Source organism: Mesorhizobium sp. M0276 (genome assembly GCF_040321755.1).
Taxonomy (GTDB): Bacteria; Pseudomonadota; Alphaproteobacteria; order Rhizobiales; family Rhizobiaceae; genus Mesorhizobium.
In genome coordinates, this window is the sequence record NZ_JAMYSC010000016.1 from 52,229 (window position 1) to 136,171 (window position 83,943).

92 protein-coding genes, 1 pseudogene and 1 riboswitch (1 of these 94 running past the window's edge) are annotated in these 83,943 nt (G+C 63.0%); of the genes and pseudogenes, 64 read left to right on the top strand and 29 right to left on the bottom strand.

Annotated features, from left to right (window positions below; all coding sequences use genetic code 11):
* On the bottom strand, positions 1-10 hold the 5' end (the start) of the coding sequence (locus tag NKJ01_RS14870; protein ID WP_023761039.1) for a hypothetical protein. The gene continues 284 nt to the left of window position 1, outside the view; 10 of the gene's 294 nt are visible here — the first part of the coding sequence; it begins with the start codon at positions 8-10; its stop codon lies off the left edge, out of view.
* Positions 11-181: 171 nt separating this feature from the next.
* On the opposite strand from NKJ01_RS14870, the gene NKJ01_RS14875 reads away from it, so the two are divergent.
* Together NKJ01_RS14875 and NKJ01_RS14880 are read left to right on the top strand one after the other, a co-directional pair.
* Positions 182-322: a hypothetical protein gene (locus NKJ01_RS14875; RefSeq protein WP_352728939.1), complete on the top strand. Its 141-nt coding sequence runs from the start codon at positions 182-184 to the stop codon at positions 320-322.
* Entirely contained in the window at positions 322-1,386 is a 1,065-nt protein-coding gene (locus tag NKJ01_RS14880) for a sensor histidine kinase (protein ID WP_352728941.1), read from the top strand. The genes NKJ01_RS14875 and NKJ01_RS14880 overlap by 1 nt, the downstream gene beginning before the upstream one ends.
* A gap of 16 nt (positions 1,387-1,402) precedes the next feature.
* Here the strand turns inward: NKJ01_RS14880 and NKJ01_RS14885 are convergent, their stop codons facing one another.
* Together NKJ01_RS14885 and NKJ01_RS14890 are read right to left on the bottom strand one after the other, a co-directional pair.
* On the bottom strand, positions 1,403-1,726 hold the full coding sequence (locus tag NKJ01_RS14885) for a hypothetical protein (protein ID WP_352728943.1): 324 nt from the start codon (positions 1,724-1,726) through the stop codon (positions 1,403-1,405).
* The gene (locus NKJ01_RS14890) at positions 1,653-2,189 is read right to left on the bottom strand and encodes an alpha/beta fold hydrolase (RefSeq protein WP_352729073.1); all 537 of its coding nucleotides are present in this window, start codon (positions 2,187-2,189) and stop codon (positions 1,653-1,655) included. Before NKJ01_RS14890 ends, NKJ01_RS14885 begins: the two co-directional genes overlap by 74 nt.
* On the opposite strand from NKJ01_RS14890, the gene NKJ01_RS14895 reads away from it, so the two are divergent.
* Together NKJ01_RS14895 and NKJ01_RS14900 are read left to right on the top strand one after the other, a co-directional pair.
* Positions 2,085-2,408, top strand: a complete 324-nt coding sequence (locus NKJ01_RS14895; RefSeq protein ID WP_352729079.1) for a hypothetical protein — start codon at positions 2,085-2,087, stop codon at positions 2,406-2,408. The genes NKJ01_RS14890 and NKJ01_RS14895 overlap by 105 nt on opposite strands.
* Before the next feature lie 45 nt (positions 2,409-2,453).
* Positions 2,454-2,768 carry a hypothetical protein gene (locus NKJ01_RS14900; RefSeq protein WP_352728945.1) on the top strand — a complete coding sequence of 105 codons (315 nt, stop codon included), beginning with the start codon at positions 2,454-2,456 and terminating at the stop codon, positions 2,766-2,768.
* A gap of 106 nt (positions 2,769-2,874) precedes the next feature.
* Here NKJ01_RS14900 and NKJ01_RS14905 read toward each other — a convergent pair whose 3' ends face one another.
* The 4 genes from NKJ01_RS14905 to NKJ01_RS14920 form a co-directional block, all read right to left on the bottom strand.
* Positions 2,875-3,120: a DUF982 domain-containing protein gene (locus tag NKJ01_RS14905; protein ID WP_352728946.1), complete on the bottom strand. Its 246-nt coding sequence runs from the start codon at positions 3,118-3,120 to the stop codon at positions 2,875-2,877.
* Between the two features lie 13 nt (positions 3,121-3,133).
* Complete coding sequence (locus NKJ01_RS14910; protein ID WP_352601994.1) at positions 3,134-3,370, bottom strand: DUF982 domain-containing protein; 237 nt, start codon at positions 3,368-3,370, stop codon at positions 3,134-3,136.
* 143 nt (positions 3,371-3,513) lie between these two features.
* Positions 3,514-3,957 (bottom strand): GFA family protein, encoded by a 444-nt coding sequence (locus NKJ01_RS14915; RefSeq protein ID WP_352728948.1) that lies wholly within the window; start codon positions 3,955-3,957, stop codon positions 3,514-3,516.
* A gap of 99 nt (positions 3,958-4,056) precedes the next feature.
* Complete coding sequence (locus NKJ01_RS14920; RefSeq protein WP_023761031.1) at positions 4,057-4,236, bottom strand: DUF3606 domain-containing protein; 180 nt, start codon at positions 4,234-4,236, stop codon at positions 4,057-4,059.
* Positions 4,237-4,492: 256 nt separating this feature from the next.
* Between NKJ01_RS14920 and NKJ01_RS14925 the strand changes: the two genes are divergently transcribed.
* Complete coding sequence (locus tag NKJ01_RS14925) at positions 4,493-4,939, top strand: DoxX family protein (RefSeq protein ID WP_352728950.1); 447 nt, start codon at positions 4,493-4,495, stop codon at positions 4,937-4,939.
* 9 nt (positions 4,940-4,948) lie between these two features.
* Here the strand turns inward: NKJ01_RS14925 and NKJ01_RS14930 are convergent, their stop codons facing one another.
* Both NKJ01_RS14930 and NKJ01_RS14935 read right to left on the bottom strand, forming a co-directional pair.
* Entirely contained in the window at positions 4,949-5,254 is a 306-nt protein-coding gene (locus tag NKJ01_RS14930) for a hypothetical protein (RefSeq protein WP_352728952.1), read from the bottom strand.
* A gap of 103 nt (positions 5,255-5,357) precedes the next feature.
* Positions 5,358-5,627 (bottom strand): hypothetical protein, encoded by a 270-nt coding sequence (locus NKJ01_RS14935; protein ID WP_352728954.1) that lies wholly within the window; start codon positions 5,625-5,627, stop codon positions 5,358-5,360.
* A gap of 205 nt (positions 5,628-5,832) precedes the next feature.
* On the opposite strand from NKJ01_RS14935, the gene NKJ01_RS14940 reads away from it, so the two are divergent.
* The 6 genes from NKJ01_RS14940 (at position 5,833) to NKJ01_RS14965 (ending at position 11,855) form a co-directional block, all read left to right on the top strand.
* Positions 5,833-8,166 carry a right-handed parallel beta-helix repeat-containing protein gene (locus tag NKJ01_RS14940; protein ID WP_352728956.1) on the top strand — a complete coding sequence of 778 codons (2,334 nt, stop codon included), beginning with the start codon at positions 5,833-5,835 and terminating at the stop codon, positions 8,164-8,166.
* Between the two features lie 38 nt (positions 8,167-8,204).
* The gene (locus NKJ01_RS14945; RefSeq protein WP_352728958.1) at positions 8,205-9,491 is read left to right on the top strand and encodes a hypothetical protein; all 1,287 of its coding nucleotides are present in this window, start codon (positions 8,205-8,207) and stop codon (positions 9,489-9,491) included.
* Positions 9,492-10,195: 704 nt separating this feature from the next.
* Positions 10,196-10,915 (top strand): glycoside hydrolase family 108 protein, encoded by a 720-nt coding sequence (locus tag NKJ01_RS14950; protein ID WP_352728960.1) that lies wholly within the window; start codon positions 10,196-10,198, stop codon positions 10,913-10,915.
* Positions 10,915-11,133: a hypothetical protein gene (locus NKJ01_RS14955; protein ID WP_023761024.1), complete on the top strand. Its 219-nt coding sequence runs from the start codon at positions 10,915-10,917 to the stop codon at positions 11,131-11,133. The genes NKJ01_RS14950 and NKJ01_RS14955 overlap by 1 nt, the downstream gene beginning before the upstream one ends.
* A gap of 1 nt (position 11,134) precedes the next feature.
* Positions 11,135-11,362 carry a hypothetical protein gene (locus tag NKJ01_RS14960; protein ID WP_352601980.1) on the top strand — a complete coding sequence of 76 codons (228 nt, stop codon included), beginning with the start codon at positions 11,135-11,137 and terminating at the stop codon, positions 11,360-11,362.
* Between the two features lie 169 nt (positions 11,363-11,531).
* Positions 11,532-11,855, top strand: a complete 324-nt coding sequence (locus NKJ01_RS14965; protein WP_023761022.1) for a hypothetical protein — start codon at positions 11,532-11,534, stop codon at positions 11,853-11,855.
* Positions 11,856-12,057: 202 nt separating this feature from the next.
* Here NKJ01_RS14965 and NKJ01_RS14970 read toward each other — a convergent pair whose 3' ends face one another.
* Positions 12,058-12,765 carry a hypothetical protein gene (locus NKJ01_RS14970; protein ID WP_352601978.1) on the bottom strand — a complete coding sequence of 236 codons (708 nt, stop codon included), beginning with the start codon at positions 12,763-12,765 and terminating at the stop codon, positions 12,058-12,060.
* A 160-nt stretch (positions 12,766-12,925) separates the two neighbouring features.
* On the opposite strand from NKJ01_RS14970, the gene NKJ01_RS14975 reads away from it, so the two are divergent.
* Complete coding sequence (locus tag NKJ01_RS14975; RefSeq protein WP_352728963.1) at positions 12,926-14,470, top strand: glycosyltransferase family 39 protein; 1,545 nt, start codon at positions 12,926-12,928, stop codon at positions 14,468-14,470.
* A gap of 131 nt (positions 14,471-14,601) precedes the next feature.
* On the top strand, positions 14,602-15,120 hold the full coding sequence (gene msrA, locus NKJ01_RS14980) for a peptide-methionine (S)-S-oxide reductase MsrA (protein WP_352601975.1): 519 nt from the start codon (positions 14,602-14,604) through the stop codon (positions 15,118-15,120).
* A 356-nt stretch (positions 15,121-15,476) separates the two neighbouring features.
* Here msrA and NKJ01_RS14985 read toward each other — a convergent pair whose 3' ends face one another.
* On the bottom strand, positions 15,477-15,812 hold the full coding sequence (locus tag NKJ01_RS14985) for a hypothetical protein (protein ID WP_023761017.1): 336 nt from the start codon (positions 15,810-15,812) through the stop codon (positions 15,477-15,479).
* A gap of 218 nt (positions 15,813-16,030) precedes the next feature.
* A riboswitch (TPP riboswitch) is annotated at positions 16,031-16,144 on the top strand.
* Here NKJ01_RS14985 and NKJ01_RS14990 point away from each other — a divergent pair.
* The 5 genes and pseudogenes from NKJ01_RS14990 to NKJ01_RS15010 all read left to right on the top strand — a co-directional run bounded on the left by NKJ01_RS14990 (position 16,135) and on the right by NKJ01_RS15010 (position 19,366).
* Complete coding sequence (locus NKJ01_RS14990) at positions 16,135-16,743, top strand: YkoF family thiamine/hydroxymethylpyrimidine-binding protein (protein ID WP_352601973.1); 609 nt, start codon at positions 16,135-16,137, stop codon at positions 16,741-16,743. It overlaps the preceding riboswitch by 10 nt.
* A gap of 14 nt (positions 16,744-16,757) precedes the next feature.
* Positions 16,758-17,588 (top strand): ABC transporter permease, encoded by an 831-nt coding sequence (locus NKJ01_RS14995; protein WP_352728966.1) that lies wholly within the window; start codon positions 16,758-16,760, stop codon positions 17,586-17,588.
* Positions 17,585-18,096 (top strand): annotated as a pseudogene (locus NKJ01_RS15000) (ATP-binding cassette domain-containing protein). Before NKJ01_RS14995 ends, NKJ01_RS15000 begins: the two are co-directional and overlap by 4 nt.
* 9 nt (positions 18,097-18,105) lie before the next feature.
* On the top strand, positions 18,106-18,351 hold the full coding sequence (locus NKJ01_RS15005; RefSeq protein ID WP_352728967.1) for a hypothetical protein: 246 nt from the start codon (positions 18,106-18,108) through the stop codon (positions 18,349-18,351).
* Positions 18,344-19,366: an ABC transporter substrate-binding protein gene (locus NKJ01_RS15010; RefSeq protein ID WP_352728969.1), complete on the top strand. Its 1,023-nt coding sequence runs from the start codon at positions 18,344-18,346 to the stop codon at positions 19,364-19,366. The genes NKJ01_RS15005 and NKJ01_RS15010 overlap by 8 nt, the downstream gene beginning before the upstream one ends.
* Before the next feature lie 105 nt (positions 19,367-19,471).
* Here NKJ01_RS15010 and NKJ01_RS15015 read toward each other — a convergent pair whose 3' ends face one another.
* Entirely contained in the window at positions 19,472-20,251 is a 780-nt protein-coding gene (locus tag NKJ01_RS15015; protein WP_352728971.1) for a hypothetical protein, read from the bottom strand.
* Between the two features lie 23 nt (positions 20,252-20,274).
* On the bottom strand, positions 20,275-21,762 hold the full coding sequence (locus tag NKJ01_RS15020) for a tetratricopeptide repeat protein (protein ID WP_352728973.1): 1,488 nt from the start codon (positions 21,760-21,762) through the stop codon (positions 20,275-20,277).
* Between the two features lie 322 nt (positions 21,763-22,084).
* Between NKJ01_RS15020 and NKJ01_RS15025 the strand changes: the two genes are divergently transcribed.
* Positions 22,085-22,720 carry a methyltransferase family protein gene (locus tag NKJ01_RS15025; RefSeq protein ID WP_352601965.1) on the top strand — a complete coding sequence of 212 codons (636 nt, stop codon included), beginning with the start codon at positions 22,085-22,087 and terminating at the stop codon, positions 22,718-22,720.
* 411 nt (positions 22,721-23,131) lie between these two features.
* Here the strand turns inward: NKJ01_RS15025 and NKJ01_RS15030 are convergent, their stop codons facing one another.
* On the bottom strand, positions 23,132-23,389 hold the full coding sequence (locus tag NKJ01_RS15030) for a hypothetical protein (protein ID WP_352601963.1): 258 nt from the start codon (positions 23,387-23,389) through the stop codon (positions 23,132-23,134).
* A gap of 74 nt (positions 23,390-23,463) precedes the next feature.
* Between NKJ01_RS15030 and NKJ01_RS15035 the strand changes: the two genes are divergently transcribed.
* The 16 genes from NKJ01_RS15035 to NKJ01_RS15110 all read left to right on the top strand — a co-directional run bounded on the left by NKJ01_RS15035 (position 23,464) and on the right by NKJ01_RS15110 (position 38,264).
* On the top strand, positions 23,464-23,733 hold the full coding sequence (locus NKJ01_RS15035; RefSeq protein ID WP_023761008.1) for a DUF982 domain-containing protein: 270 nt from the start codon (positions 23,464-23,466) through the stop codon (positions 23,731-23,733).
* A gap of 207 nt (positions 23,734-23,940) precedes the next feature.
* Positions 23,941-24,666, top strand: coding sequence for a GntR family transcriptional regulator (locus tag NKJ01_RS15040; protein ID WP_023761007.1), 726 nt, complete (start codon positions 23,941-23,943; stop codon positions 24,664-24,666).
* Positions 24,667-24,669: 3 nt separating this feature from the next.
* Positions 24,670-25,710: an ADP-ribosylglycohydrolase family protein gene (locus tag NKJ01_RS15045; protein ID WP_352728976.1), complete on the top strand. Its 1,041-nt coding sequence runs from the start codon at positions 24,670-24,672 to the stop codon at positions 25,708-25,710.
* Positions 25,707-26,678 carry a PfkB family carbohydrate kinase gene (locus tag NKJ01_RS15050; RefSeq protein WP_352728978.1) on the top strand — a complete coding sequence of 324 codons (972 nt, stop codon included), beginning with the start codon at positions 25,707-25,709 and terminating at the stop codon, positions 26,676-26,678. The genes NKJ01_RS15045 and NKJ01_RS15050 overlap by 4 nt, the downstream gene beginning before the upstream one ends.
* Before the next feature lie 55 nt (positions 26,679-26,733).
* Positions 26,734-27,795, top strand: a complete 1,062-nt coding sequence (locus tag NKJ01_RS15055; RefSeq protein ID WP_352728980.1) for an ABC transporter substrate-binding protein — start codon at positions 26,734-26,736, stop codon at positions 27,793-27,795.
* A 69-nt stretch (positions 27,796-27,864) separates the two neighbouring features.
* Positions 27,865-28,728 carry an ABC transporter permease gene (locus tag NKJ01_RS15060; protein WP_352728982.1) on the top strand — a complete coding sequence of 288 codons (864 nt, stop codon included), beginning with the start codon at positions 27,865-27,867 and terminating at the stop codon, positions 28,726-28,728.
* Complete coding sequence (locus tag NKJ01_RS15065) at positions 28,728-29,516, top strand: ABC transporter permease (protein ID WP_352728984.1); 789 nt, start codon at positions 28,728-28,730, stop codon at positions 29,514-29,516. Before NKJ01_RS15060 ends, NKJ01_RS15065 begins: the two co-directional genes overlap by 1 nt.
* On the top strand, positions 29,516-30,580 hold the full coding sequence (locus NKJ01_RS15070; RefSeq protein ID WP_352728986.1) for an ABC transporter ATP-binding protein: 1,065 nt from the start codon (positions 29,516-29,518) through the stop codon (positions 30,578-30,580). The genes NKJ01_RS15065 and NKJ01_RS15070 overlap by 1 nt, the downstream gene beginning before the upstream one ends.
* 212 nt (positions 30,581-30,792) lie before the next feature.
* Positions 30,793-32,043 carry an aconitase X gene (locus NKJ01_RS15075; RefSeq protein ID WP_352728988.1) on the top strand — a complete coding sequence of 417 codons (1,251 nt, stop codon included), beginning with the start codon at positions 30,793-30,795 and terminating at the stop codon, positions 32,041-32,043.
* The gene (locus NKJ01_RS15080; RefSeq protein ID WP_023760999.1) at positions 32,040-32,498 is read left to right on the top strand and encodes an aconitase X swivel domain-containing protein; all 459 of its coding nucleotides are present in this window, start codon (positions 32,040-32,042) and stop codon (positions 32,496-32,498) included. Before NKJ01_RS15075 ends, NKJ01_RS15080 begins: the two co-directional genes overlap by 4 nt.
* A gap of 362 nt (positions 32,499-32,860) precedes the next feature.
* Positions 32,861-33,457: a thioredoxin family protein gene (locus NKJ01_RS15085; RefSeq protein WP_352728990.1), complete on the top strand. Its 597-nt coding sequence runs from the start codon at positions 32,861-32,863 to the stop codon at positions 33,455-33,457.
* A gap of 38 nt (positions 33,458-33,495) precedes the next feature.
* A complete protein-coding gene (locus NKJ01_RS15090) occupies positions 33,496-35,121 on the top strand; it encodes an FAD-binding protein (protein ID WP_352728992.1) in 1,626 nt (541 codons plus the stop codon).
* Positions 35,118-35,444 (top strand): 4Fe-4S binding protein, encoded by a 327-nt coding sequence (locus tag NKJ01_RS15095; RefSeq protein WP_352728994.1) that lies wholly within the window; start codon positions 35,118-35,120, stop codon positions 35,442-35,444. The genes NKJ01_RS15090 and NKJ01_RS15095 overlap by 4 nt, the downstream gene beginning before the upstream one ends.
* Positions 35,445-35,460: 16 nt before the next feature.
* Positions 35,461-36,297: an ABC transporter ATP-binding protein gene (locus NKJ01_RS15100; RefSeq protein WP_352728996.1), complete on the top strand. Its 837-nt coding sequence runs from the start codon at positions 35,461-35,463 to the stop codon at positions 36,295-36,297.
* A gap of 12 nt (positions 36,298-36,309) precedes the next feature.
* A complete protein-coding gene (locus NKJ01_RS15105; RefSeq protein ID WP_352728998.1) occupies positions 36,310-37,209 on the top strand; it encodes an ABC transporter permease in 900 nt (299 codons plus the stop codon).
* Between the two features lie 35 nt (positions 37,210-37,244).
* Entirely contained in the window at positions 37,245-38,264 is a 1,020-nt protein-coding gene (locus NKJ01_RS15110; protein WP_352729000.1) for an aliphatic sulfonate ABC transporter substrate-binding protein, read from the top strand.
* 59 nt (positions 38,265-38,323) lie between these two features.
* Here NKJ01_RS15110 and NKJ01_RS15115 read toward each other — a convergent pair whose 3' ends face one another.
* The gene (locus tag NKJ01_RS15115) at positions 38,324-39,352 is read right to left on the bottom strand and encodes a LacI family DNA-binding transcriptional regulator (RefSeq protein ID WP_352729002.1); all 1,029 of its coding nucleotides are present in this window, start codon (positions 39,350-39,352) and stop codon (positions 38,324-38,326) included.
* Between the two features lie 336 nt (positions 39,353-39,688).
* On the opposite strand from NKJ01_RS15115, the gene NKJ01_RS15120 reads away from it, so the two are divergent.
* The 15 genes from NKJ01_RS15120 (at position 39,689) to NKJ01_RS15190 (ending at position 55,404) form a co-directional block, all read left to right on the top strand.
* A complete protein-coding gene (locus NKJ01_RS15120) occupies positions 39,689-41,302 on the top strand; it encodes an extracellular solute-binding protein (protein WP_023760991.1) in 1,614 nt (537 codons plus the stop codon).
* Positions 41,303-41,383: 81 nt separating this feature from the next.
* Positions 41,384-42,244, top strand: a complete 861-nt coding sequence (locus tag NKJ01_RS15125; protein ID WP_352729004.1) for a carbohydrate ABC transporter permease — start codon at positions 41,384-41,386, stop codon at positions 42,242-42,244.
* The gene (locus NKJ01_RS15130) at positions 42,241-43,200 is read left to right on the top strand and encodes a carbohydrate ABC transporter permease (protein ID WP_352729006.1); all 960 of its coding nucleotides are present in this window, start codon (positions 42,241-42,243) and stop codon (positions 43,198-43,200) included. The genes NKJ01_RS15125 and NKJ01_RS15130 overlap by 4 nt, the downstream gene beginning before the upstream one ends.
* Positions 43,197-44,288, top strand: coding sequence for an ABC transporter ATP-binding protein (locus NKJ01_RS15135; protein ID WP_352729008.1), 1,092 nt, complete (start codon positions 43,197-43,199; stop codon positions 44,286-44,288). Before NKJ01_RS15130 ends, NKJ01_RS15135 begins: the two co-directional genes overlap by 4 nt.
* Position 44,289: 1 nt before the next feature.
* Positions 44,290-45,366, top strand: coding sequence for an ABC transporter ATP-binding protein (locus NKJ01_RS15140; protein WP_352729010.1), 1,077 nt, complete (start codon positions 44,290-44,292; stop codon positions 45,364-45,366).
* A gap of 35 nt (positions 45,367-45,401) precedes the next feature.
* Positions 45,402-46,499, top strand: coding sequence for a Gfo/Idh/MocA family protein (locus NKJ01_RS15145; RefSeq protein ID WP_352729012.1), 1,098 nt, complete (start codon positions 45,402-45,404; stop codon positions 46,497-46,499).
* A gap of 26 nt (positions 46,500-46,525) precedes the next feature.
* Positions 46,526-47,440, top strand: a complete 915-nt coding sequence (locus NKJ01_RS15150) for a sugar phosphate isomerase/epimerase family protein (RefSeq protein ID WP_352729014.1) — start codon at positions 46,526-46,528, stop codon at positions 47,438-47,440.
* A 58-nt stretch (positions 47,441-47,498) separates the two neighbouring features.
* On the top strand, positions 47,499-48,443 hold the full coding sequence (locus NKJ01_RS15155; protein ID WP_352729016.1) for a sugar ABC transporter substrate-binding protein: 945 nt from the start codon (positions 47,499-47,501) through the stop codon (positions 48,441-48,443).
* 59 nt (positions 48,444-48,502) lie between these two features.
* A complete protein-coding gene (locus NKJ01_RS15160) occupies positions 48,503-49,507 on the top strand; it encodes an ABC transporter permease (RefSeq protein ID WP_352729018.1) in 1,005 nt (334 codons plus the stop codon).
* Positions 49,504-50,286 carry an ATP-binding cassette domain-containing protein gene (locus NKJ01_RS15165; RefSeq protein WP_352729075.1) on the top strand — a complete coding sequence of 261 codons (783 nt, stop codon included), beginning with the start codon at positions 49,504-49,506 and terminating at the stop codon, positions 50,284-50,286. The genes NKJ01_RS15160 and NKJ01_RS15165 overlap by 4 nt, the downstream gene beginning before the upstream one ends.
* A 16-nt stretch (positions 50,287-50,302) precedes the next feature.
* Positions 50,303-51,484: an aldose 1-epimerase family protein gene (locus NKJ01_RS15170; protein ID WP_352729020.1), complete on the top strand. Its 1,182-nt coding sequence runs from the start codon at positions 50,303-50,305 to the stop codon at positions 51,482-51,484.
* 49 nt (positions 51,485-51,533) lie between these two features.
* A complete protein-coding gene (locus NKJ01_RS15175) occupies positions 51,534-52,616 on the top strand; it encodes a fatty acid desaturase family protein (RefSeq protein ID WP_352729021.1) in 1,083 nt (360 codons plus the stop codon).
* Positions 52,617-52,633: 17 nt separating this feature from the next.
* Positions 52,634-52,948, top strand: a complete 315-nt coding sequence (locus tag NKJ01_RS15180; protein WP_352729023.1) for a MocE family 2Fe-2S type ferredoxin — start codon at positions 52,634-52,636, stop codon at positions 52,946-52,948.
* A 35-nt stretch (positions 52,949-52,983) separates the two neighbouring features.
* Entirely contained in the window at positions 52,984-53,784 is an 801-nt protein-coding gene (locus NKJ01_RS15185) for a 3-methyl-2-oxobutanoate hydroxymethyltransferase (RefSeq protein ID WP_023760982.1), read from the top strand.
* 186 nt (positions 53,785-53,970) lie between these two features.
* Entirely contained in the window at positions 53,971-55,404 is a 1,434-nt protein-coding gene (locus NKJ01_RS15190; protein ID WP_352729025.1) for a DHA2 family efflux MFS transporter permease subunit, read from the top strand.
* A gap of 17 nt (positions 55,405-55,421) precedes the next feature.
* Here the strand turns inward: NKJ01_RS15190 and NKJ01_RS15195 are convergent, their stop codons facing one another.
* Complete coding sequence (locus NKJ01_RS15195; protein WP_352729027.1) at positions 55,422-55,676, bottom strand: hypothetical protein; 255 nt, start codon at positions 55,674-55,676, stop codon at positions 55,422-55,424.
* Here NKJ01_RS15195 and NKJ01_RS15200 point away from each other — a divergent pair.
* From NKJ01_RS15200 to NKJ01_RS15230, 7 genes are all read left to right on the top strand, one after another.
* Complete coding sequence (locus NKJ01_RS15200; protein WP_352729029.1) at positions 55,675-56,661, top strand: ABC transporter permease; 987 nt, start codon at positions 55,675-55,677, stop codon at positions 56,659-56,661. The two genes, NKJ01_RS15195 and NKJ01_RS15200, sit on opposite strands and share 2 nt — an antisense overlap.
* A 62-nt stretch (positions 56,662-56,723) precedes the next feature.
* The gene (locus tag NKJ01_RS15205; RefSeq protein ID WP_023760979.1) at positions 56,724-57,749 is read left to right on the top strand and encodes a sugar ABC transporter substrate-binding protein; all 1,026 of its coding nucleotides are present in this window, start codon (positions 56,724-56,726) and stop codon (positions 57,747-57,749) included.
* 77 nt (positions 57,750-57,826) lie between these two features.
* Entirely contained in the window at positions 57,827-59,950 is a 2,124-nt protein-coding gene (locus NKJ01_RS15210) for an ABC transporter permease (RefSeq protein WP_352729031.1), read from the top strand.
* Positions 59,947-61,002, top strand: a complete 1,056-nt coding sequence (locus NKJ01_RS15215; RefSeq protein WP_352729033.1) for an SMP-30/gluconolactonase/LRE family protein — start codon at positions 59,947-59,949, stop codon at positions 61,000-61,002. Before NKJ01_RS15210 ends, NKJ01_RS15215 begins: the two co-directional genes overlap by 4 nt.
* Positions 61,002-62,498: a sugar ABC transporter ATP-binding protein gene (locus NKJ01_RS15220; protein ID WP_352729035.1), complete on the top strand. Its 1,497-nt coding sequence runs from the start codon at positions 61,002-61,004 to the stop codon at positions 62,496-62,498. The genes NKJ01_RS15215 and NKJ01_RS15220 overlap by 1 nt, the downstream gene beginning before the upstream one ends.
* Before the next feature lie 219 nt (positions 62,499-62,717).
* Positions 62,718-63,125, top strand: coding sequence for a carboxymuconolactone decarboxylase family protein (locus NKJ01_RS15225; RefSeq protein WP_352729037.1), 408 nt, complete (start codon positions 62,718-62,720; stop codon positions 63,123-63,125).
* 31 nt (positions 63,126-63,156) lie between these two features.
* Positions 63,157-63,687 carry a GNAT family N-acetyltransferase gene (locus NKJ01_RS15230; RefSeq protein WP_352729039.1) on the top strand — a complete coding sequence of 177 codons (531 nt, stop codon included), beginning with the start codon at positions 63,157-63,159 and terminating at the stop codon, positions 63,685-63,687.
* 4 nt (positions 63,688-63,691) lie between these two features.
* On the opposite strand, the gene NKJ01_RS15235 is transcribed toward NKJ01_RS15230, so the two are convergent.
* The 11 genes from NKJ01_RS15235 to NKJ01_RS15285 form a co-directional block, all read right to left on the bottom strand.
* Entirely contained in the window at positions 63,692-64,579 is an 888-nt protein-coding gene (locus NKJ01_RS15235) for an amidohydrolase family protein (protein WP_352729041.1), read from the bottom strand.
* Complete coding sequence (locus NKJ01_RS15240) at positions 64,579-65,715, bottom strand: vWA domain-containing protein (RefSeq protein ID WP_352729043.1); 1,137 nt, start codon at positions 65,713-65,715, stop codon at positions 64,579-64,581. The genes NKJ01_RS15235 and NKJ01_RS15240 overlap by 1 nt, the downstream gene beginning before the upstream one ends.
* Positions 65,716-65,935: 220 nt before the next feature.
* Positions 65,936-66,817 (bottom strand): AAA family ATPase, encoded by an 882-nt coding sequence (locus tag NKJ01_RS15245; RefSeq protein WP_023756898.1) that lies wholly within the window; start codon positions 66,815-66,817, stop codon positions 65,936-65,938.
* Positions 66,818-66,825: 8 nt separating this feature from the next.
* Entirely contained in the window at positions 66,826-67,830 is a 1,005-nt protein-coding gene (locus tag NKJ01_RS15250; RefSeq protein WP_010910368.1) for a xanthine dehydrogenase family protein molybdopterin-binding subunit, read from the bottom strand.
* Between the two features lies 1 nt (position 67,831).
* A complete protein-coding gene (locus tag NKJ01_RS15255; RefSeq protein ID WP_352729045.1) occupies positions 67,832-69,199 on the bottom strand; it encodes a xanthine dehydrogenase family protein molybdopterin-binding subunit in 1,368 nt (455 codons plus the stop codon).
* A 126-nt stretch (positions 69,200-69,325) separates the two neighbouring features.
* Complete coding sequence (locus tag NKJ01_RS15260) at positions 69,326-69,808, bottom strand: (2Fe-2S)-binding protein (protein WP_352729047.1); 483 nt, start codon at positions 69,806-69,808, stop codon at positions 69,326-69,328.
* Positions 69,809-69,868: 60 nt separating this feature from the next.
* Positions 69,869-70,663: an FAD binding domain-containing protein gene (locus NKJ01_RS15265; RefSeq protein WP_352729049.1), complete on the bottom strand. Its 795-nt coding sequence runs from the start codon at positions 70,661-70,663 to the stop codon at positions 69,869-69,871.
* Positions 70,664-70,676: 13 nt separating this feature from the next.
* The gene (locus NKJ01_RS15270) at positions 70,677-71,120 is read right to left on the bottom strand and encodes an SRPBCC family protein (protein WP_352729051.1); all 444 of its coding nucleotides are present in this window, start codon (positions 71,118-71,120) and stop codon (positions 70,677-70,679) included.
* A gap of 119 nt (positions 71,121-71,239) precedes the next feature.
* Positions 71,240-72,067: a helix-turn-helix domain-containing protein gene (locus tag NKJ01_RS15275; RefSeq protein WP_352729053.1), complete on the bottom strand. Its 828-nt coding sequence runs from the start codon at positions 72,065-72,067 to the stop codon at positions 71,240-71,242.
* A gap of 338 nt (positions 72,068-72,405) precedes the next feature.
* Positions 72,406-73,404, bottom strand: a complete 999-nt coding sequence (locus NKJ01_RS15280; protein ID WP_023756906.1) for an ABC transporter permease — start codon at positions 73,402-73,404, stop codon at positions 72,406-72,408.
* 39 nt (positions 73,405-73,443) lie between these two features.
* Positions 73,444-74,184 (bottom strand): ATP-binding cassette domain-containing protein, encoded by a 741-nt coding sequence (locus NKJ01_RS15285; RefSeq protein WP_352486338.1) that lies wholly within the window; start codon positions 74,182-74,184, stop codon positions 73,444-73,446.
* A gap of 494 nt (positions 74,185-74,678) precedes the next feature.
* On the opposite strand from NKJ01_RS15285, the gene NKJ01_RS15290 reads away from it, so the two are divergent.
* On the top strand, positions 74,679-75,668 hold the full coding sequence (locus tag NKJ01_RS15290) for a sugar-binding protein (RefSeq protein WP_023756907.1): 990 nt from the start codon (positions 74,679-74,681) through the stop codon (positions 75,666-75,668).
* Positions 75,669-75,846: 178 nt separating this feature from the next.
* Complete coding sequence (locus NKJ01_RS15295) at positions 75,847-76,629, top strand: FadR/GntR family transcriptional regulator (protein ID WP_023756908.1); 783 nt, start codon at positions 75,847-75,849, stop codon at positions 76,627-76,629.
* An 18-nt stretch (positions 76,630-76,647) separates the two neighbouring features.
* On the opposite strand, the gene NKJ01_RS15300 is transcribed toward NKJ01_RS15295, so the two are convergent.
* Positions 76,648-77,586, bottom strand: coding sequence for an NAD(P)-dependent oxidoreductase (locus NKJ01_RS15300; RefSeq protein ID WP_352729056.1), 939 nt, complete (start codon positions 77,584-77,586; stop codon positions 76,648-76,650).
* Positions 77,587-77,705: 119 nt separating this feature from the next.
* Here NKJ01_RS15300 and NKJ01_RS15305 point away from each other — a divergent pair, with 119 nt between their 5' ends.
* Both NKJ01_RS15305 and NKJ01_RS15310 read left to right on the top strand, forming a co-directional pair.
* Positions 77,706-78,602, top strand: coding sequence for an NAD-dependent epimerase/dehydratase family protein (locus NKJ01_RS15305; protein WP_352729058.1), 897 nt, complete (start codon positions 77,706-77,708; stop codon positions 78,600-78,602).
* A gap of 102 nt (positions 78,603-78,704) precedes the next feature.
* A complete protein-coding gene (locus NKJ01_RS15310; RefSeq protein WP_023756911.1) occupies positions 78,705-79,481 on the top strand; it encodes a FadR/GntR family transcriptional regulator in 777 nt (258 codons plus the stop codon).
* Between the two features lie 16 nt (positions 79,482-79,497).
* Here NKJ01_RS15310 and NKJ01_RS15315 read toward each other — a convergent pair whose 3' ends face one another.
* The gene (locus tag NKJ01_RS15315) at positions 79,498-79,836 is read right to left on the bottom strand and encodes a DUF3175 domain-containing protein (protein ID WP_352729061.1); all 339 of its coding nucleotides are present in this window, start codon (positions 79,834-79,836) and stop codon (positions 79,498-79,500) included.
* Positions 79,837-79,960: 124 nt separating this feature from the next.
* Here NKJ01_RS15315 and NKJ01_RS15320 point away from each other — a divergent pair, with 124 nt between their 5' ends.
* From NKJ01_RS15320 to NKJ01_RS15330, 3 genes are all read left to right on the top strand, one after another.
* Positions 79,961-81,190 carry an MFS transporter gene (locus NKJ01_RS15320; protein WP_352729063.1) on the top strand — a complete coding sequence of 410 codons (1,230 nt, stop codon included), beginning with the start codon at positions 79,961-79,963 and terminating at the stop codon, positions 81,188-81,190.
* A 158-nt stretch (positions 81,191-81,348) separates the two neighbouring features.
* Positions 81,349-82,377: an HTH-type transcriptional regulator GntR gene (gene gntR / locus NKJ01_RS15325; protein ID WP_352729065.1), complete on the top strand. Its 1,029-nt coding sequence runs from the start codon at positions 81,349-81,351 to the stop codon at positions 82,375-82,377.
* Positions 82,378-82,683: 306 nt separating this feature from the next.
* Positions 82,684-83,811, top strand: a complete 1,128-nt coding sequence (locus tag NKJ01_RS15330) for a sugar ABC transporter substrate-binding protein (RefSeq protein WP_352601879.1) — start codon at positions 82,684-82,686, stop codon at positions 83,809-83,811.
* The last annotated feature ends 132 nt before the right edge of the window (positions 83,812-83,943 follow it).

Here is an 83,943-nt window from a genome sequence, read left to right on the forward strand (position 1 = left end):
GCATCGGCATGGCGGTTCCCTCAAGCTGACGTGTCACGTGAACTGATGTATCAGGCGAAACTCGCATTTCGGCCCGAAGTTCCGCAACAGCCAACTGGCCGCTTCGTTGCGGCGCAACCAAACGGGGCGTCGTGGGCGGGGATGGACGGCCGCGGCCGGCGTCGTCGTCTTGGCGGGGTCGTTGGAGACCGCCGCCAATCCGCTGACGGAAACAGAATCTTGCGCGGCGATTGCAACCAAATCGGACCGCCGCGCATTGCTGGCGCTGGTGGAACCTGTCCAATGGGCGAGAAAGCTGCGCAAGGAGGGGATGGGATATTGATGGAATTGGCGAGCCTTGAGGCGTCGACCAATGTCAGCGCCGACGCACGGCTGGCTGCCATCGTCGATTCCTCCTTCGATGCCATCATCAGCAAGGATCTGAACAGTATCATCACCAGTTGGAACGGGGCGGCGCAGCGCATGTTCGGCTACGCTGCCGAGGAGGCTGTCGGCCGGTCGATGCTGATGCTCGTTCCCGATCATCTCAAGGATGAGGAGGCCGACATCATCGGCCGGGTTGGCAACGGCGAAATCGTGGCCAGCTATGAGACGATCCGGCGACGCAAGGATGGCGGATTCATTGCCGTCTCGCTCACCGTCTCGCCGATCAGGAACGCATCAGGCGATATCATCGGTGCTTCGAAGATCGCCCGCGACATCACCGCGACCAGGGAGAGCGAGCGCAGAATCCGGCTTTTGCTGCGAGAGGTGAACCATCGCGTCAAGAACCAGTTCGCGGTGATCCTCTCGATGATCAGGGAGACGAGCAAACGCTCGACTGATCCGCGCGAGTTCGAAGAGCTGATCCGCTCCCGCATCATGGCGCTGTCGCGGTCGCACGACCTGCTGGTGAACTCGGATTGGGCGGGTGCCAGCCTCTTCGACCTCGTCCAGGAGCAGCTCAAGCCATTCGGCCGCGAGGAACAGGTATCGCTCTCCGGACCGCTTTTGACCCTGCAGCCGAACGCCGTGCAAAATCTCGGCATGGCATTTCATGAGCTCGGCACCAACTCTTCCAAATATGGCGCGCTGGCGTGCGGTGCCGGGCGGCTGGAGATTTCCTGGCAGATCGCCAATGGTGTTTCGGGAAGGCGGGAAATCCATCTAGCCTGGGACGAGACGATGCCGGAGCAAGGGGAGCGGCGGGACGAAAGCACACGCAAGGGCTTCGGCACCGTCGTGCTGCAACGGGTCGCTCCGCAGTCGCTGAACGGCTCGGCGGTCCTGAAGCGGAGCCCGGGCCATCTCAGCTGGTCGCTGACGGCGCCGCTGGAATCGATCATCGTTCCGCAACTCGGCGCCGAAATCGCTGCTGCCGACAGCGAGCCGTCTTTCCGCCCTTGAGGTCTATTCGGCCATTTCACCCGCTACGATCTGTCCGGACTGGCTCACCGAAGAAGCCAGCGAGCGCCTCGGCGGTCTGTGCCGGGTTCGCCTCGGGAAAGAAATGTCCACCCGGCATCGCCTGGCCGCGCACGTCATCGGCCCAGCCGCGCCACAGTGCCAGCGGCCCGCCTTCACCGGCATACCACTCCGCGAGGGCGCCCTGGCCGCTCCACAGCGCCAGCAGCGGGCAGCGGATGCGCCGGCCGGTGGCCTTGTCCGACCGGTCATGCTCGCGGTCGAGCGTGGCCGCTGCCCGATATTCCTCGCAGATGGCATGGATGTGGGATGGCGCGTGCAAGGCATCGATATAGGCCTGCCGCACCTCGGGTGGAAACACCGAAGGCGACGAGTCCCAGCCACTGAGTGCATTGTCGACGATCGCCTCGGCGGCAGCTGCCAGGATCTTTTCCGGCAACGGCTCGGGCTGCGCCAGCAACGACCATGGCCAGTAGCCCAGCGCCAGCCTGTCGTCGGCCCGATCCCAGGCATCGGCCGTGGCCACGATGTCGAGCACGGCAAGCCGGTCGATAATCGAGCGCCATCCGGTAGGCGACACGGCCGCCGCGATCATGGCCGGCGACCATGAAGCTTGAGAAACCGAGCCTTGCCATCAGCGCCACCATGTCGGCGGCCATGGCGCGCTTGGCATAGGGCGCGTGATCCGCAGCCGACGCCGGACAGGAACTGCCGCCATAGCCGCGCAGATCGGCGCAGACGACGCTGAACCGGCTGGCCAGCGTGGGCGCAATGTCGCGCCACATCAGATGCGTTTGCGGAAAGCCGTGCAGCAACAGCAGCGGCGGCCCGCTGCCGGCACGCAGCGAGAATATGACGGCGTCGCCGGTGTCGATTTTCGTACTTTGAAAATCATCGAACATGGTCGCCTCCGGCACGCGCAACGGCCGGCGAACGGGTTTGGTTGCAACGCAACCCGGGCGGAAGCGGCCAACCTTTTTCCTCGACGGGCGTTGTTCCTGTGAAGGGAAGGCCGCCGCGGGCAGCCGTCACAGGAAAGGAGGCCCGGGATGAGAATTCTCGCCATCATACCATGCGGCCTGATGCTGGCGCTGGCGGCGCCGGCGGCTGCCCAGACCGACCAGCAGAACGACAGCACAGTGCCGCAGGCCGACAAGTGCCGCGCGCAGCCGGAGCAAGGTGCAAAACAGCAGCCCGGGCAGCAGCCCGACAGCGGCAATCTGACTGAGAAGCTCAGCGATTGCGGCGGTGTGCTGAAACCGCCCCCCACAGGTGATCAGGGAATGGCCGCGCCGGCGCCCGACGAAGGCAAGACGCCGGTGATCAAGCCCGGCGAAGTGCCGCCCCAGCCGCCGAAGCAATAGACGCAGGGCCCGTTATCGTCGGGCGGCAACTCGTCTGGGGTTCGAGACCTCTCGTCCGGTCGTACAAGGCGACCCTTTCCGTCGGTCCGTCGGCCCCAACACATTCTTACCGCACAATCACGCCGGCGTGGCTGCAGAGCGCAGCGAACGCTTCCTGCGCCTGGGCAGCACTTGCCTTGTCTTCCATCGCTGCCTCGACCTGTTCGCGCGCCGCCTGATAAAACGGACCACGCATGGCCTGCGGCCAGTCGATCAGGATTTCGCTGGCATCCCTGACCGTCGTGACGTCGCGGATCGTGTCCGAGCCATGTGCCTTGATCCGCATCGGCGTGGGCAGCATCAAGTCGGCCATGTCTTGTTCCCCGTCACTGGAGGAGTTTTGCTTCGCGCGCGGCGTCGATCATCGCCCGCATCGCCTTTTCCGGCGGCGTCCAGCCGTCCAGCGCGTCGCGACAGCTGCGCAGGGCCGCCCTGTAGCGCTGGCCCTGGCCAGCCGGCCAGTCGCCGAGACATTCCAGGCCCTCCCAGGCGCTGCGGACGACGCGCTCATCCTCGGGGGCGAATTTCAGCCGGATCGGCCGGGGAAACATCTTGTCGTTCAACGGGTCGTCTCCATGACTGATGCCAAACGCATGCCCGCGGGCTTGGGCCGAGGCTGCGCAGCGATTTGGGACAACGACATGCACAAAAGAGGCGCCGGATAACGTCGGCGACAGGGGAGGGTTCCCTCGCGAAGGATTAAATTTCACTCGCCCGCATCGACGTCCGACAGCGATCTTGGCGCCGGCGCCTCGGCGGCGTGCGCCGTCGGCCGGTCATGCTCGAACTGTTCAGTGCCGGGCAAGGCATGCAGCCAGGCTTCACGCCTCGAGGTCCACAATTCATATTCGGGCGCGAGATCGGTCGGCGCGACGTCGAGGCTGCCGAGCGCCACCTCGGCCTCGGTGTCGTCGACCCAGGCAACGCGGCCGCCGCAGGTCGGGCAAAAGCTGCGCGTGCCGTAGGAGCTGATGAGGCCGGTGGTCTCGAAGGCTTCGCGCGGCCAGACGGCAAAGGCGGAATAGGCCGAGCCGCCGGCCTTGCGGCAATCCTTGCAATGGCAAAGGCCAACGCGCAGCGGCGGTCCGCTGACCGAGAACTGCACGCCACCGCACAGGCAACTGCCGGTCCTGCGTATGCTGTCGGACATGGTCGTGGCCTCCATCCTTGTCAGCCTGCGAGCTGCCGGGCCGGGCGGGATGGGCTCATCCATCAGAGACGATCCCCACCCCGGTCGTCGCGCCAGGCTCTAGCCGCGCGCCGCCATATGGGCGTCGAGCTTCTTGCGCGATGGCCCGTAGCGCTTGATGATGGTCTGCGCCTCGCTTGGCGGAATACCGTATTTTCGGGCAAAGGCAGCGACCTCGTAGGTCTCGTCGCTCGAGACCAGCTTGCGGTCCTGTTTGGTCTTCGACTTGTCGTCAGCCATGTCGGTCTCGCTTTCTGTTGTCGGGAACATGCAGCCGTCGGCGCACGATCCCGCGATTAACAGGACATAACACAGATCGGCGCCGCGGGTTCCGCAACCACGACAATAAGCCTGGGTGGTTCCGGCACGGTCATGGATTCAAGGAGGCACTCCGGATAAAGCGGGTTTCCAGACAAAAATCTGCTCCGGGGGTGTCGGACCGGGCGTCGGTCGCGCGTCCTTGGGTCGGAACCCATTGCAAACCTGGAGAACGACCATGCCGTCGCAAATCACACAGTCGCAAATCATCACACAGTCGCCGTGGCAGACCACGGCGCTTCTCATCGCCCGCCTGATCTTCGCTGGCGTCTTCCTGATGGCCGTAAGCTTCAAGTTCATGGGCATGGAAGCGACCGCCGGCTACATCGCCGCGGCCGGCTTTCCGTTTCCACTGTTACTGGCCTGGTGCGCGGCGATCCTGGAAGTCGCCCTGGTGCTGTGTTTCCTGACCGGTGCCTTCTTCTCGCAGGCGGCCCTGATCGCCGCCGCCTATGTGCTGTTCCTCGGCCTTGCCTTCCACGGACCCAGCCACTGGGCCGGAAACCAGGCCGAGTTCGGCTTCTTCGTCGACCATTTTTCGTTCCTGGCCGGACTGCTGTTTGCCGCCGTGCATGGGCCGGGCAAGGTGCTTTCGCTCGACCTGGGATGGTCGGGCAGGGCTTGAGGCGAGGGATCACAGCTGGTCGTTGTAGGGTTCCTTTATCTTGCCGACCATGCGGGCCAGCTTCGAAAAGGAGGGCATGTCGACCTCCGGCTGGCACTGATTGGCGAGTTCCAGCAGCCGGAGTGGAAAGTTGATGGCGTCGCGGCTGGACGCGGAAATGGCTTCGGATCGCTCCTGGCTGGTTTCGCAGGCCTCGGCCTTGCGCAAGGCGAGGTCTATTTCCTCTGCCGTCAGCACCCCCTTTTGAACCAGGAGTCGGTTGATCGATGCGACGGCCATCAGCAGGCCCTCAAGTTGCAGATTGGCGACATTCATGGCGATTGCTCCTGTGACTACGATCGAAACGCGCGAGCGCCGTTTTCGCTCCGGACGCGGCGGATTGCCCGCCGGAATGACCAGCAAGCCGGAGCCAAACGGCCTATTCCTGCGTCAGGCGCTCGCCATACTCACGCCACAGCGCCTTCACCTCCAGGCCGCCGAGGCGCGCGATGGAAGGATCGCCGCAGCTGATGGCGACGGCGCTGATGTCGTATTGGGGGTAGGCGTGGGCGACGAAGCGGATCGCCTCGCCAAGCGAACGCACGCGGATGACCGGATCGGCCTGGCCCTGGCCAGTGCTGCGCACGCCGGAAACCGTGGCCGGTGCATGCCGCATCCTGAACACGGATGCCATGGCTGGTCTGTCCATCGTCCTCTCCCATTAGGCCGTGCGACGGGAATCATTCCATGAGCGTCGTCTAATGATTCCACACCCGCTGGCTCATGGCCAGCCGGCCGGTGAAAACGGGAATTGCTGGCGCCGGTCGGGTAGCGGCTTCGACCGATATAGGAATTTTTTCTCAGAATTCTGTTGACGGGGTGAGGGCAGCTTTGCCTTCCAGACGCTGAACCCCGTGATCGGCACCGAAGACATTGTCCTGTCGTTCTACCAGTCCGACGACACGGTCAGGGATATTCGGGAAGCCGCGCAAGACATCATCGACCAGGCCCAGGCAGCGGCCAATGTCGCGGCCGAAGCGATGACCACGGTAATTGATCCCCAATTCGCCACGCTCGCCGCCGCCCAGGCGTTTTCCCCGCCGATCGCCCCGACCTACATCCGCACCGCGTTCTACGACAGCCATCAGGTGGCAGGCAGTGGCGCTGTCTACCGCAAGAACGGAACCACGGCCGGGGATCTGGTGATCATGTTGAGCGATGGCGTGACGAAGGCGGGGTATGGGCTGGCCTCAATTCCCGTGGCCGCATCCATGCTTGGCGCGCGCGGTGGCGGCGCGAACGCCACGGCCGCTATCGAGTCGCTGCTCTCGGTCAGCTATCCGCACGTGCTGATTGACGGCTCGTACCAGACCGATGGCAACCATGTCATTTCGACGGCGAAGAAGCGCGTCGAATGCCTGGGTGGCTCTGCCCTTATCCTGCGCGCTCCGGCCACCACGGTCACCCGCCATTATCCCGTGATCGACATCGCTGCCGATGATGTCCAGGTTGACGGGGATCTGACGATAGATGGCGGATCGCACGCCGGGTACGAGGCTTCCATAGGCATCCGTGCTGGCCTTTCGACAGGAGCGCGCAGGAAGCGACCGACGATTCGCGGCATCAAGGTGCGCAATCTTGGGCTTGCGGGCGTCATGGCGCTCTGTGTTGACAGCCCAACGATCGAGGACATTGACGGTTACAACATCGTGTCGCCAACCGGCGGCGAGTTTGGCGATACCGTTTACGTCGCTGGTGTCCGCAGGCCGATCGTGCGCAACATCCGGTCGGCAAAATGCAAGCGCGACGGCGTCGTGTTGACGTATGCGGGAAACCTCAACACCACCGACATGTTGGTAGACGGTGTTTTCGCCGATGCGCATCTCGATAGTCCCTCTGCCGGTGTCTGGGTGGAAATGACGGGCGCGCGAGATCCACGAGGAATCATCACCAATGTGGTGGCGAATGACTGTCTGGTTGGCGTCGCAGCGACCGACGCCAACAGCGAAGTGCTCATCTCGAACGTCAAGGCGATCGGCAATAGGCTTTCTGGCAGTTCTGCCGGCAATGTATACGGCGTTCAAATCCAATCGGGCCGGCTCGATAACTTGTATATCGACCGCTACAACACAGCCCTGCAATTGGAGCCAAACGGCGAATACCAACTCGCTCTTAGCTCGCAGGTCGGATCGTTTGCGACTGGCGAGACCGTCTTCGGCGGCGCCTCTGGCTCGACCGGGACCCTGCGGTTCCAACATGTTGAAATTGTCGTAACCGGTTCAACTGTCGACTATGAACTCGGCGAGACGGTAACCGGTGGTACGTCCGGTGCGACAGGCACCGTGACCGATTTCTTCGCCAATCTGCTGAGAGTCTTGCCGGTGACCGGGACATTCCAGGCTGCTGAAACAATCACTGGCGGCTCCTCGACGATTGCGAAAACGGCAAGTAGCGTGACCCGACGCATCTATGTGCGCGGTTCGGCCGGCATCTTCTCAACTGGCGAGACGATAACGGGCGGCGTGTCCGGCGCCACGGCCACAGTCGCCGCTCCATACCAGACGCCGCTTGCGATCGGCCCAGGCACCGTGATGAACTGCTCGACCGACGCCATAGTGGTGGCGAATTGCGTCACGCCAGCGAGCCTTAGCCTGACGGGCATCAGGGGCAACACCCAGTCGCATGGCATCCGGTTCAACCTTTCCGCCGGCCAACGGCTGCGCAAGGTCAGTCTAAAGGACATCGCGCTGAAGAACTCGACTTCAGTTGGCATTGCCTTTCGGGTGACCACCGGCGGCGTAATTGACGAAATGCTCGTTGATGGTTTTGACATGTCGGAATGGGTAGGCGACGGTACTGGCAGTTCCATCACGGCCGGCATCGTGACCCGGTTCGTCGGTGGCGATAACCCCGGCCTGCACGGGACGTCGAGTGTGCCAATCAACCTGACCCTCAACACAATCCTGTTCGGCCTGCATAACCGCGCCTTCTGCCATAACAACGGCGCCGGCGCAGCGCGGACCCACACGCTGCCGCCGGCCGCACCGGGTTTACGGATCGGCTTTGCTGATGTGCACTCGACCCATGTCATGAATCTCGATCCCAACGGCACGGACACGATCAAGGGTGGCGGTGCAGGAAAATATCTCATCCTCGATCCCGGTGAGCGAGTGACCTTGGAGGCCTACGCGTTGGGATTGTGGGTTGTCAGTTCGGCAATCGGCTGGTCAGGGGATTTCGAGCCCTAGAAAATTGCGACTCGATAGTCCTGATGTTATCAGGAGCCATGTTCTTTTTGCTGTGGGTAACGGTTATCGCGACGACAATACTTTTGCTGACCAGATTCCCCACAGTTTCGGCGATCTGGATCGGCTTCGTCGGTCTTTGCGCCTATAGCATTCCGGCATTGCTCGGCATAACTCGGCCGGTTTTATCTGGCAAGATGTCGGCATACTACGCCCCGACCTCTGATGCGGCCACACTGGTGATGGCTGTAGCGTGGCTCGGCTTTGCGCTTTCCCTTCTTGTCGCTGATACAAGCGGGTATGCGCTGAGGCAGCCGACGATCCGGGCAATCCCACATCCAGTCTATTTGAACCGCTTTCTGTTGGCGGCGCTCGGGCTTGTTGTGCTTTGCTACAGTTCATTAGCATACAAGTCCGGTAATTTCCTATGGCTGCTCGATCCTCGGGCGGAAATCAGCTCCTACATCGGCGCTGACTGGCTTCTCTGGAAATGGTCGATTGCGCTTGGCTTCCTGATAGGGTGGTATTTTCAGGTGCCTTGGGCCAGAAATGTCTTCTCGTGTCTGCTCGCGCTGATCGTTGTCGGCGCTGATCGCACTACCCCTGTCATCACCCTAGTCTCTCTAGGCATCGCGCTCATGTGGGGCCGGCCAGCGATCAGGACGTTCTTTTCCGGGAAATCGATAACCGCCGCCGGAGCAGTTTTAGCCGTTATTTTCTATGCCAAACCTTTCTACGTGTCCTTGAAGTCTGACCAGTCCTTCAGCGACATTCTCGCATCGACAGACGCCATGTCTTTGCAGGCCGGATGGGAGGCCTTCGGCACTCATGAATTGCTTGAAAAAGTCGTCGCCTTGAACGTTTCATATCCGCTTTGGAGTACGACGCGGGATTGCCTCGCGCAGTTTCTGCTGGTGCCGTCCTATTTCGGGTTTGGAAGCGGCGGCTTTAATGAGCTCTTGCAGCAGCAGGTTTTTTCCCAGGCGACCTACGGACTAGCCTCCAATTTATGGGCGCACTGCTGGGCGATGGGCGGGCTTCTTGGTGTCCTGATCGGGGGAGGGATTTATGGTGCCAGCATCCTGTTTTTGAACAATTCGATAGTTCGTAGCAGGGGTATGATGTTTTTTCTCTTCCTTCTAGGGGCGGCCACTATCGGGGTGTACGCCCACAGGAACAGTCCCGAGAATATTCTTGCGCTGATCCGACCGATCGTCATCGTGTTTTTCACGATTCAGGTGATGGCTATCGTAACCACTCTGCAAGTGCGATCTCGGCGCATGATCCCTGTTAGAGATCGCCATTCTCCTACGCCACGTGGGCCTTAACCACCGCCCGGGGTTGCGATCACTAAACCTTTATAAACGCGATTGTTCCTGCAGCGCGGCCAAACTCTATAAATCCGCACGTGGTTATGTTTTGGTTCAACTCAAGCGCTTCAGCATGGCTTGCGAGGCGGCTCCAACACTTTCGTGCTCGATGCGTGCGGATCGTCATTGCCGCCCAGAAAGTACCAAGGAGCGGCCACGTTGCTGAGGCACAAAGTGCCACTGAAATCGGAAGCACAAGGAACCCGACTCAAACGAACCCATCCAGCGAAGTTCGAATTTGAGACCGCGTAAACTGCCGCCTGTCCGATCGAAACGGCAGCAGAAATCGTTCCCAACGCGATGAACCAGGCTGCGAAAAGCCGGTCCGTCGGCCTTGAGTAGATAGCTGTGGCCGAGGCGCGTAGCGCGAGAACAACAAGCGCGAATGATATTGTTGCCGCACTGAGCCAGGAACCCAGTGGATTGCGTTCGGCCGATCGCAGGTGTCGGTGATCGCACCTCGACGTTGTCCGTCATCTTGCCCTCTCTCCACAAGATCTGTGTGCTGAGCAAGAACACCATGGCCCTGCCCACCGGCATGGCTGCGCCAATCAAATCCGTGATGCTCCAGCCCATCGCTCGCCGGGACATGTCGCGAGCAGATTGAACCATCGTGTCCATCCTCCCAGCCTAGCAAAACCGATCCGAAAGGAAACATAACCATGGACCGCAACTTCGCGCGGGCGCTTGCGCTCGTTCTGAAATCTGAAGGGCTCTGGTCGGACAATCCAGCCGATCCAGGTGGCGCCACCATGAAGGGGGTGACGCTCGCCAATTTCCGCCGCTACGTGAAGGCCGACGCGACGAAGGCGGACCTCCGCAGCATCGGCGACGCGCAGGTTGCCACGATCTACCGCCGTTTCTACTGGGACGCCGTGCTCGGCGCCGAACTGCCCGATGGCGTCGACTTTGCGGTGTTAGATTTCGCGGTGAACAGCGGGCCTGGCCGGGCGGCGAAATACCTGCAGGCGGCGGTGGGCGTTGCCCAGGACGGCCGGATCGGACCGGCGACCATCGCGGCAGTAGAGGCAAAACCGGCCGGCGTCATCATCGATGCGATCTGCGATGCGCGGCTGGCGTCTCTCAAACGGCTGCCGACATGGGCAACGTTCGGGCGCGGCTGGTCCGATCGGGTGAGGTCGGTGCGGGTTCAGGCCTTGCTGATGTCGCCGCAACATGCCGCGGTGGCCGCGCCGGCGTCTGTCCCGCAACCGCCCAAAGCCGAAACCACCGCTACCGAGGCGCAGACGAACCAGCCGGTGCCTCGGGCACCGCCATCCGGCGGCAAGACGGCTGCGGCGGCCGGTATTCTCGTGCTCATGGCCGCAGCGCTGGCGGCGTTCCGGCATCACCTCACCGGTTTTTTCGGGAGCCTCTTTTGATGACATGGTTCAACACCAACGCCTTACACAATCTCCTCAACACGCTGATCGCCATCATCTGCGGCGGCGCCCTTGCCGGCTTCGACTGGACGATGTTCGGGGTGAGCGACCGCGCCGCGCTTCAGATCAGCGGCACTATCGCCCTTGCCAAGATCATCATCAACGCGGTGCGCGACGGTCCGCGCGGCATGATCGTGCCGCCGGCCAAGGAGACATGAGATGGGAACGCTCGCACTGCTTGGCCAGGTCTGGCCATATCTCCTTGCAACGTGTGCAGCGCTCGCCGGTCTCTGGACGGCCTACGCTAAGGGCAAGGCCAACCAGAAGGCCAGGCAAGATGCCGCCGACGCCGCGGCTCGCTCCGAAGCCCAGAAGATCGATGATGCCGTTGCCGGCCGGACGCCGGACGACAACCGGAGGAGGCTGGGCAAATGGTCAAAATCCTAGCGCTTTCCCTCACGCTGGCCGGCTGCACCACATCGGGCGGGTCATTCTGCGCGGCCGAGCATCCCATCCGGCCGACACAGGCAGAGGTGGCGACCCTATCCGACGCGTCGGCAGCGGCGATCCTGGCTCATAACGAAAAGGGTCAGAAGCTCTGTGGATGGAGGCCGTGATGCACGAAATTTTCGACCTGCTTGGCATCAAGGGACCGGTCGTGGCGGCTGGCCTTGCCGGCGGCGTTCTGCGCGCGCTCTCGCGGCATCGCTACAAATTGCGCGAAATGATAGCCTCGCCAATCTGTGGCGCCTTGGCGGCGGCATATCTGACGCTGCCGGCGGTGTCCTACGCCAGGATCACCGGCCTGCCGATGCCGGATCCCGTCGACGACACCACCACACTGGCAGCGGCCTTCCTGATCGGCGTCTGCGCCATGTGGATCTCGGACGTCCTGTTCGAGTTTGTCGCGAGGCGATTCAAGCCGCCGTCAGATGAGTAGCTGCTGGCTCCGGTCGGCGTTGTCTGTTGGCATCTGCTTGACAGCATGCCCGAGACACTTTCGGCATGAAGCCGCGCCGAAAGAGCCGCCAGACGCGGTATAGTCCTCATTCCACGATTGCCATTTTTGCCCGCCTCGGCTCGCGCCGGGGCGGCCTTTTTGCGTTTCGGCCCGATGCAGCGGCGACTCGGATTGGCAAGCCTCAAGCCAGGATGTTGACCGCGCGTGCCGCGACCAGCGCGATGGTCAGCAGCGAGATCATGGATTCCGCCATCATCAACAGCTTGGCGCGCTGGGAGAGTGGCAACGTATCGGTGGGCGAAAACGCTGTCGCATTGGTGAAGGCAAGGAAGAAATAGTCGACGAAGCCGGGCAGCCAATCGCGAAGGTCACGGTCGTTCAGCGTCATCTGTGCGAACAGGAAGTCGGCCTGCGCGAGCTTGACGAGCCCGCAGGTCGGCGGTCCACCGCGATCGGTGCTCCAGAACCACAAGGCAAAGACGATGACGTTGGTGACCCATATGTTGAGCGCATCGATCAGCAGCGTCGTGCCGCTGTTGCCGGCATGGCCCTCCAGCAAGGCACGCACCAGCAAGAACAGCGAACCACAATTCATGAGGCTGATGATGGCGGTCATGGTTAGCGCGGTTCTGCGGATCATGATGCGAAACTGGCCGATCGCATGCCACTCGTGATCATCGACCGCCTTTCGGGTGGCGGCCTGTGTCCAGGCCGTGGCCACCGACAAGGGCAGCAGCAGGGCGGCCTCCAGCACCGGCGCCAGCCAGCGCGGCCCAAATGAGAGGTTGTTGATGACCAGAAGCTGCAGGCAGATGATAACCAGAACGGCCGCGCGCGCCATCCAGAAGTCGAGCGCACGGTAGTGGATGACGGCGTGGTGATGGCGCATTGGGATCCGGATTTTTCAGAGAGAGGAGCGCCGATACTCCTGCTCGATATTGGTGCTGCAATGGCACATAGCTATACTTTTTTGTAAGCTTCGACGTTTGGGCTGTTCGTCAAACCGGACTATGTGATCTAAGCGCCGCATGGCGGGGATAGATGGATCCATGGACGACTGGGTACCGGCGGGATTGGTTGCCGCCGGCATCGATTCCCCATCGGTTTTGTCCAGTCTAACCCGTCGTCCCTTGTATTTGCTGGCGATTTTGTGCGTGATGCAGATATTCTGCTGGACGGTGGCGCCCGCACTTGTCAACGTCTCACCGCCCAACGATGTCGTCGAAGGCTTCATGTGGGGCCGCGAATGGGTGCTGTTGAGCTACAAGCATCCACAGCTTCCCGCATGGCTGCTCGAGACCAGCCATCTTCTGACCGGATCGTTCCGCTGGCCGCAATATTTCCTGGCCCAACTGACGATCTCGGCGACTTTCGTCCTGGTCTATCTACTGGCCCGTGACCTGATAGGGCAGAAGCGTGCGCTGGCTGCCGTGCTTTTGATGCCGTCTCTCTATTTCTTCGGCTGGCCGACCCCGCAGTTCAATCATGACTACGCGCAGATGCCCTTCTGGGCCGCTATCTGCTGGCTGTTGTGGCGTGCAGGGCGTGGTGGTGGGCCGGGCTGGTGGCTTGCGCTCGGACTCGTATCGGGCGTCGGGCTCTACGCCAAGTTTTCCACCGCTCTGCTGTTGCTGTTCGGCGCGATTTGGCTGTTGTCCGACCCGCGGGCACGCAGTCGGCTCGCCACGCCTTGGCCATGGCTTGGCCTTGTGGTTTTCGTCGCTGTCGCTGCGCCGCTGGCCGTCGAACTCAACCGCGTCGATTTCCTGCCGCTGACCTATGCCGCCTGGCGCGATCAGTGGGTGCTGGCCCATCGCTCCCGCTTCTATTATATCGGCGTCCAGATGGCCGGGCTCTGCGGCTTTGTTCTGGTGCTGGCGATATCAGGGCTGCTGCGGCGCTCGGCGGCGCCGCAAGAGCCCGTTGGGCGCGGTATTCTCGTTTACCTCTTGTGGATGGGGCTTGGCCCGGCGCTCCTCGTCATGGTGGCGTCCCTGTTCACCGGGGCAGGCGAGGCCTGGGGCGCGCCGATGTACAATCTTGCTGGCGTTGTGGCGCTTGCCTTGCTGGGCCACCGCCTCGGCACCGTCGAGATGCGAAAGCTGGCGATCTGCGCGTTCGTCTGCATCATCGGCATATCTGGTGCTTATGCGGGGATCCGCTGGACGAAATGCAATTTGCGTGGACGGATGGACGCCGTCTGTTGGCCGGCGCAGAAGATATCGGATGAGGCCGAGGTCGTCTGGCACGCGGCCGCGCCCGGTCGGCTCGACATCGTCGGCGGCCATCCCCTTATCGCGTCGCTGGCGGGCCTCAACGCCTATGACAAGCCGTCGATCTTCACAGACCTGAACATGCAGTATGCCCCCTGGATCACCAAGGATCGGCTGCGCGACCACGGCATACTGCTGGTCTGGCCTGGGCGCGACGTGCCACCTCGACTGCAGGTGTGGGTGGGCAACGTCCCGGTCAAAACCGTTCTTTTCGACTGGTCGCTCAGGGCGCCGCCGGTGGTGGTCAGCTTTGCCGCCATTCCGCCCGGCGCGCCGCAGTTGGCGAATGCGATCGACAGCCTCGCCCAAACGAGCAACTGAAGCAGGTCGGCGGTCCGCTGGACGGAGCAAGAGACAATGCCCATTTATGGGAGATCCAAGTTGATTTTGCGCAATTCCAGACGGAAAATCGCTACACGCTTTTCGTGGAATTGCTTTTGAGGAGACGTGATATGGCGACTTCGACCGAACGTGCAGTTCTTGCCGGCGGCTGTTTCTGGGGCATGCAGGATTTAATACGGCGCTATCCCGGCGTCATCTCCACCCGTGTCGGCTATAGCGGCGGCGACGTGCCCAATGCCACCTATCGCAACCACGGCACCCACGCCGAAGCCATCGAGATCAATTTCGACCCGGCCATCATCAGCTATCGCACGCTGCTGGAGCGCTTTTTCCAGATCCATGATCCGACGACCCGCAACCGGCAGGGCAACGATGTCGGGCTGAGTTACCGCTCGGCGATCTATTACACCAGCGACGAACAGAAGCGCGTCGCCGAGGACACTATCGCCGATGTCGATGCCTCGGGTCTGTGGCCGGGCAAGGTCGTCACCGAAGTGGCGCCGGTCGGTCCCTTCTGGGAAGCCGAGCCTGAGCATCAGGACTATCTGGAGAAATATCCCAACGGCTACACCTGCCACTTCGTCAGGCCGGGCTGGAAGCTGCCGGTTCGCGAAAAGGCTGTTTCGTAGACTTCACAACCGGCGACTGTGCCGGCTCGACGAGACCGTCGAGCGGCTTCGTCGCAGGCCAAGCCCTTTCAGGTCACTGCGCCTTGTCACCTCGGTGCAGCCGTCGAGCGCCTGATATCAAGGACTGCGCCATCTTAGCACGCCACGTGGCAAATCAAGCGCGGCTAGGAACACGCTGCGGGGGGTAACGCCTGCTGCGTTGGGTATGACGTTGACCCTTGGCGGCTGCGAGACCGCGCCCCGCTTGAAAAGATCGATAATGCCAGCTTGGCCTTGTTTAGGAGTGCCCGGTTCCGCGGGCGCCCAAAAAAGCCGCGGAGCATGCGCTCGCGGCTTCCTCGGTTGCCGGCAATGGCCTACTTACCGCAGTGGTTATCGTTGACCGTCGGCACAGAGGTGCCCGGCGAGGTGTGGGTGGCGTCAGGCTGCGCGCCCTGCGGGCCGGCCGGGCAATTTCGATCTGCGTTCGAATTCATGTCGCCGGGCATGCCGGTCGTGCTGTTGGTTATGCCGAGGTCGACAGTACCGGGCCTAACCGTATTCGGCGAAGCCGGGGTGTTCGGCTCCACAGTCACCGACTTCCCGCTGCCGGCGCCATCGCCACTTGCGTTATTGCTGCCGGCACTTTGCGCCATGGCTGACATGGCCAGACCAATCGTGAGAGCCGAAGCTGCGAGGATTTTCATGAACATGGTTTGTCTCCATTTCTGTGAACTCGTCGCTTGTTTCTACGAAGGTGATCGCATTTGCGACTATGGGGACAACCGGTCGCGGCAGCGAAGGTTCCCGATAAAATTTCGCTCCAGAAACATCGGCGTCTTCGACCCAAGAACCACGCCTGGCGCAATGCTTTTTGGTGCAGCGCGCTGAAAAAATGGCTTTCACTTCGGTTTGATTGGTGCTTTAACCCGCGCATCCACAGGGGTGCTCCGTACGGTCGGGGCTGAGACGGGGGCGGCAAGCCCACAGACCCTAAAAGCTGATCTGGGTAATACCAGCGGAGCGAGGCGGGCCATGTTTTCAGGCGCACAGATTTCCCTATATCCCATGGCCGACGATTTCGTCGGCGTCATCCTTGGCGCGCTGGGCGCGCTCGGTCCCTATCGCGACAAGCTCCGGATCGAGACCGACGACATCTCGACCCTGCTGGTCGGGCCACCCGAGGTGCTGTTTCCAGCCATGCGCGACCTCTTCGTGGCGGCGGCGCGCAGCGGTAAACATTGCGTGCTGTCAGCCACCATCTCACGCGGCTGCCCGGGCGAGCCGGACGATCCGATCTGCCGCTCCGATGCCCTTGGCGGACCGGTCGGGCCACTCGGCCCGCGCAGGGATGCGGCCATCGCGGCGGTGCGCGGCGCGGCTTCGACTGGCCAGCCGGCGGCAGCGCAGTTCTCGCTCTATGTGATGGGCACCGACGACCATATGGATGAGATCTACGGCTGCATCGATTTTCTCAAGCAGTCGGGCGTCTATGAGCGCTCCAAGCATTTCTGCACGAAATTGCGCGGTGATGCGGGCGCGATCTTTTCGGCGCTTGACGCGGCCTTCTGCCGCTTCGGACCGGGTGCCGGCCACGTAACCCTCGACGTCACGGTTTCAGCCAACAGCCCGTCGGCCGTCTGAAACAGCCGCCGCCTATGCGAGGCCGTCAAAGGTTACCTGCCGTGGTCCCATCCCCAGTTTCTTCGCGCCCGATCGCGAGCCTTCTTGTCAAGGCGGTACCGGTGACGATGTCGGTCGGACTGCTCCTGCTGGCCTGGGAGCTTTATGCCATCTATTCCGGCATCAAGCCGACGACACTGCCGGCGCCGTCACGCGTCCTTGAGCAAGCGATGCTCAATCGCGAGGCGTTGATCGACAACGCCGCTCCGACCATCCGCGCCACGCTGCTTGGCTTTGCCTGTTCGCTCAGCGTCGCCTTTGCGCTATCGATACTTGTCGACTTTTTCCAGCCGCTGCGCCGCGCGCTGTTTCCCGTCTTCATCTTCAGCCAGACATTGCCGCTGGTGGCGATCGCGCCGCTGGTGGTGCTGTGGTTTGGCTTCGGACTGGCGCCCAAGATCATGCTGGTGGCGCTGGTCACCTTCTTTCCGATGCTGGTGGCATTGGTCGAGGGTTACGAGTCGACCGAGGCCGAGATCGGCCAGATGCTGCACGCCATGGGGGCAGGGCGCTGGCGCATCTTCGTGCTGGCGCGGCTGCCTTCGGCGCTGCCTTACTTCTTTGCTGGCCTGAGGATCTCCATCACCTATGCCGTGGTCGGCGCTATCTTCGCCGAATATGCGGGTGCGGCGAAGGGCTTGGGCATCTATATGCTCAACGCCAAGAACGATTTCCGCCCCGACCTGGTGCTGGCCGCTGTCGGCGTCAGCGCAGCGCTTACGCTTGCCCTGTTCGGGTTGACCGTACTGTTGCAGCGCATTGCCATGCCTTGGGAGGGCAAGCAAACCGCAGGGAAGCGGCGATGAGCCGGCTCGAACTGCGGCATGTGCGCAAGGCGTTCGGTGGGCTCGACGTGCTGGCCGATATTTCGCTGAGTGTCGGCGCTGGTGAGTTCGTCTCGGTGCTTGGGCCCTCAGGCGCCGGCAAGTCGACGCTGTTCCAGCTTCTGACCGGCGCCGAGCACGGCGAGGGCGAGATGTTGTTCGACGGCGCGCCCTCGATGACCACGGCAGGCATTTCGCCTTCATGCCGCAACGCGACGCGCTGATGCCGTGGCGACGCATTCTCGACAACACGACGCTGGGGCTCGAAGTGCAGGGCATCGGGCGCAAGGCGGCGCGGGCACGTGTTGCGCCGCTGTTTGCCGAGTTCGGGCTTGCTGGCTTCGAGCGGCATTTTCCTGCTCAGCTGTCCGGCGGCATGCGCCAGCGTACGGCCCTGCTGCGCACGGTGGTGCAGGAGCGCGACATGCTTTTGCTCGACGAGCCTTTCGGCGCGCTCGACGCGCTCACGCGCACCGCGATGCAGCGCTGACTTGAGCGGATGTGGCGGGATCACGGCTGGACGGCGCTCCTGATCACCCATGATGTGCGCGAAGCCGTGTTCCTGTCCGACCGCATCTATGTGCTGTCGGCGCGCCCGGCCTGCATCGTGCGCGAAATCAAGGTGCCGCTGCCGCGACCGCGCAGCCTCGGCGGCGATGCTGCGCGCCAGGCAAGTGCGCTCGAGGCCGAGATCCTCGACATCATCCTCAACCCCAACCCATCCAAAGGAAATGACCATGATTGACTTGACGCGCCGGCAGGCTCTGCTGCTGACCCTTGCCACCGGCCTTCCGCTGTTTGCCGGATCGGGGCGAGCCCGGGCACAATCGGCGGCGCAAAAGGTTACCGTCGCACTCGACTGGACGGTCAACACCAATCACATCGGCCTGTTCGTCGCCCGCGACAAGGGGTTCTATTCCGAAGCTGGACTCGAGGTCGGGATCCTGCCTTACAGCGATGCCGGTGCTGGCACGCTGGTCGCCAACCGCGTCGCCGATTTCGGCATCAACGGCACGATCAGCCTGTTCACCCAGAAAGCCGCCGGGGCCGACCTGAAGGGCGTCTACGCGGTGGTGCAATCCGAAACCGGCCGCGTGGTTTTCAACGCGGCTCGCAGCGAGATCAAAAGCCCGCGGAATCTCGACGGCCTGACCTATGGCGGCTTCGGCAGCGCCTGGGAAAACGCACTAATCGGCACGATCATCCGGCACGACGGCGGCAAAGGCAATTTCGAGACGGTGACGCTGGGTACCTCAGCCTATGAGGCGCTGGCCAACGGTTCGGTCGACTTCACGCTCGAAGTGTCGACCTGGGAAGGCGTTGATGCCGAGTTGAAAGGTATCAAGCAGCGCAGTTTCGTCTATGCCGATTACGGCGTGCCCGATGAGCACACGACACTGATCTCTTCGAGCGAAGCCTATCTCGAGGCAAATCCGAAACCTGCTGCCGCCTTCGTCCAGGCAACGCGGCGCGGTTACCAGTTCGCGGTTGATCATCGCGAGGAGGCGGCAGCCCTATTGGTCGCCGCCAACAAGGATACGCTGACCAACCCGGCACTGATCGAGGCTTCACTGAAGATGCTGGTCGACGGCCATTATCTGCGGAGCCAAAGCGGCGCCATCGGGACGATGGATACGGCCAAGATGGAAGCGATCGGCGACTACCTCTTCGCGTCCGGAATCCTGCGCGATGCCAATGGCAAAGTTCTGACGCAACGCCCTGATTTCGCGAAGTATTTCAGCAATTCAGCTCTGGGGTAGGGAGCCAATCGGCTCTCGACCTTCGAGGAAATGGCTGGCCAGCCAAGAAGCTCACGAGGTGCGGCAGCTTTACGTCAGACCCACAGATCAGCAGACCCGACCGATTCAATTCCGGACGATCTCATAGAGCAGAGTGGTTTTGATGTGTCGCCCGGGTTCACCCTGCAGCGGCAGGGCGGCTGCGTAGAGTTTTGCTACGGCTGGGCAGAGACCTTCGAATTCCCGGCTCATATTGGCAATGGCAGTCATCTCGGCGGGAGTGCCGCCAGCGTTGATGAAAGCGTCGGCCAGCAGCGACCAGTCTCCGTCGCTGGCAGCGGCGGCCGGCAGACTGCCATTCTTCGCTGCGCCGAAAGCGTGGAACAGGGTGGCGCCGACCTTGTCCATGTCGATCAGGAAATCCTGGTCCGGCGTGCCGAGTGCATCCGGCCCTTCACGAAGGTAGTTGTTGCAGATGGCAGCGGTTTCCCGCGCCATGACATGGTTGAGCATATCCGATTGTGCACGCAGCGCTTCGGCGGCTTTGCCGTCCGGAGCCGAGGACAGCAGGGATGCGTATCTTCGCCTGAGATCGGCGACAGCCATCCTGCTCGCATTTCGCACCTGATCGACATTTCCAAGTCTGGCCACGGCCGTGATTTTTTCCACGACGACGTCGTAGTCGTCTGGAAACTCCTGCTTGATTGCCTTGAAAATCTGGCTTCCTTGGCTTTCAATCTGTTCGCTTACCTGAGCTGTGGTCAGCATTTGTGGATCGGGCGAACCCGCCACTGTCTGGTAAAGATATTTGCCGCCGGCAAAGCCGAGCGCCCAGGGCAATACCTTTATCGCAACAAACGACAAAGCGGCGACCGCCGCCACGCTAAAGCCTTTCCAACGTCCCATCCACCGGCCCTCCCTGAACCTGTCTAGTTCGCGCCGAGGGTCCGCGCCTTCTTGCGGTCGGCTTCGGCGCGCTTGTGATTGTCCTTGGCCTCCCACGCAACGGGTTCGACTGGCCGGACCCTGTCGTCTGCGGCCTGTTCGTTGCAGGTACCTGTCCGTTTCGGATCGAGCTTGATTGCCTGTCTGCAGTCGGCAGCGGCAATCACGTAGTCTCCTACAGACGCCCTGGCCAGGGCGCGATCGTAATAGGCTTCGGCATTGTTGGGATCGAGCCCGATTACAAAGCTGAACGAGTCTATCGCGCCTCCGACATAGCCTTGAATCTGCTGGTTCAACCCCCGTTGCAGATTCCAGGCGATAGCCGCTGAATTGTCCTGCTGGGGAGCGGCCATAGATGCATCCGCAGACGGAGCTTCACCGCCTGTCACCTGCTCGTTGCAGGCGCCGGACCGTTGTGGTTCGAGTTCCATGGCTTTTCGGCAGTCGGCCGTCGCGCGGTCACGATCGCCTTTGCGGGTCAATGCGAGCGCGCGGCCGAAATAGGCGGCAGCATCCTTCGCGTTGAGGTCGATCACCTTATCGAAATCAGCTATGGCGCGATCATTGCCGCCTGTATTCGTCCAGGCGACGGCCCTGTTGTAGTAGCCGTCCGCGCTGTCGGGGGCGAGCCCAATCGCCCGATTGGCATCGGCAACTGCGCGCGGCCAGTCGCTCTTGCCAATCCAGGCAGCGCTTCGATTGGCGTAGGCGTCGACGCTTTCCGGATCGAGGCTGATGGCATGGTCGAAATCAGCTATCGCAAGGTCGTAGTCGCCTTTGGAAGCGTGGGCGATGCCTCTGTTGACATACACTGCGGCGCCTTGTGGATCGAGGCGGATCGCCTCGTCATATTCGGTGATAGCCCTGTCGTGGTCGCCCTTGCGTTGCCAGGTGGCGCCGAGACTGTTGCGCGCATTGTGGTTTTGCGGATCGACAGTGAGCGCCTGCTCGAAATCGATAATAGCCGCGTCGGTCTTGCCTTTGCGAAAGAAGGCCAGGCCACGGCTGTAGTAGGCGTCGCCGGAGCCAGGCTCGAGGCTGATTGTGACATTGAAGTCAGCGATGGCGCGGTCGTTTTCCCCCTTGTTGTACCAGGCAGCCCCGCGATTGAAGTAGGCCGAGACATCTCTGGCATCGAGCATGATCGCTTCGCTGTAGTCGGCGATCGACCGGTCGTAATCATGCTTGTCGTCCCAGGCGAGGCCGCGACGGAAATAGGCGATGACACGGTTCCGCGACGGTGCCGTCTTGTCATCGGCAATCGGCGTGCAGGCGGCGATGAGCTGATCGGCACCGACCTTGCGGTCGCTGAAGCAGACAGCGTAATCCTTGCCGGTGGCGAGGGCGGATGTGTTCAGGATAAGGAGGACGACAAGGCTTTCCAGCGACAAGCGCACCCATGGAAGGGCTGTCGTCAGCGCAAATAATCCGCTTACGGCGGCAGCCAGCCCCGCACCTTTCCAACGCGCCATTTCGCTGGCCCCCCGAACACCCGCTTCAGCGGTGACCTGCCTAGTGTTCGTCATTTGTTCCAAAAATGCAAGCAGAAATTGCAGAGCGGAATGGATCAGACCTGCCTGCCGCCATGGTGCCGGCCCGACTTCTTGCGAGCCGCTAGGGCGCGCTTCGCGCTGCATCCTCGGTGCGTCATATCCCGTTTAGTGCTGATCTGATCTTGTTGATTAACCGCCCGGCAATGGTTGCGTGCAAAGGTTGCCCCGAGGGATCATTGGGGTGCTTGCCTTGCTCATATCAAAAAGCGAAACCCTTTCGCACATCAATGACGACAGGATCTTGTCCGCGGCCCGGAAGCGCGAAATCCTGGTCGATTTGCGGGAGGGTTTCTTTCGGATCTGCGCGCTGGCTTTCGCGGGGATGTTCGTCTACCGTGGCGTGTATCACCTCATGCTCGACCCGACCCGCCTCAACGTGGCGCTGGTGGCGATTTCCGAGGTTCTGACTTTTACCTGGCTGCTTCTGTCGCGGCGACCGCAGGTTCGCGACTGGAACCCGCTCACGGCAGTTGTCTCCGTGATCGCCAGCTTCGGTGTCGGCTTCATCGACCTGGAGCCCGGGGCAGCCATCATCCCGGTCTATGCCGCCGCGCCGCTGCAAGCCCTGGCGTTGGGGTTCGTGATCTGGGGAAAGATATCTCTGGGGCGTTCGTTTGCCATTCTGCCGGGCAATCGCGGTGTGATGACCGGTGGTGCCTACCGTCTGGTGCGGCACCCGATTTATGCCGGCTACCTTGCCGGCCATGTCCTGTTCCTGTTGTCCGCCTTTTCCTTCTACAATCTCGCCGTCTACGCCGTGATCACCTTCTTCCAGGTGCATCGCATCCTGCGCGAAGAGGCGCTGCTGGCCGCCACGCCGGAGTACCGGGACTATATGAAGCGCGTCCACTACAGGCTGTTCTACGGGATCGCCTGATAGGCAGGCCTATCGGCTGCGATCACAGCCATTATGCGTTGCCCTGGGCGTCATCCATGGGCGCAGCCGCAATCGTCGGAGTAGAGCGTCAGTCATCAAGAGCGATCGCGATCTCGTGACCGCCTTGATGCCGGCACGCACCCGATTGTGATGTGCCACGATCCGTTTGTGATCCGGCTCGTTTGGGAATTTTCGTAAAGTAATCGCGGTCCACACCCCCCGTGGAAACAAGAGGAGAGGGTCCCACACCTTGTCCTCCTCCAAGGCCCGCCCCGGTTCGCCCGTGGCGGGCTTTTGCTTGGCGGCCGAAGAGCCGCTTGCGTCAAGCGTCAAGGAGGGCAACGGTTTTCCGGGGAACGTCACTCCTAGCCGCCGGACGCTTGGTTCGGGTCAGGTACTGGCGCCGATCGATTACTCCATGTCAGGCACATCGCCGCTGACGAAGAGCGTGTTCGGCGGGCCATATTCGCCCAGCGTCGGATCGGCCTCGCGGCTCCAGGCGATGACGCCGGCATGCTTTGCCGCCAGAGCCCTGGCGGTGCGTATGGCGCGATCCTTGCTCTGCTGGTCGGCGGGTCCAAAGGCTGGAAACAAGTCGTCGTCCTCGCCGCGATCGAATGCGACGACGACGATCAGCCTGGGATTTTTCTGGCCACTGGAATCGGACATCTTGCACCTTTGGCGCGAAACCTATCACAATACAGGGGATTGGGTCGGCACGTTCGATTCCGGGAGGTGGGGTGGTGCAAGACCAGCGTTTCGATGAGCCGGTCCGGATTGCGCTCGGCCGATCGCGAAATTCGATCTTCAACGTGGAGCGGGTCGCCCAGGCTGCCGACATATTGATGAACCGCTGGCCGGTTGCAACCGGGCAACGGCACATGGTTGCTCGCAAGGTCTGCCTGGCCGTGCTTGAGGGGAAGAAAGAAGCCTCGGCGGCACGGGCGGCATTCATCAACGCCGCGATCGAGGCGGATATCCTCGTTGAGCCCCGTGAAGTGTCGATACCGTAACGGTTCCGGCCAGGATTGAATCAAGAACCAGCGCTATCCTCTTGATGGTGGTCGGCCTTCGCAGTCCGTATGCCCGCCCGTCGTCGGCGCTTTTGTAGGCGTTCCTCCAACATCCGCGCCCGTTTGCTCGTCCTCAGGTCACGTTGACACGGCGTCCGTAGATCTGTATTGAACAGGATTATACAGGTTCACTGAACAGGTACCTATATGAAGCGGCGCGCAGTTCAACTGTCTCCAGGCACGGGCAAGCCCGAACAGATCGCCACCGTTCTCGAACATGAAATCCGCTCCGGCGTTCTCGGTTTCGGCGACCGCCTGCAAAGCGAGAACGAACTCGTCCAGCGCTTCTCCGTCAGCCGCAATACGGTCCGCAAGGGCCTCGAGGAACTGTCCAGCCGCGGGCTGATCACCACCAAGGTCGGAATCGGCTCCTTCGTCACTTTCGATGGCAAGCCGGTCGACGACGCCATCGGCTGGTCGCGGGCGTTGGCCGATGCGGGCGCCAATGCCGAGACGCGGACGCTGCGGCTGGAGGTCATCGAGGATACCGATCTGGCTTCGCTGCTTGGTATCAAAAGCCCGTTCTTCATCGCCGTCGACCGGGTGCGTACCAACGCCAGCGACGGCCATGCGATCTCCATCGAGCGCAGCCGGCTGCCATTGTCACCCGAGCTTGAAGACGTGCCGTTGCGCGGATTGCGCGAGGGCTCGCTGCACCAGACGCTGCGCGCCGCCGGCCTCATTCCCGACCACGGCGAGGAATGGGTGGAGATCGAGATGCTCAACGCCGAGGACGCCACTATCCTCGGCTGCCCGCAAGGCACGCCGTTCCTGCGCGGCCGCCGGTTGACGCGCGCCGTCGACGACCGGCCGATCGAATATGTCACCAGCCTGCTCAACCCCGCGCATTTCGCGCTGCATATGAGGTTCTGAGCGATGCCGGACACAGCCAAGGACCCGCTCGATCGCGCCATGGGCGCGCTTGTCGGCGGAGCGCTGGGAGATGCGCTCGGCATGCCGACGCAGCTTTTGTCGCCGGCCCGGATTGCCGAACTCTACGGCCATGTCGAGGATTTCATCGCGCCTTTCGCCAATCATCCAGTGTCGAAGGGATTGGCTGCCGGTACCATCACCGACGATACCGAACAAGCGCTGCTGCTCGGCCGCATTCTCGTCGAATCCGGCGACCGCTTCGACCATAAGCGCTGGGTCAATGCGCTGCTCGACTGGGAACGCGCGGTCAAGGCGCGCGGCAGCTATGATCTTTTGGGACCGTCGACCAAGCGTGCCATCGACGCTATCAACAGTGGCGTGCCTGCAGAGGAAGCGGGACGCAGTGGCGACACCAACGGTGCGGCCATGCGCATTGCCCCGGTCGGCATCATGATGCCGCTTGAACCATTGGGGGCATTCGTCGACAAGGTGGCGGAGACCTGCCGGGCCACGCACAACACCTCGATCGCCATCGCCTCCGCCGCTGCTGTTGCCGCCGCTGTCAGCCGCGGCGTCGCCGGCGGTGGTTGGCGCGATGCTTCCGCCAGCGCTGTCGCGGCGGCGAGGCGAGGGGCGACGCTCGGCCATTGGGTCACCGGTGGCGACATCGCCGCGCGTATCGTCTGGGCACAGGACATCGTGCGAGGCAAGGCGATCAGGGATGCGATCCGGCTGATCACCGATCTGGTCGGCACCGGCGTCGCCAGCCAGGAATCCGTTCCTGCTGCCTTCGCGGTGCTGGAAGTCGCCCGGGGCGATGCATGGAAAGCAGCGGTCATCAGCGCCAATCTCGGCGGTGATACCGACACGATCGGCGCCATCGCGGCCGGCATGGCCGGCGCCTGCACCGGCTTTTCCCGGCTGCCGCAACAGCACATCGCCCGGCTAAAGGGCATCGACATGTCAGAGGTTCGCGCGCTTGCGGCCGACCTCGTGACGGCACGGGTGGCGAAAAGTGCCTCCGGCAAGGACGCGGCGGCATGAATGGCCGTCTCGTCCATGTCGGTAGTGCTGTGGTCGACTATGTCTACCGCATCGACGCCTTGCCGGCGCCCGGCATGGAGAAGACGGCATCGAGCTTCGCCCAGGTGGCCGGCGGCGGATTCAACATGATGGTCGCGGCCAGCCGCACCGGGATGAAGGTGGTTTTCGGCGGCCAGCTCGGCAACGGGCCGAATGGCGACTTCCTGCGCACCGCTTTCGCCGCCGAGGGCATCGCGACACTGACACCGCCATCGCCCTTGATGGACAGCGGCAATTGCGTCGCCATGATCTCGAGCGATGCCGAACGCACCTTCGTGTCGTGGCCGGGGGCCGAAAGTGTGCTCAGCCTCGAATTGATGGCGCCGGTCGCGGTGGCGCCTGATGATTGGGTGTTCACTTCCGGCTACACGCTGAGCTACCCCGCAAGCCGTGACGCACTGGCGGACTGGATCGAGTGGCTGCCGGACGAAATCCCTTTCGTCTTCGACCCGACGCCGGTCATCACGGACATTGCGCGCCCGATCCTGTCGCGGGTGCTTGCGCGCACCACATGGCTGAGCTGCAACACGACGGAAGCGGCCGAGATCGCCGGCCCGGGCGATGTCGAGGCTGTCGCGGCACGACTTCTGGACGAGCATTGTCCGCAGGCTGCCGGCGTGGTCATCCGCTCCGGCGCAAAGGGCTGCCACCTGCGGTTGGCCGATGGGTCAGCGCGGACCATTGGCGGCTACGCGGTCACCGCAATCGACACCAACGGCGCCGGCGACACCCATATCGGGGCTTTCGTCAGCGCGCTGGCGCGCGGCGCCCCGCCCTTCGAGGCAGCGCGTTATGCCAATGCCGCGGCCGCCATTTCGGTTACCCGCCATGGCGGCTCGTCGGCGCCGACCGACCGCGAAATCCAGACATTCCTGAGCCATGCCGCCGACCCGTCGGGGACAGGCCGGACACAGAAGGCCAATGCATAACTGCCGGAAAGCCTGACAAGCCCGGGAAGCGGGCAAACACAGAGAGGAACCAACCATGCGCATGCCTGACTTGACTGCTCTGCTGACGGCGACCGCCGTCTTTACCTCCGCACTCGCGTTCGCCGCCAAGGCCGACGAAGTGCATGTGCTCAACTGGAAGGGCTACGGCACCGACGAGCCGTGGGCCGTAGAGGCTTTCGAAAAGGCGACCGGCAACAAGGTCGTCAACGACTTCTTCAATTCCGAACAGGAAATGCTGACCAAGATCCGGACCAATCCCGGCCTCTACGACGTGGTCATGATCAATGCCGCCTTCAACGACCAGGCGATGGCCGGGAAACTGATCCAGCCCATCGACGTCTCCAAGTTGCCGAACTATGCCGATATCAACAAGGACAAGGCGGGATCGCCGATGCTCGTCCATGATGGCAAGGTCTATGGCGTGCCGTGGGTATGGGGCCTGACGGCGCTCGCCATCAACGACAAATCCTTCGACAAGCCGCCGACGAGCATCGCCGAAATGTGGGATGCCGCGCACAAGGGCCGCGTCGTCATTCGCGATGACGCTGTCGAGGCGGTGCAGTTCGGCGCCATCGCCACCGGCCAGAACATCAACGATATCAAGGATATGAACGCCGTCAAGGCGAAGCTCACCTCGCTGATGTCGCAGATCAAGACCTTCTGGAGCTCGGAGAACGACTGGAACCAGATGGTCGCCTCCAACCAGATCGACATCGGCACCTATTGGAGCGGCTCGGCCGATCGCGCCAAGACGCATTTCAAGCTGCCGGTCTCGCTGGTCGTGCCGCAGGAAGGCGCCGTCGCCTGGCTCGATGCGTTTTCGATCCCGGTCGGCGCCAAGAACGTCGCCGGGGCCGAGGCCTTCATCAACTACATGATCGATCCGAAATTCTACGTCGAATGGGTTACCAAGGTCGGCGCGCCGGTCTCGGCCAACACCAAGGCGGTGGAAGCGCTGCCCGAGGATGCCTTCAACCGCAAGGTCATGGGTGATCCCGAAGTGGCCAAGCGCATCCAGTTCCAGGCGCCCATCACCGACGCCCAGCGAGAGGCCTATCTGGCGCTGTGGCAGCAGCTCAAGGTCGACGTGAAATAAGGCCGGCATCGGAACCAGCCGGCGGTTCGCGCCGGCTGGTTCTTCCAATCTGGGGGAGAGAAGGCTTTCATGGCAGCTGCAACAGCATCGCGCAGCGGGCTGAGATCGGCATTGCCGCTGCTGGCACCTGCCTATCTCTGGCTGACGGTGGCGATCTTCCTGCCGCTCTCGGCCATGGTCTTCTTCTCGTTCATGACCGAGCTGCCCCTGTCGGGAAAGCCGTGGGCATTCACGCTTGGCAACTATGCCGCCTTCTTTTCGCAAAGCCTCTATCTGACGCTTTTGCTGGCCTCGCTGCGCCTCGGTCTCGAGGTGACGCTGTGGTGCGTCATCATCGGCTATCCCGCGGCTTACGTGCTCGCCAAAGTGCTGAAGGGGCGCAGCCGCGAGGCCATCTTCCTGCTCGTCATCCTGCCATTCTGGTCGAACGGGCTGGTGCGCATCTTCTCCTGGGCGATGGTGCTACGCGAGGGCGGCATCCTCGACACCGCGCTCAACGCCGTGCTGCCGTTCAAGGTCAACATCGATCTGATGTATTCCTATCCGGCCGTCATCATCGGGCTGGTGCATTCCTATGTGCCCTACATGGTGCTGACCTGTTATCTCACGCTGCAGGCCATCGACGACTCGCTGATCGAGGCCGGACGCTCGCTTGGCGCCTCACGCCTGCAGGTCTTGAAGCGGGTGATCATACCGCTGTCGATGCCGGGGCTGGTGGCAGGTGCCGCCCTGATCTTCGTGCCGGTCGTCGGCTCGTTCATGGAACCGCGCATCCTCGGCGGCCGCACCGGCACCTTCTACGGCACGGTCATCGAAGACCAGTTCGTCGCCGTGTTCAACTGGCCGCTGGGTGCCGCGCTCTCCTTCATTTTGCTGGCGGTGGTGCTGGTCATCCTGGCGATGGCGTCGCCGGCGTTGCGGAGAGCCGCGTGATGGCGACCACCCGCATCCTCGAAGGGCTCGGCCGGTTCTACATCGGACTGCTGCTCGCCTTTCTCTATCTGCCGATCATCATCATGGCGTTGATGTCGTTCAACGTCTCGCCCTTCTACCAATTGCCATTCGAATGGACGACCGAATGGTACGCGTCGCTCTGGCAAAACGACCAGCTTATCGCCGCCACCTGGAACAGTGTCGAGATCGCGGTCATCACCACCGTCATCTGCACGGTGCTTGGCTCGGCGGCATCATTGGCGCTCTATCGCCATGACTTTCGCGGCAAGAAATTCCTGCAGGCGCTGCTGTTTCCGCCGATCGCCATACCGTGGCTCATCACCGGCACGGCGATGCTGATCTTTTTCTTCGGCGTCGGCATCGGCCGCGGCCTGCACGCGATCCTTCTCGGCCACGTCGCGCTGGCGCTGCCCTATGTCATCGTCGTCGTCTCGGCCCGGCTGCAGACCTTCGCGCCGGAGCTGGAAGAGGCGGCGCGCTCGCTCGGCGCCAACCAGTGGCAAGTGACGCGGCGTGTCACGCTGCCCTGGATCATGCCTGGCGTCATTGCCGGCGGACTGTTCGCGTTCGCCGTCTCGTTCGACCAGTTCGTGGTGTCCTATTTCCTGGCAACGCCGGGGCAGACAACACTGCCGGTCGAAATCTACGCCGCAATCCGCAAGGGTTTCACGCCCGAGATCAATGCGGTCTCGACGATCATCATCGTCGTGTCGATGGCGCTGATGCTGCTGACGGCGCGGTTCTTCAAATTCGGCGGAGAAAAATAATGGCCGGCGTGCAGGTATCGAACATCTCGCGCAGTTTTGGGGCACACAAGGCGCTCGACGACGTCTCCATCGACTTCGCCGATGGCGGTTTCTATGCGCTGCTCGGGCCATCGGGCAGCGGCAAGACCACGCTGCTGCGGCAGATTGCCGGCTTCGATTTCCCCGATTCAGGCCGCATCACCATCGGCGGCGAGAGCGTCGAGCGGGTGCCGGTCGAAAGGCGTCGCATCGGCATGGTGTTCCAGAACTATGCGCTGTTTCCCAATATGAGCGTCGCCGACAATGTCGCCTTTGGCCTGTCGGTGCGCGGCGAGGCCAAGGCGGTGATTGCTCTAGAGGTGCAGCGCGCTCTCGATCTCGTACAACTCGGCAAGCTCGGCGGCCGCCGTCCGCACCAACTCTCCGGGGGGCAGCGCCAGCGCGTCGCGCTCGCCCGTGCCATCGTCACCAAGCCGCGCGTGCTGCTGCTCGACGAGCCGTTGGGCGCGCTCGACAAGGCGTTGCGCGTCGATATGCAGATCGAGCTCAAACGCATCCAGCGCGAGATCGGCATCACCACTATCTTTGTCACCCACGACCAGGAAGAAGCGCTGACGATGAGCGACCGCATCGGTATCCTGCGCGACGGCAGGCTGGTGCAGGAGGGGCCACCGGAGGAGATCTACGACCGGCCGAAGAGCGAGTTCGCCGCCACATTCCTCGGCGACGCCAACATCTTTCGTGGCGACAGCACTGGCAACGGCATCCGGCTGCCGGACGGCACGGCGATTGCCTCGGGCGTGGGTGCAAAGCTTGCCGCCGGCGCCAAGGCGAGTTGTGCCGTGCGGCCCGAACGCATCCGCATCGCGACGGATGGCGGGGCTTCGGATGCGGCCAATTCGAACGTGCTCAAGGGGCAGGTTTCCAAGCGCATCTTCGCCGGCAACAACAGCACGTATTTCGTCGAGCGCGAGGGCCAGATGCTGAAAGTGATCGTGCAGAACACCGGCGCCGACAGACTGGCGGAGGGCCAGCAGGTGGTGCTGCGCTGGTCGCCTGAGAGTACGGTGCTGATTGCGGGTTAGACAGCGTTCCGTCACACCCCCCTCTGCCCTGCCGGGCATCTCCCCCGCAAGGGGGGAGATCGGCAGCTTCAGCGCCGATGCTCTTCCCGAAGCGTTGGGAATTTGCGAAGGCGGATATGAGAGCCAATCTCCCCCCTTGCGGGGGAGATGCCCGGCAGGGCAGAGGGGGGTGCTGTCCCGCCATAAGATCGAGTAAGGCCCGGAGCACACCTATGACGTTGGAATTGACGGCCGAGGACCGATCCATGCTCGACGGCGAGCAGGGCCCTTCCGTAGCCGCGGCGATGAAGATTCTGATCGCCTTCTCCAATGCGGTCGGCGCGGGCAATCTGCTCGACATTGCCGGCGCCCATATCGATGGCTGTCTCTACCATGGCAAGGCCGGCCTCGATTTCGTCGAGCGGCTGGTCGAGGGCGGCGGCCGCGTCCAGGTGCCGACGACATTGAACGTCGGCTCTTTCGATCTGATCCATCCCGGCATGGTGAAAATGCCGGCGGCGGAGGAGGTGCCGGCGAGGCGGCTGATGAAGGCGCATCTGGAGCTTGGCTGCCAGGCGACCTTCACCTGCGCACCTTATCAGACACGGTTCCGGCCAGCCTTCGGCCAGCAGATCGCCTGGGGCGAATCCAACGCCATCGTCTTTGCCAATTCGGTGATCGGCGCGCGGACCAACCGCTATGGCGATTTCATCGATTTGTGCTGCGCCATGACCGGACGGGCGCCGGCCTGGGGCCTGCATCTGAGTGAGAACCGGCGCGGCCGAATCCTGTTCGAGCTGGCCATTCCCGACTTGGAGCCGAGCGACAGTCTGTTCGTCGGCATCGGGCTCGTGATCGGGCAAGCGAGCGGCGACCGCATTCCGGTGATTGCCGGCCTGCCGCAGCCGCGCGACGAGGACCAGTTGAAGGCGCTAGGCGCGGCGGCGGCAACGACCGGAGCGGTGGCGCTGTTCCATGCGGTCGGCGTCACCCCGGAAGCCAGGACGCTCGACGAGGCCTTCCACGGTCATGTCCCAGAGGAGACGATCCGCATCACCCGCGCCGATATCGATCAGTCGCTGGCTCGGCTGTCGAGCGTACCCGACGGCGCGCCGCTGGCGGCGGTGTCGCTCGGCACGCCGCATTTTTCGCATGAGGAATGGATGCGGCTGCTGCCGTTGCTGCGCGAGATCGCACCGGGCAGGCACATTCCGATCTATGTCAACACCGGCCGAGCTACCCTGACGCGACTGCAGGCGGAGGGGGCGCTTGATGGCATGGAGGCGTTCGGCCTGATCCCGGTCGCCGATACCTGCACCTATGTCACTGCGATCCTTCAGCGCCTCGACGGCGTGGTGATGACCAATTCCGGCAAATGGGCGCATTATGCGCCCGGCAATATCGGCGTATCCGTCGCCTTCGCCGAGATGAAGGACTGCATCCGTTCGGCGGCGGCCGGCCATGTCGTGCGGACCGCCTCATGACGCGACCGGTGGAGCGAACCGGCACTTTCCAGTTGGCGGGCGCGGCCGAGGGTCAGGCGCTGGTGTTCTCGCAGCCGCTTAGCTTCTGGGGCGGCATCAATGCCGAAACTGGCGACATAACGGACCATTCGCATCCTGGGCTTGGCCAGAATGTCGCCGGCAAGATCCTGGTCATGCCGAGCGGGCGTGGCTCGTCGTCCTCATCTTCGGTCCTGGCCGAGGCGATCCGCAGGGGCACCGCGCCGGCCGGCATGCTCCTGGAGCGGCAGGATCCGATCCTGGCGGTTGGCGCGATCGTTGCCGAATTTCTCTATGAGATCCGCATGCCGCTGGTGGCGTGCGACATTGCCGGCATAGCCTCCGGCGACAGGATCATGATTGGTATCGGCGAGGACGGTGCTGCGATCGTCAGCATTCGGCCAACCATCAATCCCGCAGCGCCACGCCGCCAGTAGGCAGCGGCCAGCGTCTCATCGGCTTTGGCCCGCGCACATTAGATGCGATCCTGGCAGGGCGCTTTATCCGTAAGGATGATGGTGCCCTGACGTTCGGCGTGTCTGCGATGGCATCGTCGCGCGGGCGGACCCTGGGGCCTCAATACAACCTCATCCGTCCGGATTTCTTCAGATGGGCCCCTGCTTGGACAAACGTGCCGGCTCGGCTCGAAACATTGGCACGATATTCCAAGCCACGCGGTTGACCGTGAATGTGTTCTTCGGCCTATAATTATACTAAATTCATAGACTAACTACGGACGCTTAAACGCTCGCACGTTGGCTTTGTAAAAACCGGCCGCAAAAATTGGGGGAGCGCATCTATGCCGAAGACAGAATCCAACCCGATCGAGCTTGGCACCAGGGCGGCCGATTTCCTGTTGCCGGATGCGCAAGGCGTGCTGCACCGGCTGGCCGATTTCGATGCCAAGCCGGCCCTGCTCGTGGCCTTCATCTCCAACCGCTGCCCGTTCGTCGTACTGATCCGCGAGCAGTTTGCCGCTTTCGCCAGGGAATATGCCGGCAAGGGGCTGCAAGTGGTGGCGATCAACGCCAACGACTATGAGGCGCATCCCGAGGAGACGCTTGCCCGCATCGGCGATGAGGCCGAAAAGTTCGGCTATTCCTTCCCCTATCTCAAGGATGCCTCGCAGCAGACGGCCAAGGCCTATGGCGCGGCCTGCACGCCCGACTTCTTCCTGTTCGATGCCGACCGGCGGCTCGCCTATCACGGGCAGTTCGACGATGCGCGGCCGGGCAACGGCAAACCGGGGACCGGTGCTGATCTGCGCGCCGCAGTGGATACGGTGCTGGAGGGCGGCAAGCCCGCGGCAAGCCAAGTGCCGTCGATCGGCTGCAACATCAAGTGGAGCGCCGGCAACGAGCCGGTGTGGTTCGCAAACGCCGATCGCGCTTCGTAGCCATCTCGCGCTGTCGCGAACTCAGTCACCGAGCATCCATGCCCAAGCCGCAAAAATCCGCTTCCGACAGCTTGCAGCTCCAAGCCGATGTGCTGGTGCTGGGCGGCGGGCCGTCGGCTGCCTGGGCGGCTGTCGCGGCGGCCGAAAGCGGCGCCAAGGTGGTGCTGGCCGACAAGGGCTATCTCGGCACCAGCGGCGCCACGGCGCCGTCCAACACCGGTACCTGGTGCGTGCCGCCGGGTGACAACAGGCATGCCGTCGTCGAGCGGCGCTGGCAGCGCACCGGCGAACTCGCCGATCCGCGCTGGATGCTGCGCTGCGTCGACACCGCCTACCGCAATCTGCTCCGGCTGTCCGAGTGGGGCTACCCCTTTCCGAGCGAGGATGACGGCCGGCTCTACATCGCCAATCTGCGCGGCCCCGATTACATGCGCTTCATGCGCCGCCGCGTGCTCCTGGCCGGCGTCACAGTGCTCGACCACCATCCCGCGCTTGAATTGCTGTCGGATGGCGACGCCATCGTCGGGGCGGCCGGTGTCGCCAGGCAGGTTGGCCAGGACTGGCGCGTCGACGCCTATGCCGTGGTGCTGGCGACCGGCGGCTGCGCCTTCCGCGAGCGCATTCTCGGCGCGACCGGGCTGACCGGCGACGGCTATCTGATGGCGGCGGAAGCCGGCGCCAGCCTGTCGGGCATGGAGTTCACCGGCAAGTACACGCTGGCACCCTATGGCTCTTCGCTGAACAAGGGGCTGCCGTTCCGCTGGGCCTCGTTCCATCGCGAGGACGGTTCGCCGATCCTCGGGCCGACCGGCGAGCCGTTGCGCAACGGCATCGGCAACCGCGAGGAGGAAGTGGCGCGCGCGTTGATCGACGGCCCTGTCTATGCGCGGCTCGATCAGGCCGAACTGGCGTTGCAAGGCTGGTTGCGCCAGGGCCAGCCGAATTGCTTCGTGCCCTATGACCGAGCCGGCATCGATCCGTTCAGCGAACTGTTCCGCATCACCTTGCGCGCCGAAGGCACGGTACGCGGCACGGGCGGCATCGATATCGTCTCCGACGACTGCGCCACCGGCGTGCCCGGCCTCTACGTTGCCGGCGATGCCGCCAGCCGAGAGATCATGACCGGGGCTGTTTCGGGTGGCGGCGCCGTCAATTCGTCCTGGGCGCTGGCCAGCGGCTGGTGGGCCGGCAAGGGCGCCTCTACCCATGCCAAGCGTCGAAACGGTAAGGCGTTTCGCAGTGCTGCGCAGTCGCTCGGCCAGGCTGGGTTGCGCCCGGCGGCAACGCCGCGCGCCGACATATCGGCAGGCGAAATCATCGAGGCGGTACGTAGCGAAGTGACGCCGCTCGACAAGAATTTCTTCCGCTCTGGCGAGAGCCTGGAAAAAGGCAGCGAGCGGCTGGAGAGTGTCTGGCGCGACGTGCGCGACCATCTGCAGGGCGAGGGGCTCGACCGGGTCCGCGCTCGCGAGGCGGCATCGATCGCTGCCGTCGGGCGCTGGTCGGTGGCCGCCGCCCTGCACCGGACCGAGAGCCGCGGCATGCATCGCCGTACTGACCTGCCGGGCAAGAGCCCGGCCTTCGCGCACCGGCTGGTGATCACGGGGGTCGATGAGTTCCGCATCGCAGGCGCCCCCGAGCGGCTGGCGGAGCTGGCGTCATGATCGAGATCGTCTCGGCCACGCGCTGCGTCGAATGCGACATCTGCGTCAAGGTCTGCCCGGCCAACGTCTTCGACACGACGCAGAGCGGCGTGCCGGTGATCGCCCGCCAGGAGGACTGCCAGACCTGCTTCCTCTGCGAGATCTATTGCCCGACCGACGCGCTTTATGTGGCCGAATTCGCCGAAGGGCCGACCGGCATCACGGAAGCTCAGGCCGACGCACGCCAGCTGTTCGGCTCCTATGCCCGCGCGCTCGGCTGGAAGCGCGGCAAGGCCGGCGGCTCGGAATTCGACCCGACGCACCGCATCCGCGTGGCGCAGTGAACCGATCGGAACAGATATGAATCGCATCGTCGTCAGCGACATCAGCAAGACCTTCCAGCTCAAGCCGGGGCAGTTCGTCACAGTCGATGGCGAGGCGACCGACCGCGTCACCGTGCTCGATCGGGTCGATCTTTCCATCCGCAAGGGCGAGTTCATCACGCTGGTCGGACCCAGCGGCTCTGGCAAATCCGTGCTGCTCGACATTATCGGCGGGTTGACGCAGGCGACCAGTGGAGACGTCCAGCTTGACGGCCGGCGCATCACTAGGCCCGATCCAAAGACCGGCTATGTCTTCCAGCAATACGCGCTGTTTCCCTGGCGCACGGCGCTCGCCAACATCGAATATGCACTGGAAGTGCGCGGCGTCGCCAAGGCGGAACGCACCGCTACCGCCCACCATCTGTTGGCGCTGTTCGGCCTTGCCGGCTTCGAAGACCGTTTCCCCAACCAGCTGTCGGGCGGCATGCAGCAGCGCGTGGCGATCGCGCGTGCGCTGGCCAGCAATCCGGAAGTGCTGCTGATGGACGAGCCGTTCGCAGCGCTCGACCAGCAGACCCGCGAGCTCCTGCAAGGCGAGCTGTTGCGGATCTGGGGCAAGATCAAGACGACGGTGATCTTCGTCACCCACTCGATCGACGAGGCGATCTTTCTCGCCGACCGCGTGGTGGTGATGACGGCGCGGCCGGGCGCGGTGAAAGAGATCATCGACATCGACCTGCCACGGCCGCGCGATGCCGACATCCGCGCCAGCGCCGAATTCAACACCTATCGCGCCCGCGTCTGGGGCGTGCTGCGCGATGAGGTCAACAAGGCGCAGAAGGACTGGACCCTGTCGCCAGCCTTCAGTCACTGAGGAGCTGGACCCATGGCTTATCTGACCGAAAAGTTTGGCACCGCCGGAGCGCTTGATCTGTTTGCCGGAGCTGGCGAAACGGTAGCCGCCGCCAGAGTCCCCGCCATCAAGGCCCACAGTGCCAAAACCCGGAGCACGAAAGCGAGCCACGGCACCTTGGTCTACGGCCTGCCGCTGCTCGGCCTGTTCTTCCTGCTGTGGGAGATCGCGCCACGGCTCGGCTGGCTGAACCGCATCTTCTTTCCGCCGCTGAGCGGGGTGCTGGTCGCCTGGTGGGACCTGCTCGCCTCGGGCGTGCTGGTCGAGCACATCGGTATCAGCCTGCAGCGCGCGGCCATCGGCTTCGCGCTTGGTGTCCTGGTTGCCATTCCGCTCGGCCTGTTGATGGGGCGCTACTCGCTGTTCGAGAAGGTCAGCGATCTCCTGGTGCAGACGCTGCGCAACACCTCTCAATTCGCGCTGCTGCCGGTGTTCATACTTTTGCTCGGCATTGGCGAGGAATCGAAGGTGGCGATCACCTTCTACTCCTCGGTCTTTTTTCTTCTCGTCAACACGATCAGCGGCGTCAAGTCGGTCGATCCGCTGCTGATCAAGGCGGCGCGCTCGATGGGCACGTCCGATTTCGATCTGTTCCGGAAGGTCATCCTGCCGGCCAGCATTCCCTCGATCGTCGCCGGCGCGCGGCTGGCGGTGAAATCCTCGTTGTTCGCGGTGATCGGCGCCGAGATGCTGGCGGCCAAGTCCGGCCTCGGTTTCCTCATCCAGAACTCGCAGCTGATGATGGAAACGGCCGACATGTACGCCGGCATCCTGACGCTCACCGTCATCGGGCTGACCGTCAACTACCTGCTCGTCTGGTTCGAGCGTTGGGCGACCGCCTGGAAGAGCCAGTCCGAGACTTCGCTCATTTAAGCCCCTCATTCATCCCAATCAGGAAGGATTTTTCCATGTCCAGCATCTCGTTCCACGGATTTCGCCGGCTGCTCCTGAAGGGCGCCATTGCTGTCGTCATCGGCCTTGGCGGCATGCCTGCCTTTGCGCAGGACAAGCCAGATGTCATCCGCATCGGCAGCACAGCGCCCGGGCACCTCAAATTCATTCTCGCCCAGAAGGACGGCTGGTGGGAGAAGGAATTCGCCAAGGACGGCATCAAGGTCGAACTGGTGACCTTCAATGGCGGCTCGGAGGCGACGACGGCGCTGGCCACCGGCGCGATCGAGTTCACCTATACCGGCAACAATCCGGCGCTGCGCGTCGCGGCGTCCGGTGCCGACGTCAAGCTGATCGGTGTGTCGAGCTACGTGAAGGCAGGCGGCTCTTACATCATCGTCAAAGCCGACTCGCCGCTGAAGACGCTGCAGGATCTCAAGGGCAAGAAGGTTGCCTATCTCACCGGCACGGTGCGGCATTCGAATTTCAGCAAGGCGCTGAACAGCGTCGGCCTGAGCACGAATGATCTCGAAGGGTTGAACCTGCCTTTCGAGGCGTCCGGTCCGGCGCTGCTGCGCGGCGACATCGACGCCATCGTCGAGACGGATTCGACGGCGGCCAAGCTGGTCGACACCGGCGAGGCGCGCGTGCTGTTCGACACCGGCACGCATCCGGAATGGAACGTGCCCAACGTCATCTCGGTCAACGGCGCCTTCGCGTCGAAATACCCAGATCTCGTCAAGCGGCTGCTCAAGGTCGATATCGAGATTTCGCGCTGGGCCGACGCGCACCCCGACGAAACGATCAAGACCTTTGTCGAGGCGACCAAGTCGTCGGAAAAATCCGTGCGCAAGACCTATGCCGACGGCGTGTTCCACCAGGACCCGAAGCTCACCGACGATGCGATCACCGCTTTGCAGGGTGAGGAAAAATTCATGGCAAGCGCCGGGTTGCTGAAGGGGTCGATCAACTACGGCAAATGGGTCGACAAGAGCTTCGTCGATGGTGCTGCCGCGGAAGTCGCTGCCGTCCAGTAGATCGGAAAGACCGAGCGGGGCGGGCGCCTTTTGGCGCGCCGCGCCGCTCGTTCGGTCCGTCAGATCTCCGGGATATTCTCCTTGAAGATCACCTGTAGCCTTGGCTGATGCAGTTCATAGGGCAACCCCCTGACAGCATGGGCCAAGGTGTTGAGCGCCTCGCGGGCCTCGACGCGTGGGTTCTGGTCGATGACCGCGTCGAGCGTGCCGTCGAGCAGAAGATCCTTGGTGCCGTCCGTCACCTCATGGCCGAGGAAGACCATGGACCGGGCGCGGCCGCGCTCCTTGAGCGCGCGGGCGATGCCGGTGTTGCCGGCGCCGACATTGTAGATCGCGGCAAGGTCGGGATGCCGCTCCAGCAGGGCGGATGCCTCCGAATAGGCCTTTTCGCGGTCGTCGAGCATTTCGCGCATTTCGACGATCTGCAGATTGGGCGATTCCTCCGTCAGGATATGGCGGAACCCCATCTCGCGTTCCTCATGGCCGCGATAGGACAGCGAGCCGGCGAACAGCGCCACCTTGCCCGGCCGTCCCGGTCCCATGAAGCGGCTGAGCAGATAGCCGGCGAGCCGCCCGGCGGCGCGGTTGTCGATGCCGATATAATCGACCCTGGGCACATGCAGGATGTCGGAGGCGATGGTCACCACCTTGATGTCGTTGGCCGACAGCGAGCGGATCGCCTCGCGCACCGTCGGGTGGTCGAGCGCAATGACGCCAACGCCTTGCGTCTGTCCGCGTAAGTCCTGCAGCAGGCGGGCGAGGCCGTCCGGGTTGAACCCTTCGATGGTGGCGATGTGCACATCGAGGTCGGGCCGTAACTGCGCCTGCGCCTCGATCTGGCGGTGCAGCATCTTGATGAATGAATTGGTGCCGGCGGGCAGCGCGAAATCGAGCCGGATGACATCGCCTTGCAAATGCCGCGGTGGCGCCCCGTTCGGGCTTTCGGCGATGTAGCCAAGCCGCTGCGCCATTTCGAGCACGATTTCTCGCGTGCGCGCCCGCACGCCGGGGCGGTTGTTGAGCACTCGGTCGACCGTGGCGGCCGAGACACCGGCTTCCCGGGCTATGTCAGTCAGGGTGGACCGCACCGTCTTTCATCTCCTGCATGCGTCAGGTCGGCTGGCGACGGCTTTCGCGCCGTCCGCGATTCTGATGGGAAATGATGTATCCGCCCTTAGCCGATGCGCAAGCCGCCGCGCTAAATCAGCTCGTCCGGCAAGGCTGCGCGGCGCCGGGAGCAGCCGTTTCCCCTCAAATCGAGGCATCAGAAGAGACCTGTAGATCCCGGTTTTGCGCATTTCCCCACCCTATTTGCGATGTTGTGATGTGTTTTGACTACTTATGATGTTGACAGGCTTCCCATGCTGCCGTCAATATCCCTCACAGGGTCGTGGAGGAAACGTGGCCCTAAGGGAGGAGTTTCAATGTCCAATTTGATCCGCATCTCGCGGCGTCGCTTGCTGGCGTCCGGAGGAAAGGCGGCCGTGATCGTGGCCGCCACCGGCATTGCGCCGCAATTCATTCGTCCCGGCCGAGCCTATGCGGCCGACGCGCTGGCGCCGGGCATGATCGGCGGCCCGACGGGCTTCGATGGGGCCGAGCGCTATCAGTATAGCGCCGAAACGCCGGAAGGCCGCGCGATCGAGGCGGCCAAGGCGCTAAAGGGGGCCGGCAAGGCGCCGGCCAAGATCGTGCTCGGCCTGTCCGACGGCTCGATCGGCCAGCTCACGCAGCCATTCCCGGCCGGCGCGCCCTCGATCAAGGATCTGTGGGAAAAGGAGACCGGCATTCCGATCGAAATCGTCGGACTGCCGAACGGCCAGGAATTCACCAAGACGATGCAGGACATCTCCACCAAGGGTGGGGCCTACGACATCTATTCGACTGAATGGAACCGCCTCGGCGACCTCGCCGAAACCGGCGGCATCGCAAAGCTCGACGACTTCGTCGCGCAGCACAAGCCCGAGTGGGACGATCCCACGAACGGCTATGTCAACGGCGCCAAGGGCGTATCGCTGCTCAACAAATACCGCGGCTCGAACTATGGCGTGTCGCTGGACGGCGACTTCCAGACCTGGGTCTACCGCGCAGACCTGTTCGGCGACGAAGCCGAGAAGAAAGCGTTCAAGGACAAATACGGCTACGATCTGGCCCCGCCGAGAACCTGGAAGCAGCATGGCGATATCGCCGCCTTCTTCCAGCGCCCGGACAAGGGCCTGTTCGGCTCGACCGATCTGCGCAACCAGGGCTGGGGCTACACCAACTGGTATCAGCGCTACGTCTCGATGGCCTCGCCCAACCAGTTCCTGTTTGGCGACGACGGCAAGCCGATGATCAATTCGGAACAAGGCATTGCGGCGACCAACGAATATGTCGCTTCGCTCGCGCATCATTCGCCGGATGCGATCTCCTGGGGTTGGCCCGAGCAATACGGCAACTTCGCCAAGGGCGGCGCGGCGATGACCTGCGCCTTCTCCAACTTGCCGAAATTCCTCGACAATGTCGGTAACAAGGATTCGGCTGTCACCGGCAAGATCGGCTCGATGCTGCCGCCCGGGCGCGAGATAGACGGCAAGCTGATCAGCCGTTCCGTGCTCTGGTTCTCGCTTACCGGCATGGTCTCGGCGCAGTCGAAAAACCAGGAGGCCGCCTACCTCCTGCTGCAATGGCTGGGTTCCGCCCGCATCTACGCGTGGATGAGCGCCAACCCCGGTGGTTACCTGGACCCGTTCCGGCTCTCCGATTTCTCCGATCCGCTGGTGCGCCAGACCTATCATGCCTACCACATGGACGTGGTGCGCGAGACGGTGGCCCGCACCGTGCCGACCATCAACTATCCCGGCGCAACCGCCTTCCACAATGCGCTCGACGAGAACCTGATGGCGGCGCTGACCAAGGCCAAGACATCGGAGCAGGCGATGGCCGACACCGAGGCCGAGTGGAAGAAGATCGCCCGGCGCACCGGCGAGGACAAACTGCTCGAAGCCATCAAGACCAACAAGGAGGCCTGGCCGACTGTTCTCGATCCGATCGTCTGATCCGTCTCCCTTGATCACACCGAAGGAGGGGAGGAGGTTGCTTCTCCCCTCCGCCCACAACGCCACCAGCAAAGCCGCCAGATGAAGCGTTCCATTCCTTTCCTGATGTTCCGCTACGCCGCGATCTTCGCAGCCATGGCGGTGACGCTGGTGCCAATCCTGTGGATGGTATCGATGGCGTTCAAGCCGATCGCGGAATGGTCGGCGACCGGCGCCGACCTGACATGGTGGCCGAAGAACCCGACGCTCAGCAATTTCCGTTTCGTTTTCGGCGAATCGACCAACAATCTGATTGTCGCGCTCGACCACACGGCGCTGAAGCCTATCCTCTCATCGTTGCTGTCGGCGGTTTTCGGCACGGTGATCGCCATGTCGGCGGGCACTGCCGCGGCTTACGGCCTGTCGCGTTTCGGCTCCGGCCAGAACCTGCCGCTGGCCTTGATCCAGCTGCGGCTGTTTCCGCCGATGGCGGTCATGATCCCGGTGATGATCATGTGGGCCTTCCTCAACTTCACCGACAGCTGGTGGGGGTTGGCGCTGATCTACGGCATCGTCACCTTGCCCTTCGCCTTCTGGCTGATGAAGACTTTCTTCGACGACATGCCGCGCGAGATCGAGGAGGCGGCCCTTGTCGAAGGCTGTTCGCGGCTGCGCGTCTTCACTCGCATCACGCTGCCGATGATGCGCGCGCCGCTGGCGAGTGCCGCGCTCTTCGTCTTCATCCTCAACTGGTCGGACTATCTGATCGCGCTGCTTCTGACGACGCGCGAATGGGTGACGATCCCGGTCTACATGGCTTCGTTGTCGTCCTCGATGACCGGGCAGCTCTATGGCGCCAAGGCAGCGCTCGGCCTGATCGCTGCCGTGCCGCCGGTCATCATGGGCATCGCCATCCAGCGCCATCTGGTGCGCGGGCTGACTTTCGGGGCGCTCAAGCAATGAGCGCGGTGACTGCCATGATTTCAGGGGACAAGATGAAAGCCGTCGGAGCAAGGCCGGTTTCGCGCGACGAGGGCGCAAGGCTGGGTTTCCGGCTGACGCTGCCGGCGCAGATCCTGGTGCTGTTCATCTCGGCCTTCCCGCTGTTGATGCAACTGTACATCAGCGTGACCGACTGGTCGCCGCTGTCGGGCCTTGGCTGGTGGAATGCCTGGTCGCTGTGGAACAGCTTTGCCAACTACACTGACCTTGCCGCCGATGCGCGCTTCTGGAGCGCGTTGAAGCGCACGGCCATCGTCATGATCGTCTGCGTACCGGCGGAGTTCCTGCTCGGGCTGGCGCTGGCGACGCTGTTTGCCGACGATTTTCCGGGCAAGCGCATATTCTACTCGGTCCTGCTGATGCCGATGATGGTGGTGCCGGCGGTGGCCGGCTACATGTTCTTCATGCTGTTCCAGTCGGGCGGCCCGGTGAACGACATATTGTCGGCGCTTACCGGTTCTCCCGTCACCATCGCCTGGCTGTCGGACCCGACGCTGGCGCTGATTGCCGTCATGGTCGCCGACATCTGGCAGTGGACGCCGCTGATGTTCCTCGTCCTGCTCGCCGGCCTGGTCGGCGTGCCGGAGGACCAGATCAAGGCGGCGACGCTGCTCGGTGCCAATCCGTGGCAGCGCTTCGTCACCATCGTGCTGCCTAAGATGAAGACGATCATCATCATCGCACTGGCGATCAGGGTGATCGAGAACTTCAAGATTTTCGACACGCTCTACATCATGACCGGCGGTGGCCCCGGCGTCGCCACCGAGACCATCTCCGTCTACATCTACAAGCTCACCACGCAGGATTTGATCTGGGGCTATGTGGCGGCGATTGCGCTGGCCATCTTGATCGTGCTCTCGATCGTCGCGGTGTTCGCCATGAAGCGCATGGCGCGGGCAAGGCAGGTGCCGGCATGAGCGCGATCCACCTGCAGAACCTGGTCAAGAAATTCGGCGACTTCACCGCGCTGAAGACCATGGACCTGGCAATATCAGACGGCGAGTTCATGGCGCTGCTCGGGCCATCGGGCTGCGGCAAATCGACGACGATGAACATGATCGCCGGCATGGAGGAACCGACCGGCGGCAAGATCCTGTTTGGCGAGCGCGACATGGCCGGCGTGCCGATGGGGCGGCGCGGCGTCGGCTTCGTGTTCCAGAATTATGCCATCTTCACCCATATGACGGTGCGCCAGAACCTCGCCTACGGGCCGAAGATGTACGGCACAGCGAAAGCCGAGATCGACCGCCGTGTTGGTGCGATCGCCGAGATGCTGCAACTGACGCCGCTGCTCGACCGTAAGGCCGACCGGCTGTCGGTCAACATCCTGCAGCGTGTGGCGATCGGCCGCTCGGCGATCATGGAGCCGGCGATCTTCCTGCTCGACGAGCCGCTGTCCAATGTTGACGCCGCTTTCCGGGCGGTGATGCGCACCGAACTGAAGCAGCTGCAGCGCCAGTTCCGCCAGACCATGGTCTATGTCACCCACGACCAGCTCGAGGCGATGACCATGGCCGACCGCATCGCGGTCATGGATCACGGCGTGCTGCAGCAGGTCGGCACGCCGCTCGAGGTCTACAACGATCCGGCCAATGTCTTCGTCGCCCGCTTCATCGGCGCGCCGGGCATGAACCTGCTCAAGGGAAGACCCGCGGAAAGCGACCGCGGGCTGGTCATCGATCTCGGACCGTTGGGCATCACCCCGCCGCTACCGAGTGATCTCGCGGCGGCTATGCGCGGCGCGCGCGGCGAAGTGCTTTACGGATTCCGGCCGGAACAGGCGACGCTGGTGGAGAATGGTCAGGGTCTCGCCATGCGGGTCACCTTCGTCGAGCGGATCGGGGCGCGCACCATCGTTCACCTCGGGCAGGGCGAGGCTGCCGTAAAGACAGTGTTCGACAATGATGTCGGCCTGGCGATCGGCGACACCGCCATCGTCGCACCCACCGTGTCGTCGGTGCGCGTCTTCGACGCCGCTAGCGGCCTTGCGATCAAGGCAGGTTGAGATGGCCGATGTCGTCTTTCGCAATGTGACCAAGCGCTACGGCAACACGCTCGCTGTCGACGACGCTTCATTCACGGTCAACGACAATGAGTTCTTCTGCTTCTTCGGTCCACCGCTGTCGGGCAAGTCGACCATCCTGCGTCTGGTGCTAGGGCTGGAGACGCCAGACTCGGGAGAAATCCTGATCGGCGGCAGACCGGTCAACACTGTGTCGCCGGCCGAGCGAAACGTGGCGATGGTGTTCCAGAACCTGGCGCTGTTCCCGCATATGAGCGCGCTCGACAATGTCCGCTTCCCCCTGGTCGAACGCCGGGTCGCCGAGGTCGAGATCAAAAGGCGGGTCGCCGACGTCGCGGCGAAGCTGCATATCGGCCATATCCTGCACAAGCCGCCGGGACAGCTTTCGGGCGGCGAACGACAACGCGTCGCGATTGCGCGTGCGCTGGTGCGCGATCCCAACGCCTATCTGATGGACGATCCGATCTCGGCGCTCGACGCCAGGCTGCGCGAAGAGACGCGCGTCGAGCTGAAGCGCATCCAGCGCGAGCTCGGCAAGACGCTGATCTATGTCACGCACGACCAGGAAGAGGCGATGTCGGTCGCCGACCGCATCGCAATGCTGGAGGACGGCAGGATCAGGCAGATCGGTGCACCGGCCGAACTCTATGACCATCCGGCCAGCACCTATGTGGCGCGGCTGCTTGGCTCGCCGATGATGAACATCTTGAAATCGGCGCGCGGCGAGGGCGGTGTCGAGGCGGCCGAAGGTACGATCCGCATTGCCGACATGGCGGCTCCCACTGATGCCGTCGAGATCGGGCTGAGGCCGGAAGACATCAAGGTCAGACCGTGGCCCATCGAGGGAAAAGAGGACGGGGGCTCGGGCCGCCCGGCGCGGGTGTTCGAGGTCGAGCCGCTTGGCGGCTACACCGTGGTGACGCTCGCTGCCGGGCAGGCGCGGCTGAAGGCATTGCTGCGCGGCCAGCCCGACATCCGGCCGGACGCGATGGTGGCGATATCCTGCGAGCCGGCCAGGGTGCATTATTTCGGACAGAGCGGGGGAGCGCTGGCACGATGACGGCGGCCGCAAGGAAAGAGTCTCGGGAGGATCAGATGGCACACAAGGGTTTCGAGCCGGATGTGAAGGTCCGAACCAAGGAATACCGGATCGGCTGCGTCGGCGCCGGCATGATCATGGCCGAGTGCCATCTCGCTGCCTACAAGGAAGCTGGATTCCCGGTGGTGGCGATCGCCTCGCGCACCAAAGCCAGCGCCGAGAAGGTGGCGACGCGCTGGGCCATCCCGACCGTCCACGACACGCCGGAGCAGCTGATCGAGGACGAAAATGTCGAGATCATCGACCTTGCCTTTCCGCCCGACCTACAGCCGGCGCTAATCCGTCATGCACTGAAGCAGAAGCACATCAAGGCGATCCTGGCGCAGAAGCCATTGGCGCTGTCGGTCGAGGAGGCGGTCAAGCTGCGCGACGAGGCGGCCAAGGCCGGCAAGATCCTCTCGGTCAACCAGAACATGCGCTACGACCAGTCGATGCGCGTCTTGAAGCAGATCATCGACAGCGGCGCGCTGGGCGACATCGTCTTCGCGCAGATCGACATGCACGCCATCCCGCACTGGCAGAGCTTCCTGGAGGATTACGACCGGCTGACGCTCGCCAATATGAGCGTGCACCATCTCGACGTGCTGCGCTTCCTGTTCGGCGACCCGGATGAAATCACCACGCTGACGCGCAAGGATCCGCGCACGAAATTCGACCACTCCGACGGCATCACCGTGTCGACGCTGCGCTTCCCTTCCGGCGTTCTCGCCGTCTCGCTGGAGGATGTCTGGTCCGGTCCGCGCCAGGATGGCTACAAGGACGACCAGCATATCAACTGGCGTGTCGACGGCACCAAGGGCGTCGCCAAGGGCACCATCGGCTGGCCGACGGGAGCGGCCTCGACGCTGACCTACGCCTCGACCGAGACCACCGGCGGCGAATGGATCAGCCCGAGCTGGGACACAATGTGGTTCCCGCATGCCTTTATCGGTGTGATGGAACAGCTCCAGCACGCGGTGAAGACCGGCACGCCGCCGGCGCTGTCGGTGGCCGACAACGTCAAGACGATGGCGCTGGTCGAGGCGGGTTACCGCTCGATCGACGAGGGCCGCACCGTCAAACTTTCCGAGATATCGACAACTTCAATCAACTGAATCGCTTACAGGGAGGAATTCACACCATGATGCAGGCTGGTATTTTCACGGGCTATTTCCCGTACGGTCTCGAAGAGACGGCGAAGAAAATCCGCGGGCTGGGTTTCAACACGGTGCAGCTCGACCTCCACTTCAAGGATGTCGACCTGTCGGCCGGGCAGATCACCAGGGACAAGGCCAAGACGGTGCGCGACGTCTTCCGCGACCACAATCTGCCGGTCTGCTGCGTGTCGGGCTACACCAACATCATCCATCCCGACAAGACCGAGCGCGACAAGCGCGTCGGCTACCTCAAGGAAATCATCCGCAACGCCCGCCATTTCGGCTCGCCTTACGTGATCTCGGAAACCGGCACTTACAACACTGAATCCGACTGGGTGCATCACCCCAAGAACAAGACCGAGGAAGGGTTCGAGGAATGCCGCAAGGTGGTCGCTGATCTTGCCCAGACGGCCCATGATCACGGCGCGGTGTTCCTGCTTGAGACCTATGTCAACAACGTCGTCGGCTCGGTCGAGGAGACGGTGAAGATGTTCGCGCAGGTCGATCATCCCGGCCTCGGCCTTCTGATGGATCCGACCAATTATTTCGAGACGCACAACATCGACAGGATGGACCAGATCCTGAACCAGGTGTTCGACACGTTGACCGACAAGATCAGAATAGCCCACGCCAAGGACGTCAAGCGTTCGGGCGGCGACAAGTCCGAGAAGCACGCCGATATCGGCGACGAGGATGCGCTGGAGAGCCACACGTTCCGTGGCGTCGGTGAGATCGAACTGCCGGCACCCGGCCTCGGCTCGCTGAACTACGACCTCTACCTCCAGCGGCTGGCGCAAAAGCATCCGAACATCCCGGTCATCATCGAGCACCTCTCGGAAGACGACGTGCCGCGCGCCAAGAAATTCCTCGACGGGAAGTTCCGCGCCAACGGTCTGTGACGGTCACCGCGCGCCGTCGGTTTGCGGCGGCGCGGCTGCAAGCAAGGGAGGAAGAAAAATGTTGAAATTCGCATTGAAGCTGACGGCTGCCGCAGCGCTGCTCGCCGGCGTCGCGCTGGGTTCGCCGGCACTGGCGCAGGATGGCCAGAAGACCTTCTATCTGCTGTCACATGGTGGTCCGTCGGATGCGTTCTGGCTTGACTGGAATGCCGGCGCCACCAAGGCCTGCGATCAGCTCAAAGTGACCTGCAAAATCTCCTTCAGCGGCGGCGACATGGCGGCGCAGAAGGAGGCCTTCAACTCCGCGCTTGCCGCCAAGCCCAACGGTATCGCCACGACATCGGCGCAGCCGGGCTTGTGGACCGAGGAGGTCAAGGCGGCCAAGGCAGCCGGCATCCCGATCGTGTTCTTCAACACGGACGATCCGGCGACCGGACGGAAGGCCTATGTCGGTGCCGACCTCAAGGAGGCCGGCGTCATCTGGGCCAAATACCTCGTCGACCACAAGATGGTGAAGCAGGGCGACAAGGTGTTCCTGCCGGTAGAGGTGCCTGGCGCCAGCTACCAGCAACTCGAAACCGAAGGCATCGCCAGTGTGTTCGATCCGCTCGGCATCAAATATGACGTGGTCGATTGCGGCACCGATCCGGCTGGCATCATCGCCAAGATGACCGACTATATGGTTGCCAACAATCCGCCGGCGATCATCGCGCTCGGCGATTCCGTGGCGGCCAGCGTCAAGCGGGTGTTCGATGGCGCCGGCGTGCCGGCCGGCAAGATCCCGGTCGTTGGCTGGGGCAATTCGAAGGAGACCGCGGAAGCCGTCAAATCCGGCTTCGTCAACGCCGCTGCCTGGCAGTTCCCCTCGGCGCAAGGCTTCATGCCGGTGGCACTGCTTGGGCTCGCCGCCTCCGGTGAGCCGATCGGCTACGACATCCACACGTTCAGCCTCTACGACGCCGCGAGCGTTGAACCAATCCTGAAGCTCTACAACACGAAGTAAAAAGGCGATGCCCGTGGCGTAGGCCGCGGGCATTTTTTCAAAGCATGGTTCAAGCAGTCATGACGATCGCAGCAGAAGACGAAATGCCTGTCGGGAAACGCAGATCGAGCCTCATGCGCTCGCCGCAATTCTCCTCACTCGTCATCCTCATAGTACTGCTTGCGGTGTTCGCCGTCGCCGACGCCAATTTCCTGTCGCCGCTCAACGTCTCCAACATAATGGCGTTCCTGCCCGAGCTCGGCATCATTGCGCTTGGCATGACGCTGCTTTTGACGGCGGGTGAGTTCGATCTGTCGGTCGGCGCCGTGTTCGGGCTGGCGCCGGTGGTGGTGATGCTCCTGGTGCAGAATGGCGAAGCAAGCATCGGCGTGGCGCTGCTGGCAGGACTTCTGCTGTGCGTCGCGATCGGGGCGATCAACGGGTTGATCGTGACCAAGATCGGCATTTCGTCCTTCCTGGTCACGCTGTCGATGCTGCTCGTGGTGCGTGGCGCAGCGCTCTACATCACACAGGGCTTTCCGCTGAAATCCTGGGACCAGCCCGGCTTCTTCGCGACACTGCTGGCCGGCAGCTTCAATGTCGGTTCGTTCCGGTTCTACACCTCGCTGTGGTGGTTCATCGGCCTGTCGCTGTTGGCGATCTATGTCCTGCGCTACGCCAAGCTCGGCAACTGGATCAGCGCCATCGGCTCCAATCGCAACGCGGCGGTGGCGCGCGGCGTGCCGGCGGACGCCGTCAAAGTGTGGCTGTTCATCTTGACTTCGGTTCTGGCGGGACTGGCCGGCATGATTAGCGCCTTCCGCATTTCGGCGGCGTCGCCAGTCGCCGGCACCGGCTATGAACTCGAAGTGATCGCCATGGTCGTGGTAGGCGGCACGGCGCTGACCGGCGGGCGCGGCACTATCCTGGGCACCATCGTCGGTGCGCTGATGCTGCGTGCGATCCGCAACGGCATCGTGCTGATCGGCGTGCCGGGGCTCGCCTACAACATCTTCGTCGGCGTCATCATTCTCGCCATGCTCATCCTGCACGCTTTGCTGCAGAAGAACGCCGCAAGGAGCTGACGATGGAAGTGCTTCGGCTGCAGAACCTGCAAAAATCCTTCGGTAGCGTGCGCGCGCTGAAGAATGCGTCCTTCGCCCTCAACGAGGGCGAGGTGGTGGCCTTGCTCGGCGACAACGGCGCCGGCAAATCGACGCTGATCAAAGCGATCTCGGGCGTGTTTCCTGTCGATCATGGCGACATCCATGTGCGCGGCGAAAAGGTCTCGATCCGCTCCACGCGCGATGCAATGGATCTCGGCATCGAAACGATCCACCAGGACACGTCGCTGGCGCCGGATCTCAGCATCGCCCGCAATCTGTTTCTCGGCCGCGAGCCGGTCAAGCTGAAGTGGCTGGGCGTGTTCGCGCCGCTCGATCTCGCCAAATTGCGCGATGCCGCATCGGCACTGCTGAAGCGAGTCGGCATCTCGAAAAAGCTTGATGCCGATGCGCTTGTCTCAACGCTGTCGGGCGGTGAGCGGCAGTCGATCGCGATTTCGCGCGCCATGCAGTTCGCCGCCAAGGTCATCATCCTCGACGAGCCGACCAACAATCTCGGCGTCGAAGAAACCCATGGCGTGCTGCGCTTCGTCAAGGAGGTGCGCGACGCCGGCCATTCCGTGCTTCTGATCACCCACAACATCCACCACGTCTTCCAGGTCGCCGACCGCATCATCATCATGCGCCGCGGCGAGATCGTCGCCGAGCAGACGGTTGCCGATACCGATCTCCTGACGGTGGAAAGCATCATCACCGGCGCCGACATGTCGGCCCTGCTGAAAGAGACGAGAGCGAAGTGAGAAAATTGGCCGTCACATGGTAGAACTTTACGGCAAGACGCTTTCGCGCCGGCAGGTCTCGGAACGCTCGGGCATGCTTTCGCAATTCGCCGGCGTGCGGCTGATGACGCTTGGCGACGGGGTGGAACGCGGCATCCGCATGCTGGAGTTCCGCACCGGCTCGGGCCTGCGCTTCACCGCGCTGGTCGACCGGGCGCTCGATATCGCCGACTGCGACTTCAGGGGACAGGCGATCGGCTGGCATTCGCCGAGCGGCTTTCGTCATCCCGGCCTGCACGACTATGAAGGGGAAGGGGGGCTCGCCTGGGCGCGCTCTTTTTCCGGGCTGCTCGTCACCTGCGGCCTCGATCACATATTGGGCCGGGAGGAAGTGCCGGTCGATACCTACAATTATCCGGGCAGGAAGACCGTGGTGCATTCGCTGCACGGCCGCGTCGGCACCATTCCGGCGCGGCTGACCGGTTATGGCGAGGCCTGGGACGGCGACCGCTGCGTGCTGTGGGCCGAAGGCATCGTCCAGCAATCGGCGGTGTTCGGCGAGGACCTGCATTTGCTGCGGCGCATCGAGGCCGATGTCGGCGGCAACGAGATCCGGCTGTCGGACCGCGTCGTCAATCACGGCTTCAACCGTACGCCGCACATGTATTTCTACCATGTCAATGTCAGCCACCCCTTGCTCGATGAGGGCGCGCGCTATCTGGCGCCGATCCGCGACGTCGTCTGGGCCGGCCATGATGGCGAGCGCTACGAGGCGCAGAAGGTCGGCTACCGCACCGTGCCGGCGCCGCGACTGGGTTTCAGCGAGCAGGTCTGGCAGCACGACATGGCGGCGGACGGCAATGGCGAGGTGCCAGTGGCTGTTGTCAACGACCGTCTCGGATTGGGCTTCGAGGTCGTGACCCGCAAGGAGCAGCTGCCTTGCGCCTATCAATGGCAGAATTTCCAGGCGGGGCAATATGCGCTGGGTATCGAACCCTCGACGCATCATGTGCTCGGCAATCTCGCGGCGCGCGAGCGTGGCGAGATGATCTGGCTGGAGCATGGCGAAGGCCGCTCTTATGATGCGGTGTTCCGGGTAATCGACGGCGCCGGCGCGATCGCCGCCGCCGAACGGAGGATCGTCTCGATCGCCAGGCAACCGCAACAGGATTATCCTGCGCCGTCGGGCAACTTTCCGAGACTGGCGGGCAGGTCATGATGCGAAACGAATGCTCCGGCTGGCGGGTCGGAAATCGGAGGTCGATGTGATGGGAAAAAAGCGCGACTACAGCCTGGTCGGCGAAAGCACACGCATCGCGATCGAGACCGGGCTGGCCTCAGCGGAGTGGTACCACACCGACGTTCCTCGCAAGGCGATGAAGGAGCTGATGCAGCGCTCGGACGGGCCGGCGATCCGCGACACGATCATCTGGATATCAGCCATACTGGGCTCCGCCGCCGGCATCGTCTGGTTCTGGGGCACGTGGTGGGTGGTGCCGTTCCTGCTCGTCTACGGCGTGCTCTACGGGTCCTCCAGCGACTCGCGCTGGCACGAGTGCGGCCACGGCACCGCCTTCCGCACCCGGCGGATGAGCGATGTCGTCTACCAGATCGCCAGCTTCATGCTGATGCGCAATCCGGTGACCTGGCGCTGGAGCCATGCCCGCCACCACACCGACACGATCATCGTCGGCCGCGATGCCGAGATCGCGGTGATGCGTCCACCGGACCTCTTGCGCGCCGCGCTTGCCTTCACCGGCATTCTCGATTTCCGCTATTCGCTGCCCACACTGGTGCGCAATGCGTTCGGCAGCATCTCGCCCGACGAGAAGAGTTTTATCCCCGAGATGGAGCTGCGCAAGGTGGTCACCGCCGCGCGCTGGCATATCGCCATCTATGTCGCGGCGATCGCACTGGCGTTCTATTTGTGGTCGTTCCTGCCGCTGGTGCTGATCGGCCTGCCGCGCCTCTATGGCAGCTGGCACATGGTTCTGACGGGCCTGCTGCAGCATATCGGGCTGGCCGACAATGTCACCGACCACCGGCTGAATACGCGCACCGTCTACATGAACCCGGTCAGCCGCTTCATCTACTGGAACATGAATTACCATGTCGAACATCACATGTTCCCGATGGTGCCCTATCATGCGCTGCCGAAACTGCACGAACTCATCAAGCATGACCTTCCGGAGCCCAATCCATCGATGTGGCATGCCTATCGCGAGGTCTGGCCGGTGCTGATCAAGCAGCTCCAGTACGAGGACTACTTCCTCAAGCGCGAATTGCCGCCGACGGCGCGGCCGTACCGCGAGGAGTTCCACGCGCTGACCGTTCCGGCGGCGGCGGAATAGAGCTGCAGGAGACAGAGATGGGCGACTGGGTTGAAGCGTGCGCCGTCGACGATATCGAGGAAGAGGACGTCATCCGCTTCGATCATGGCGGACGCACTTTCGCCATCTATCGCAGCCCGGATGACGAGTACTTCGCCACCGACGGCTATTGCACGCATGAGAAGGCACATTTGGCCGACGGGCTGGTGATGGACGACATCATCGAATGCCCCAAGCACAATGGCCGCTTCAACTACAAGACAGGTGTCGCCAAGGGCGCGCCGGTGTGCGTCAATCTCAAGACCTATCCTGTGCGCATCGAAGCTGGCAAGGTTATGATCAAGATCGGCTGACCTGCCGCACCAAGTAACAGAGGGAACCCCTTTCGATGAGCCGAAAAAGACCGACCGTCGCCGACCTGCGCGCCATGAAGGGCAAGCGCCAGCTGACCATGCTACGCGTGCTGACGATGGACGAGGCCGAGGCCGCCGAGCGGGCAGGGGTCGACATCGTCTCGGTACCGCCCGAACTGGTGCTCAACCCGCAATACCGCGATGCGGCCCCCAGCCTGTTCACCATGCCCGGCGAGAATTTCTACGAGATCGGCACGGCGGACGATTTCGTGCGCTGGGCCTTCCGGCTCTACAAGGCCAGCGCCGACGCGGTCTATTGCAGCGCCGGTTACGCCACGATCAAGCGGATGGCGGACGATGCCATTCCGGTGATCGGCCATGTCGGCCTCATTCCTTCCCGCGCGACCTGGACCGGCGGCTTCAAGGCGGTCGGCAAGACCGCCGACACCGCCATCCAGATATTCGAAGCGGTAAAGCAGCTGGAGGCCGCCGGCGCCATCGGCGCCGAGATCGAGGTCGTGCCTGTCGAGGTGGCCAAGGCGATCTCGGAACGAACATCGTTGATCATGCTGTCGATGGGGGCGGGCACCGGCTGCGATGCGCAATATCTGTTCGCCGACGACATCCTCGGCCAGAACCGTGGCCATATGCCGCGTCATTCCAAGGTCTATCGCAATTTCGCCGCCGAATATGACCGCTTGCAGGCCGAGCGCATCGCCGCGTTCTCGGAATATGTTGCCGACGTCAACAGCCTGGCCTATCCCGAAGACAGGCATGTCGTGCACATGGACCCGGCCGAGCTACGCCTGTTCCTGGACAAGGTCGGCCGGAGCTAAGTCCGTCTGCCAGCTTCCGCTGGCGAGCGCCGCGTAGAGCATCTCGGCGTCGATGCCGAGCATTGGCTCGAGATGGACGCGCGGCTCGAGCACCGTCTGGCCCTCGCCTTTGCGCGGCGCGACACGAAAGTTTGTTGCGCTATGCCTGGACGCGGCAAAACAAATGCTGTTCAAACCGCTCCCGTCATGACTGCCATTCCCGAGACCGAGACCTTACCCGAAACGGCCACCAATGCGCGGCGCGTGGCGCTGATCGTCGCCATCGCCTTCTTCATGCAATTGCTGGATTCGACGATCATCTCGACCTCGCTGCCGCAGATGGGCGCGTCGTTCGGCGTGTCGGCGGTGGCGATGAGCATTGGCATCACCGCCTATATGCTGACCATGGCGGTGTTCGTCCCGCTGTCGGGCTGGCTCGCCGACCGGTTCGGCGCACGCAACATCTTCCTGCTGGCGATTATCCTATTCACATTGGCCTCGCTCGCCTGCGGCTTCTCTCAAGACCTGAGCCAATTCGTCGCCGCCCGTGTCGTGCAAGGGCTGGGCAGCGCACTGATGACGCCAGTCGGGCGCATTCTCGTCCTGCGCAATGCTTCGAAGTCCGAGCTGCTCAACGCCACCGCGCTGATCACCTGGCCAGCGCTGTTTGCGCCGGTGGTCGGGCCAGTGCTCGGCGGCTTCATCACCACCTATCTGTCCTGGCACTGGAATTTCTTCATCAACATCCCGCTCGGCGTGGTCGGGCTGGCCTTGGTCGCCCGCTTCATTCCGGGTGATCGCGAAGCAGACCCCAAACCGCTGGATTGGCCGGGCTTCGCGCTGACATCGGCCGGGCTCGCCTTGCTGCTCTACGGCCTCGAGCGCATCGCGCATCCGGAGGATGGCGTCCTGCCGACGATGCTCTTGATCGTAGCCGGCATCGTCATCGGCTGGCTGGCGGTGCGGCATCTCAGGCGCGCGCCGCATCCGCTGCTCGATCTCTCGTCATTCAAGGTGCTGACCTTCGCCATCTCGACGCTGGCCGCCGGCACCATCTTCCGGGTGGCGATCAACGCCACGCCATTCCTGCTGCCGTTGCTGTTCCAGGTCGGCTTTGGCCTCAGCCCCGTCGATGCCGGCATGATGATCTTGGCCTATTTCTTCGGCAATCTCGGCATGAAGACTGTGACGACGCCGACGCTGCGCCGCTTCGGCTTTCGTTCGGTGCTGGTCGTCAACGGCCTGATCGCCTCGGCGGCGATCATGGCCAGCGCGGCAATCTCGCCGCAGACGCCGCAGGCGCTGGTGGTGGCGCTGATGCTGATCGCCGGTCTGTCGCGCTCGATGCAGTTCACCGCACTCAACACGCTGGCCTTCGCCGATATCGATGCGGCGCAGCGTAGCTCGGCGGCGACACTGTCCTCGATGCTGCAGCAGGTGGCGATGCTGTTCGGCGTGGCGGTGGCGGTGGCGGTCCTCAACTTGTCGCAGATCGCCAGGGACAGGCCGGCGCTCGACCTTGTGGATTTTCGAATCGCCTTCCTGGTGATCGGCGCCATTGGGCTGGTGGCGGCGTTGCGTTTTCTCGCTCTGCCGGCGGGTGCGGGCGCCGAGGTCTCCGGCCATATGCCGGGAAATTGACATCGAAATTTTCCACCTCATGTGGAGATAAATTCCGCCTTGCGCTTCCGTGTTGAAGCGGTCCTTTCACTGGCAGCCATGATGGCGGAACCGATTGCCAAAAATGCAGGGTTTTCCATGGATTGCGCCAGCTTCGGCAATCGATGCGTCCACTCGGTGAATATCCCTGCCAGCCCAGGTTCTGAACGCGGATTCATTTGACGAACAGGCGCTGGGCCGATTAGCTTTCTTCCCAGGGATGGCAGCACTGCCATCGGGGCAAACGCAGACATGAACACGATCGGCTGGCCGAATTTCAGGAGCCTGAATCAGGAAGGGATTGTCTTTGCCATCGCGGTGGTGCTGTTCGTTGCCGCGGCGATAGGCCTGCCGGGCTTCGTCGACCCCAACAATCTTGTCGCCATCGTCCGCTCGGTGTCGGTGCTCGGCATCCTCGCGCTCGGCATGGCCGTCGTCATCATCGGGCGCGGCATCGACCTCTCCGCCGTGGCGATCATGGCGATGTCGGTCGCCTGGTATCTGCAACTGCTGAATTCGGGCATGCCGGACGGGCTGGCCTTCGCGTATGTGCTGGCCGGCGTGCTGGCGATCGGCCTGCTCAACGGTTTTCTCGTTGCCTATGCCGATGTGCCGGCGATTTTCGTGACGCTGGCGACCGGCTCCTTCGTCTTCGGCTATGTGCGCTCGCAACTGATCACGCAGGATGCCGTGCCGGTGCCGCAGGGCCACTGGGTCGAACGGCTCGGCGGCCTGCGCTTTCTCGATATTCCGATCGAGGTGTTCATCTTCGTCGGCCTCGCGTTCCTGTTCTTCCTGTTCCTGCGCTACACCAAATGGGGCCGTTACATCTATTTCGCCGGCGACAATCCGGTGGCGGCGCGCAACATCGGCATTCCCGTGCGGCCGATGCTGGTGCTGCGCTACGTCGTCTCCGCCTTCGTCGCGCTGATCGCCGGCCTGCTGACGGCGGCCAGCCTGCACTCGATCAACACCCGCATCGTCAATTCGACGCTGCTCTACGACATCGTGCTGGTGGCGGTGATCGGCGGCATTGGCCTGTCCGGCGGGCGTGGCGGGGTGCGCAACGTGCTGGTCGGTGCGGCGCTGATCGGCATCCTGCTCAACGCCATGACCATCATCGACATTCCGCTGCTCTACCAGAACCTGATCAAGGCGGCGATCCTGCTGTGGGCGATCATCGTCGACGGCATCATCAATCCACGTGACGAGCAGACCGCTCAACAGGGCGACATTTAGGGGTACCCGGTCCGATCCATCCCGATCGGCCGGCAATGAAAATCTAAACGAGAGGATCTGACATGAAATTCATCAGGACATTGATGGCCGCCGCCACGGCACTCGCCGTCACCGCCTTCGTGGCGCCAACCTTCGCCGCCGACGATCCCGGCCCAGCGGCTTACGCGCAGGCACTCAAGGGCAAGCGTGTCATGCTGGTGCCGTTGGCGATGGGCTTCGACCTGGCGCAGGGCTGGGCGCATTATCTGAAGACCGAAGTCGAGGCCTGGGGCGGCGTGTTCGAGACGCGCGACCCGAACTGGGTGGTCGATGCCGGCGCGCAGGCGATCACCGACGCCATCTCGTCGGACACCAGGCCGGACGTGCTGATCATCCATGCACCGGACCTGAACTCCTATTCCAAGCTGATGAAGAAGGCGCAGGCCGCCGGCACCTACGTGATCCTGGTCGACAATCCCGCCAACTTTCCAGCTGACGCCTTCGTCGGCAGCGATTGGGATCGGCTTGGCCAGCTCGAGGCCGAAGCGGCGATCAAGGGCTGCGGCGAGAACTCGTCGAAGAAGATCGGCCTCGTGCAGGGCGACCAGGCGAACTCCTCCAGCCTTTACCAATATGCCGGCATCATGAAGGTTCTGGACAAGCATCCCGATTTCAAGGTGGTGGCCAAGCCCGATTCCAACTGGGATGCGACGACGTCGCGCAACGTGACGACGACGATGCTGCAGCAGAACCCGGATATCTGCTCGATCATCGACTTCTGGGATGGTGACGCCACCGGCGCGTCCGCTGCGATCCGCGACGCCAAGCTCGACGGCAAGGTGTTCCTCGTCACCACCGGCGGCGGCGAGAAGGCGGCCGATTGCGACAAGCTGCAGGACGGCACCTATGGCGCCGTGGTGATGACCGAACTTGCCCGCCAGTCCGGCGACATGAACGCCATCATCAAGTTCCTGCTGCAGAGCGGCCAACCAGCCGGCACCTCGCACACCTACATCTACACGCTGGAGAAGGCGACGACCAAGGCCGACCTCAAGCCCGACAGCTGCTGGGACCTGAAGGCGCTGCAGGCGCAAGCGGCGGCGAAATAATCCGATACTCTCCAACACCGATCAACGGGGTGGCCGGATTGCCCGCGGCCACCTCCTTCTCTTGCTGCAGTGACCTTATGTCCTTTCGCGAACGCCTCCAGTCCTGGCGCTACAATCTCGTGCCCGACCATGTCGTCGGCGAGATCCTGACCAAACGCTGGACCGACAACGCCATTCCGTTCCTGGCGCTGGTGGCGACGCTGGCAACCTTCGGCTCGATCATTCCCGGCTTCTTCAAGCTGACGGCGCTGCAGGAATCGACCCGCCAGCTCGGTGAATTCTCGATGGTGGTCACCGGCATGACCGTGGTGATGCTGGGCGGCGGCATCGACCTGTCGGTCGGCTCGATCTTCGCGCTTTCCTGCTTCTCCGCCGTTTATGTCTTCTTCATCCTCGAACAGTCGATCTGGCTGGCGATGGCCGCGTCGGTCGCCACCGGACTCGTCTTCGGCGCCATCAACGGCTATCTCGTCGGCTACCTCAGGCTGCGCGCCTTTCTCACCACGCTGGTCACCTTCATCTTCGGCCGGGCGCTGTTCGACATCCTGGTCACCACCTATGCCGCCGATGTGCAGCTCTCGACCGCCACTTCGGATGTGCTCGACTTCATCGGCGACAGCACCTTCTGGGGGCTGTCGGTTTCGGTGTGGCTGGCGATCATCCTCGCCATCGTCACCCATATCGCGTTGACGCGTTCGCGGCCGGGCTGGCACGTGCTGGCGGTCGGCGGCTCCAGGCGCTCGGCGCACAATGCCGGCATTCGCGTGCGCCGCACGGTGTTCATGACCTATGTCTTCTCTGGCTTCTGCGCCTCGGTCGGCGGTTTCCTCATCGCCTGCCGCCTGAGCGGGGCAGGGCCGGGCACCGGCCTCAACCTGGAGATCATGGCGCTGACGGCGGCGGTGGTCGGCGGCGTCAGCCTCGGCGGCGGGCGTGGCTCGGTGATCAAGGGGCTGATGGGCGCGATCATCGTCTTGACCATGACCAACGGATTGATCCGGCTGGGGTATGGCACCGGCACCAACCAGATGGTGCTTGGCATCATGCTGGCGGTGGCGGTGACGATCGACATCCGCTGGCTGAAGAACCGCCACAAGGTGCTGAACGAAGTCTATGTCGCGCCGGTCTATCTCAAGATGGGCGAAACACAGTCGGCGGCGCCCGGCTCCGGCACATCCTACGAACTCGACAACAGGCTGTCGGCTGCCGACCATATCGGGCTTGGCGAGCTGGAAGGGCCGGAAGATGTCATCCTCGACCGCGACGACAATCTCTATTGCGGCACACGCCATGGCGAAATCGTCCGCTTCTTCGCGCCGGACTATGTCAAATCGGAAGTATTCGCTCACATTGGCGGCTTCCCGCTGGGGCTTGCCTTCGACAAGACAGGCAATCTGATCAGCTGCGTTGGCGCCATGGGGCTCTATTCGGTGTCGCCGGATCGGGAGGTGAAACGCCTGTCGGCGGAGACGTCGCGCTCGTGGACCTCGATCGTCGACGATGCGCGGTTGCGCGATCCCAACGACTGCGACATCGCGCCGGACGGGCGGATCTATTTCACCGATTCGACCAAGCGCTACGATGCCCACGATTGGGCGCTGGACTCGATCGAGAACCGCGCCACCGGGCGTCTGCTGGTCTACGACCCGAAGGACGGATCGACCAGGACGCTGCTCGACGGCTACCGCTACACCAATGGTGTGTGCATGGCGCATGATGGCAAGTCGCTGTTCTTCGCCGAAAGCTGGGCCTGCCGGGTGCACCGCTACTGGCTGGAAGGGCCGAAGGCCGGCACCGCCGAATGCGTCATCCGCGACATGCCGGGCTACCCCGACAACATCAACCGCGCCTCCGACGGCAATTACTGGATGGCGTGGCTCGGCATGCGCACGCCGAGCTTCGACCTGTCGCTGCGCCACCCCGATATGCGCAAGCGCATGACGCGCCGCTTGCCGCAGGATGAGTGGCTGTTCCCCAACATCAACACCGGAGGCGTGGTGAAATTCAATGAGAAGGGCGGCATCGTCGAGGCGATGGGCGACCTCTCAGGCGGCGCGCACCCGATGGTCACCTCGATGCGCGAGCACAAGGGATATCTGTTCGTCGGCGGCATCCTCAACAACCGCGTCGGCCGCTACAAGATCGCTGGCGCCGACCCGAACTGGACCAGCCCCGCTTCTTATTGGGGGGCAAGGCCATGATCCTCGATCCGGTGCTCGACCTGTTTCGCGGCAAGGCGGTGACCATTCCGCCGCTCGACGGTGCTTTTCGGCCCAATACGCGGCTGGACGATGCGCTGGCTTTTGCCGAACTGACGGAGCCGGACAATCTGCTGGTTTCTGGTGAGAGGCTGCTGGCCTCCAGCGGCAACGCTGTCTATTCGCTTGCTGCCCGAACCGAGCCCAAGGTGATCGAAACCTTCCCGTCTGCCGTCACGGCGCTGGCGCTCTCGCCATCCGGCGAACTGACCGTGGGGCTGGAAAGTGGCAAGCTGCTGATATCAGGCAAGGAGGTTCCGCTGCCGGCTGATCTCAGCTGCATCACCGCACTTGCCTATGCGGATGACGGCACGCTGTGGCTGGCCAATGGCTCGGCCGAGCATGCGCCCTCGCAATGGGCCGCCGACCTGATGAGGAAGGGGGCGTCCGGTTCGCTTTGGAAGCGGGATGCAGCAGGTGGCGGCTTCCGCAAAGTGGCCGGCGACATCGCCTTCCCCTATGGGCTCTATCCCGTCGGCAGGGATGTTCTGGTCAGTGAAAGCTGGCGCCATCAAATTGTCCGCTTCGAGGGCGCGACGGGCAATCGTTCGACGGTGTTGACTCATCTGCCAGGCTATCCCTCCCGGCTGTCGCCATCCGCCGATGGCGGCGCCTGGCTGGCTCTGTTTGCGCCGCGCAACCGGTTGATCGAATTCGTGTTGCAGGAAACGCATTACCGCCATGACATGCTCGATCAGGTGCCGCCGGCCTACTGGATCGCGCCGGCACTGGCCTCCAGCCGCAGCTTTCTCGAGCCGCTGCAATGCGGCGGCATCCGCACCATGGGCATCCACAAGCCATGGTCGCCGAGCCGCTCCTACGGGTTGGTGGTGAGGCTCGACGCGAAGATGCAGCCGCAATTCAGCCTGCACAGCCGCGCCAACGGCACGCGCCATGGCATCTGCAGCGTGGCGGAAAAGGACGGCAGCTTGTTCATCGCCTCCAGAGGCGGTGACTGCGTGCTGGCGGTCGACCTCGCGTCGGGAGGCTTCTGATGGACCCGATCGTTCGGCTGGAGAACGTCACCAAGACTTATCGCGGCGTGCCGGCGGTGAAGAATGTCAGCTTCGAACTGCGCAAGGGCGAGATCCACGCGCTGCTTGGCGAGAACGGCGCGGGAAAATCGACGCTGACCAAGATCATTGCCGGTGTGGTCGACGCCACGTCAGGCAAGATGTTCCACCATGGCCAGGAGATCGCCTACGCCTCGCCGCATGCCGCCCTGGAGGCCGGCATCGCGATGGTGTTCCAGGAGACCAGCCTGGTGCCATCGATGACGGTGGCGCAGAACCTTTATCTCGGCACCGAAAAGTTCCTCAACCGGCTGCGCGGCACTTACATCTCGGCCCAACAATTCCTGCAGTCGCTGAATTTTCCAGTCGACCCGAACGCCATGGTGGCAACGCTGGGTGCGGCCAAGCGGCAGATGGTCGAGATCGCACGGGCGGTGCACCACAATGCCGAGATCATCATCTTCGACGAGCCGACGGCGACGCTGACGCCGGAAGAGAAGCGACACTTCTTCGCGCTGATCCGCAGGCTGAAAGCGAGCGGCGTGTCGATCGTTTTCATCAGCCACGCTCTGGAAGAGGCGCTGCTGATTGCCGACCGCATCACCATCCTGCGCGATGGCGAACTGGTGATCACCGACGACACATCGGCCTTCGACCGTGACAGGATCGTCGCCGCCATGGTCGGGCGCACGCTGTCGGGGCAGATCTACCGCCAGCGCGACGAAGCCAAGCTGCGCAAGGCTGGCAAGAAGGTGCTGTCGGTGCAGGACATCTCGATGAGCAATGTCGTGCGCAACAATTCGTTCTCGATCTTCGAGGGCCAGATCACCGGCGTGTTCGGGCTGATCGGCTCCGGCCGCACCGAGACCTTCAAAATCGTCTCCGGCATCTACAAGCGCGATTTCCTGCGCGGCGGCGCCATCGAACTGGACGACAAGCCGGTGCGCTATCTCGTGCCGAGCGAAGCGGTGGCCGACGGCATCGTCTACGTCACCGAGGACCGAAAGAGCGAAGGCATCTTCGAGACGATGGGCATTGCCGAGAACCTGTTCGGCGGGCTTTTGGCGGCGGGCCGCGAAAAGGCGTGGGTGATCAACGCGCAGGAGATGCGTGTGCTCTCGGCGGAATGGACGAAGACGCTGAACATCAAGGCGATCAACGACAATGCGCGTGTGGTCGAACTCTCCGGCGGCAACCAGCAGAAGGTGGTGATCGGCAAGGGGCTGGTACAGCAGCCGCGCATCGTCATCTTCGACGAGCCGACGCGCGGCGTCGATGTCGGCGCCATCGCCGAGATCCACCAGATCATCAACCGCCTGGCCGATGAGGGCCTCGCCGTCGTCGTCATCTCATCCTATCTGCCGGAGATCATGAACCTGTCCGACCGCATCCTGGTCTGCCGGCAAGGGCGTATTGTGGAGGAGTTTTCGCCGGCGGAGGCCACCGAGGAGAAGATCATGTACGCGGCGGTGCATTAGATTCAGGTGAGGCCGGCCTGCAAACGGTGGCTTCCTGCGCTTCCGGTGCTCACGTACGAAAAGTACGCTCCGCTCCGGTTCTCGGAACCCGCCGTTTTCGACTCGGCCTGACCTGAATCTCTACGCCGCCGCCGGAGAAGTGAATCAGGCGAATGGATTGGCTGCGGTTGCTCAAGGCCTGATTCAACTCACGACGATCAAAATGAAGGGAAAAATGCCATGGCCACCACAAGACTTCTCAGCGATGCCGAGGTGGAGAAAGTCCCGGCGGTGAAGGCCGTGTTCGACGATATCCGCGCGACGCGCAAATCCGATTTCGTCAACAATTTCTGGCGTGGGCTGGCCAACGATCCGCCGGCGTTGAAGCGGATCTGGGAACAGCTGAAGGTGGTGATGGTCGCCGACAGCGCCATCGATCCGCTGACCAAGGAAATGATCTACATCGCGGTGTCGACCGCCAATGGCTGCTCCTACTGCGTCCACTCGCACACGGCGGCAGCGCGAGCCAAGGGTATGACCGATGTCCAGCATAGCGAGCTGGTGTCGATCATCGGGCTCGCCGGCCAGACCAACCATCTGGTGACCGCGATGCAGATCCCGGTCGATCCGCAGTTCGAGGTGAAGTGAGGCGGCGACGGTTTCCGGAAACAGGACTTTCATGGACAAAACCATCAGATTTCCAATTTCGATCTCCGGGTACGAGGTCGAAGGCCTGATTGGAATTGACGCTCCGCGATTGGTGCCGCTGTATCAGGCCTGCTCGGACTATGTCGTGCTGGAACGAGGCGAACCGCCAAACGTCGCCAGCGCAAAAGAGGAATTTGAAAACTTTCCGCCGAACCGGACGGAAGCCGACAAATTCGTATTCGGGTTGAAAGCAGTCGATGGCGAATTTGTCGGTTTGCTGGCCTGCGATCGCAATTACCCGCAAGCGGGGTGTTGGTGGATCGCATTGCTCATGATCGACAAAGCGCTTCATGGAAGAGGGTTCGGGCGAACGCTTTGCGATGACTTTTTCAGGTGGCTGAAATCGCAGCACGTCGAACGGCTGGAACTCGGCGTGCTCATGGAAAATGAGCAAGGGCTTCGGTTCTGGCAAGCGCAAGGCTTCGAGCTGATGCGGACGGCGGGGCCGGTCAGCTTCGGCGCCAAGCGGCATATGGTCCAGATTTTGGGCCGGCGGTTGTGAGCAGCTATACCGGCCGGTAGACCTTCTCCGCCGTGTTCCAGAAAATATCCGCCTCCGCCGCCGCGCCATGCTTGGTCACCGCATTGCGGTGCGCCTTGATCAGTTCGGCGTGGCTGGTCCACAGCTTTTCAATCGGGAAGTTCGAGCCGAACATCAGATGGTCAGCGCCCAGGATCTCGATCGCGTTGTCGACGATGTAGGCGATCAGCGCCGGGTCGTTGCGGTGGACGAAGGTGCCGAGGCCGGAGAGCTTGGCGTAGAGATTGGGTGCGGCCGACAGCGTGCGCAGGCCGGTCTTCCAGGCTTCGGTGGTTTCCGGCTCCATGCCGGTCAGCATGCCGGCATGGGTGAGGATGAAGTTCGTCTCCGGGTTCTCGCCGACCAGCGTCAGGCCGTCCTTCATCTGAGCAGGGAAAAGCTGCAGATCGAAGGATAGGTCATAGTCCTTCAGGCGCGCTACATTCGCTCGCACCTTGCGGTCTATGACCTGATCGGCCGAGGCGGCGAAACGGAAGGCCGGCGTCTCGTGCCAGTGCAACTGCATGCGCACGCCGCGCAGCAGCGGATATTTTTTCAAGCGATCGATCTGGGGTCTGATGTCGTCGGCGGTCATGTCGGCGTAGCCGACGATGGCATGCGGCCAACCGGTCTCGTCAGCGGTCTTCTGCAGGAAGGCGACTTCTTTCTCGAAATCCTCCTTGGCCCAGTTCGTCTGGACATAGACGGCCTTTTCGACGCCCGATCCTTTCTGGTCGGCCAGAAACTCCTCGATCGGATAGTCGCGGCGGATCGGCTCGTAAGGGCCGAAGATGCGCGGCACCATCGGTCCGACCAGCCAGGGCTGGTCCTTTTGGCGCCAGATGTGAAAATGTGCGTCGATTGCCTTCTGCATCACGAAACCCTCTTCCAGATTGTCGCCGCAGCCGGGGCAGGGCGGGCGAGCGACAGGATGAAATCGGTGAGGCGGGCAAGCGACGAGCCGTCGACGAGATCGTCGATCACCGGCAGGATGGCGCGAAGTGCCGCCGTTGCCGGCCTGAAGCGCGGGTCGCCGGCCAGCGGCGTCGCCAGCGACAGCCGGAAGGCGCGGGCGCTCAGCCGGCGCATTGCCATTTCCAGCTCGCCATGGTCGCCGCGCTCCAGCGCGTCGGACAGGATGACGATCGCGGCACCGCGCGCGAAAGCGGAAAAGCGCGGCACCGAGAGGAAGGCGAGCAGCGTCGGTCCCATGCGGGTGCCGCCGTCCCAATCGTCGACCTGCGCGGCCGCGCGCGCCAATGCCTGATCGCGGTCGCGGATGCGCAATGCCCCGGTGATGCGGGTCAGCCGCGTGCCGAAGGTGAAGATTTCGGCGCGGTCTGCACCTTGTACGGCGGCATGCACGAGCTTGAGATAGTCCGCTGTGTGCAGCTTCATCGAGCCGGACACGTCGACGAGGATCAGCAGCTTGCGCGGGACGGTCTGGCGGCGGCGCAGTAGCGGCGAGGGAACGTCGCCATCGGCGCCGACGATTTCCCGCAGCGACCGGCGCAGATCGAGCTTGCCGCGCGAATGGGTGCGCACGGTGCGGAAGGAGCGGCGGGCGGGCAGGGCCGAAGCGAGCTTGTGGCGGAAAGCGGCAAGGCCGTCATCGTCGCGCTGGAAGTCGCGGCTGCTCAGTTGTTCGACGCCGGAAGAGAGTTCGCCACCGTCCTGCTGACGGATCACCTCGATCTCTTCCCGCCCCGCGCCGCCATCATCCTTGATGCGGGTTTCCTCGTCGGCGTCGCCTTCGACCATCGCAGATGCATTGCCATAGAAATGGCTCCGGAAATGCGCCTCGAATTCGTCGCGGCGGTCGGGCGGCGGCGCCAGCGTGGCGAGCGCCGCCTCGCGGATATCGGCCATCGAGCGCGGCCCGAGCAATGCCACCGCTTGCATGAAGGCGGAGACTTGTTCGGGCGCGACGCCAAAGCCGTAGCGGCGCAGAAGGCGGGCAAAGGCGAGCAAGGGGGTGGCCGCGCGGGGCAAGCTTTTCTCCCGCATCATTGCGTGGCGCCCCCCTCTGTCCTGCCGGACATCTCCCCCTCAAGGGGGGAGATTGGCAGCTTTGACGCGTCGCCTGCTAATGCGACGCTGGAGATTGGCGAAAGCCGGAATGACAGCTGATCTCCCCCCTTGAGGGGGAGATGTCCGGCAGGACAGAGGGGGGTGCTGTCCCGCCAGCGTTGCGGAATGAACGGGGCGAAGGGATCGTTGAGATCGCGCATCACGCCAGCGCCTCCTCGACAATGCGGCCAAGCTCGGGCGCGATGTAGGAGAGATCCTCCTCGTCCTTGATCAGCACGCCGATGGCGCGGCGGAAGGCTTCCGGCCATGGGCTGCCGCCTTTTTCCAGGATGGTGGCGGCGTTGGCCCATTCGACCGCTTCGGCGATGCCTGGCGGCTTGGCGAGCGGGCGGGCGCGGATGGTCTGCACGGCTGCGGCCACCGCGCGCGCCGTTGCCTCGGCCACATCGCCGGCGCGCAGCATGATGATGGCGGCCTCGCGCTCGGCATTGGGATAGCCGATCCAGTGATAGACGCAGCGCCGGCGCAGCGCCTCGGCGAGTTCACGGGTGCGGTTCGAGGTCAGGATGACGATCGGCTGCGCGGTGGCGCGGATGGTGCCGCGCTCGGGAATGCTGATTTGGAAATCGGAGAGGAATTCCAAAAGCAGTGCTTCAAATTCGTGGTCGGAACGGTCGATCTCATCGACCAGCAGTATGCGCTGCTCCGGCGCCTTCAGCACCTGCAGCAGCGGCCGCGCGATCAGGAAACGGTCGTCATAGATATCGATCTCATGCTCGCCGGCATGGCGGATGGCGAGCAGCTGGCGTTGATAATTCCATTCATAGAGCGCATGCGCGGCGTCGATGCCTTCATAGCATTGCAGCCGCACCAGATCGCGGCCGAGCAGCGCGGCGATCGCCTTGGCCGCTTCCGTTTTGCCGACGCCGGGCGCGCCTTCGAGCAGCAGCGGCTTGCCCAGCCGGATCGCCAGGAAGATGGCTGTGGAAAGGCTCTCATCCGCCAGATAGCGTGAGGCGGCCAGATGCTGTGCCACCGCCTCCGGCGAGGTCGCGACAGTCTCGGCGCTTGTCCCGTTCATTGCGGCCCTCAGTTCGCCGCTTGCGCCTTCAGCGCGCGCAAAATGCGCTCCGGCGTAATCGGCAGCGTGTCGATGCGCACGCCGACAGCGTCGAAGACGGCATTGGCGACGGCCGGGATCTGCGGGTTGGCGCACATTTCGCCCGGCCCCTTGGCACCGTATGGCCCGTCGGCCGAGGGCCGCTCCAGCACGATGATCTCGGTTTGCGCGAGATCGCCCGGCCCCGGCATCAGATACTGGTTGAAGTCGGTACCGCCATGGTCACGGTTGGGATAATAGGGCTCGGTGGTTTCGTAGAGCGCGTGACTGATGCCCATCCAGGAGCCGCCGACCAATTGCTGCTCGACCATTTTCGGGTTTAGCGCGCGGCCGATCTCGAAGACGTTCTTGACCGTCAGCACGGTCACCTCGCCGGTCTCGTCATCGACCTCGACCTCGGCCACGGTGCAGGCATGCGCGTAGCAGGTCGACGGCTTCATCGCGCCGGTCTCTTTCTCCGGATAGGAGCGCGGGATGAGGAACATGCCGCGGCCGGAGATCGAGCGGCCGCGCTTGAAATGCGCCGACAGCGCGACGTCGAAGATCGAGATCGATTTCTGCGGAGCGCCCTTGACCAGGATGTTGCCCTGGCCGTCGGTCTCGAGGTCGGAGGCATTCACCTCCAGCTCCTCGGCCGCCACCTCCAGCATCACCTGGCGCGCCTCCCTAGCCGCCTGGATGACGGCATTGCCGGCGCGATGCGTGCCGCGCGAGGCGAAGGTGCCCATGCAGTGCGGGCCGGTGTCGGTGTCGGCGGTGTCGACGACGACGCGGTCGGTCGGCACGCCGATCGTTTCGGCGCAGATCTGCGCCATGATCTGCTTCATGCCCTGGCCGAGATCGACCGAGGACAGGGTCACCATGAAATTGCCGGTTGGCGTCGAATGCACCAGCGCCTGCGTCGGGTCGCCGCCGAGGTTCATGCCGGTCGGATAATTGATCGCGGCAACGCCGCGTCCGCGCCTGATCGCCATCTCAAGCTCCCTTCACATAGGAGGACATCGCCATGAATTTCTCCGCCACCGGCCAGTTGGCGGCGCGCGAGGCTTCCTGCATGCATTCGATCAGCGCCGCGCCCTCGGTCGGCTGGCGGTGCGCCTTCATGTCGCCGTCGCGATAGGCGTTGATGAAGCGGAATTCGAGCGGATCCATGCCGATCAGCCGCGCCAGCTTATCCATCTGTACCTCCAGCGCGAAGTCACCGATGGTGACGCCGAAGCCGCGCATGGCGGAGGAGGGCGTGCGGTTGGTATAGACGCAGTAGGTGTCGATCCAGACATTGGGGATGGTGTAGGGACCGGGGTAGTGACCCGCGCCCTTCTGCGCGCCATAGGGCGAGTGGCGGGAATAGGCGCCGGCGTCGGTGTAGCCGGTGACCTTGCGGGCAACGATACGGCCGTCCTTCATGACGCCGTCCTTGATGACGATTTTTTCGGCGGCGCGAGGTGACGATATCTGCATCTCCTCTTCGCGGCTGTAGATAAAACAGACTGGTCGTCCTGTTAGCTTGGCGCCGAGGATGGCGATCGGCTCGACGATGACGTCGACCTTGCCGCCAAAGCCGCCGCCGACGGTGCCGCCGACGAAATGCAATTTGCTGCCCGGCATCTGCAGGATGATCGATGTGTTGTCGAGGGTGAAGAACATCGCCTGCGTGTTGGTGTAGCAGGTGAAGCGGTCATTGCCCTCGGGTACCACAAGGCAGCCCGTCGTTTCGGTGGGCGCGTGCTCGATCGGCGAGGACTGGTAGCTCTGCTCCAGCACGTGGTCGGCGCCGGCGAAGCCCGCCTCGACATCGCCGAAGCGGACCTTGCGACACTCGCCGCTGTCATAGAGGTAGTAATTCTGGCCGTGGTACTCATTGACCAGCGGCGCGCCGGGCTTCAGCGCTTCCTCCATGTCGAAGACAGCCGGCAACACCTCATAGTCGACCTTGACCTTGGCAGCGGCCTCTTGTGCGGCGCGCTCGGTCTCGGCCAGAACCGCCACCACGGCCTCGCCCTTCCAGCGCACCTTGCCATCGGCCAGCACGGTCTCGTCCTCAGGTCCGACCTGGATCAGGATGAGGATGGTGTAGACATTGCGCGGCACGTCCGTGGCTGTGAGCACTCTGACGACGCCCGGATGCTTCTCGGCTTCCGACGTGTCGATCGAGCGGATGCGGGCATGGTGATGCGGGCTGCGCACCATCTTCAGATGCAGCATGCCGGGGAAATTGCGGTCGGCGAAAAAGGCGGTCTTGCCGGTGACATGGCCGGGCGAATCCGAACGCGGCCTCGGCTGTCCGATCTCATGCAGGTCGTCCTTGCGGACATCGGCGAAGTAGTTCTTGCGCAGTTCCATTCTTTTGTTCCCTCAGAGCATGATGCCGAAAAGTGTGAAGCGGTTTTCGGACGACATCATGCTCTATCTCTTTGATTTAGAGGCGGATTCAGATTTCAGGTCGAATCGACCTGAAATCATCCGGCTCTAGGCCGCGTTCTGAGAGTTGGACCGCGCGGCGGTCAGCACCGCCTGGATGATCGGCTCGTAGCCGGTGCAGCGGCAGATGTTGCCCGACAGCGCCTCGACCACCTCGTCGCGGCTGGGGTTCGGGGTGTGGTCGAGCAGCACCTTGGCGGCCATGATCATGCCGGGCGTGCAGAAGCCGCATTGCGTGGCGAAGGCCTCGAGAAAGGCGCGCTGCAGCGGGTGCAGCACGCCGCTTTCCGAAAGCCCCGCCGTGGTGGTGATGGCGGCTCCATTGCAGGTCTCGGCCAGCGTCAGGCAGGACAGCCTGAGCTCGCCGTCGATGATGACCGAGCAGGCGCCGCAGGTGCCTTGATGGCAACCGCCTTTCGGCGAGGTGTCGCCGATCTTGTCGCGCAAGGCGTGCAGCAGCGTCGCGCCGCTGTCGACGAATTCGGCCTTCTCCGAGCCGTTGAGCGTGAACTGAACCGGGACCTTCGCCATGTTTTCCTCCCAGCGCGCCTGCCCGAACCATCGGACAGACGCGCGCCCCCGAACGAAATATTATGCGAGCAGCAGCCGGCCGAGATGGACCGGCAGCACTTCGTTGCGGTACCAGGCGCTGGCAATCGGATCGGTTGCCGGCGAGGTGCCGTGGTTGACTGCCGCCAAGGCCGGCGCGATGCCGTCCTTGGTCAGGCTTCGGCCGATCAGGACTTTTTCGGCTGCTTTGGCGCGCATTGGCCGGTCGGCCATGCAGCCCAGTGCAATCCGCGCCGAAGACACGGTGCCATCCGGCGCCAGTTCCAGAACGCTGGCGATGCTGAGCACCGAGACGCCCTTGGGCTTGACCCGCGACACTTTCAGGAAACGGAAACTGTCGGCTTTCGGCAGCGTGAAGCTCACGGAAGTGACGATGGCGCAGCTGCCGTCCCGATTGGCCAGGAAGATCTCTATCGGCGCTTCGCCGTCATCGGTGCCGACAATGGCGTCGAGCGCCAGCAGGGCAACAGCGAAATCGCCATAGGGAGCCGGCGCGAACAGATTGCCGCCGACGGTCGCCATGTTGCGGACTGCCGGGCCACCAACGGCGCGGGCGGCCTTGGCAAGGGCGCCGAGGTCCGCATGGCGGGCGATCGCCGCCATGGTCACCGAAGCGCCGATGCGGACTTTATCACCGGCGACAGCGATGGTGGACAGCGACGGCTCGGTCGACCTGACAAAGCCGGAGACCGAAACATCGCCTTCATTGGCGGCGCGGATCACGAGTGTACCGCCACCGAGATAGCGCGTGCCGGCGGCTTTCAGCGCCGCGTTGGCGTCGTTAACCGTTGCAAAAGTCTGCAGTGCTAGCGCCATGGGTTGGCTCCTGTCAGCTCTGGCCGGCGAAGTGGCTCTTCAGGGCATTGAAGCCGCCCTGGAAGACATTCGCCCCCATGCCCTCGGCCAGCTTGTCGGCTTCTTCTGGCGCGGCGTCGAAGCTGGCGGTCCATTCGGCGTAGGTGCGGTCGCCATCGGTAACGCGCCGCAATTGCAGCGTCGCCTTGTGGTTGGTCAGGGGCTGCGGCGTCTCAAGGATCGAATAGCTGACGTGGAAATCCCGGTCGGAGAAGTCGAGCAGCTTTTCGCGCAGGCGCGCGCCACTGATGAGGTGAAGATTGCGCACGCAACCTATCGTCGAAGCGTCCTTGCCGTCCTCGATATGGCTTTCGACCATGCGCGGATGCCAGCTTGGCAGTCCGTTGAAATCGCGTATGCGCGCCCAGACTTTTTCGACCGGCGCGTCGATGACGCTGGAGATGGTGACTTTCGCCATCTAATGTTCCCTTGCAAATGCGATCCGGTGCAAGGGTAGGGCGGCAGGTCTAGCGACGCTTATCAATGCGTCTTGAGTGCGTATCAAGGAGTCTGAAAAAGGGTGGCGGGGCCGCTGGTTCAGGCGATGGCTCGCGCGGCCTCACGATAGACCGTCGGCGGCACGCCGACATGGTCGCGGAAGAAGCGCGAGAAATTGCCCTGCGTGGTGAAGCCGAGATTGCACGCGACCGAGATCAGCGGCTCCTGCGACCATTGCAGCTGCCGCACCGCTTCCTCCATGCGCAGCGTGTTCCAGTAGACGTTGGGCGTCAGATTGGTCTGTTCCTTGAACAGAGCGAAGAAATGCGGCCGCGACAGTCCGACACTGCGCGCCACCTCGTCGAAGCAAATGCGCTCGCAGACATTGGCTTTCATCAACTGGATCGCCTTGCGGACCCGGAAGTCCTGCATGGTGTTGATGCGGACACGCACCTCCTGCGGCGCCGAGGCGTCGGCGGCATCGAGCACCGAGTCGATGAAACGCTCGATCTCGTAGTTGGCGATGTCGTCGATGCTCTCATTATCGCTGAGATGGTCGAGCAGATTGGCGGCGGCCTGATGCAGCCAAGGTTCGAGCGTGATCGCGGCTTGTGAAAACAGTGGCGCGGACGAGGGCAGGTCGCGGCGGCGCCGCGCCCAATCCGGATCGATGTAGAAGGCGAGAAACAGACCGGGCGTCCTGTTTTGCGACAGAACATGGCTGTGCGGCTGGAAGGAGTTGATGCCGGCGGCGGTGCAGGGGCCAAGCCGTACGGTCTCTCGGCCGATGGTCATCTCCCCGGCCGTGCCTTCCAGCCAGATGATCAGATGCGCCTCGACATGGGCATGGGTGACGAAGTCGCTTGCGACATTGAGGACAGAAACATGTCCGAACCGGCCCCAGTAGAGCCTGATCGCTTCCGTCATGGGTATATCCTCCCGCAGACGACTGGCCTCCCTTCGCCTGCGCCGGGATAGTGCTGCTGAGTTCGGGGCCGCGTCAAGGCGGGAGTCCGCGGCGATCGTGGAGGACGGCTGATGCGGGCGGATTTTCAGACTGAGCGATAGGTTTCCCCTTCTCCCTTGTGGGACCCACAAGGGGAGAAGGGAAGAACGCCCTCTTAAACCGAAGCCGTCAGCGCAAGCCGCCCATCGAGGCTGAACAGGGCGTTTGTCACAGACTGTTTTGTCGTATGACCATGATCTCTGGGCAACCGGTTCCGTTTGTCCGAGAAAACCGGTTTCCACTTTTCGGGGTCATTGTCTTAATCGCTGCGGCGGAAATTGCGGATGCGGTCGAACAGCACCGCCAGCAGGATGGCGCCTCCGATGAACACGCCTTGCCAGAAGGCATTGATGCCGAGGAGGCCAAGACTGTTGCGGATCACTTCGATCAGGGCCGCGCCGACGATGGCGCCGAAGGCGGTGCCGACGCCACCAGCGAGATTGGCGCCGCCGATGACAGTGGCGGCGATCACCTGCAACTCCATGCCGGTGCCGAGATTGGTGGTGACGGCGCCCAGCCAGCCGGTCTGGATGATGCCGGCAATGCCTGCCGACAGCGCCGAGATCATGTAGACGGCAACCTTGATCTTGCGCACCGGCACGCCGGTCAGTGTCGCCGCATGCTCATTGCCGCCAATGGCGAAGATGTGGCGGCCGAACTTGGTCCAGCGCAGGATGAAGCCGGTGATCAGCGCCAGAAGGATCATGTAGAGAACCGGATTGGCGATGCCGAACACCCAGGCGCCGCCGCCCAATGCCAGCAGTTTGGCGTGGTCTGGCCCGAACTGGAAGACGACGGTGTTGTTGGAGGCGACCATCGCCAGGCTGCGGGCGATCGACAGCACACCGAGCGTTACCACGAATGGTGGAAAGCCAAGATAGGCGATCAGGATGCCGTTGAAGGCGCCGATGGCGAGCGCGGTTGCGATAGAGGCCAGAATGCCGACCTCGATCGAGTAGCCGGCATGCATAGTGACGGCCAAAATCATCGACGACAGGCAAAGCACCGAGCCGACCGACAGGTCGATGCCGCCGGTGATGATGACGAAGGTCATGCCGAGCGCGATGATGGCGACGAAGGTGATGTTGCGGGTGATGTTGTAGAGGTTTTTCGACGTGGCGAAGGCGTCGGTGGCAAACGATAGGAACACGCAAGCAAGGATGACGGAGATCACCACCCAGAAAGTCTGACTGGCAAACAACCTTGCCGGCAAGGATTGCTGCTTGTGCTCGATCGGCTGGTCAATTGTCAGTGCCATCATCGACCTTCATTTGCTGTCATAGTGAAAAGCTTGAAATCAAACCTGTTCGATGGCGCCGGTGATCAGCCCGGTGACTTCCTCGGGCGAACTCGACGCAATCGTCTTGTCGGCGACCTTGCGGCCGCGTCGCATGACGATGACGCGGTCGGCGACGGTGAAGACATCGGGCATGCGGTGACTGATCAGCACCACGGCGATGCCCTGGTCGCGCAAATGGCGGATCAGGTTCAGCACCTCGGCGACCTGGCGGACCGAGATTGCGGCCGTCGGTTCGTCCATCAGCACGATCTTGGCCTGCGACAGCATGGTGCGGGCAATCGCCACCGCCTGGCGCTGGCCACCCGACATCTGCTTGACGAGGTCGCGCGGACGGGTCTCGGACTTCAATTCGGCGAAGAGCTGGCCTGCGCGTTTGTACATGGTCGCATAATCGAGGATGCGGAGCGGTCCTAGGCCGCGGCGCAATTCGCGGCCGAGATAGACATTCGCCGCCGCGGTCAGATTGTTGCAGAGTGCCAGATCCTGGTGGACAATCTCGATGCCGTGCTGGCGGGCTTCCGCCGGCTTGTGCAGGATCAACTCCTTGCCGTCCATTCGCATGGTGCCATGGCTCGGGCGGAAATTGCCGGCGATCATCTTGACCAGTGTCGACTTGCCGGCGCCGTTGTCGCCCATCAAGCCGACCACCTGTCCGGGCTCGATCGACAACGAAACGTCGTTGACTGCCTGGATGGCGCCGAAATGCCTTGAGATGTTGGTGAGTTCGAGAACCGCCACCAGCCTTAACCTCCCCGTGCCTTGCCTGCTTTTCCGGTGGACCGGGCGCAGCTTTCGCCACGCTTTTCCAGCTCCTCCCGGAAACAGCGCTGACCTGCATCTACGCGAATGCCTGCGCAGGCGTCAATTGTCAGACGAATAAGAATTGGCGATAGTCAGGGAAATGCGGCCGGGGGCTGTTGCGGGACGGGGTTGAATCTTTCGAAAAATCAGTTTTGTAGGACAAATGGCATTGACGTTGGCCGCGAGCCGAGATTAGCTGAGCATCGGAGGAACTAAATCAATATACCGATCCCATGCCGGTCTGCCGCGCGGGATCATCAGAGGATTGTCGGTCGTTGCCAGTCAGTTTTCGATCTGGCGGACCGAAATGAAAATACTTATCGGCCTGGCGTATGACATGAGCGCTCGCACAACGACCCTCTGTCATCACGCATTCGGTCGATCTGTGTGGCGGGCACGCCGTGTCCGTCTGTTTCCAAGGGAGGACTGACATGAGGAAAACACTTTTGCTCGCCGCCGTCGCCGCCATGGCGCTTGGCGCCGGGCCGGCTTTGGCCAAGAAACAGCTCGTCATTGTCGTGAAAGGTCTCGACAATCCGTTCTTCGAAGCCATTCACCAGGGCTGCGAGAAATGGAACAAGGAAAACGCCAGCTCGGAATATGAGTGCTTCTACACCGGTCCGGCGTCGACTTCCGATGAAGCCGGCGAGGCGCAGATCGTCCAGGACATGCTGAGCAAGGCCGACACGGTGGCGATGGCAATTTCGCCGTCCAACGCGCCACTGATCGCGCAGACGATCAAGACCGCCAACCCGACGATCCCGATCATGACCGTCGATGCGGATCTCAGCAAGGAAGATGCAGCACTTCGCAAGACCTATCTCGGCACCGACAACTATCTGATGGGCAAGAAGATCGGCGAGTACATCAAGAAGGGCAAGCCGAATGGCGGCACGATCTGCACCATTGAAGGCAACCCGGCTGCCGACAACATCCTGCGTCGTGCGCAGGGCATGCGTGATGCGCTTTCGGGCAAGGACGGCCTCGCCGCACTTGCCGGTGAAGGTGGCTGGACCGAAGTTGCAGGCTGCCCGGTGTTCACCAATGACGACGGCGCCAAGGGCGTACAGGCGATGACCGACATCCTCGCCGCCAACCCCAAGCTCGACGCCTTCGGCATCATGGGCGGCTGGCCGCTGTTCGGCGCGCCGCAGCCCTATCGCGATCTGTTCGGACCGCTCAAGGACCGGATAGCCAGCAACGACTTCGTCATCGGTGCCGCCGACACGATCGGCGACGAGGTGGCGATCGCCCGTGACGGCCTCGTGACCGCACTGGTCGGTCAGCGGCCGTTCGAAATGGGCTACAAGGCGCCGTCGGTGATGATCGACCTCATCGAAGGCAAGGCCGTCGCCGATCCGGTGTTCACCGGCCTCGACGAATGCACCAAGGATACTGTCGACACCTGCATCCAGAAGTAGGTTTTCGATTCGGGGCGCTCGGCAACGGGCGCCCCGTCACTTCCTGAATTGGACGCAATGGTTGGGGCGACAGGCGCCGGCTTTGGCGCGTCCATAGTTTGGATTTTTCGGCAAGATCGGCGCACCGTGCAGGTTCGGGCCAGTCCGGACGTCAGACAGCCGACGCATTGGAACGTGGATGCCGGACGAGAAGTCAAAAGAGCGAGCCGATCGGACCAAGGCACAAGCCAGCCGCCGTACGGCCGTCATGCGAACGGGTGGTGCGGCGCACTTCGCAGGGGCGAGCGTGCATGTCTCGCTGGCCGGCGAGATTGGCTTGCGGATCGTGCGCGGCGACTATCCGCCCGGCACTATCCTGCCCAATGAGGCCAAATGGGCCGAGATCTTCAATGTCAGCCGTTCGGCGGTGCGCGAAGCCATCAAGATGCTGATGGCGAAAAGCCTGTTGGCATCGCGCCCCAAGATCGGCAGTTGGGTCGAGCCGAAGGAGCGCTGGAACCTGCTCGACCGTGACGTGCTGGCCTGGTACGCGACCGCGCCTGACCGCGAGGCTTTTCTGCGCACCGTACAGGAGTTCCGCCACATCATCGAGCCCGAGGCGTCGGCCTTTGCCGCCGTGCGGCGCAGCGACCAGCAGATGGAGGAGATCAGCCAGGCCTGCCGCGACATGAACGAGGCCCTGAGCCTGCAGGACCGTATCCGCGCCGACACGCGCTTTCATCTCGCTATCCTGCGCGCCTCCGGCAACGACCTTTTGGTGCCGCTCGGCGTTCTGATCGAGTCGGCGCTCGACCATCTCTTCGCGTTCACAACGCAGCAGGTCGGTGATCAGCGGCAGGCACAGAAACTGCATGAGGCGATCGAGAAGAACATCCGCCTGCGACGTCCGGTAGCCGCGCGCAGTGCCGTGCACAAGCTGCTTGAAAACACCGACGATGGGATCGGGCGGTCAAGGCGCTGACAGGCGCCTTTGGACGGCTCAGATCGTCTGCTTCTTGCTGTCCTTGGTCGGCATCAGGTCGACGCCGTTGATCTTGCCGATATGCGTCGCCAGCATCGGCACGAATTGCTCGGCCGGGCCGGTGGCATGGGCGCCGGCGAAGGAGTTCTTGGTGGCGTTGCCGAGCGGATTGGCGATGCCGGACGCCCCCGCCATCGATTCCAGATAGGTCAGGTCCTTGAGGGCGTTGGCGATCGAGAATTTGTGGGCGTCGCGGTCGCCCTCCAGCGTCCAGCGCATGAAGGTCTGGTAGAAGCCGCAATCCATACGGCCATTGCGAATGACGCTGTCGAAGCGCGGCGGCGAGATGCCGACCTTTTCAGCCAGCGCCAATGCCTCGGAATAGATCGCGGCGTAGCCGAGCGAGATGAAATTATTGAGCAGTTTCATGCGGTGGCCGTCGCCGGTGTCGCCGATATGGACGATGCGGCCAGCCCAGGTTTCGATCACCGGTTTCACCCTGGCAAAGAGGGCGTCCGGCGCGCCGACCATGGCGTCGAGCGTGCCTTCCCAGGCTTCCTTCGGCGTGCGGCTCAGCGGCGCGTCGACAAAATCGATGCCGAGCGCCTTCAGTTCCGCTGCCAGTGCCACCGTCGAGACAGGATCTGAGGTCGAGCAATCGATCACGACCGAGTCTTTCTTCAAACCCTCCTTGAGGCCGCCGGGGCCGCGAATGATGGCTTCGACCTCGCGTGAGCCGGTGACGCAGATGAAGACGATTGTCGATGCCGCCGCCACATCGCGCGGGGTCGATGCTTCCTTCGCACCTCGACCGATCAGGTCTTCCGCCGGCTTGCGGTTCTTGCGGCCGAGAAAGGTCAGGGCGTAGCCCTTGTCGACGATGTTCCTGGCGATCCCGTGTCCCATCAGGCCAAGGCCGATGAAGCCGATCTTTTCGCTCGCGGCGGTCGTATTCATGTCTTCAAGTCCTGTTGCAATGATTGATGATCGGCGCTGCCGTTTTGCAGGCGAGGGCGGTTGCGGATCGCGATATTGTCTGACAATACACATAAATCCCAGAGGATGTGGAGAGCAAAATGGCGAAGCGGATCATGTTCACAGGCGGCAGCGGCAAGGCCGGACGCCATGTCGTGCAGTATCTGGTGGAGCAGGGCTGTCAGGTGCTCAACATCGACACCAAGCCGCTCGACAATCCCAAGGTGCGCACGCTGATCACCGACATCACCGACAGCGGGCAGGTGTTCAACGCGCTGTCGAGCTACATGGGCCTGCATGAATTCGACCCATCGCTGCGCCCCCAGCCGGTCGATGCCGTGGTCCATTTCGCCGCGATTCCGCGCATCATGATCACCACCGACAATGAGGTGTTCCGTATCAATGCGCTCGGCACCTACAATGTCATCGAGGCGGCGGTAAAGCTCGGCATCCCCAAGGTGGTGATCGCCTCCAGCGAGACGACCTATGGCCTGGTTTTCGCCAACGAGCCGCGCGATCCCAAATATTTCCCGCTCGACGAGGAGTATGACGTCGATCCGATGGACAGCTATGCGCTGTCCAAGGTCGTCAACGAGAAGACGGCACGCGCGTTCGCACAGCGCAACGGCACCGATATCTACGCCTTGCGCATTGGCAACGTCATCGAACCGCATGAATATTCGCTGTTTCCGAAATGGTTCGCCGATCCCGGTTTCCGCAAGCGCATCGCCTGGAGCTATGTCGATGCGCGCGACCTCGGCCAGATAACGCTGCGCGCCATCGAGAAGGACGGCCTCGGCTACCAGGTGTTCAACGCCGCCAACGACGACACCTCGTCCGATCTGCCGACCGCCGAACTCTTGAAGCGTTTCTACCCCGGCGTGCCGGTCAAAACCGAACTCGGCGAATATGAAACGCTGCTCTCCAACCGCAAGGCGCGCGAGGTGCTGGGTTTCCGCCCGGAGCATAGCTGGCGCAAATACGTCACGACGGCCTGATTCACGAGAGCAACTGGGCTGATCTGTGCACAGCGCCCGGCTTTGCGGCCCAAGCCGCTTGCCGCGCTTGACAGCACCCTCAATCCGGACTTTCTGGAATCCATGCGGGACGCGAAGCCGAACAAGGAAAAATCGCCAGCGAAAGCGGCTTCCACCGAGCGTTCCGCCGGCGTTCGCCGACCCGACGCGGCGCGCATTCCAGGCTCGAGCGTTCATGCCTCGCTGGCCAGCGAGATCGGCCTCAGGATCGTGCGTGGCGACTATCCGCCCGGCACGATTCTGCCGAATGAAGCGAAATGGTCAGAGACCTTCAGCGTCAGCCGCTCGGCGGTGCGTGAAGCGATCAAGATGCTGATGGCCAAGGGCCTGCTGGCTTCACGCCCCAAGATCGGCAGCTGGGTCGAGCCGAAGGAACGCTGGAACCTGCTCGATCGCGATGTGCTGGCCTGGTACGCGACATCGCCGGATCGCGAAGTGTTCCTGAAGACCGTGCAGGAGTTCCGCCACATCATCGAGCCGGAAGCGACCGCCTTTGCCGCGATGCGGCGGACCGACGAACAGATGGCCGAGATCAGCCAGGCATGCCGGGAGATGGGCGAGGCGGCCAGTCTGCAGGATCGCACCCGCGCCGACACCCGCTTTCACCTCGCCATCCTGCGTGCCTCGGGCAACGACCTTCTGGTGCCGCTCGGCGTGCTGATCGAATCCGCCTTCGATCATCTCTTTGCCTATACGACGCGGGAGATCGACGATCTCAATCATGCGCAGAAGCTGCATGAGGCAATCGAGAAGAACATTCGGCTGCAGCGCCCGGATGCGGCGCGCAACGCGGTGCGCAAGTTGTTGGCCAACACCGACGGTGTCATCCGCGCCCGATAGGGCCTATCGGGCGCTGCTAATCGTCTTTCTCACGCCCGAAGGCGGCGCGCAGTTCGTCCTTGGCGTCCTCAAGTACTTGTCTGCGCTCGGCGGGCAGGTTCTTGCCGGCGCGGTTGATGTAGAAGTTCAGCATCGACATGGCTGACTGGAAAGGTCCGGCCTTGCGCCGGTGGCTGTGTTCGGCGGATCGCTTGAGCGAGGCAGCGATCTTCTTGGCGTCGTCGGATTCGAAGACATGGTCCTCGAGATCCAGCGCGTCGCTGTGCTCGGTCACGTCGGCCGACCATTTTTTCTTCGCGGTCACGGCAGGGCTCCTTATGCAGGGGGCTGGCCGGGAAACTCCGCACATTGGCATCGGTTCCCACTTCGCCTGGCTCTGGAGCCACGGATTTGCCTGCTGTGGCGCTGCTGCGGCTTGAGGATGGGCCGATACTGGGCGCGAGACGGCAGCCGAACTGAGAGCGCCGACAGGAAACGCATTGGCCCGAACCGACAGCATTCAGCCGCGCACCGGCATCGACAGCTCCTATGCCTGGATGCGGCTCGCCATCTCGATGCTGCTGGCGACGATCGGTGCCGTCGGTATGTGGGCGGTTGTCGTGGTGCTGCCCGCCGTGCAGGCCGAGTTCGGCGTCGACCGCGCCGCGGCGTCCATGCCCTACACCGCGACCATGGTCGGCTTTGCCGCCGGCAACGTGCTGATCGGCCGCGCCATCGACCGTATGGGCTACTGGGTCCCGGCGCTGCTCTCTTCGATTGCGCTCTCCGCCGGCCTCCTGCTCGCGGCGCTGTCGACCTCGATCCTGCAGTTCACCCTTGCCCAAGGGCTGCTGATCGGCGTCGGTACATCGGTGATCTTCGGGCCGCTGATCGCCGATATCTCGCACTGGTTCAACCGCCGGCGCGGTGTCGCGGTGACCGCGGCGGCCGCCGGCAACTACCTTGCCGGGGCGTTCTGGCCGACCATCATGCCGACACTCATGAAGGCGGAGGGCTGGCGTTTCACCTATGCGGCCATCGGCATCTTCTGCCTGGTGACCATGGTGCCGCTGGTGCTGATGCTGCGGCGCGGTGCCCCGGCGGCGGCAGCCGCAGGTTCGCCCGGGAGCCGGCCGGTGCAGCCGATCTCGCTGTCGCCGGCGGCGTTGCAGGTGCTGCTGGTTGTCGCCGGCCTCGGCTGCTGCGTGGCGATGTCGATGCCGCAGGTGCATATCGTCGCCTATTGCATGGATCTCGGCTACGGCGTGGCACACGGCGCCGACATGCTGTCGATCATGATGGCAGGCGGTGTCGTCAGCCGGTTGGCATCCGGCTTTGTTGCCGATCGCATCGGCGGCATGAAAACGCTGATGATCGGTTCTGCGCTGCAATGTCTGTCGCTGCTGTTCTACATCCCGTTCGACGGGCTTGCCTCGCTCTATGTGGTGTCGCTGGTATTCGGCCTGTCGCAAGGCGGCATCGTGCCTTGCTACGCCATCATCGTGCGCGACTACATGCCCGCCAAGGAGGCCGGGCAGCGCATAGGCATCGTCATGATGGCGACGATCTTCGGCATGGCGATCGGTGGCTGGATGTCGGGCTGGATCTACGACCTCACCGGTTCCTATGCCGCGGCGTTCCTCAACGGCATCGCCTGGAATTTGCTGAACATATTGGCGATCGGACTGTTGTTCTGGAAAGCACGGCGCAGCGCCGCCGCGATGGCTTGAAGGCTGGCAGGATTGTTGCCGTTGCTTGACAAGGACAACAGGCTGCGCGACGCCAGAAGGCGAGTGGGTGCGGCAAAGCGGGCCGGCGGGATGGTGACAGCAAAAACGATCGTATCGCGACCGCGCACTGCCAGGTGCATTCCCGAGCGAGCGCGTCCGTGATCAAGCCGCGCTCGCGCCGTGGTGGCGGCCGCCCGACCATATCGGATGTCGCGCGCAAGGCCGGGGTCGGCGCCATCACCGTGTCGCGCGCCCTGCGCGAGCCGGAGCGTGTCTCGGAAGAGCTGCGCCGCCAGATCCAGGCCGCCGTCGACGAACTCGGCTATGTGCCGGACCCGAATGCGCGGGCGCTGGCCTCGGCGCGCGCCGAGGTGTTCGGCGTCCTGGTGCCGTCGCTTACCAACAACGTCTTTGCCGAGGTGGTGCGCGGCATCTATGACAGCCTGTCGGCCAGCCCTTTCCGCATTCAACTCGGCAACACCCATTATTCCGGCCTCGAGGAAGAGCGGCTGCTGCAGCTGTTCGGTTCGCAGCGGCCGGCAGCGCTGATCGTCGCCGGCATCGACCAGACACCGGCCTCGCGAAAGCTGCTGGAGAGCGCCGGCTGCCCGGTGGTGCAGGTCATGGAAACCGGGCCAGATCCAGTCGACATGATGGTCGGCTTCTCGCATCTGGAAGGCGGCAGGACGGCCACCGAACATCTGATCGAGGCCGGTTACCGCCGCATCGGCTTCATCGGAGCGCGCATGGATCCGCGCTCGCAGCGGCGTCTTGCCGGCTACCGCGCGGCGATGGAGGCGGCCGGGCTATTCGACCCGCGCCTCGTCACCACCACGCCGGTTCCGTCCAGCGTATCGCTCGGCCGCGAGATGTTCCGCGACGCGCTGGCCAAGGTGCCGACACTCGACGCTGTCTTCTGCAACAATGACGACATCGCGCTCGGCGTGTTGTTCGAGTGTCATCGCACCTCGATCTTGGTGCCGAAGACGATCGGTATCGTCGGTTTCAACGACCTCGACATGATGCAGGTGGCGTTTCCGTCGATCACCAGCATCCGCACCCATCGCTACGAGATCGGCCGGCGTGCGGTCGCCATGGCGCTGGCGACGATCGCCGGCAACAGGCCAGAGCAACGGATCGTCGATCTCGGTTTCGAGCTCAAGCGCCGCGAAAGCACCGCCCGTTGAAACACACAAAGGCGACTGTGCGAATGCCGGTTTACAGGACAATTTGGTAGCGCTACCATTTTCCGCTGAGCAGATGGGCGCGCAGTGGGTTGCGGCTGTTTATTATACATAAGCGACAACTAATTCTTGTTTATTATGGATAATATGATAGTTTCCGCCCGGCTGGCGGTGACAAGGGGAGGAACTGGGTCGGCCGTCACCGGCGACTAAAACGCGTATGCCAAGGCAAGGAGGTGCCGGCCCGATCGCGTCAATAATTTCGCATAGCGAAAACCACAATCAGAACTGCAACTGGGAGGAATATCGATGATCAAGTCACTTGTTGGTGGCATCGTTGCCGCCACTGCATTCGTCATGCTGAGCTCGTCGGCGATTGCCGCGGGCCCTGAAATCGTCAAGGGCCCGGCAGCGGAGCCGGATTGCTTCGCGCCCTGGGCCGCGGATACGCAGTTTTTCAAGTTTCCCAAAAAGGACGGCCCATACCGGATCGCGCTCGCCAATGGCTACATCGCCAACACCTGGCGCATCCAGATGATCCAGACCGCCAAGGCTTACGCAGCGCAAAAGGACGTCGCCGCCAAGTTGAAGGAATTCAAGGTGGTGTCGACCGGCGAGGATGTGCCGGCGCAGATTTCGGCGATCAACAACTTCATCGATTCCGGCTATGACGCCATTGTCGTCAACGCGCAGAACCCGACCGCTTTCGCGCCGGTCATCAAGCGCGCCAAGGAGGCCGGTGTCGTGCTGGTTGCTTTCGACAACATTCTCGACACCAAGGACGCCATCAACGTCAATGTCGATCAGAAGGGCCTCGGCGAACTTTGGGGCAAATGGCTGGTCGACCATATACCCGATGGCGGCAAGATACTTGAGGTGCGCGGTGTTGCTGGCACGTCGGTCGATACCGACCGCCACAATGGCATCCATGAGGTCTTCGATGCTTCGGGCAAGAAATGGGACGTCACCGAAGTCGCCGGCAAGTGGGATGATCCGACAGCGCAGAAGGTCACGGCTGACGCGATCGCCACCAATGGTCCGTTCGTCGGCATTACCGGCCAGGGGGGTGACACCGGCATCGTACAGGCGATGATCGACGCCAAGCATCCGTTTGTACCGTTCGGTGGCGAAACCGAAAACGGCTTCCGCAAATTCTGCGCGGCTCATGCCGCCGACGGACTGAAATGCTCGTCGGCCGGCACTGGCCCGGCGCAGGTGGCGGTCGCCATCAAGACGGCGATTGCCGCGCTTGAAGGCAATGTCGTGCCGCAATCGGTCAAACTGCCATTGGCGATCGTCGAGGATCCGAACTTCAAGGCCGGGCAGGACTTCTTCCCCGACCAGTCCGACAATTTCTTCGTCGGCAATTCCTTCCCGACCTGCGGCATCAATTTCACGGCGCAGGAAATCATGGGTCAGACCAAGGCTGACCAATAGGCTGCACAGCCGGCGCCGGGGAACCCCCCGCGGCGGGCCCACGATAGTGGGGGGGGGGAAGTGGCGGGGGGGGGGCGCTGGGCGGGGGGGGTGCGCTCGTGCGGGTGGGAGGGATATACAAGCGGGATGGTG

Excerpts from the sequence above, each read along its gene's own strand:
- NKJ01_RS14935 (WP_352728954.1), bottom strand. The coding sequence starts at position 5,627 with ATGGACAGACCAGCCATGGCATCCGTGTTCAGGATGCGGCATGCACCG.
- NKJ01_RS15260 (WP_352729047.1), bottom strand. The coding sequence starts at position 69,808 with ATGGCGAAGGTCCCGGTTCAGTTCACGCTCAACGGCTCGGAGAAGGCC.
- NKJ01_RS15140 (WP_352729010.1), top strand. The coding sequence starts at position 44,290 with ATGGCCGATGTCGTCTTTCGCAATGTGACCAAGCGCTACGGCAACACG.
- NKJ01_RS15270 (WP_352729051.1), bottom strand. The coding sequence starts at position 71,120 with ATGGCGAAAGTCACCATCTCCAGCGTCATCGACGCGCCGGTCGAAAAA.
- NKJ01_RS15185 (WP_023760982.1), top strand. The coding sequence starts at position 52,984 with ATGAGCCGAAAAAGACCGACCGTCGCCGACCTGCGCGCCATGAAGGGC.
- NKJ01_RS15030 (WP_352601963.1), bottom strand. The coding sequence starts at position 23,389 with ATGTCCGATTCCAGTGGCCAGAAAAATCCCAGGCTGATCGTCGTCGTC.
- NKJ01_RS14990 (WP_352601973.1), top strand. The coding sequence starts at position 16,135 with ATGTTTTCAGGCGCACAGATTTCCCTATATCCCATGGCCGACGATTTC.
- NKJ01_RS15255 (WP_352729045.1), bottom strand. The coding sequence starts at position 69,199 with ATGGAACTGCGCAAGAACTACTTCGCCGATGTCCGCAAGGACGACCTG.
- NKJ01_RS15220 (WP_352729035.1), top strand. The coding sequence starts at position 61,002 with ATGGACCCGATCGTTCGGCTGGAGAACGTCACCAAGACTTATCGCGGC.
- NKJ01_RS15170 (WP_352729020.1), top strand. The coding sequence starts at position 50,303 with ATGGTAGAACTTTACGGCAAGACGCTTTCGCGCCGGCAGGTCTCGGAA.
- NKJ01_RS14900 (WP_352728945.1), top strand. The coding sequence starts at position 2,454 with ATGAGAATTCTCGCCATCATACCATGCGGCCTGATGCTGGCGCTGGCG.
- NKJ01_RS15245 (WP_023756898.1), bottom strand. The coding sequence starts at position 66,817 with ATGAACGGGACAAGCGCCGAGACTGTCGCGACCTCGCCGGAGGCGGTG.
- NKJ01_RS15020 (WP_352728973.1), bottom strand. The coding sequence starts at position 21,762 with ATGGCGCGTTGGAAAGGTGCGGGGCTGGCTGCCGCCGTAAGCGGATTA.
- NKJ01_RS15010 (WP_352728969.1), top strand. The coding sequence starts at position 18,344 with ATGATTGACTTGACGCGCCGGCAGGCTCTGCTGCTGACCCTTGCCACC.
- NKJ01_RS15300 (WP_352729056.1), bottom strand. The coding sequence starts at position 77,586 with ATGAATACGACCGCCGCGAGCGAAAAGATCGGCTTCATCGGCCTTGGC.
- NKJ01_RS15315 (WP_352729061.1), bottom strand. The coding sequence starts at position 79,836 with ATGCCAATGTGCGGAGTTTCCCGGCCAGCCCCCTGCATAAGGAGCCCT.
- NKJ01_RS15310 (WP_023756911.1), top strand. The coding sequence starts at position 78,705 with ATGCGGGACGCGAAGCCGAACAAGGAAAAATCGCCAGCGAAAGCGGCT.
- NKJ01_RS15225 (WP_352729037.1), top strand. The coding sequence starts at position 62,718 with ATGGCCACCACAAGACTTCTCAGCGATGCCGAGGTGGAGAAAGTCCCG.
- NKJ01_RS15205 (WP_023760979.1), top strand. The coding sequence starts at position 56,724 with ATGAAATTCATCAGGACATTGATGGCCGCCGCCACGGCACTCGCCGTC.
- NKJ01_RS15110 (WP_352729000.1), top strand. The coding sequence starts at position 37,245 with ATGTCCAGCATCTCGTTCCACGGATTTCGCCGGCTGCTCCTGAAGGGC.
- NKJ01_RS14995 (WP_352728966.1), top strand. The coding sequence starts at position 16,758 with ATGCGAGGCCGTCAAAGGTTACCTGCCGTGGTCCCATCCCCAGTTTCT.
- NKJ01_RS15160 (WP_352729018.1), top strand. The coding sequence starts at position 48,503 with ATGACGATCGCAGCAGAAGACGAAATGCCTGTCGGGAAACGCAGATCG.
- NKJ01_RS15045 (WP_352728976.1), top strand. The coding sequence starts at position 24,670 with ATGCCGGACACAGCCAAGGACCCGCTCGATCGCGCCATGGGCGCGCTT.
- NKJ01_RS15105 (WP_352728998.1), top strand. The coding sequence starts at position 36,310 with ATGGCTTATCTGACCGAAAAGTTTGGCACCGCCGGAGCGCTTGATCTG.
- NKJ01_RS15080 (WP_023760999.1), top strand. The coding sequence starts at position 32,040 with ATGACGCGACCGGTGGAGCGAACCGGCACTTTCCAGTTGGCGGGCGCG.
- NKJ01_RS15230 (WP_352729039.1), top strand. The coding sequence starts at position 63,157 with ATGGACAAAACCATCAGATTTCCAATTTCGATCTCCGGGTACGAGGTC.
- NKJ01_RS14925 (WP_352728950.1), top strand. The coding sequence starts at position 4,493 with ATGCCGTCGCAAATCACACAGTCGCAAATCATCACACAGTCGCCGTGG.
- NKJ01_RS15305 (WP_352729058.1), top strand. The coding sequence starts at position 77,706 with ATGGCGAAGCGGATCATGTTCACAGGCGGCAGCGGCAAGGCCGGACGC.
- NKJ01_RS15200 (WP_352729029.1), top strand. The coding sequence starts at position 55,675 with ATGAACACGATCGGCTGGCCGAATTTCAGGAGCCTGAATCAGGAAGGG.
- NKJ01_RS14880 (WP_352728941.1), top strand. The coding sequence starts at position 322 with ATGGAATTGGCGAGCCTTGAGGCGTCGACCAATGTCAGCGCCGACGCA.
- NKJ01_RS15280 (WP_023756906.1), bottom strand. The coding sequence starts at position 73,404 with ATGGCACTGACAATTGACCAGCCGATCGAGCACAAGCAGCAATCCTTG.
- NKJ01_RS14965 (WP_023761022.1), top strand. The coding sequence starts at position 11,532 with ATGCACGAAATTTTCGACCTGCTTGGCATCAAGGGACCGGTCGTGGCG.
- NKJ01_RS15180 (WP_352729023.1), top strand. The coding sequence starts at position 52,634 with ATGGGCGACTGGGTTGAAGCGTGCGCCGTCGACGATATCGAGGAAGAG.
- NKJ01_RS14945 (WP_352728958.1), top strand. The coding sequence starts at position 8,205 with ATGTTCTTTTTGCTGTGGGTAACGGTTATCGCGACGACAATACTTTTG.
- NKJ01_RS15175 (WP_352729021.1), top strand. The coding sequence starts at position 51,534 with ATGGGAAAAAAGCGCGACTACAGCCTGGTCGGCGAAAGCACACGCATC.
- NKJ01_RS15275 (WP_352729053.1), bottom strand. The coding sequence starts at position 72,067 with ATGACGGAAGCGATCAGGCTCTACTGGGGCCGGTTCGGACATGTTTCT.
- NKJ01_RS15330 (WP_352601879.1), top strand. The coding sequence starts at position 82,684 with ATGATCAAGTCACTTGTTGGTGGCATCGTTGCCGCCACTGCATTCGTC.
- NKJ01_RS15120 (WP_023760991.1), top strand. The coding sequence starts at position 39,689 with ATGTCCAATTTGATCCGCATCTCGCGGCGTCGCTTGCTGGCGTCCGGA.
- NKJ01_RS15075 (WP_352728988.1), top strand. The coding sequence starts at position 30,793 with ATGACGTTGGAATTGACGGCCGAGGACCGATCCATGCTCGACGGCGAG.
- NKJ01_RS15210 (WP_352729031.1), top strand. The coding sequence starts at position 57,827 with ATGTCCTTTCGCGAACGCCTCCAGTCCTGGCGCTACAATCTCGTGCCC.
- NKJ01_RS14930 (WP_352728952.1), bottom strand. The coding sequence starts at position 5,254 with ATGAATGTCGCCAATCTGCAACTTGAGGGCCTGCTGATGGCCGTCGCA.
- NKJ01_RS15070 (WP_352728986.1), top strand. The coding sequence starts at position 29,516 with ATGGCCGGCGTGCAGGTATCGAACATCTCGCGCAGTTTTGGGGCACAC.
- NKJ01_RS15085 (WP_352728990.1), top strand. The coding sequence starts at position 32,861 with ATGCCGAAGACAGAATCCAACCCGATCGAGCTTGGCACCAGGGCGGCC.
- NKJ01_RS15195 (WP_352729027.1), bottom strand. The coding sequence starts at position 55,676 with ATGTCTGCGTTTGCCCCGATGGCAGTGCTGCCATCCCTGGGAAGAAAG.
- NKJ01_RS15005 (WP_352728967.1), top strand. The coding sequence starts at position 18,106 with ATGTGGCGGGATCACGGCTGGACGGCGCTCCTGATCACCCATGATGTG.
- NKJ01_RS14975 (WP_352728963.1), top strand. The coding sequence starts at position 12,926 with ATGGACGACTGGGTACCGGCGGGATTGGTTGCCGCCGGCATCGATTCC.
- NKJ01_RS15250 (WP_010910368.1), bottom strand. The coding sequence starts at position 67,830 with ATGGCGATCAGGCGCGGACGCGGCGTTGCCGCGATCAATTATCCGACC.
- NKJ01_RS15295 (WP_023756908.1), top strand. The coding sequence starts at position 75,847 with ATGCCGGACGAGAAGTCAAAAGAGCGAGCCGATCGGACCAAGGCACAA.
- NKJ01_RS15125 (WP_352729004.1), top strand. The coding sequence starts at position 41,384 with ATGAAGCGTTCCATTCCTTTCCTGATGTTCCGCTACGCCGCGATCTTC.
- NKJ01_RS15055 (WP_352728980.1), top strand. The coding sequence starts at position 26,734 with ATGCGCATGCCTGACTTGACTGCTCTGCTGACGGCGACCGCCGTCTTT.
- NKJ01_RS15265 (WP_352729049.1), bottom strand. The coding sequence starts at position 70,663 with ATGGCGCTAGCACTGCAGACTTTTGCAACGGTTAACGACGCCAACGCG.
- NKJ01_RS15190 (WP_352729025.1), top strand. The coding sequence starts at position 53,971 with ATGACTGCCATTCCCGAGACCGAGACCTTACCCGAAACGGCCACCAAT.
- NKJ01_RS15155 (WP_352729016.1), top strand. The coding sequence starts at position 47,499 with ATGTTGAAATTCGCATTGAAGCTGACGGCTGCCGCAGCGCTGCTCGCC.
- NKJ01_RS14960 (WP_352601980.1), top strand. The coding sequence starts at position 11,135 with ATGGGAACGCTCGCACTGCTTGGCCAGGTCTGGCCATATCTCCTTGCA.
- NKJ01_RS15015 (WP_352728971.1), bottom strand. The coding sequence starts at position 20,251 with ATGGGACGTTGGAAAGGCTTTAGCGTGGCGGCGGTCGCCGCTTTGTCG.
- NKJ01_RS15050 (WP_352728978.1), top strand. The coding sequence starts at position 25,707 with ATGAATGGCCGTCTCGTCCATGTCGGTAGTGCTGTGGTCGACTATGTC.
- NKJ01_RS14890 (WP_352729073.1), bottom strand. The coding sequence starts at position 2,189 with ATGTGGCGCGACATTGCGCCCACGCTGGCCAGCCGGTTCAGCGTCGTC.
- NKJ01_RS15150 (WP_352729014.1), top strand. The coding sequence starts at position 46,526 with ATGATGCAGGCTGGTATTTTCACGGGCTATTTCCCGTACGGTCTCGAA.
- NKJ01_RS15040 (WP_023761007.1), top strand. The coding sequence starts at position 23,941 with ATGAAGCGGCGCGCAGTTCAACTGTCTCCAGGCACGGGCAAGCCCGAA.
- NKJ01_RS14920 (WP_023761031.1), bottom strand. The coding sequence starts at position 4,236 with ATGGCTGACGACAAGTCGAAGACCAAACAGGACCGCAAGCTGGTCTCG.
- NKJ01_RS15130 (WP_352729006.1), top strand. The coding sequence starts at position 42,241 with ATGAGCGCGGTGACTGCCATGATTTCAGGGGACAAGATGAAAGCCGTC.
- NKJ01_RS15060 (WP_352728982.1), top strand. The coding sequence starts at position 27,865 with ATGGCAGCTGCAACAGCATCGCGCAGCGGGCTGAGATCGGCATTGCCG.
- NKJ01_RS15145 (WP_352729012.1), top strand. The coding sequence starts at position 45,402 with ATGGCACACAAGGGTTTCGAGCCGGATGTGAAGGTCCGAACCAAGGAA.
- NKJ01_RS14970 (WP_352601978.1), bottom strand. The coding sequence starts at position 12,765 with ATGCGCCATCACCACGCCGTCATCCACTACCGTGCGCTCGACTTCTGG.
- NKJ01_RS15135 (WP_352729008.1), top strand. The coding sequence starts at position 43,197 with ATGAGCGCGATCCACCTGCAGAACCTGGTCAAGAAATTCGGCGACTTC.
- NKJ01_RS14985 (WP_023761017.1), bottom strand. The coding sequence starts at position 15,812 with ATGTTCATGAAAATCCTCGCAGCTTCGGCTCTCACGATTGGTCTGGCC.
- NKJ01_RS14915 (WP_352728948.1), bottom strand. The coding sequence starts at position 3,957 with ATGTCCGACAGCATACGCAGGACCGGCAGTTGCCTGTGCGGTGGCGTG.
- NKJ01_RS14950 (WP_352728960.1), top strand. The coding sequence starts at position 10,196 with ATGGACCGCAACTTCGCGCGGGCGCTTGCGCTCGTTCTGAAATCTGAA.
- NKJ01_RS14955 (WP_023761024.1), top strand. The coding sequence starts at position 10,915 with ATGACATGGTTCAACACCAACGCCTTACACAATCTCCTCAACACGCTG.
- NKJ01_RS15090 (WP_352728992.1), top strand. The coding sequence starts at position 33,496 with ATGCCCAAGCCGCAAAAATCCGCTTCCGACAGCTTGCAGCTCCAAGCC.
- NKJ01_RS15235 (WP_352729041.1), bottom strand. The coding sequence starts at position 64,579 with ATGCAGAAGGCAATCGACGCACATTTTCACATCTGGCGCCAAAAGGAC.
- NKJ01_RS14905 (WP_352728946.1), bottom strand. The coding sequence starts at position 3,120 with ATGGCCGACTTGATGCTGCCCACGCCGATGCGGATCAAGGCACATGGC.
- NKJ01_RS15290 (WP_023756907.1), top strand. The coding sequence starts at position 74,679 with ATGAGGAAAACACTTTTGCTCGCCGCCGTCGCCGCCATGGCGCTTGGC.
- NKJ01_RS15240 (WP_352729043.1), bottom strand. The coding sequence starts at position 65,715 with ATGATGCGGGAGAAAAGCTTGCCCCGCGCGGCCACCCCCTTGCTCGCC.
- NKJ01_RS15215 (WP_352729033.1), top strand. The coding sequence starts at position 59,947 with ATGATCCTCGATCCGGTGCTCGACCTGTTTCGCGGCAAGGCGGTGACC.
- NKJ01_RS15065 (WP_352728984.1), top strand. The coding sequence starts at position 28,728 with ATGGCGACCACCCGCATCCTCGAAGGGCTCGGCCGGTTCTACATCGGA.
- msrA (WP_352601975.1), top strand. The coding sequence starts at position 14,602 with ATGGCGACTTCGACCGAACGTGCAGTTCTTGCCGGCGGCTGTTTCTGG.
- NKJ01_RS15100 (WP_352728996.1), top strand. The coding sequence starts at position 35,461 with ATGAATCGCATCGTCGTCAGCGACATCAGCAAGACCTTCCAGCTCAAG.
- NKJ01_RS15095 (WP_352728994.1), top strand. The coding sequence starts at position 35,118 with ATGATCGAGATCGTCTCGGCCACGCGCTGCGTCGAATGCGACATCTGC.